Below are 112448 nucleotides of genomic sequence, written 5' to 3' on the forward strand. Positions count from 1 at the left end.
CCGGTGGCATTCAGCGGCGGGGTCACGCCCGGTCCCATTCCGAACCCGGAAGCTAAGCCCGCCAGCGCCGATGGTACTGCACCCGGGAGGGTGTGGGAGAGTAGGTCACCGCCGGCCCTTAAACAAAGAATATGGTTATGCCCCACGTACCGCCGTCATGGTGGTGCGTGGGGCATTTCCTATACCCACACCCCCGCGTCCCCAAACCAGGGGCGCGGGGGTGTGCGTGTTTATGGGGTCAGTGTTGTTATTCGGTCTAGCGCCACATCCATATCGCGACGTCCACAACAAAAACCCAACCGAATCAAATTGCGCCACTTAGGCTCATCCGGGTCCATCACAAAAGCCGACACCGGAATAGCGCCCACACCCACTTCAGCGGGCATACGCATACAAGTCTCCATCGCGTTGCCGAGCCCAAAAACCTCAGCATCAGCCAGCACGAAATACCCCGCATGACTCGGGAAGGCAGTAATACCCATATCCCGCAACGCCTGCATCAGGTGATCACGGTTTTCCCGCAATAAATCACGGTTATCACCAATCCACTGCGGGCATTCCAATAATCCGCGAGCCACCGCCGGCTGGAATGGCGCACCAGCCACACACGTCATGAACTGCTTCGCCGCAATGACACCATCAATAAGGTCCCGCGGACCCAACGCCCACCCAATCTTCCAACCAGTGATATTAAAAGTCTTCGCCGCGCTCGATACGACCACAGTGCGCTCTGCCATACCCGGCAAAGAAGAAATCGACTTATGCGTCAAACCATCAAAAACCAGGTGCTCGTACACCTCGTCGGAAAGCACCAAAGTGTCGTATGTATTAGCCACCTCGGCAATGACGGCGAGTTCATCGTCGGAAAGCACCGCACCGGTTGGATTATGCGGCGAATTCACCACAATCATCGCCGTCTGCGGGCCCACAGCCGCGCGCAGCGAATCGGCATCAAGACGCCACTCGCCGTCTTCGTCGGCCACCAACGCCGCAGTGCGCACCTTCGCCCCAGCCATCGCCGCAGCCGCCCGGTAGCAGTCATAAAACGGCTCGATGAGCACAACCTCGGCACCCGGCTCAACCAGGCCCAAAATCGTGGCTGTGATGCCCTCAGTAGCCCCCACAGTCACCAAACACTCAGTAGCGGGGTCACGGCGTTCACCAAGCCGGCGCTGCCGCTCATCACAAATAGCCTCCCGCAACGACGCAATGCCGCGGGCCGGCGGGTAATTGTTATTGCCCGCCGCAATCTGGCGGCGAGCCTCCTCAAGCACCACCGGTGGGGCGGGAGCCGCAGGCGCTCCCTGGCCCAGATTCGCCGCCCCATGCTCAGCAACAAGGGTGCCTATCGTGGCGAAAATGGTTTCTCCAAGCGGCCGCAGCCGCTGCACAGTGCGCTCATTCATTCCACGTAGATTACCCGCCCTACACTTAAGCCCATGAGCGAGGATGGATTCACCCCAGTCACCACCGATACTGCTCGCCTGCAGCAGCTCGTCGACTACCTCGAAGAGCACACCAGCTGCTTCTCCGGGCCAGCCATCACCACCCCACTGCGCAGCGACTACGACACCGACGAGGCATGGCTTGACGCCGTAGCCACCGCCCGCGCCCAGGCCGACGGTGCCGCCGCGCGCCGCCCCGACGCCGTCGTCCACGCAGCCATGCTGGTGCTTGGCGCCGGAGTCGACCACACACCGCCCGCAGTTGCCTACGTCACCGCGCAGACCCGGTGGGACAATGTCGTTATCGACGTGCACCCCCACCCCCGCTGGCCGGAAGGGGAACTTCGGCGTGCCGACGGTGGCGCCGACGCCTTCCCCGAATCCCCCACGCCATACCGGCTGCAGGACACCATCAACGCCACTGTCTACCGGCCGAGCGCACCCACCGGTGCGGTGGTGATCTCCGTCCACGGTGGGGCCTGGTGGGCCGGCGGCGGCGCCAACCGAGATAATGCCCACGGGCCCGACTGCGCTGCCCTCGCCGAACGCAGTGGGGCAGTGGTGCTGGATATCGACAACCGCCTGGCCCCGGAATATCCGCTTCCGGCGACCATTGACGATATTGCGTGCGCAGTGGCCTGGGCGCAGCATAACCTCGGCGCCACCAGCACTAATACTGTGCTGTGGGGTACCAGTTCGGGTGCCCACGCCTGCCTGCTGGCAGCCCTGACTGGTACCGAGGCCGCCCTGCTGGCACTCACCATGCCCGCCATTGACCTCACCGGCACCCGCAGCGCCGATGTGCCGTGGATATACGGCCAGGAGGGCCTGGACCCGGCCTCGGCGGTGGTGTCCCCAGTGCGCGCCGATCCCAGCAAGTTACCGCCGGTCTATGTCCAAACCGGTTCCGCCGATGACCGCGCTTTCGGCGGCCCGGAACTAGCAGCCGCCACCGATGGGGTTGTCGACGAATTCCTCGCCACCCACACCATTGCCGCGCCTGCTGAACAGCGCCGTCGGATCACCGCACTTGCCCGGCAGATTCTGCAGGCCACGGGGACACACCGTGAGCTTGCCGACGATCCTGCCGGCGAATACAGCAAGGAAGCCGTCGACGAAGCGAATCAGCGGGCCTGGTCTTAGGCCAGCGGGTAGAGCCGGTTCGAGGAAAGGCGGGTCTGCTCTGCTTTGTCGATATTGTCCTCCAGCAGTGCCCAGCGCTTGTTCGCAATGGCTTTTTCGGCATTGCGCTGGGTGGCTTTATCGGCGGTAGCCCAGCACACCGGCACCGGGGTGACCTCGTCCCAATACTGTGATTTCGAACTGTGCTGCCCGCCCACGGCAATAGCCGGAACGCGGGCCCCAACCTTGCGGGGAATCCCCGGCAGATTCGTTGCCGCCCGCACCGTCAGAGCCAAGCGCGGTTCCTGCTGGGGGTCGGAGGCAAGATTGACCAAGGCCAGCACGGTGATATCGCGGGGATTGACTTCTGCGACAACAGCAGGCACCAGCGGCCAGTAATCGTAGAGCTGTTGGGCGTCACCAACCTGCTTGGGCACCGCAATCATGGCGATAATGCAGCTCACCATTAGCACTGCCAGTACCGCCATGACCGTGTACTGCCACGCCCCAGTACCGGCGAACACAAAAATCAGCACAGCGCCGAGAAAAGCCAGGATGCACAGCACCAGTGCGGAGGCAACTAGGCGGCGCGCGTCCTTGAAGTATTCGTTGTACTTCTTGACGTGTTCGTTGTCGACGGTGATATCAAAAGCGGCCATGCTCGGTGTCTTTCGCTAAGGATTTAGAGGTCGGCGGCGTCCACAATGTTGTAGGCGTAACCCTGCTCCGCCAGGAAACGCTGTCTATGTGCAGCGTACTCGGCATCAAGGGTGTCCCGGGAGACAACGGAGTAGAACACAGCACCGCCGCCATCAGCTTTCGGGCGCAATAGCCGGCCCAAACGCTGGGCCTCTTCCTGCCGCGAACCGAACGTGCCAGACACCTGCACCGCCACGGCGGCCTCAGGAAGGTCAATGGAGAAATTCGCGACCTTCGACACCACCAAGGTGCGGATCTCTCCGGTGCGGAACTGGGCGTACAGCTTCTCCCGCCGCGATGTCGATGTTGAGCCGTCCAGTACCGGCGCGCCCAGAGCGTCGCCAAGCTCCTCCAACTGGTCCAGGTAGGCGCCGATAATCAATGTCGGCTCGCCGACGTGGCGTTCCAATAGCTTGCGGATCACCGGCACCTTCGATTCGGCGCACGCGGCCAGGCGATACCGGTCGGCGGCCTCAGCGGTGGCGTAGACCATCCGTTCCGAATCGGACATGGTCACCCGCACCTCAACGCACTCGGCTTCGGCGATGAAACCCTGGGACTCAATATCCTTCCACGGGGCGTCATAACGCTTCGGGCCGATGAGGGAGAACACGTCGCCCTCGCGGCCATCCTCGCGGACCAGGGTGGCAGTCAGGCCCAGCCGACGTCGGGACTGCAGATCCGCGGACATGCGGAACACCGGTGCCGGCAGCAGGTGCACCTCGTCGTACACAATGAGGCCCCAGTCGCGGGAATCAAATAACTCCAGTGCCCGGTACTCGCCCTTGGTCTTGCGGGTCACCACCTGGTAGGTGGCGATAGTCACCGGGCGGATCTCTTTGCGCTCACCGGAGTACTCACCGATCTCATTCTCCGTCAGAGAGGTAAACCGCAGCAGTTCATCGCGCCACTGGCGGCCCGCGACGGTATTAGTCACCAAGATCAATGTGGTGCGCTTGGCATCAACCATCGCAGCAGCGCCAACCAGGGTTTTGCCAGCACCACAGGGCAGCACCACCACGCCGGAGCCGCCTTCGCGGAAACAATCGGCGGCTTCGCGCTGATAATCACGCAACTGCCAACTATCGCCCTCAGCATGACGCCATTCAATGGGGTGGGCCTCACCGTCGACATAGCCAGCCTCATCCCGGGCCGGCCAACCAACCTTGAGTAACTCCTGCTTTAACCGGCCACGCTCACTGGCGTGCACCGTCCACGTATCGGGCTCAATGGCCTCACCCAGCATCGGACGAATCTTGCGGTGGCGGGTAATTTCCGCCAAAACCGCAGGGTCTGAGGAAATCAGCACCAGACCGTGGGTGGGGTGCTGGGTGAGCGTCAGCCGCCCGTAACGCTCCATCGTCTCGGCGATACCGACCAACAGCGGCTGCGGCACCGGGAAGCGGCAGTACTTCTCCAACACGTCGACGACCTGCTCCGCATCATGGCCGGCAGCGCGGGCATTCCACAGCGCTAGGTTCGTGATCCGGTAAGTATGCACGTGCTCCGGGGCGCGTTCGAGTTCCGCGAACGGCGCTAAAGCTGCTCGCGCGTCGGCAGCGTCGGCATGCCCTGTTTCAAGCAGGACTGTTTTATCCGACTGGACGATAAGAGGTCCGTCGCCAAGAGCCACTGGGTGCCACCTTCCGGGTATTGGAGACTAAGTGGCCATTATGGCACTAGGCGTCTTCGACGACGACCTCTGTGACCCGGTGCATAAGGAACCGACGCACCTCACCAGTGGCTGGGTCGATGCCATCGACCTGCCCGCCATTGACCGTCACCGGACGCACCGTGGTGCGCCCCGCCCGACCATTACGGTCCACAAAACCCAAGGTCACCAGCAGCCCATTGCGCGCCGCCCGGGCCAACACATCATGCGCCGCAGCGCCGGTGGCCGGATCATCACGCACACCGATACGGGTGCCTTCCGTCCCGGCGGACAGCACTGCATCAACGGCAACCGACACCAGGCCAGCATCGGCGGCTGGGTGCGCCGGGGGCCGCGGCGCCGTCGGATGCACCCGGCAAGGCCGGGGCGCGAAAGAAATCGCCGCCCCGGCAGCATCCTCCGCAACGGCGGTGTGCCCGTATTCGCGCAAGATGTCAATGACCCGACTCAGCGGGGCCTGCGAAATCAACACGGTGTCCGCAATACGACGCAACCCCAGGATCTCGGCTGCGGGAGAGGTCTCGATAGCGGCCAGCTCCACCGGGTCGCTACACCTGAGGTAGCTGGCCGCGGGGCCGCCACGCACCCGCCCATGCCGGCGGGATACATCATCAATAAGCTGCGACAGGCCCTGCGGGACTTCCCCCATCGACCGGGTACGTAAGAACTCATGCAGTTCGCTGGCGCTTAACCCCGCATCAAGAGCGCGCTGCAAAGACTCCTCCGTCACCCGGTGCACGCTGGCTACCCCGGGGGATTCCACAACCGAGAACATCGCCAAAGTGCGGGCAAGTTCCGGCTCGGGCGGGCCCGGGACCAGGATCGTTAAGTCCGCCTGGGCAATGAACTGCCGCGCCGGTGGTGGCAGCAAGCCAGTGAGCCCATCTGGGTCAACGCCATGTGCGCAGGCCCGCCACGCAGCAGTGACCGCGAACCCGGGGTCCTGGCACACAATGAGGCCAAGTGCCTCGAGGTCAGTAAGTGCGGTATCTAATACCGCCGCCGGAGTGCGCATCGCGATAAGCGGCCGGTAATGCAATAACCCAGCCGTAGCATCAGGCAGCCCACCACTGCCCAGGGCAACGTCGGCAAGCGCGGTGCGTAGTGCCGGCGAGGGTTGCGGCGGCTGGTCGGGTAGTAACGGTGCTGGCGGGTCGGCGGTGAGTACCGCCTCGATCAGGATCGCCCACCGGCCGGGGCCAGTAGCGGCGAGGAACTCATCGGCCGTGTCGGTGGGGGCCAGGTAGTCGCCGCCGGAATCATCCGCCGGGGCTGGGTCCGGCTCACCGCAGGCAATGAGGTGCGCGCACTGGGCGAAACGCAGCAACCGTTCATAATCGGCGCCCATCTCGTCGGCAAGCCGACGCTGCCCACGCACCGACAGCAACCCATCGCGGCGCAACGGCACCGGGGTGGTGCCCAAAAACTCCAGCAGCCGGGCCATGGCGTAGAGCAATTCCAGGGCCGTTGTGGCGCCCCGGTCGTCTGCACCAGCGATATCTGGCGCATCAGTGCTGTCCGGTTTCAGCGCAACCGGGCCCTCGGGAAGCCGGGCCCCGTGCATCAGGGCGCGCACCCGGTCGGGCAGCCGGACCGTTTTCGGGTCGATGCGTTGCAGCAATTCCGCCTCGATCAGGCGGGGCACCGGGCGCTGCGGGTCAGCATCTGGTGCCGCATCGCGGGTGGTGCCCAGGCCACCGGCGTCGGCAAGCGTTTGCAGCACCCGGTGCTGGCGTTCATCGATGGCGCCCAGCGCTTCCTTGAGCTCGGCGGTGGTGGGCTGGTCGGCGGCGGGTAGCACTGTCCACCCGGCTGGCAGGGCCTCCCACGCACCTGGGGCCACCATCAGCAGATCCGCATGTGGGTTCGGGTCTGTTTTTCGGGCGCGGCCACTAAAAGAACCGGTTTTGGTGGGGCCGTCGCCATAAATCAGGGCGCGGTTGCGTAGTTCATCAAGGGCGGTGCGCAACCGGGCGGGCGTGGGGCGGTGTTTGACGGGGACGTCCGCCTCCGCGAGGCGGTCGAGTACGTCGTCGATGACCGCACTGGCGGCTACCGCGTGCATATCGCCACCGGTATCCACACATGCCTCGAGCACAGCTAAGGCGGGGGCATCGAGTTGGGGGAGCACGCGCCGGGCGGAGTCGTGCAGGGTGAGCCGTGCTGCCAGCGCGGCGGCATCACGTGGGGGCGGGGCGATCGCATCTGGCCGGTAGGTCAGCAGTGCGGTGAGGTAGTCGCGGTCGCGATCGGCTAGCCAGCTTCGCAGCGGGGGCAGTGTGGAGGCGTTCATGTTGTGTTCCACGATACGTCGCTGGGCGTGATTGGCAGGGCGAATTTGGTGGTGACTAGGTACTGCCGCCCCGGTTCTGTCATGATATGGGTATGGCTAATGTCGAGAAGAAGAAGTACGTCGATCCGGGCTGGCCGCAGAACCTTGAGCCCGGCGAGCACCCGGTGACTGAGCTGGTCTCCCACCATGCAGGTGCTGACTCGCCTTTTGGTGAGATCACCTTCCCGGTGGACCCGAGCACTTTGGGTTACGTGCACCCGCATACCGTCATTAATAAGTAGACCGCGTGAGGTCCGCTGTACCCGATCTTCCATGGGGAGGTCGGGTATAAGTGCTGCTTGCCGACGTTGGTAGCGGCGCGTGACAAAAAAGCTGGGGCCTCATCCGTGGGTACGGATGAGGCCCCAGCTTGTGTGCTGCTAGCGCGGGCTGCTTAGAAAGGCAGCTGGCTGCGGAGCAGGTTGTAGATATTCACGACCTCGTTGGGCACGGGGACACCGGCGTCGCGGAGTTCACCGATAGCGCGGTGGAAGATGCTGTCGAGGCTGGAGATATCGGCGGCCTCGAAAAGGCCATCGATGACGGACTGCGGGTTCAGCGGATCGATATCACCGACATTGCCCGGGGTCGGAACCGGGGCGGGGGCCGGAGCCGGTGCCGGGGCGGGGGCCGGGTTGGTGTTGCCGGTGCCGGGCTTCGGGCGCTGGGTCGGGCCGGAGCTCAGGCCGAGGGAGCGGGAGCAGGCGGGCCATGCATTCCAGCCCTGCTGGGCGAGAACCTTCTCGGCAACCCAGATCTGCTCTTCCTTGGTGGCCTGGTGGGCGTATGCAGCGAACTCGCCGCCACCGAAACCGGTCCAGGTCTGGGCGGAGAACTGCAGGCCGCCGTAGTAGCCGTTGCCGGTGTTGATGGACCAGTTGCCGCCGGACTCGCACTGCGCGAGGCGCTCCCAGTCGGAGATCGGAGCGGCGCTGGCGGTCGGGGCGAGCATGGCGGCACCGGCGCCAAGGGCGATGCCGGTGGCGGCAACCTTGGCGGTGGTGGACATGCTGCGGGTTTTCTTAGCGTGGCGAGCCATAAGTGGGGTATTCCCTCTCGTCGGTTACATCGGGTGTGGCGCACAGGCCTCCCGTGCGGTGTGGACCCAAACTAACGAATGGTCACGGAATAGTCACATTGCTTTATGGTGCGTGTGTCGAGCTCGCGGCTGGCAGTGTGTATTTATTCGTGTGTATCGCCTGGTTAACGCCAGAATGTTGTAGATGTTATTATTGATAGCAGTGTGAAATGTGATCGAAGTCACGTTATAGAGCTGTTATTTCTATGGTTCGTGACCATCGCACGCTATGATGAACGGTTCAATACACACGGCAGAAGAAAGGGGCGATCGCGGTGCCCATCGGCAAAATCAGGTGGTACGACAAGCAGCGCGGCTTCGGCTTCGTATCCAACCCAGGAGGCGAGGACGTCTACGTCGGACATGCCGTGCTTCCCGACGGGGTCACCGAACTCCACAAAAACCAGCGCATCGAATACGACTTCGCCGACGGCCGCCCCGGCCCGCAGGCGCTGCGCGTCAAAGTGCTGGAAGAACCCACCCGGCCCAAGCGGCAGGACCGGCCCGCCCGCAGCGCGCGCCGGCATAAGCCCGAAGAACTCAACGGGATGATTTCGGACATGATCTCCATGCTCGAAGCCACCCAGCGTGACCTGCGCTCCGGGCGTTACCCCGACCGCAAGCAGGGCCGTCAGACCGCAGAAGTACTGCGCGCGGTGGCTAAGGAGCTCGACCGCTAAGCCGCGTCGTTCACCACGGACCAGGTGATGCCGTAGGTGGTCTCATCGCCATCGGCGTTTTCACCGATCACCGTGGTGGACACCTCCACCACCCCCAGGGCACTGCGCGAACCAGCCGCCGACGTCGAACCAGCAATAGTTTCGGTCGAGGTAGTCCCCGGATCGTGCTTGGTCGCGGAATTATGCACATCATCGGCGAAGAACCGCTGCACAGCCCACGCATTAGCCGCCACTTCCTCGGATACCTCGAGGGTGGCGGTTTCTTGTTCGCCAAGCTCAATATGCTTCGCGTTATCCTCCACCACCGTGCACCCGTCCTCACCTGCAAACAGGTCACACACCCGGTAGGGGAGCACCTCGAAGTCCTCACCATCGACGGTAACGGTCAATGGCTCCTGCATCGGGTCCTCGATACCGTCGGACTGCAGCATCGCGAACACCACCACAAGGCCCACAATGACAAGGCCCACCGCCGCGATGGCACCGATCTTCAGCAGTGACTTCTGTCGGCTTTTCGCCATACGTTCCTCCAGAGATCGAGATAATCGAGCAAAAGTCTAACGCGCAGGCACAAACTCGACTTCGAACAGAACCGGCCAGTACTTGCCCGTCACCACAAACCGATTCGTGCCAGCAATAGCGGCAATGCCGTTGAGCACATCCACATTCATCGGCGTGCGCTCCGGGGGCAGCATCTCCCGCAGCGCCGAGGCATCCACCCGCGCCGTCACCACGTCGGTGCGTCCATCAATGCGATAAATATTGTCCGTCTGCCACTCATTAGCCCACACCACTGGCTGCTCTGCGGTGCCGGTGCATTCCAGCTCATTCAACTCGGTCACCGGCTCACCCCGGTAGGTCACCTCGATAACAGCCTGCTCAGCCAGGCTGTTCGCATTGCGCACCACCAACTCGTCGCTGCCATCGGAGGTGACCACCGAACCGTCGGCACGGGCACAGATTCCCCAGCCCTGGCGGGCATACGGGATCTCCTCCCGGATATCGAAGGTCTGCGCGTCGCGCCGCAGGGCCACCTGGTCCTTCCAGGTCAGCTGCCACACATCCGCCCCGATGCGGGTGATGCCCTCGCCGAAGAAATTATCCGGCACCTCCGCGGACTCCACGACCTGCTGGTCCTCCAAGGGCTGCGCCAACCGCAGTATCTGGGACTCCCCAGCGATTCCGGTACCAACAAGCAGGTCGTCGCCATCAAATTCCAGGCCCTGGATAAACCACCCCGAATCCCACGGGTGCTCGGCAATAACCCGTACTGTCAGTTCCTCCGGTTCCGCGGCCGGTTGGCTACTTGCGCACCCCACCAGCAACGCCGTAGCGGCCACCACGAGTAGTCGTCTCATCGACTGGTGTCCTCCAATCCGTCTTGGACCCACTTCGCCCCGCGGGAGACTGAAATTCGTTGCCACAGGTACACACCCCAGCCCAGGACGCCCAGAATTACCCCCACCCAGCAGGTATGGGCGAGGTGCGAGCCTGCTCCGTGGGTTATCGTGACCACCACCGCGGCCAGGGAAAACGCCGCGATGCCGACGGCCAGTGCCGGGCGCGGATCCGCTAACCAACGGGGAAGCTGCGAAAAGGTTTGCCCAGTACGGTTCACAGGTGCGATTCTAACCAGGACGGTTCGGCAGCAGCGTCGAGTCCGATCACTTATGTGAGGGGAGCCAACACCAAGTGAGCGAGAGTAAAGCTACCGGGACCCTGGACCGGTATTTCCACATCACCGAACGCGGGTCCACGACGGGCACCGAACTGCGGGCAGGTGTCGTCACCTTCTTCGCGATGGCGTACATCATCCTGTTAAACCCGCTCATTATCGGCACCGTAGCCGATGTCAATGGCGTGGTCCTCGGCATTGCCCCAGTCGCCGCAGCCACCGCTTTTGCTGCCGGTATCCTCACCATCGCCTTCGGCGTTTTCGCCAAGTATCCCTTCGGCCTGGCCACCGGCCTGGGCATTAACACCCTGGTGGCGGTGACGTTCGTTTCGAATCAGGGCATGACCTGGCCCGAGGCGATGGGCCTGGTTGTGCTCGACGGTCTCATCATCGTCGCCCTGGCGGTGTCTGGTTTCCGCTCTGCGGTGTTTGATGCAATTCCGGGTTCGATGAAGTCCGCGATGACTGTCGGTATCGGCATGTTTATCACCATGATTGGCCTGGTTGACGGTGGTTTGGTGCGCCGCATCCCCGACGCTGCCGGCACCACCGTGCCCGTGCAGTTGGGTATTAACGGCCAGATTGCTTCCTGGCCGACCGCGGTATTCGTCCTCGGCATCATCATCTGTGGTGTGCTGGTGGCCTTCAACGTGCCCGGTGGCCTGTTCATCGGCATTGTGCTCAACACCATCATCGCCATGATTGTGGAGGCCATCACCGGCGCCGGCCCGTCCTTCGTCGACGGCAAGCCCGAACCCACCGGCTGGAATCTGGCGGTACCGCAGGCCCCGGACCCTGTGTTCGGTATCCCCGACTTGTCGCTGCTGGGCGCGGTCGATCTGCTCGGCGCTTTCACTTCCGTCGGTGTCATCGCCGCCACTATGGCCTTGTTTACCCTGGTGTTGGCTAATTTCTTCGATGCCATGGGCACCATGACGGGCCTGGGTAAGCAGGCCGGGCTTACCGACGCTCATGGCAACCTGCCGAATATGAAGACCGCCCTGGTCGTTGAGGGCACCGGTGCTGTTGTCGGCGGTGCGTGCTCGGCGTCGTCGAATACCGTCTACATTGACTCAGCTGCTGGCATTGCCGACGGTGCCCGCACCGGCTTGGCCAATATCGTCACCGGTGTGCTGTTCCTCGCGGCGATGTTCTTCACCCCGCTTTACGAGATCGTGCCGATTGAGGCCGCCGCCCCGGTGCTGGTCATTGTGGGCACCATGATGGTCGCCCAGATTCGCGATATCGATCTCAATGACATGACGATCGCCTTGCCGGCCTTCCTGACCATTGTCATCATGCCGTTCACGTACTCCATTGCTAACGGTATCGGCATCGGTTTCATTGCGTATGTCGTGATGAACCTGGCTACTGGTCGCGGCAAGTCGGTGCATCCGCTGCTGTACTTCATTGCCGCGCTTTTCGTGATCTACTTCGCGGTGGACCCGGTCACCGAGCTGCTTGGCGCTTAGCCCATGCGTATTCGCATTGATGACCCCGCCGACCCTCGGCTTGATGACATCCGCGATCTCAACCACAGCGATCGCCGCCCCGATCTGCCTGGTGGCAAGGGGTTGGTCATCGCCGAGGGGTCGTTGGTTGTGCCGCGGTTGCTGCAGTCTCGGTTCCCGGCGCGCTGTGTTGTTGGCCTAGCCCGCAAGCTCGATGAGCTGGGGGAGGTCGATATCCCGGCTTATGAGGTGTCTCGGGAAACCCTGGCTGAGGTCGCGGGTTTTGATATGCACCGGGGTCTTGTGGCCGCCGCTGATCGTGCCCCTGAACCTGAGCTTGCCGACGTGGTGCGCAATGCCCGCACTGTGCTTGTACTCGAGGGGGTGGGGGACCACGAAAATATTGGCGCCATTTTCCGCAATGCGGCCGCTCTTGGTGTTGACGGGGTTCTTTTCGGCGCTGCGTGTGCTGACCCGTTGTACCGCCGGGTGGTGCGGGTGTCGATGGGCCATGTGCTGCGGGTGCCGTATGCGCATTTGCCTGGTACCACCACAACCTGGCAGCGCAGTCTCGCGGGTTTGCAGGATCAGGGTTTCCGGGTGGTTGCTATGACCCCCGCTGGTGCGGTGCCGCTGTGGGAGGCGCTTGCCGACGCTGACCGCGTCGCCATTGTGGTGGGTGCCGAAGGCCCGGGCATGACCGAACACGCTATGCGCGCCTGTGATGTGCGGGCGGCTATCCCGATGGCGCCCGGCACGGACAGCTTGAATGTGGCCACCTCAGCGGCGATGGCCTGCTATGAACGGTTGCGCTAACGGTTGCGGGAGTTGAGTTTGTCCCAGATCCGGCGGCCAAAACCGCGCATCTGTTCACCTAGTGATTGTGCCGCCGAGCGGGTTGCCTCACTGGCCTGTTGGAGCCGCTCAGTGGGGTTGATGTCGTCGTCGGCGACGGCTTCGTAATCGTCGTAGTCGAATGCGCTGCTTTCATCCGGGGCGGTGGCGCGCTTCTTTGTGGTGGTGTCGATCTTCGACGAGAGGCGCCCATCTACAGCGAATGCACTCACCGGCACATCCGGGCCCGAAGCAGTGGGGTCGAAGCCCAACCATGAGGCAATAACAGCATGGGCCAACTCGGCGGATTTGAACGGCAGGGCCACCCCGGGCCGGCCGGATTCGGCGGGGTCGTGCTCGCCAGCCCAGTACCCACGTTCGGCCGGCAGCGGCAGCCCATCGTTGACGATAATTCGGGTGCCGGTGGCGGCGAAGGCCCGTCGGACTGCGCCGTCGTGGAAGTGTGCGAAACCAGCCCACCGGTTATCCGGGTCTTCGGCGATGACATAAATATCGTCGGCGGCAATATTCCGGGTGAGTCGCTTCGGCAGCTGCGTCATATCCGGCTGGCCCTCAACGGCAGTTTGGATCACAGCGAGACCGTCGAAACCACCGATATAGAACTCGGCGGTGCCTGCCGGGGCGGACCGGTTCAGCGGAAAGTCCGCGATATGGGTCACCGGCTGCGACGGATCGAGTTGGGCCAAGTATTTCCGGCCAAAACCTCGGTCAACGTCGGGTTCGCGTAACAGCACCTGGCGCGGGTCATCGCAGGAGACGAACCAGATTGTCACGACGGTCATGTGGTCCTACTTCCGGTCGGTGGGGCGCACGCCGAGGAGCACGTCCTCCCACGACGGCATGACGGTGCTGCGGCGGCGACGCGGGCGTTCTTCCTCCGGGTTCAGCATGAAATCGGAGTCATCGGGGTCCTCGTCGGCAGGCTCCGGTTGCTGCTCCTGGGCCATGATCGGGGTGGTCTCTGAGACCGCAGCCAGACCACGCCGGGGGCGGTGATTTTCCGGGTCCACTAATTCCGCGGCGGCCTGGTTGCGGGCAACTGTGGTGCCGCTGCCCGCGCCCTCGTCGTGGTAGCTCCACTCGGCGGTGTTATCGCTGTGGCCTGCCTGCCACGTGAGGCTGACAATCCACTGGCCGGTCTGGTCGCGGCGCGAGTCCCAGGTGGCCTCGGAAAGCTCCAGGCCGCGGGCGGTGAACGCAGCGGCGAGGATTTCCTGCAGGGTGAGTTTGGCCGGGCCGTCAGCACGGCGGGGATGCGATTTTTTGCCCTGCTCGGCGATCCGCGCCCGATCTGCGAGCACGGGGTGGGCGAAAGCATCAATGCGTTTCACCGGCATGCCGGTTTCGGCAACGAGTTCGTCGATAGTGGCCCCGGCACGTACCCGATCCTGGATCTCTCGCGGCGGCATGATGTATTTCGGTGCCGCCGGTTCCGGTTCCGGTTCTGGAGTGGTTTCGGGTTCTGGTTCCGGGACGGACTGCGGTGTGGTCGGCGTCTCCATCAGGGCGCGCAGCTCGTCGGTGACGGCGAGTACGAACTCTTCCCCGTCGACCTCGCACACAATGCGCGTGCCCGGCTGCGACTGATTCGCTACCGGCTTTAATTCACGCATTGTGAGTACCTCCTGGGGTGACGACTGTGTATTAGCTTCATGGTATGCGACAGCGCCCCCGCTGTGCCTGCATCGACGCGATGCGGCGTGTAGCGAGGGCGCTGTTGTGCTGCTTAGTTGTCCAGACCGTTGTCGAGGATCCAGTCGATAGAAGCGGTCAGCTTCTCAACATCGGACGGCTCGATGGCCGGGAACATGCCGATCCGCAGCTGGTTGCGGCCCAGTTTGCGGTACGGGTCAGTGTCGACGACACCGTTGGCACGCAGGATATTGGCGATCTGGCCGGCGTCGATCGCGTCGTCGAAGTCGATGGTGCCCACGACCAGGGAGCGCTTGTCCGGGTCGGTGACGTACGGGGTGGTTTCGGCGCGCTGCTCGGCCCACTTGTACAGGTGCTGCGAGGATGCGGTGGTGCGCTCGACCATGCCGGCCAGGCCACCGTTATTATTCATCCACTTCACCTGGTCGGCCAGCATCAGCAGGGTGGCGACGGCCGGGGTGTTGTAGGTCTGGTTCTTCCGGGAATTGTCCACTGCGGTCTGCAGGTTAAGGAAGGCCGGGATGAACCGGTCGGAGTCATTATTGAGCTTCTCAATGCGCTCCAGGGCGGCCGGGCTCATTGCGGCCAGCCACAGGCCACCGTCGGCGGCGAAGCACTTCTGCGGGGAGAAGTAGTAGACGTCGGCGTCCTTGATATCGACGGGTAGGCCGCCGGCGCCGGAGGTGGCGTCAATGGCAACCAGTTGGCCGTCGGAACCCTCGGGGCGGGTCACCGGCACCATGGCGCCAGTGGAGGTCTCATTATGGGCCCAGGCGATAAGGTCGACGCCTTCTTCGCCGGCAACCGGGGTGGGGGCGTCGCCGGGCTCGGCGGAAATAACCTGCGGCTCAGCCAGCCACGGTGCCTGCTTGCTGGCCTTGGCGAACTTCGAGGAGAACTCGCCGTAGGTCAGGTGCATCGACTTGTTCTCGATCAGGCCGAAGGTTGCGGCATCCCAGAAGGCGGTGGCGCCACCGAGGGAGAGCACAATTTCGTAGCCTTCCGGCAGCTGGAAAAGGTCGGATAGGCCTTCGCGCACCTCTGCGACGACGTTTTTCACCCCTGGCTTACGGTGTGAGGTGCCCATGACGTCTTCGCCGGCGTCGGTAATAGCCTGCAGCTGTGCAGGGCGCACCTTTGAAGGTCCGCAACCAAAGCGGCCGTCCTCGGGGAGTAGTTCACTGGGCAAGGTGGGGTACTCGGCGCTCATGTCGGTGGGCAACCTTTCGTCGGAAGCAAGGTCAATTAGGCGCGGCGTGCGCATACTTACTGATGTTAGTACCACCACCGCGGCATTGGTGGGGTTCCATCCGGGTGGAGGTAACTGGACACATTTCTGAAAGTGTGTTGCTAAACTCACATTGTTTGCTAGTCTGTGCCTCAACCCACTGCTGTTCGGATGGGCGAGTTAACCGCCGGTTGACCCCGCTTCGGGACATCCCCCGCTGCCGCTGAACGCGATCGGTATAGCGTGGTCATTAGCCGGCCCCTGGGCCGGATTGTCTGAACGACATCAATTCCAGCGAAAGGGAAGTTGTGGCTACTGACAACAATAAGGCCGTGCTCCAGTACCCCGGTGGCGAGTTCGAAATGGACATCGTCAAATCTACTGAGGGCAATGATGGCGTCGTCCTCGGCAAACTCCTTCAGGACACCGGTCTGACCACCTTCGACCCGGGTTATGTTGCCACTGGCTCCACCGAGTCCAAGATTTGTTATATCGATGGTGGCAACGGCATCCTGCGTTACCGCGGTTACCCCATCAGCGAGCTGGCTGAGAAGGCCACCTTCAACGAGGTCTCCTACCTGCTGATTCACGGCGAACTGCCGACCCAGCAGGAGCTTGACACCTTCAACTACGAGATCCGTCACCACACCCTGCTGGATGAGGACTTCCGTCGTGCCTTCAACGTGTTCCCGCGTGAGGCACACCCGATGGCCACCCTGGCTTCCTCGGTGAATATTCTCTCCGCCTACTACCAGGACGAGCTCGACCCGCTGGACGCCGAGAAGCGCGAGCTGGCCACCTACCGACTGATGGCCAAGGTGCCGATGTTGGCGGCCTACGCCTACCGTGCCTCCAAGGGCCAGCCGTACATGTACCCGGATAACTCGCTCAATGCCCGCGAGAACTTCCTGCGCATGATGTTCGGCTTCCCCACCGAGGATTACGAAGTCGACCCGGTTGTGGTCCGCGCCCTGGACAAGCTGCTCATTCTGCACGCCGACCACGAGCAGAACTGCTCCACCTCCACGGTGCGTATGGTCGCCTCCTCCGGCGCCAATATGTTCGTCTCTGTTGCCGCTGGTATCAACGCCCTGTCCGGCCCGCTGCACGGTGGCGCCAACCAGGCTGTTCTGGAAATGCTGGAGGATATTCAGAACAACCACGGCGGCGACGCGACTGAGTTCATGAACCGCGTGAAGAACAAGGAGCCGGGCGTCCGCCTGATGGGCTTCGGTCACCGCGTGTACAAGTCCTACGACCCCCGTGCGGCCATCGCCAAGGAAACCGCCCACGAGGTGCTCGAGCATCTCGGCGGCGACGAGCTGCTGGATCTCGCCATGCGTCTGGAAGAGATTGCGCTTGCCGACGATTACTTCGTCGAACGTCAGCTCTACCCGAACGTGGACTTCTACACCGGCCTGATCTACCGCGCCATGAACTTCCCGACGGAGTTCTTCACCGTCCTGTTCGCGCTGGGTCGCCTGCCGGGCTGGATTGCTCACTTCAACGAGCAGATCACCACCCCGGGCAATAAGATCAACCGCCCGCGCCAGATTTACACCGGTCACACCGAGCGCAGCTTCGTCGCCCGCGAAGACCGCTAAATCCCCCCCCCTGTGCTGTAAACGGCCCCCGCCCGCTTGGCGGGGGCCGTTGGCATGAATGCAAAACTGAAAGAATGTCAATGACGAAACCCCATATCACCGTCCCCACTGGTCCCGCCCCCACTGAGCTGGTTTGTGAAGATATCCACATCGGTGACGGTGCTGAGGCCTATACCGGCGCTACTGTCGAGGTCCACTATGTTGGCGTCGAATACGGCACTGGTGAAGAGTTCGATTCCTCCTGGAACCGGGGCGATTCCATCACTTTCCCGCTGGAACGCCTCATCGCCGGTTGGCAGGAAGGCATCCCGGGCATGAAGGTCGGCGGCCGCCGCCAGATCATCTGCCCGCCGGAGAAGGCCTATGGCCCCGCCGGCTCCGGTCATTTCCTGTCCGGCAAGACCCTGGTGTTCATCATCGACCTGCTCGGTGTGGAGTAAACCATGAAGCTGATCCTCGACCTCGACACCGGTATCGACGATGCCTTAGCTATCGCCTACGCAGCGGGTTCACCCGATGCTGAGCTGATCGGTATTACCGGCACCTACGGCAATGTTTTGATGAAGGATGGCCTGGCTAATGCGCTGTCTGTGCTCGACCTGCTGGGTCTGAAGAATGTTCCGGTGTACCCCGGTGAGCCGCACGCGCTGACCAAGGATGATTTCGAGGTCCTGGAGATCTCGGCCTTTATCCACGGCGCTGATGGCATCGGCGAGGCTGAGATCGACAAGTCCAACCGCACCCCGGAGGAAACTTCCGCGGTGGACTTCCTGCTAGAACAAACCAAGCTGCACGACGATCTCACGATTGTCGCCACTGGCCCGATGACGAACCTGGCCGCGGCGCTGCGCCGTGACCCGAGCTTCGCCGAGCGGGCCAATATCGTCATCATGGGTGGTGCGCTGACTGTCCCGGGCAATGTCAATGCCTGGACTGAGGCCAATATCAACCAGGACCCGGAGGCAGCCGATGAACTGCTGCGTTCCGGGGCGAATGTGACCATGGTGGGCCTGGATGTCACCCTGCGTACCCTGCTGACCACGCAGCACACTGCTCAGTGGCGTGAGTTGGGTACGGCCGGCACCTTCCTGGCGGAGATGACTGACTATTACATCCGCGCCTATGACACCACGGCCCCGCACCTGGGTGGCTGCGGTTTGCATGACCCATTGGCTGTTGCGGTCGCCTTGGACCCGTCGCTGGTGACCACGTTGGATCTGGCGTTGAAGGTCGATACGGAAGGCCCGACCCGTGGCCGCACTATTGGCGATGAGATGCGGCTGTCTGATTCCGCCCCGACTACGCGCGCAGCTATTGGCGTCGATGTGGAACGTTTCGTGGAGATGTTCATGTCGCGAGTGATGACTGCCGCGAAGAACGCCTAAGCCATGATTGCTGTTGTGGGTTCCGCCAATGCGGACCTCACTGTGCAAGTCCGGGCCCTGCCACGTGCTGGGGAAACCATCACTGGCGGGGCGTTGGCGATCCTGCCGGGTGGTAAGTCCGCTAATCAGGCCGCCGCTGCTGCCCGGCTTGGTGAGGAAGTTGGTTTTATCGGCTCTGTTGGTGCCGATAGTCACGGTGACACGGTGTTGGCTGCGCTTGCCGACGCTGGCGTCGACACCTCCACTGTGCAGCGCGTCGATACGGCCACCGGTACGGCCCTGATTTTCGTTGATGACGCTGGCGAGAACTTCATTGTCGTCTCCGCTGGCGCTAATGCGGACCTCACCCCGGATGTGGTGACCCAGCACAGTGATGTGATCCGTGGGGCGAAGGTACTGGGGCTTTGTCTGGAGATTCCCCTGGAATCGGTGATGACTGCCGCCCGCATCGCCTCCGATATTGGCGTGCCGGTGGTGTGTAACCCCTCACCCCTGGAGCAGGCCAAGCCTGAGCTGCTGGAATTAGTGGACGTCCTGGTGGTCAATGAGCACGAGTTGGGCCATTTTGTGCAGCCCGGCCCGTGGCCGCAGGTGCACCGCGCCCTGGTGGATAAGCACAATATTCACGCCGCCGTGGTGACCTTGGGTGGCCGGGGCTCAGTTGTTCTCGAAGACAGCGGGGTGACTGAGATCGATGCGCATAAGGTCGATGTTGTCGATACCACCGGTTGTGGTGATGCGACCGTCGGTGCGCTGATGGCCGGGATTAGTCGGGGCATGAGCCTTGCCGACGCGGCTCGCCTCGCCGCGGCAGCATCGGGTTTCGCCGCTAGTGGTTTAGGTGCCCAGGCTTCGTATGGCAGCGCGGCGGATATTGAGCGTTTGCTGCACCCATGACATATGTCATGGGCAAAGTCAGGATCGGTGACACTTTTGTATAGTCGCTGTTCACGCCACTATTGCAGGTATGAACACGACAACGCACAGCCCTGCGCTGCACGCGTCGGGCCTGACTAAAAAATTCGGTGATCTCACCGCTGTCGACCATGTCGATCTCACCGTGCACCGCGGTGAGATTGTCGCCTTACTGGGCCATAACGGTGCCGGGAAAACCACTCTGCTTGATATGGCATTGGGGTTCGCCGTGCCCGAAGCTGGCGCTATTGAGGTTTTCGGCAAGCACCCCTCGGTGGCCGCCGCCGCTGGCGATATTGGTGCGGTATTGCAGGAACGCGGCCTGCTGAAAGATCTCACTGTGGCTGAAACGGCCCGCATGATCGCTGACTGCCACCACCATCCCCGCAATGTGGACGAGGTACTCGAGCGCGCCGGGGCTACTGATTTTGCTGACCGTAAGGTCGGCAAGTGCTCCGGCGGCCAGGTGCAGCGACTGCGTTTCGCGCTGTCTTTATTAACTGACCCGGATCTCCTCATCCTGGATGAGCCCACCGCTGGCCTGGATGCCACGGCCCGCCGCGAGTTCTGGCGGACCATGCACAGTGAGGCCGCCCACGGGCGCACCATTATTTTCGCCACCCACTACCTGCATGAGGCCGATGAGTTCGCGGAACGGGTGGTGCTTATGGATCGTGGCTCGATTATTTCCGATGGCCGGCTCAGTGACCTTGTTGCAGACCGTGGCCGCACCATCACTGGTACCTGGACCAGCGAGCAAGATCCGCGCACGTTTGCCGCCGAGACTGTTTCTGTCGACGGCGACACGGTCAGTTTTGTCACCCACGATGCTGACTCGCTCACCTGTGAGCTGCTGTCGAAGCGGCTTATCCGGGATATCACCATTGCCCGCCCCGGCCTGGAAGAAATTTTCTTCGGCCTGAACGACGCCGCTAAGGAGTAGGGACCATGAACACCAAGGTTGTCTTCCGCTATGTCGCTTGGGAGCTGCGGCGAAATCTGCGCATGCTCGACTCGATGTTTTTCATCGTGGTGTTGCCCATCGCGCTTTACCTCATGTTCGGCGCGACCTCGAATCTCTCCGAGATGTCGATGGGCCGGGGCAATCCGGTGGCATTCGTGATGATCAATATGGCGATCTACGGCGCGGTTACTGCCACCACCAGCACTGCGGGAGCAGCGGCAGTGGAGCGCTCATCGGGGTGGGGTAGACAACTGAACCTGACTGCGTTGTCGGATACGGGCTATATCGTCGGCAAAGTCATCACGGCAACGGTGATTTCGCTGGTCCCGGTGATTGGGGTTTTTGCTGTCGGTGCAGTGACTGGTGCGGATATTGACCAGTGGTGGGTCTGGCCCGCCACAGCGGTTCTGGTTGTACTTACCGCGGCACCTTTTGCTCTCTATGGCCTGGCCGCCGCCCTATTATTGCGTTCAGAGGCAGCAGTTTCTGGTGCCTCGGGTTTGCTTGTGGTGCTTGCGTTCTTCGGCAATCTATTCGCCCCGTTGGATGAGCTCATGCTGACGATTTCTAAGTTCACCCCGCTGTATGGCAGCGCTACGATCAGTCGGTGGCCTATGACGGAAGGCAAGATTTTTTCCCCGTCTGCACAGGCCCTGCAGGACACTGAACTGTGGGTCGGGGTCGTCAACCTCATTGTCTGGACCATCATTTTTGCCGCGGTGTGCCTAGTCGCCTCCCGCCGCAGCACACATCGTTAGGAGCACGGCGATGGGCTATCAACCCCCGGATCGGCTGACGCCGAAGGAACGCCGCAATACCCTGATCTATGCCGGTGGCTGGCTGGTGTTCTTATTAACGGCTCTGCCGGCGCTAACCGCCGGGGATGCTGGTCTGGGGGCGAAAGCGCTCGGCTGGGCGGGGTTGCTGGTTTTCATCGCTAGTTATCTATGCGGCATGGTGTACCCCCGCCCGGTAGCGCGGCTGCCCCGGATGGCTAATACCACCGGTTTTATGGTGGTGATGTTCGCGGGCCTGGTGATGATGTTCCCGGCAGTTGGGCATCCGGTTCTTTTTAATGTCCCGTATTTTGTGGCCCTGTGGGTGTTTAACCACACGCTGCGCACCGGCCTGGGCGCCACTGTGGTGATTCTTTTCTGTGGTGGTTTGGGTATTTGGGCTCTTGGTGGGGATGCGCGCCCGATTTTCTTATTGCAGATGCTCATGGTCACCGCGCCGCTATTAGGGGTTCGGCTATCCATTGAGCGTGAGGAGATGGAGCGTAAGCACCGCGAGGAGCTTTTCTTAACCCAGCAGCGCGCCAGCTTCGCCCGCGATGTGCACGATCTTCTCGGCCAGTCCCTTACTGCCATCACGTTGCAGGCCCAGGTGGCCAGTCGACTGATCGATAAAAATCCGCAGGCCGCCCGCGCCGAGTTGGATGGCATTATCGCCACTGCCCGGGATTCGCTTACTGAGGTGCGTGCCGCTGTGACTGAGATCAATCGCACCAGTATCCGTGAGCAGCTATTGCACGCGCGTGAGATCCTCTTCGCCGCCAATATCCGCGCTGAGCTTCCCGACGTAGACGCGCTGCCGAAACTAGCGTTGGAGGTAGACCGGTTATTTGCCATGTGCCTGCGTGAGGCGGTGACTAATGTGGTGCGTCATTCCCGGGCCCGCCATTGTGTCGTCACCCTTGCCGCTGATCGGCTCACTATTTCCGATGATGGGGTTGGGTTCACTAGCGAGTTCGGCAATGGTCTCAGTGGCCTGCGGGCGCGCGCCGCAGAGCGCAATATGGAGCTCAGCGTGACGAATACTCATCCCGGTACCACCGTGGAGGTCAGTTAGATGCCCATTCGGGTGCTCATTGCCGATGACCAAACCCTGGTCCGCGCCGGGCTGGCGGCACTACTTGGGATGGAAGACGATATCGATATCGTCGCCGAGGTAGCCAATGGTGAGCAGGCAGTTAACTACCTCAGTGCCCACGATGTTGACGTCGCCATGCTTGATATTGAGATGCCGGTGATGGATGGCATCGCGGCGGCAGAAAAAATCACCACCAGCACTGAGTGCAATGTGCTGATGGTGACGACATTTGGTCGGGCCGGCTATTTGCGGCGTGCCCTGGACGCTGGGGCGAAGGGGTTCATGGTCAAAGACGCCCCGGCCGAGCAGCTGCTTGATGCTATTCGCGCGGTGCATTCTGGTGGTAGCGCTATTGACCCGGAGCTGGCTGCGCAGGCGCTGGCGCAGGGGAATAACCCGCTGACGGATCGGGAACGCGAGCTTCTTCGGCTCACCTTGACCGGTGCGTCCATTAAGCAGTTAGCGGCGACGTTATTTATCTCCCAGGGCACGGTGCGCAACCACTTGAGTTCGGCTATCGCGAAAACACATACCGATAACCGAACTGCGGCGGCGCACACCGCGCAGGACCGCGGGTGGCTTTAGCCCTTCAGCGCGGCAATCCAACCGCTGGACTTACCGGTGCGCAGCACGTTGCGCGGATAAATCTTAACGGCCAGCAGCAGTACCAGTGCACAGGTGATGGCCAGGATGAAGGCGGCGGCCAGGACTTCCCCCAGGCTCATATTGCCCATGGCGTACTGCAGGGGAGCGGTGCTTATCGACGTCGGCGGCAGCCACCCCAAAACCTTCATCAGTGGGGTGTCCAGGCTGGACCATCCCAGCGAGGGGGCGTAGATGACGGCGAAAACCAGCAGCAGAATCGGGGTTTGCACGCCACCGAAATCTTCCATCCGGCTGACCAGGGAGCCACCAGTGGCGTAGAGCAGGCTGAAGAATAAGTAGCCCAGGATGAAGTAGAGCACCATCAGGCCCATGGTGGTCCACGGCACCGTGAAGCCGTCGGTAAGCCCGGTGGCGAAGGCGGTGATGACACCGGCGGCACCAATGCTGAGCACCATCACCAAGCCAGCTGCCCCAGCGCCCAGGATTTTGCCGGTGAGCAGGTGGAGTGGCTTCACCGTGGACAGCAGTATCTCGACGACGCGGGACGATTTCTCCTCAATCACCGACTGCGCAACATAACCGCCGAACATGAGCACCGCGAATAGCATCACCATCAGCGAGATACCGACGGTAAGGAGTTTCGCGATATCTAGTTGCTCTGTGTGCTCGATATTGAGTTGCTGGGCTGCTCCAGCAGCAAAAACTTTCGCCGGGTCCCCGCCCTGGGCGGTGATCTCCTTGGCTTGGCCTGCAGCGGTCAGGCTCGCCTGGAGCTGCTCCACAGTTGTAGAGGAAATATCATCGTCGACCAGTGTCCACTGCGCGCCGTCGCGAAACAGTGCGCCGTCGACATCGCCGTCGGCAAGCAACTCGCGGGCGGTTTCCTCGTCTTCAGCGGGCGTGAGCTCCACATCGGGTAGCTGCTCGGCGAAGGGGGCATTACCGACGACGGCGATCGGGGTGGTCTCCACCCCAGCGGAGTCCTTGTCCTGCTGGTAGGCGGTGAAAATAATGCCGCCAACGATAGCGACGATGCTGAGCACCAGGGTGACCAGGGTGCCTTTGCGAAGCAGGGTGGAGCGCAATTCGCGGGCCGCCACCGAGCCAATGGCAGAAGAGGCGGTGTATTTATTCTTCATTGGTGATGACCTCCTGGTAAAGCTCGGTAAGTGGAATAGTGACCGGCCCGAAGCTGCGCACCGGCCCGTGGCTGAGCGCCGTGTTCAGGATCTGCTGGTCGACGTCGTCGGCGGCATCGTCGGCAAGTTCCAGGCGGGTGTGCTGGCCGTACTCGGTGCGCACGACGCCGGGGATACTGTCTGCCCAACCCTGCGGCGCGGCGGGCGCGTCTACCTGCAGCAGGCGTGGCCCCACCTGGCGCAGTTCTGCCACCGTTCCTTCGGCAAGCATGCGGCCATCGCGGATAATGCCGACGCGGTCACATAGCCGCTCTACGAGGTCGAGCTGGTGGGAGGAGAAGACCACGGGCACCCCGCGCGCTGCATAATCGCGCAGTACACCAGCCATCACCTCCACGGCGATGGGGTCCAGGCCGGAGAACGGCTCATCAAGCACCAGCACGTCGGGGTTGTGGACCAATGCGGCAGCCAGCTGTACGCGCTGCTGATTGCCTAGTGAGAGCTCCTCGACTTTGTCATCGACACGCTCGGTCAGGCCCAGCGTCTCCAGCAGGTCCTTGGTGCGCTGCTCGGCAGTTGTTGTGTCCACACCATGCAGGCGGGCGAAATAGGCCAACTGTTTGCCGACCTTTTCCTTCGGGTACAGGCCACGCTCTTCGGGCATATAGCCCACAGTGCGGCGCAGTGTTTCGTCCATCACGCGGTCGCCGAGGCGGACTTCACCTGAGTCCTGTTCGAGCACGCCCAGCGCGATGCGCATGGTGGTGGTTTTGCCGGCGCCATTGGAGCCAACGAAGCCATAAATTTCACCGGGGTGCACGGTGAAGCTCATCCCATCCAGGGCGCGCAGCTCACCGTAGGTTTTCACAAGGTTATCGATAACTAGGCTCATCAATTGCTCCTTAATCATCTGCCATGTTCCAGGCGAATATGGCGGCGGGGAAGGACAGGATCGCCATCCAACCAACGAGCGCAATAATGCCTGCGGTGTAGGGGACGTACACGCCCCACCAGGGGTCAGTGTTGACGACAACAACGCCGACCATTGCCAACGCAACGATGTATATCGCGTTGACTGTGACGAGTAGTCGGTAGCTGAGCGCTCGCATGTGCTGAATGCGCTCGTATTCGTACTCGTCTAGGTAACTCGCCGGTGCGCTTTCGACATTGTCGGTGACGGCTTGTAGCGCATTCCAGCTGAGCAGCATGGCGACAGTGAGCAGGAACCAGGGCGCCACCACCCACCCGGAGTTGTTTTTTAGACCAAGAATCAGCGGGATTGCGCTGCAGCCGAGACTGGCGATCAAGGCGCAATGGATAATGACGACAAGGCGTCGTCCCCGGGTGGTGCGGAGCTTCGGGTACCTGTGTTGTGTCCTGCTCTGTTTGCGTACGTATGTGCGTTCCCGGTGGTGTGTCCACCGTTGTACTGCGGTAGTCATGGGCGGCTCCTATACGTGCGCTTGGTAGAGCTCGGCGGACATTGGGGTGAATTCTTCGCGGGAGAAGACTGCTTCTACTGGCAGCCCGAAGACCTCGCAGATGCGAAAAGCAAGGTCGAGGCTGGGGTAGTGGTCGCCACGCTCAAGGGCGCCGATTGTTTGCCGGTTGACGGCAACCGCGTCGGCAAGCTCTGCGCGACTGAGCCCGCGTTCGGCGCGCAGGACACCGATCCGGTTGTAGATTGGCCGCTCTGGGCCACGTTTTACTGGGCTCATACGACAAAGTGTTGTAAAAACCCAACAGGTTGTCAAGGTTGCGCTGGCACGCGCACACTGGCAACTATGACCGACACTCCTTTTCTCCAGCTCAATGACGGCCACCGCATTCCGCAATTAGGCCTGGGCACTTACAAGATGGATGACGCCACTGCCCGCAGCGCAGTGCGCACCGCCATCAGCCTCGGCTACCGCCATATCGACACCGCAGCCTTCTATGACAATGAGGGCGGTGTCGGTGCAGGCATTGCCGACGCCATCGCCGCCGGTGATGTCTCCCGGGAGGACCTCTACGTCACCACCAAGGTGTGGAATGACGACCAAGGAGCCGAACGCACCCGCGCCTCTGCTGCCGCGAGCCTGCAGCGTCTCGGTCTGGACTATGTGGACCTGCTGCTTGTGCACTGGCCGGTGCCCTCCGCCGGCCGCTATGTCGAGACGTATGAAACCATCATGGAGCTGCGTGACGAAGGCCTCACCCGTTCTGCTGGGGTGGCGAATTTCTACCCGGAGGTCCTCGCTGACCTGCCGGAAGCGCCCGCAGTCAACCAGGTGGAGCTGCACCCGGGGTATCCGCAAAATGATCTCGTCGCCGAGCATGCCAAGCGCGGCATTATTACCGAGAGTTGGGCCCCGCTGGGTCGCGGCCAGGACTTCGACAATCCGCAGCTGAAGCAACTCGCCGCCGACTTGGGCCGCACTCCTGCCCAGGTGGTGTTGCGCTGGCATCTCGATCGCGGCCTGGTGGCCATCCCGAAGTCCGCCCATGCGGATCGGGTGGCGGAAAATTTCGACGTGCTGGATTTCCGTCTCGACGACACGGCGATGACCGTCCTGGCGGGTCTCGCCGGCACTGCTGGGAATCGGCGAATTGGCGGCGACCCGCGCACTTTTGGCGGGTAATCTACAGTCATGTCGAACGCCCCAGAGGTTCGTGTTGCCCATAGTGGCGCCATAACTGAGATCACTATTGATCGCGACCACCGCCGCAATGCATTGTCGACGTCGGTATGTGCTGCCATTGCCGACGGTGTCGATGCCGCCGCCGCGCGAGATGACGCCCGTGTCATTGTGTTGCGCGGTGCTGGTCGGGCGTTTTGTGCCGGCGCGGATCTGGATGGGGCGCATATTGCCGAGGATTTCCACGCTGAGCTGCGCCGGATGCTGACCACTATGCAGGATTGTCCGCTCATCATTATTGCGGATATTCAGGGTCCGACGGTGGGGGCGGGGATGCAGCTGGCCATGGCCGCGGATTTGCGGGTGGTGGGTCAGGGCGCCTGGTTCCAGGTGCCTCCGGTGAAACTGGGGATTGCGGTGGATCCGTGGACTATTCGCCGGGCTCAGGTGTTGCTCGGTGGGGCGCGTTCGCGCACTCTGCTGTTGGCGGCGGCTCGGATGGATGTCGCTGGGGCGGTGGCCTGTGGTTTCGCCTCGTATGAGGGGGATTCCGCGCGTGCCGATGAGCTTGCCGACGAAATTTCCCGGTATGCGCCGATGAGTTTGCGCTATCACAAGATGGTGCTTAACGACGATGGTGTGCCCACAGAGGCTGAGCGAGAGCTGTATCAGGCGGTGTGGGCCTCTGCGGATGCTGCTGAGGCTGCTGCTGCGCGCGCTGAGCGTCGGGCGCCGGTTTTTCGGGGGAAATAGCGATATAGCTGGTCAGGGCGGGGGGGATGTGGGGGTAAAGCCATTAATGATGGTTAATTAACTGGTCAGTGGTGGATTTCCACGGTTTTTCCGGAATTAGTTCCGCGGCTCGCCGCGCCTAATGTATTTTCTTTTGCAAATACGAAAAAGCGCTGCCCCTCAACCGGAAAGGTTCATCGTGAGCACACACCCCGTGCCGGAGGCCCGGCACACTCCAACGGCGGAGGAGTACCGCTACGTCCAGCAGACGGAGGAGTTCCAGCTGCTCCGCTCCACCTTCCGCGGTTTCGCCATCCCACTGACTATCGCTGGTCTGCTCTGGTACTTCACCTACGTGCTGGTGGCCATCTTCGTGCCCGACATCATGACCTACCAGCTCATCGGCAATATCAATCTGGGCTTTCTGCTCGGTTTCCTGCAGTTCGTGACCACTTTCGCGATCACCGCCTGGTACATCACCTTCGGCAATAAGAACCTCACGGAGAAGCAGACCGTTATCCGCGAGGCCATGGAATCCGGCGAAATCGCGCAGCGCATCAAGGAGGGCAAGTAAGCCATGAATAACGTCATCTTCCTTGCCGAAAATGACCCGGCCTCAGCAGGCAACCCGATCCTCAATATCGCGGTCTTCGTGCTCTTCATCGTGGCCACCATGACCGTGGTGACCAAGGTCGGCAAGAGCGGCACCAAACGAGCCTCCGACTTCTACACCGGTGGCGCCCAATTCTCCGGCACCCAGAATGGTCTCGCTATCGCCGGCGACTACCTCTCCGCGGCGTCCTTCCTGGGCATCGTCGGTGCCATCGCACTCAACGGCTACGACGGCTTCCTCTACTCAGTTGGTTTCTTCGTTGCCTGGCTGGTGGCCCTGCTGCTCGTCGCCGAGCCGCTGCGTAACGTCGGCAAGTTCACTATGGCCGACGTGCTGTCCTTCCGACTGCGCCAGAAGCCGGTACGTACCGCCGCTGCTATCTCCACGTTGTTCGTGACCCTGTTCTACTTGGTCGCACAGATGGCCGGTGCAGGTTCCCTCGTCGCCGTGCTGCTCAATATTGACGAACCGATCTGGCAGTCCGTTGTGGTCGCCGTGGTGGGTGTCATCATGATCGCCTACGTGCTCATCGGCGGCATGAAGGGAACCACCTACGTGCAGATGATTAAGGCCGTGCTGCTTGTTGCCGCGGTCATCATCATGACCATCATCATCCTCTGGGGCGTGAAGGGTAATTTCTCCCAGCTGCTGCAAAACGCGGTTAACACCCACGCCGCCTCCGACACTGCCAAAGAAGCAGGCTACGACGCCCGCGCAATCCTAGAGCCCGGCCTGAAATACGGCGGCGACCTCGCGCATAAGCTCGACTTCGTCTCCTTGGGTCTGTCCCTGGTCCTCGGTGTTGCCGGCCTGCCGCACGTACTCATGCGCTTCTACACAGTCCCCAGCGCCAAGGAAGCTCGTAAGTCTGTGACCTGGGCCATCGTGCTTATCGGTGGTTTCTACCTGCTGACCCTGTTCCTCGGCTACGGTGCCGCCGCACTGGTCGGCCCGGACCGTATCCTCGCCGCCCCCGGTGGCGCGAACTCCGCGGCCCCCTTGCTTGCCTTCGAACTCGCCGGCCCCATCTTCATGGCCGTGGTCTCTGCCGTCGCCTTCGCCACCGTGCTCGCCGTTGTCGCGGGCCTGGCCATTACGGCCTCGGCATCCGTCGGCCAGGACCTCTACCAGGGAGTTATCCGCAACGGCCAGGCCACCATGGCTGAGCAGGTGCGCGTGTCTCGAATCACCGTCGTTGTGCTCGGCGTAGCCGCCATCGTCTTGGGCATCCTCGCGATGAGCCAGAACGTGGCCTTCCTGGTCTCTTTGGCCTTCGCCATCGCCGCCGCCGCGAATGTGCCGACCATCCTGATGTCCCTGTTCTGGCGACGCTTCAACACCACCGGCGCAGTGGCCTCCATGTACACCGGCGTCATCGGGTCCCTGGTGCTCATCGCCTTCTCCCCGGCGGTCTCCGGTGCCGCCAAGGCAATGCTGCCGAATATGGACTTCGCCTGGTTCCCGCTGACGTCACCGGGCTTGGTCGCTATCCCGTTGGCCTTCCTCGCCGGCATTATCGGCACCCTCGTCGGCAAGCCGGATGATTTCGACGACCTCGCCGCCGAGATGGAAGTCCGCTCCCTGACCGGTGTGGGTACTGAGGCGGCGGTCGATCACTAGTGCTTATCGGTGACCGATAAGATAGAGACGATTCACCACGGCTCACACGGAGGTTCTGTACCCATGACCGACACTGGTTCCGAGATTCGCCACAGCGCGCTGTACAACGAACATGTGGCGATGGACGCCCACCTCGCCACTGTCGGTGGCTGGGAAGTGCCCATGCACTACAGTTCCCCGGAGGAGGAGCACCGCGCCGTCCGCGAAACCGTCGGTGTATTCGATCTGTCCCAGATGGGCGAGATTCGGGTCTCCGGGCCCGACGCCCCGTCCTTCCTTGCCCATTCATTGATCTCCGCCATGAAGCCCATCGCACTGGGTAAGGCGAAGTACACGATGATGGTGCAGGAAGATGGCGGCATTATCGACGACCTCATCGCCTACCGCCTGGCCGCGGAGTCCTACCTGCTGGTGCAAAATGCCCGCAATTGTGACGATGTGCTCGCGACCTTGGAGGAGCGCGTCGGCGGTTATGACGTCGAGTTGGTGAACCTCTCCCAGGACGTTGTGCTGCTGGCGGTCCAGGGCCCGAAGGCGGAAAAGCTGATGCAGCGTCTGACTAGCGAGGACGCTAAGGAGACGGTGTCGAGTCTGCGGTACTACTCCTGCACCCACCTCGATGTATGTGAGGTGTCGACGTTGGTTTCGCGTACCGGCTACACCGGTGAGGATGGCTTCGAGCTGTTCGTCCCCGCCGAAGAAGCCACGAAGGTCTGGCAGACCATTCTGGAGGAAGGCAAGGACCTCGGTATCCGTCCGTGTGGCCTGTCCTGCCGCGACACCCTGCGCATTGAGGCCGGCATGCCGCTCTACGGCCAGGAACTCTCCCGCGAACACAACCCGCTAGAGGCCGGTTTCGCCGCGCTGATCAGCCCCACCAAGGGCCGCTTCATTGGCCGCAATGCGCTGATTAACCAGCCGGAGCCGCGCCGTCTCCTCGTCGGTCTCACCTTCGAAGGCGATACCGCACCGGCAGAAGGCGATGTGCTTACCGACGATGAGGGCAACGAGGTCGGCTACATCACCTCGGCGATTGTCAGCCCGACCCTGGAGCAGCCCATTGCCATGGCCTACCTGGATAAGTGGATGTCCACTACCGGCACCAAGGTCACCGTTGGAGATAAGGTCGGCACGGTTTCCCCGATGCCGTTCTACAGCCGCAAGAAGCGCTAATTAACCAAAAATCTGGCGACGATCGTTGGCGACAGTCTTGTCGTCCAGCGTCGTCGCCGCGCCGTAGCGCTGGTTGAGGAAGGTCTCACACGCTGCGGCGAGTTGGCGCGCGTCATAGAAATTCAGCAGCAGAATCTGCTCGCCGTCACCATTGCGCAGCTGCAGGCGCAGCTGACCATTTTCTTCAATGATGTCGGTGTGCACCGGCTGGCCAGCAGCGTCAGTGAATTTAGGAGTGCGCGCAGTCATGGCGCACATTATTGCACGCGGGGGACAGAGCGCCCTAGGTAGGAATCCAACCAGCGACGTTTGTTATCGGTGAGACTTAAGTACTTACCCCACGCTGTGTGCCCTACAACGAGTTAATGTGCTTTTCGGTCGCTGGTATGGCCTGGACGAGACGGTCTCGCACGTGGGCTACCTCATCTGCAAGCCTTGGTGCGTGTGGTTTGAATACACGCCCCTTGCGTTGACACCAGGAATACTCTCAGCGCGGCGTGCATGATCGAAATCTGCCAGTGATTCGAGCGAGCGTCCCATGAATCACGCTCATGGCCACATGTCACACGAGTAGATAATTATGCCACGCTCTGGAAGTTCGGCACGATGCGTTTGAAGCCGCAAGTCAGCACGCAAGTCGATTTAACGCTTCGTGAAAGCCGGGCCGGTTGCGTGTGAAACCGCTTATGGCGTCGGGGAAGGATTTGGCTAGGTGTAGTGGTTTAGCAGGGCGGGCTGACTCGCGAGATTCTGATCCCTGGCTCTGACGCTGGTGTGATCCAACCCTTGGCCTACACCGTCGACTTACCCTGCCCCGAATCTCTGCCCCTGTCCCACCGACATTCAAACGGATCCCAGCCCCGGCACTGGTTCGAACGACCGCCGTCGGTGTCGACGGACCTGAAATCAGGCTACTGAACCTGCTTAGTGAAAAATCCGGGCTTGGTTATGTTCCTACGGCGGATTTCGAAATCAATCTACTCAACAAGTCCGACACGGCTCAATTATCTGGCTACGATTTACCGAGCTATCCCGATCCGTCAAAGAGGCCCCTTGTTGGCGATGCGACTGTCGATGCCTGCCATAGATTGTACTTCGTCCACTGAAAAGCAATAGATGTTGTTGGGATCTAACCAACTGATGCATTATCTATAGTTGACTAGCCAGAACTCGAAACGTTCGTACTTTTGACATAAGAAGTCGAACTAGAGAAATTATCCTCATCACCTTTCTGTTTGCAATTAGAGAAAGATGCAGCAGCTTCGGGCCTATCCTGGTCGAACCCGAGGAGTGAAACGAGTTTATCGGAAGCCATTGGACCTGTTCCTGCAAGAAGGAGCTGAAGAACTTCTTCCGTTGAGAAACTTCTGGATGGAATACTATGGGAAAACAGTGTCGCGCGACTTGTTGAATCAGTTTGCGTACCTTTTGGCTTCACGGTTACCGGAAAGTGCTGCACATATTAGAACAGCTACCTGTATAACAAATCCCATAATCGGGGTAATTATGAGTAGATCGTGGTAATCGGAGGTTGACGATTTGAAAATTAGAAGGAATGTGATATCTATTACTATTGCCACTGCGCCGACCATGGCAGATGCCATTAGGTAGGGTGCGGCTTTCTTGTGTGCTGCGTCCCACGCGGCATCGGAAAGCGTGGTATGTTTAGTTCGAATTCCCAGTGCGGAATTTCTCGTTAAGTTTCCGCTTAAGGATGCCTTTGCGATTGCATACGATAGAATCGTAAGAAGGAAGTTTCCTATCGCGAGGGATATGTAGCCTGAAGGTTCCAATGTTGTCCTTTTGTGAACGAATTTTTGGTGTGGGTCCTATGCCTACCTTAGATGTCACATGTTGTCTAGGAGTGGATTTTTCTGTTGGCAGGACGTGTTTAACTGCCTCTTCGCGTTTGGGAGTGTGTAGTTGAGCCGGGGCCGTGACCCGGGTAGGCGCAGTCGGGTGAAAACGCGGGCGGTAACGCCAGTCACCAAGGCGCGGGCCTGTGGGCCAACCAAGAGGCGGGCAATTCGGTATGGAGCCCGAAGCCAGCGAACAACAGGGGAAGTGGATCATCGAGCGGAGGAACTCGTCGGTGATGTCATCGGCATGGTCTGTCAGGCAGCCGAAGAGGCTTGCCAAGCCCTCGAGTCCCGTGTGCAGCCCGACGCGCCGAGCCTGGCTGCCGTCATTGCCACCGACCGGTGCAGCGTCGCACAGTCTCCTCGACCGGCACCGAGATCTGCTTCAGCGGGAACAGGTGGAGGCAGCTTCGCATCCGCCTGTTCGACGGTGCGCGAGCATCACAACGGTCACCGGGACGAGTCCTCCGGCGGTCACGTTCCGACACTCTCAAGGACGCGCCCGAAACCGGGAACTCCGTACCGACGCGAGGCGGTAGCAGATTCGCAGCTCCGCGCTTCCGTGCCCGGTTCGGCTGTCGTCGACATCGAGCAGTAGCCGATGCAGTAGTCGAACCGGAGCCACGTACCGCTCACTCGCAGCCCCCTTCGTGGTCGCAGTCAGTTGGCGACATGCGCCTGTTTTCGGATCCGCCGAGGCGCGACAAGGACTGTGTCGCGGCCTGTCCGGCAGGCCGAACTCAGCACCGGCAGTGAGCGTTCACCGCTTCAGAAGAACACCTCTCCGTCTCATCACCCGCGTCCCCTACCCGGCCACAGAGCACCGTCCCTTCCCTCCCCGGAACCCATCGCTGATACAACCACCGGACCGTCCATCACCGCCCTGATTCCAGCGCCCAACAGCATGATCCACCGTTCCCCGGTAAGGTCGATAGAAATCCGATGGGATATATGTTCATTTCAGTTGAGTTCTAGCTCGTCCCCCTGGTCAGCTTCTTCTCTGAGCCAAGTAGTGGCCCACCCTTTGAATAGCTTAGAGATACTCGTCTTTCGCTTCAGTGCTTCCAACTTGAGGTTCTCCACAAGACGCTCGTCATCGACGTAAAGCCTCAGCGACAAACAAGTGAGATGGCTCGAGAGCTTTCCCGGCCTCCCTAAAGGGAATGGCTAGGTGGAGTGGAGTCCGTTTTCTGCGCCCCAGAGAGGAATCGAACCTCCGACACCGGCTTTAGGAGAGCCGTGCTCTATCCACTGAGCTACTAGGGCAGTGCTTTGAACAATATCGCACCTATAGTTGTACTTTCGAACCCGCACCACTAGAGGTATGCCTAACCTAAATGTTACTGTCGTGAGGTAGTCGTCGTTGCAGTAGAGAGGGGCGCATACGCGTGTCAACTGCACTATCTCAAGACAGTCCACCTCAGTCGGATGTTGCGAAGGCTAAAGCTGACCGCGAGCATGCCAAACAAGCACTGCATAAGCTCATGGAGCCGATTAGCGGCGATCTCATCATCGCCCGCCTCCTCGCTGCAGTAGGCGCACTATTCGGCATCATGCCGTTCGTCGCCATCTGGAAACTCGGCGGAATCTTCCTCGACGCCGCTGGGAATAAACCCCTCGATGACGGTGCTGTGTGGACCTGGATACTTATCCTGATCATCGCTTTCCTCGCCGCCACCGTCGTGACCTTCTTCGCTAGCACCGTCGCCCATAAGGCCGATGCGAAGTTCTCCAACGAGGTGCGTCAGCAGATGGTGCACCGCCTTGGCGAAGCCCCGTTGGCCTGGTTCACCACCAACAATTCCGGGCGTGTGCGCAAGGCTCTTATGGATGACCTCCGCCTCATCCACACCCTCATCGCACACCTGCCAGTCGATTCCACCCAAGCGATCATCAAGCCGCTAGGCCTCATCATTTTGTCCTTCGTCATTGATTGGCGGCTAGGGCTGCTCACCATCTCCCTCAATATTGTCTACCTGCTCATGATGCTGGGAATGATGGGGGATATGGGAACAAAGACCCTGGAGGTTGACGCCAACCTGTCTCGGGTGTCCTCCACAATGGTCGAGTTCGTCACCGGCATCACCGTCGTTAAGGCCTTCGGTGCCGTCGGTAAGGCCCATCGCCGCTACCAGGAAGCTGCCGACGTTTTTTCCCGCCACTACCGAGCGTGGGCACAGGAAAATTTGGTGCTGTCGTCACTGTCGATGGCGATTATCGCGGTGCCGATGGTGCTCCTGGTCAATCTCGGTGTCGGCGGGTGGATGGTGCACGTCGGTTGGGTCGAAGCTAACCAGGTAGTCGTGACAACCCTCATCGCACTGATACTGCCTCAGGCAATCCAGGATCTTGGTGGCAATATGTGGGCCTACCAGCTAGCTTCCGGTGCCGCAGTGCGCATCGTGGAGACCACTGAAATCCCAGTACTGCCCGAGTCCGACACCAACACCACCCCGAACGGCCACGACATCGTCTTCGATGATGTCACCTTCTCCTACGGCAATACCCTCGCCGTCGATCAAGCCAGCTTCACCTGCCCGCAAGGCAGCGTGACGGCACTGGTCGGCCCATCCGGCTCCGGCAAGTCCACGCTGGCAACGCTTGCGGCCCGGTTCGCTGATCCCGACGCCGGGGAGGTCCGCATCGGCGGGGTGCCTCTGCCCGAAATGACGACCGAGACCCTCTACCAGCAGATCGCATTCGTCTTGCAGGACCCGCAGCTTATTCGGGCCTCGGTTCGCCGCAACATCACCCTCGGCAAGCCCGATGCCACTGATGAGGAAGTCCGCGCCGCCGCAGCCGCCGCCCAGATTCTCGAGGACATAGAGGCCCTGCCCGACGGTTTCGACACCATCGTCGGCGAGCACGCGAACCTTTCCGGTGGTCAGCAGCAGCGCATCGCGATTGCGCGCGCCCTCGTTATGGATGCTCCGATCCTGCTGCTTGACGAAGCCACCGCATTTACTGACCCCGAGTCCGAGGCCGATATTCAGCAAGCCCTGACCACGCTTGTAAAGGGCCGTACCGTACTGGTGATTGCCCACCGGCCGGAGTCGATTATCGGCGCCGACCAGATCGTCATTGTCGACCGGGGCCGCGTTGTGGCTACCGGCACTCACGGTGAACTCAAAAACCACCCCGGCTACGCGCGACTGTGGAAAGCCGCCGAAGTTCGTGGAGCAGAGCAGGAGTAATCGCGATGAATGTGGCTTCTTTTAATGCCGTCCAGGTAGCCAAGCGGCTTTCCGGCGACCCCGAAGGCGTCAACCGCCTGGTTCGCTGGGGAGTTGCTGTGGGCATCGCCGAAGGCCTTGGTCTGGTTGCGTTACTGCCCGCACTGACCGCCTTAGCCACCGGTGAGGAAGTATTAGGCCTTGGCTTCGTCGGTTGGGTAATTGTTCTGGCGGTACTCGCCATCGTGGGCGCCGTTGCTTATTTGATGCGTCAGTTCGTCGGCTACACCATGGCGATGAATTTCATGAACAATCTGCATCGCCTGGTCGGCGACCAGATTTCTCGACTGCCCCTGGGGTGGTTCGCCAAGGCCAACGCGGGCGCCATTTCGCGCAGCGTATCCGGGGAACTGATGATGGCCGGTGAAATCTTGGCCCTCACCACAATGACGCTGGTCGGCAATACCGTATCGATCATTGTGGTGATCATCGGTTCTTTCCTCTGGGACTGGCGCCTTGGCCTGGTCATGCTCCTCTCCATCCCGCTGTTCGCGCTGCTGGTCACGCTGAATACCAAGTGGTCAAAAACTGCGGACAGTATTGCCGATCCACCCACCGACGAGCTTTCCAACCGCGTTATTGAATTCGCCACTCGCCAGCAGGCTTTGCGCGCCACCGGTCAATCCACCAACTATCCCGAGCTGCTTGAGGCCAATGAGAATTGGTACCGCAGCCTGCAAAGGTCTGGCCGCTATAAAGCCGCGGGCGCTGTCGTCGGTACCGTTTTCACGCAGATCGTCATCGTGCTGCTCATCATTATTGCGGCCTGGTTGACGCTCTCCGGTGCCATGAGTCCCATTGAGGGGCTGGTTTTCATTGGCATGGCGCTTCGTTTCACCCAGATGGTGGATACCATCGTGAAAGCCACGCTGGCCATGGAGGAACGTCGCCGCGTAACTGACCGGCTCGACGACATCCTCACCGCCAAGCCGCTACCTGAGCCGGAAACGTCCGCGCAGCAGCCCACTCCAGGGTCCGTGGAGCTTGCCGACGTGACATTCGGCTATGAGGAAGACACCCCCGTTCTTCGCGACGTGTCCTTCCAGGTCCCGGCGAATACTATGTGCGCCCTGGTGGGCCCGTCCGGCTGCGGTAAGACCACCGTTGCCCGTCTTATTAGCCGCTTCTACGAGGTTGACTACGGTGCGGTGAAAGTTGGTGGAGTCGAGATCGGCCAACTCACCACCGAAGACTTAATGAGCCAGCTTTCCATGGTCTTCCAGGACGTTTACCTTTTCGACGACACTCTCGAGGCCAATATCCGGGTGGGTAAGTTCGACGCCACCACCGAAGAGATCGAGGAGGCCGCCCGCTTAGCCGGTGTCACCGAGATCGTGGACCGGCTCCCCGAGGGCTGGCACACCCCAGTAGGGGAGGGCGGTCGTGCTCTTTCCGGCGGTGAACGTCAACGCGTAGCCATTGCCCGTGCCTTGCTGAAACAAGCCCCGATTGTGCTGTTCGACGAGGCCACCAGCGCCTTGGACCCCGAAAATGAGGACAACATCATCGCCGCTACGGAGAAGCTACGCGAGCACGCCACTCTGATCGTCATTGCCCATAAACTCGACACGATCGCTCGCGCGGACCAGATTGTGCAGTTCACTGCCGATGGTCGCGTTGAAGGCGTGGGCACGCATGACGAACTGCTCCGCAGCGGAGGAACGTACCAAAAATTCTGGCGCAGCCGCAGTGCCGCCCAGGGCTGGCGCCTCAGCTAGCTTTCCCAGTCCAATGTACGTTGCACCGCGTCGCCCCAACGGCTGAAAAGCCGGTCCCGCTCGGATTCCGGCATCTTCGGCGTGAAGGTGCAGTCCTCCCGCCACATTGTCCGGATCTCGTCGGTTGATTCCCAGAATCCCACCGCAAGACCAGCCGCGTAGGCGGCACCAAGGGCGGTGGTTTCGGTAATCACCGGGCGGGTGACATCAACACCGAGCACATCGGCCTGGAACTGCATCAGCAGGTCATTGCCGGTCATGCCGCCATCGACCCGCAGCGTCGACAAGGGCACACCAGAGTCGGCATTCATCGCCTCGACAACCTCACGGGTTTGGTACGCCGTGGCCTCCAGGGCGGCACGGGCAATATGACCCTTATTGACGTACCTGGTCAGGCCGACGATCACGCCGCGCGCATCAGGGCGCCAATGCGGCGCTAATAGCCCGGAGAAAGCCGGCACAATAAAGCAGCCGCCGTTATCCTCCACCGTCTCGGCCAGTGTCTCAACTGCCGGAGCATTCGGGATGAGACCCAAATTATCGCGCAGCCACTGCACCAAGGAGCCCGTCACCGCAATAGAACCCTCGAGGGCATAGGCCGGCATTTCCTCACCGATGCGGTAGGCCACCGTCGTGATCAAGCCATGATCGGAGCGCTGCGGCACCGTGCCGGTATTGAGCAGCAAGAAATTGCCGGTGCCGTACGTATTCTTCGCCTCACCAGGCTCTAAGCACGCCTGGCCGAAGGTGGCGGCCTGCTGGTCACCCAAGATGCCGCCAATCGGCACGCCACTGACCGGTCCGGACCAGCGCACCTTACCCAGGTACTGCGAAGAACTGACGATCGTCGGCAGCATCGACATCGGAATGCCCATCGCGTTGCACAGTTCCTCGTCCCACTCCAAGGTTTCGAGGTTCATCAGCATGGTGCGCGAAGCATTAGTGACATCGGTGGCGTGCAGGGCGCGGCCATCACGGCGGGTGAGGTTCCACACCAACCAAGAATCCACCGTGCCGAAGAGCAGATCCCCCTTCTCCGCCCGCTCTCGAGCCCCGTCGACATTATCCAAAATCCAGGCGATCTTCGGCCCAGAGAAATACGTCGAAATCGGCAGGCCCGTCACCCGGCTGATCCGTTCCGAGCCGACCTCCTGCTCCAGGCGTTGGCACATCTCACTGGTGCGAGTGTCCTGCCACACGATGGCGTTATACACCGGCTCACCGGTGTCCTTATCCCACACCACGGTGGTTTCCCGCTGGTTGGTGATACCCAGGGCCGCGATATCGGTAGCGGGGTGCTCCGAGTTGGCGGTGACGTCGGCAAGCACACGGCGCGTATTCGCCCACAATTCGCGGGGGTCATGCTCCACCCAGCCGGGCCGCGGCATGATCTGCCGGTGCTCCAGCTGGCTCAGCCCAGCGCGCTCACCGTTGTGGTCAAACAGGATGCAGCGGGTGGATGTGGTGCCCTGGTCGACGGCGGCGATAATCGACCCGCCGCCACGGTTAAACAGGGCCCGCGCCTGGGTCTCCAGCTGGGAGGTGAACTGTCCGGGGATACGCACGGGTCTAGCTCACCGGCCGCGATTCGCCCTGGCGGCCGGGGTAGGGGCGCGGCGCTACAGCCTTGCGGCCAAGGCTTTGCTCCACCCACCGGCGCACCGTGTCCTTCGCTGCGGTGCAGCCCTCGGATACCGTCACCGGCTCCACTGTCGGATCGTCGTTCTCAATAACCCTCTTCGGGTCGCCGGCGGCATAGACCACAATCTCGGCCTCGTCTTCGTCCACCGGGGTCACAATGACCTCGCCGATAAGTTCCACGTCGGCCTGCTCGCAGACTGCCCAACGGAACACCCGGCCGGCCGCAAAATCGGCGTGCGCATCGGCGATATATTCCTCCGTGACAGCGCGGCCATGCGCCTTACCCAGCGCAACGGTGTCGTCCACACGCTCATCATGGCGCAGTGGGCGCAGGTAGAAGCGGCCAGCGTTGAGTTCGATCGGGTCCATGGCGGGTACCTTCCCTTGGTTAGGTGATCTCCACGAGTACGTCACCCTTGCCCACGCCCGAGCCGGCTTCCACAGCCAGGCCGGTAATGGTGCCCGCGCGGTGCGCACGGACCGGGTTTTCCATCTTCATAGCCTCAAGTACGCACACCACGTCACCCTCGGCGATTTCTTGGCCTTCTTCGACCTCCACCTTGATCACAGTGCCCTGCATCGACGCCACTACGGCATTACCGGAGGCAGCCAATGCAGCCCCACCGGAACGACGCTTCGGTGCTTTCCGACGCGGTGCTCCGCCGCTGAGATCGATCTCCCCGGGAAGAGCAACCTCAACGCGGCGACCATCGACCTCAACGACGATGGTCTGCGGCGGCAATGAGGTGTCCGCAACCGGGGTGGAGTCCTGCTCGGGCAGGTCTTGGTCCCATTCCTCTTCAATCCAGCGGGTGTAGACATCGAAGGATTCGCCATCGCCGACGAAGGCGGGGTGCTCCACCAGCGCGCGGTGGAACGGAATGATTGTGGCCAGGCCAGCGACGGTGTACTCATCCAGCGCCCGGGTGGCCCGGCGCAGCGCCTCTTCGCGGGTCGGGCCCCACACAATGAGCTTGGCCAGCATGGAGTCGAATTGCCCGCCGACGATATCGCCTTCGCGGATACCGGAATCCACCCGCACCCCAGGCCCAGACGGCTCGCGGTAGTTGGTGATGGTGCCGGGCGCGGGCATGAAATCATGCGCCGGGTCTTCACCATTAATCCGGAACTCGAAAGCGTGGCCCCGCACAACCGGGTCCTCGGTGATCTCCAGCGGCTTGCCCTGGGCAATATCGAACTGGGCGCGCACCAGATCCATGCCGGTGACTTCCTCAGTCACCGGGTGCTCCACCTGCAAACGAGTATTGACCTCGAGGAATGACATCAAACCATCAGAGCCGACCAGGTACTCCACAGTGCCCGCACCCCGGTAACCGGCGGCGCGGCACAGCTGCTTCGCGGATTCACGCAAGCGACGGTCCTGCTCCTCGGTGAGGAACGGGGCGGGGGCTTCCTCGATGACCTTCTGGAAACGGCGCTGCAAGGTGCAGTCACGGGTTGATGGCACAATCACCGTGCCGTGTTCGTCGGCAAGCACCTGGCACTCCACATGCCGGGCCCGGTCCAGGTAGCGCTCCACGAAGCACTCACCGCGACCAAAAGCCGCCTCTGCCTCACGGGTGGCTGACTCGAACAGGTCCGGGATCTCCTCGATAGTGTGCGCGACCTTCATGCCGCGGCCACCGCCACCGAAGGAGGCCTTAATCGCCACCGGCAGGCCATGCTCCTTGGCGAAGGCCACCACCTCGGCGGCACTATCCACCGGTCCGGGGCTGCCTGGTGTCATCGGGGCGCCGGCCTCTACCGCCATAGTGCGGGCGGTGACTTTATCCCCCAGGGCGCGGATAGCTTCCGCGGGCGGGCCGATCCAGGTCAGCCCGGCATCGACGACAGCCTGGGCGAAATCGGCATTCTCGGACAAAAACCCATAGCCGGGGTGGACCGCATCGGCGCCGGCCTTAATGGCGACGTCGATGATCTTGTCCACCCGCAGGTATGACTCAGCCGACGTCTGGCCACCCAGCGCGAAAGCCTCATCGGCCATCTGGACGAACTGGGCGTGGGCATCCGGTTCCGCGTACACGGCGACAGAAGTGATGCCGGCATCGCGGGCGGCACGGATAATGCGCACGGCGATCTCGCCACGGTTGGCGATGAGCACTTTGCTGATGGTGCGGTCCGACTGTGAGGTCACGAACCCTCCTTAGCTATGGGTGGGTTCGTTCATTGTTCCACAGGTCAGGCTCGGATCAGGCTGGCGGCTCGCCGGGTTCTGCACCCCTGGCCACCGGCATCCGGATCATATTGCCCCACTCCACCCAGGAACCGTCATAGTTTCGTACATTCTCCCACCCCAGCAGGTGCCGCAGCACGAACCAGGTATGGGCCGAACGCTCACCGATCCGGCAGTAGACGACGGTGTCATCAGCTAAGTCGCCGTACACCCGCTCCAAGTCGGCCCGGGACCGGAACCGCGAATTCGGGTGCACCGCCTCCGACCACGGAATATTGCGCGCCGTGGGGATATGCCCACCACGCAGCACACCTTCTTGCGGATAATCCGCCATATGCGTGCGGTTGCCGCTGAACTCCTCCGGGGTCCGCACATCAATCAAGGTGCCCTTGCCCATCAGGTCCAGCACCTCGGGGAAGAACGCCCGCTGCTGAGCGTCGGAACGCTCCACCACGGGGTAGTCGCTGCGCGGGTATTCGGGCACCTCGAAGCTGGTATCGCGTTCCTCGGTCATCCACGCATCGCGGCCGCCATCGAGGAGCCGGACGTCGGGATGCCCAAAAAGCTCGAAAACCCACAGCGTGTAGGCAGCCCACCAGTTGGACTTATCGCCATAGATCACCACGGTGTCATCGCGGGAAATGCCGGATTTACGCATCAGCTCCGCGAACGCCTCCGCGTCTACATAATCGCGGGTAACAGCGTCGTTGAGGTCCTTATGCCAGTCGATGCGCACCGCACCGGGAATATGCCCAATATCGTAAAGCAGCGCATCCTCATCGGACTCGACCACCCGTAGCCCAGGTGTGCCTAGACAAGCCGCCAGCCAACTGCTGGACACCAGCGACTCGGGGTGTGCGTATTCCTGGAATGGGGCATGCGGGTCATGCGGAACGGACATGCCACCAGCCTAACCGCGCTTATTCCAGAAATCGGATATATCCAGCTCATGGGCGGCAAGTGTCCGCCGGATCAGGGGCAAAGACAGCCCCAGCACACTCGACGGGTCCCCATCGACCCCATCAATAAACCAACCACCCAGGGCCTCCAGGGTAAACGCACCAGCACAGCCCAGCGGCTCACCAGTGCGCGCATACGCTTCGATATCAGCATCCGACGGGGTGCCGAAGCACACCAAGGTCGACACCGCATCAGCGCTGACCGCATCGGCTTGTCCTGGCCGACGAATCGTGATGCAGTGCCCGGTAATCAACTCAGCCGTGCGCCCACGCTGCTGCCGCCACCGCCGAATGCACTCCGCAACCTCATGCGGCTTCCCGGAGAGCTGCCCGTCGAGCAGCAGCATCGAATCACAGGCGATAACGACGCTGACCTCCTCCGGGCCGGAATCCACCGCAACGGCAGCAGCTTTGGCCCGCGCCAAAGTACACACCGTGGTGTGCGGGCCAGCAGCATGCAATTCCGCCAGGATCGCGTCCTCATCCACCTCAGGGGCAATGACCTGTGGTTCGACCCCGGCATTACGCAGTACCGCCAGTCGTGAGGGCGAGCTCGACGCCAAAATAATCCGGTGCATCAGCGCTTCCCGGAACGCAGAAAACTCCCCGGGCTCGTCGCGGAACGATCCCGATCCCGGCTTGCCCAACCATCCCTGGTGGGGCTGCGCCGGGCCGTTAACCGGCTCAACACGTCGGCAAGCGCGGCGTGCTCAGCCTCGGTGGGGTTACCTTTACGAATCTCAAAATCGGTCATAGTGGCTGATTCCCATGCTTACGTTCCGGGGACGGCACTGCCTTACGCTGCAGCAAGTGCAGGCTCTCAATGAGCTGGGGGCGGGTATGCGCCGGCGGGATCACCGCATCCACATCACCGCGCGCCGCAGCCACATACGGGTCATCGCCGTGCCCAATCCGGGCAGTCGGCCACGCCAGATTCACATCCGTGCCCAGGCCCTTCGCGCCCAGCACACTGTAGGCAGTGCCGGTGGCCTGGCCGGTAATCACAGTCACCCGGCCGACGGTGGCCTCCGCCAGGGCGTAGGCCAGCTTCGCGCCGCGCCGGGCGATACCGGGCTCATCGGCGAAACCACAGGTGTCCACCAACAACACAACCGGGATATGGAAAGCATCACAGGTACGCACAAACCGGGCGGCCTTCTCCGCGGCCTCCCCGGTCACCACACCGCCGGACTCCTTCGGCTCCGTGGCCACCACACCCACCGGGGCGCCATCAATCCGGGCGAAGGTGGTCAGCATCGACGGGGCAGCCTCATCACCCAGCGGCAATAGTTCCGCATCATCGGCGATTCGGAACAGCACCTCCGCCATGCCATAACCACTGCCATCATCCGGCACGATACTGTCCAGCACCGGATCGTCATGGGGGGTCGGCGGCACCTCATAGCGCGGCGCCTCAGCCCGATTATTCGACGGCAAGTAGCTGAGCACCTCACGGGCCAACCGCACCGCCTCGGCGTCATCAAGGGCCTCAATATAGGCCGGGCCGGAGCCCGCGCCGATCACAACGTCGGCAAGCTCAGCCGGGTGCACATCCTGCGACCGTGGGCCGGACACCACCGCCACCTGCGGCACCACGCCGGAAGCATTCGCGGCTGCGGCAAAAATGCGGGACTGCAGGCCCAGGGCGGCCACATCATCGGCCTCGCGGGTGCCGGCGTCGGTATAGAACGTCACCACCGGGGTGCCGCTTTTTACCGCCAGCTCAATGACCTTCGCGATTTTCTCCCCGCTGACTTCACCCAGTTGCCCATTTTCGATAGTGGCGTCCTGCGCGGCGACACATACCGGGCGGCCATCGACCGTGCCGTAGCCAGTGATTGCACCATCGGTGACCGGGCCCGGATTCTCACCACGTCGGCGGGCGAGGGCATCGATCTCTACGAAAGAATCCTCGTCCAGCAGGGCGGTTACCTGGTCACGGGCGGTGAGCCGACCAGTATCGCGCAGTTCGGCGAGGGCGTCCTCACCCAGCGGGGCACGCGACTTCGCCAAACGACGCTGCAGGTCAGCGAGTTTTCCGGCCGTAGTTTTGGCGTCTGCAGCTGTGCTCATGCGGGAAAGTCTACGTTGCGAAGCGGTAACAGCGGTGTCGGGCGCGCCGCTATGCTGGTCGCCATGCGTGCACCCCTGGATGCTGCCGCCATCCACGCCGGTCTCCCCGGGCGGGATGTGCAGGTACTCGATCACACCCAATCCACCAATGCCGACGCCATGCGGATCGCCGCCACCGCCGCCGACCGCACCGTGGTGGTCACCTCGGATCAGCGCGCTGGCCGCGGCCGCCTCAACCGCAGCTGGGTCGCCCCACCGCACGCCACCGTCGCCATGAGCATCATCATCCGCCCCCACAACACCGACTTCGGGCTGCTGCCCCTGGTGGCCGGGATGGCGGTGCGCGATACGCTCGCCGGCCTCGGCGTCCAGGCGCAGCTGAAATGGCCCAATGATGTGCTCGTCGACGGCAAGAAGATCTGCGGCATCCTTGTCGAAGCAGCCACCCTCACCCCGCCGGTACTGGTGATCGGCATCGGCATCAATACCGATATGACCGCCGCGGAGCTGCCTGTTGCGCACGCGACCTCACTGCGCCTGCTGGGCCACCCCAGCAGCGGCGAAGACGTGGTCATTGGTGTCTGCAATGCCTTTGACCACCGCCTCGAGCAGTGGCAGTACGACCGCGGGAATTTCCTCGACGCCTTCCGCGCCCACTGCGCCACCATCGGCCAGGAGGTACGCGCGGACCTGCCCGGCGATCGCGCCATTGTCGGCACTGCCACCGACGTCCAGCACACCGGCGAACTTGTGCTTACCGACGATTCGGGCCGCACCCACATCGTCAGCGCCGGTGATGTCACCCACCTGCGGCCGGTGCAGTAATGGCTTTCCCCGACGACGAACTTTTCCCCGGCGAATACGTACGCATCGACGTCAACCCCACCTTTGGGCGGCTGGTGTTGCCGCTGCTGGAGCTGATCCTCGCCACCGGTGTGGCCTGGATACTGATCGGGGTTCTCGACGGTTCGCTGTTCAATGGCAGCGAATTAGCCTGGCTGCGCAGCGCGCTGGTGCTGGGTTGGCTCGCCGTGGTGGGTTGGCGCACTGTGCTGCCCGGGCTGCGCTGGCTGGGGGAGCGGTTTGTACTCACCAACCAGCGCGTCATCCTGCGCCGCGGTGTGCTGCGCCGGGCCGTGGTCACTGTCCACCTCACCGAGATCGCCGGCGCCACCCGGGCCGGCAATACCCTGCTGTTGCACGTCGATGCTTATCACCCGCCGATGGCTATCCGGGATGTGCCGAAAATCCGCACCATCTTGCGGATGATGACGGGCTAGCGCTTCCGGTATAGCGAACGCACCTGGTATTCCGGCTCGGAGGTCACCAGAATGCCCAGGTTGCGGAAGATTCCCTCATCGACGCTGCCCAGGATTGTTGTTGTGTGCACGTCACGCCCGCGTAGTTCCGCGATCTTGCTCAGTGCGCGCCGGGCGTTATCGTCAGTATCCGCCGAGGTCGACAGGGCAATAAGGACCTCGTCAGTGTGCAGCCTGGGGTTTTGTGAGCCCAGGTGTTCCACTTTGAGTCGCTGAATCGGCTCAATGGCCCCGGGGGCGAGTAGCTTCACCGACGGGTCGATCCCGGCTAGGTGTTTCAGCGCGTTGAGCAGCATTGCCGCCGAGCAGCCGAGCAGGGCAGAGGTCTTGCCGGTGATGATCGTGCCGTCGGCAAGCTCAATCGCCGAGGCTGGGGCGTTGGTCTGCTGAGCCAGCTGCACCGCCGGGTCCACCACCGGGCGCATTCCGCGGCTGAGCCCCATCTTGCCCATGGTGATCGCAATCCGGTCCGAGACCACTGAGTCGGCCTCCGCGCGGCGTTCATCAACGAGGGCCTTATAGAACCGGCGGATGACTTCCTGTTCTGCTGCTGAGCGGCAGGCCCCGTCATCGCAGATCGCGAAACCGGCCATATTGACGCCCATATCGGTGGGTGACTCGTAGGGCGAGGCGCCCGAAATACGCTCCAGCAAGTGCTTGAGCAGCGGGAATACCTCCACGTCGCGGTTGTAGTTCACCGCCAGGGTGCCGTGCGCGGATAGGTGGAAGGGGTCGATCATATTCACATCGTCCAGGTCCGCGGTGGCGGCTTCGTAGGCCATATTCACCGGGTGGTCGATGGGGAGGTTCCAGATCGGGAAGGTTTCAAATTTGGCGTAGCCGGCTTCCTGCCCGCGGGTGTACTCGTGGTAAATCTGCGACAGGCAGGTGGCGAGTTTGCCGGAACCGGGCCCCGGTGCGGTGACCACCACAACATCGCGGGTGGTTTCGGCGAAATCATTGCGCCCGAACCCTTCGTCGCTGACGATACGGTCCGCGTCGGCGGGGTAGCCGGGGATGATGCGGTGCAGGGACACTGTCAGCCCAAGGCGTTCCAGGCGGTCCCGGAAGGCCACGGCGGCGTGATTATCTTCCTCGAAATGGGTCAGTACTACGTGCTGGGCGAGGAATCCGCGGTCCCGGAAGGCGTCGACGATGCGCAGTAGGTCTTCTTCATAGGGGATGCCGAGGTCTGCGCGGACTTTTTTGCGGCGCAGGTCCTGGGCGTTGATGCACACCAGGATTTCCATCTCGTCCTGGATTTGCTCCAGCATGGCGATTTTGGTGTCCGGTTCGAAGCCGGGCAGCACCCGGGAGGCGTGGAAATCGTCGAAGAGTTTCCCGCCCATCTCCAGGTATAACTTGCCGCCGATGGCTTCTCGGCGGCGGCGGATGTGCTCCGATTGCAGAGCAATGTATTTATCGCGGTCGAATCCTGCTGCGAAGGCTGGCATGGCCCCGAATTCTACCGGCCTTATGATGAGTGCTGTGAGCACCCACAATCCTTCGCCCATTGCAGTTATCGGGGACGGCCAGTTAGCCCGCATGATGCAGACCGCCGCTGTTGAGCTCGGTCAGCCTTTGCGCCTCCTGGCTGGCAGTCCCGACTCCTCGGCCGCCCAGGTCATCGCCGATATCACCCAAGGTGATTACACGAATCTCGATGATCTGCGCCGCGTGTGCGCCGGTTCGCGTGCGGTCACTTTCGACCATGAGCATGTGCCGACTGAGCATTTGCAGGCGTTGCTTGCCGACGGTCATAGCGTCCAACCCGGCCCGGCTGCTTTGCAGCATGCCCAGGACAAGTTGGTGATGCGTAAGCGGCTGCGCGAGATCGGCGCCCCGGTGCCGATTTTCTTGCCTATCGAGTCCGTCGACGATGCCCGTGGTTTCGCTGAGGCCGTCGGTGGCGCGGTGTGCTTGAAGGCCCGCCGTGGTGGTTATGACGGCAAGGGCGTGTGGTTCCCGACCCCGGAGGAGCTGCCCGACTTGGTCGAGCGGTTGCTTGCCGACGGCGTTCCCTTGATGGCGGAGAAGAAAGTAGACCTCGTGCGTGAGCTTTCCGCCATGTGTGCGCGCACCCCATCCGGTGAGGTTGTGGCCTGGCCGGTTATTGAGTCAGTGCAGCGTGATGGCATCTGTGTCGCCGCTATTGCCCCGGCCCCGGATTTGCCTGCCGACGTCGCCGCCCGCGCCCAGGAACTGGCCACTCGTATTGCCACCGAGTTGGATGTCACTGGTGTGTTGGCCGTGGAGCTTTTTGAGACCCGCGACGGTGCTGGCCAGCCGGAGATTTCGGTCAATGAGCTGGCGATGCGCCCGCATAATACTGGCCACTGGACTCAGGATGGCTGCACTACCAGCCAGTTTGAGCAGCACTTACGTGCAGTTGCCGATATGCCCTTGGGCAGTATTGAACCGACTGCGCCGTTTACCGCCATGGCAAATACTCTTGGCGCTGATGAAGACCCCGAGATGTCGCTGTCGGATCGGTGTGCTGAGGTGTGGCGGCGCTTCCCGACGGCGAAGTTCCACTGGTACGGCAAGGGCCACCGGCCGGGTCGTAAGCTCGGTCATGTCAACATCACCGGCACTGATGCCGCCGCCACCCGGCGTGCTGCGGAACTAGCCGCTGGTTTTATTGTCTCGGCCGTGTGGGCCGATGGATACCCGAAGGACTGAAACGATGAACCCTGTTGTTGGCCTGATTATGGGCAGTGATTCTGACTGGCCCACCATGAAACCCGCCGCTGAAGCTCTGGCCGAGTTCGGTGTGCCCTTCGAGGTCGGTGTGGTCAGCGCCCACCGCACCCCGGAACGCATGCTGGATTACGCCAAGAATGCCGCTGACCGTGGCCTCAAGGTGATTATCGCCGGTGCCGGCGGTGCTGCTCATTTGCCCGGCATGGTCGCTGCAGCCACCCCGTTGCCCGTCATCGGTGTGCCCCGCCCGTTGGACAACCTCGAGGGCGTGGACTCCTTGCTGTCTATCGTGCAGATGCCCGGCGGTGTGCCGGTGGCAACGGTCGGTGTCGGCCAGTCGAAGAACGCCGGCCTGTTGGCGGTGCGCATTCTCGGCGCCACTGACGCTGACCTGCGCGAGAAGATGGCCACCTACCAGGACGATATGCGTGATGCGGTGCTGGAAAAGGACCGCGCCCTGCGTGAGAAACTGCTGGGTTAACTGCAGCCCTGGCTGGACAACCAGGCGTCCATATCGCCACCGTCGGGACGAAGTGGTTCGTCCAGGTAGATCTGACCAGTGCGGTCCTTATCCCCAGCAATGGTGAGGATGAGGAGAGCGCCGTCGGGCAACTCGATTGTCATATTCGCCGACGGGTAGCCTGCGGTCGGTGTACCGAAGCTACGCGAGTAGTCCAGGCCGCGGAAGGCCAACATCACGGCCTCGGCCGAACTTGCGGTATCCCCATCGACGAGCACCGCTACTGGCAGGTCTATCTTGCCGACGGCGGTTGCCTCAGTCGGAGTACCGCCGCCGGTCACCGAGTTACCGTCGAGACGCACGGGCGAATCTCCATCCCGATGGCTGAATGACATGACCGTGCCGTCCGGCAGCAGCGGGGATAATCCCGCGATCATCGGACCCATATCGCCGCCGCGATTGCCACGCAGATCCACCACTGCACCGCAGGCCCCGGCCTTAGCTTCGCGCGCGATGCCCTCAGCAATCCGGTTGGCGTACTGCTCTGGGGTCAGTGTGCCGCCAGCCATATAGGCCGGCACTGTGATCTCCATCCTCGTGCCGCCTCGGACCTCCGGTTCCACATTGGAATTCTGGGTTTCTTTCACTTCATCCGGCGGTACCAGATTGGAATGCTGACTCCCGGCGACCTTGACGGCCTTGGCTAATACCGGCCACAGTGCCTCAGTGGATTCGGCGTGCTCGGCTGTGGCCAGCGCTTCTTTTTTGGCCTCAGCGTATTCGGGGGAGTAGCCGTAGAGCGCATTGAGCTCCGCATAATCCAGAACGAATTGTGCGTACCGTTGCGGCGACGGCGGCATGAGAAAGAACGGCTTTCCCCGCAGAGCAGTGCCCACCATCGGGCCGAAGTGCCACACGACCATCAGGGCGCTGATAACGATGGCGGCGAACGCAGCCCCGAACCATTTCTTCACTGGGTCACTTTTTCTCGCTCAGCAATCTCAGCACAGCGGGCGTCATCTCCGCCGCGTACCGCAACTACTGAACCATCTGCCGCCCAGGGCGCCAGTAACGCAGCCACGTCGAGGCGCTCGCCGCTGAAAAGTACTCGGGCACCATGCGGCATATCGACGCCATTGATGATCTCGTCGAGAGTCTGGCCTTCGCATACTGGTTGGTCGGGGCCTGCGCCGGCGCCGAGGTAATCATCGGCGTACATGCGGACCTCGGGGCCAAAATCGATCACGCCCGGCGGGATTTCCCCACCGCATTCGACGACGCCGCGGCCGAAAGCGTCGTCAGTGACTGCGCAGAGCACTGCGTCGGGGCAGCGGTTTTCCCATTCCGCAAGGTTGGCGACGGTGGTGAACACCGCCATCGGCTCTGCAGCACTCAGCTCCACCCCGGCACGTAGCGCCCCGGCGATAATGCAGCCGGCCGGCCAGATCAGTGGCAGGTCAATCCAGATGGTGTCGCCAGCTTCGAGGTCGAGTTCCTCGTGCAGGAAATTGGCGGTCTTCGACGCCCAGTTATCCAGTGTTGCTGAGCTTAAGTCGGTCCGCCCCCCGGTCACCTCGTCATAACAGGTGAGTCGGGGAGCCCCGGGATTGGTCTGAAACATTGTGCGCACAATATCCACGCGGCCCATGCTAACCGCCTAACAGCACCACGATCAGTAGCACTACCGGCGTGACCAGGGCGGAGGTCAGCAGCCCACAGTCGCGGGCCTGCACTGTGGCAACCGCCGTGTGCTCCCGGTATTTCGTGGAGTAGGTGAATACGTTCTGCGCGGTCGGCAGGGCGGCAACAATCACCGCGGCCATGAGCGCCTGCCCGGACATGCCAATAGCGGTACCAATTGCCCAGGCTGCGAAGGGGTGCACGGTGAGTTTCAGCGTTGATGCCACCGCCACTGCCCGACGTGGTGAAATGCCGCGCCGCAGTACCGGTTGGCCGTGCATCGAAATACCAAAAGCGAGAAGCGCCATCGGGACCGCTGCGTCGGCAAGCATGCCGACGGGCTGGGCTACCAACGTCGGCAAGCTCCACGGCACCTGCGATAACACCAGGCCGACCACAGCGGCGATGGTCATTGGGTTCTGGAATGGGGTGCGCAGAATGCGGGCGAGATTAATGCCGCGCCGTGAGGTCATCAGGTCCAGCGTGGTCAGCGACAGGGGAGCGTAGAGCGCAATTTGAAATAGCAGGGCTGGCACGACGACGGCCGGGTTGCCGATAGTGGCCGCGATGATGGGGATACCTAGGTTCGCGACGTTGTTATAGCTCGCCGACATAGCGCCGACGATGCGCTCCGCGCCTTTTTGGCCGAGGAAGCCGGTGGCAATCACAGCGTAGAGCGCCGCGGTGACCGCTGCGGAACCAGCGGCGACGATGAAGGCCTGGCCGAGGACGTGGGACATATCCCGCTCGGCGAGGGTGTGGATGAGCAGGCATGGCATGGCGACCCAGAACACCACCATGGTCACCGCGGTGCCGCCGGATTTGCCGAGCACCCCGGAGCGGCCGACGAGCCACCCGGCGAGAACCAGGATGGCCACGGAGCCGAACCCGGTGAGGATATCGAGCACCTGTGCCTCCTACACAGAAAAAGCGGACCCACCACGTCCGAAGACGTGGCGGGCCCGCCGACGCTGTTGTTCGCACACTCGCTGTGCGAGCGGGAAAAACTAGCGGCTAGAGAACGGCAGCAGGGCCATCTCTCGAGCGTTCTTCACAGCAGTGGCAACCTGACGCTGCTGCTGCGGGGTCAGGCCAGTCACGCGACGGGAGCGGATCTTGCCCCGGTCGGAGATGAACTGGCGAAGCAGGTTGATGTCCTTGTAGTCGACGGTCTCGATGCCGGCGGCCTTCAAGGGGTTCTTCTTCGGGCGGCGGGACTGCTCCATCCGCGCCTTCTTCGAGCTATTAGTGCGCTTCATTGAGGTTCTCCCTTACCAGCTGGACTTGCGGACGCCGGGCAGCTCACCGCGGTGCGCCATTTCACGGACGCGGACGCGGGAGAGACCGAACTTACGGAGGTAGCCACGGGGACGGCCGTCGGCGTTGTCGCGGTTGCGGACACGCACCGGGGAGGCGTCACGGGGCTGGCGGTTGAGCTCGTACTGAGCTTCCATCCGCTGCTCGTCAGTGGACTCGGGGCTCTTGATGATGCGCTTGAGCTCTGCGCGACGCTCGGCGTAGCGGGCGACGATTTCCTTGCGCTGCTCGTTCTTCGCGATCTTGGACTTCTTAGCCATGAATTATCGCTCCTCGCGGAAATCGACGTGCTTACGGGCAATCGGGTCGAACTTCTTCAGCGTGATCCGATCGGGATTATTCCGCTTGTTCTTGCGCGTGACGTAGGTGTAGCCCGTGCCAGCGGTCGACTTCAGCTTGATGATCGGCCGGATGTCATTACGTGCCATCTAGATCTTCTCCCCACGCGCGCGGATACGAGCCACAACGGCCTCGATACCGAGCTTGTCGATGGTCTTGATTCCCTTGGGCGACACGTTCAACGTAACGGTGCGGCCCTCAGATGCGAGGTAGTACTTCTTCTTCTGGATGTTCGGGTTCCACCGACGCGAAGTGCGGCGGTGCGAGTGGGACACGGACTTGCCGAAGCTCGGCTTCCGGCCCGTGACCTGGCAATATGCCGACATAGGTCTTCCTTTGCTCTTTTGTACGCCTGCACCGGGTGAAGCGGCGCCGCACCACAAGGCAATAGCCGTGGGGCGCCAGCGTGCACGGCACGAGGCGTTCAACGAATGTTCAGACAACAGCGAATGAGAATCATACAGGTATCTGCCCACAAGGCCTAATCGCTGTTCTGTGGGGTGCGATTTCGCTGGCGGGCCAAGAAACGGTAGGGTGTCCCGTTTGTAAGCACGCGAACCCAACTCAGGCACGACCCGGGCGCCTACGACCCGGGACCGACCTGTAGTTCAACCCTGAGGGATTAACGCATGAAGAAGGATATCCATCCCGACTACCACCCGGTGGTCTTCCAGGATGCGGGCACCGGAACCAAGTTCCTGACCCGCTCCACCGCCACCTCCCAGCGCACCGTTGAGTGGGAAGACGGCAATGAGTACCCGCTCATCGTCGTTGACGTCACCAGCGAATCGCACCCGTTCTGGACTGGCGCTCAGCGCGTCATGGACACCGCGGGCCGCGTCGAGAAGTTCCAGCGTCGGTACGGCAACCGCATCCGTCGTTCCAAGAAGTCCTAAAGATCGGGAAGGAGAAAAACCATGGCAGTTCCCAAGCGCCGCATGTCGCGGGCTAATACCCGCACCCGCCGCTCGCAGTGGAAGGCGAATAACGTCGCCCTGCAGCCCGTCAATATCGACGGCCAGGAGTACAAGATCCCCCGCCGTCTGACCAAGGCCGCCCAGCTCGGTCTCGTCGACGTCGACAAGCTCTAAACATCTAGTCATACAATGAGGCCATGAAAATCCTCGTTGTGGACGACGACCAGGCTGTCCGCGATTCGCTACGGCGGTCGCTGACCTTCAACGGTTATTCCGTTGAGATGGCCACCGACGGTGAAGAAGCGCTCGCCAAGATCGCTGCTGACCGCCCGGACCTGGCCATCCTGGACGTCATGATGCCCAAAATGGACGGGCTGGACGTCTGCCGCGCTCTGCGGAGCGAAGGCGACGACCTGCCCGTCCTTATGCTTACTGCCCGAAATTCGGTCTCTGAGCGTGTCTTCGGCCTCGATGCCGGAGCGGATGATTACCTGCCGAAGCCGTTCGCACTCGAAGAGCTGCTCGCCCGAGTGCGGTCGTTGCTTCGCCGCGCAGCCCTTGAGCCCGCCACGGCCGAGGACTCCGCCACCCTCACTTTCGAAGATTTAAGCCTCGACCCGGATACCCGCGAGGTCTTTCGTGGGCAGCGCCCGATTTCCCTCACCCGCACTGAGTTTGCGCTGATGGAACTTCTGATGAATAACCCCCGCCGAGTGCTTACCCGCACCGCCATCCTGGAAGACGTGTGGGGTTATGACTTCCCGACCTCCGGCAACGCCCTCGAGGTCTATATCGGCTACCTGCGCCGCAAGACTGAATCGGAGGGCGAGCCGCGTCTTATCCACACCGTGCGTGGTGTGGGCTATGTGCTGCGCGAGGCCGCCCCGTGACCGAACGGTCCGGAATGTCGCTGCGGTGGCGGCTGACGCTATTCACCGCAGGCATCGTCGCCGCTGCTATGGCGCTGATGACCGGTACCGCCTACCTCACTGTGCAGGCCACCCTGTACCGGGAGGTGGACGAGAACCTGAAATCCCAAGCCCAGCAGCTGCTGAATTCGCCATATGGTTCTGAGTTCGCCATTGAACCGGCTGTGACCGCCGACGCCCTCAAGATCCTCAACCCGGACCTTGACGCGATGTTTTTCGCCCCGGGCCGGGTCACCGGTCGTGGTGGTGTGATTACTCTCGGCGGCCCGGAGTTGGCCGTGATCCGCGGCAATCGGGCGAATTCATTGCGCACTGATGATTCCACCAATCAGCGCATTTACGCCTTGCATGATGATTCTGGTGGCGCTCTCATCCTCGCCCAGGACATGGATTCGACTGATTCGGTGCTTCGCGCGCTGGGTTCTGTGCTTTTCGGCATTGCGCTGTTGGGGATTATTTTCGCCCTCGGTGCGGGCATGACTGTTGCCACCGCCGGTTTGCGCCCAGTGTCCAGGCTGCGTCGCGCGGCCGAGCGGGTCACGGTCACTGATGAGCTGCGGCCCATCCCGGTGCATGGCGATGATGAGCTGGCCCGCCTGACCACGAGTTTCAATGACATGCTGCGCGCGCTGGAGGCCTCCCGCCAGCGGCAGGCTGAGCTTGTTGCCGATGCCGGCCATGAGTTGAAGACCCCGTTGACCTCGTTGCGCACCAATGTTGAGTTGTTAATGATGGCGTCTCGGCCCGGTGCGGAGGCCCGCATTCCGCAGGAGGATCGCGACGCCCTTGAGGCCGATGTGCTCGCCCAGATTGAGGAATTGTCCACGTTGGTTGGTGACCTGGTGGATCTGGCCCGTGAGGACGGCCCCCAGCAGGTCACGGAGCCGGTGGACTTTGGGGAAGTGCTGGATAATGCGCTTACTCGGGCTACCCGGCGGCGTTCCGACGTCACCTTCGACGTCCAATCCTGTGACTGGTACCTCAATGGTGATCCCGCTGCGCTGGGGCGGGCCACGCTGAACCTGCTGGATAATGCGGCTAAGTGGTCGCCGACTGGGGGAGAGGTCACGGTCCGGCTGCGTGAGCTTTCCGACGGCGTGGCCGAATTGACGGTCGCTGATTCTGGTCCGGGAATTCCTGAGGAAGATCGGCAGAAAGTCTTTGAGCGTTTTTACCGTAGTGTGCAGTCCCGTTCGATGCCCGGATCTGGCCTTGGCCTGGCAATTGTGCAGCAGGTGATCCAACGCCACGGCGGCGATATTGTCGCTGAGGAAAGCCCGAGCGGCGGCGCATTAATGCGCGCCCACATACCGGGGTCCCCAGAATTAACAGGATTACCCACTGTTTCATCGTGAACACTTAGCCGTTTGCCAGCTGAGTACGGCAGGCTACGGCCATGACAAACTCCCATGTTCATGCTCGTGGCTTGAGTAGCGCAGCCGTTGCTGGCCTCGTGCTTGTCGCTGGCACTATCGGTGGTGTTACCGGTGGCGTCGTTGTCGACAACATTTCTGATGACCAAGCGGTCACTGCTCCAGCCACGACTTCCAGCCCCATCCCCGAAGCCCCGAAGGGCAATATTGAGAGTATTGCCGAGAAGGTGCTGCCCAGTGTGGTGTCCATTAATGTGCGCACCCCCAACGGCGGCGATACCGGTTCTGGTTCCATCCTGTCTTCCGACGGCCTGGTGCTGACTAACCACCACGTCGTCGCTAAGGCCCGCGAACCCCAAGCAACCATGGAAGTGGTGCTTAACGACGGGAAGAGCTACCCGGCGCGCCTGGTCGCCTCGCACCCGCAGAGCGATATTGCTGTGATCAAGATCGATAATGCCCAGGACTTACGCCCGATTGAGCTGGGTGATTCCGATGCTGTGCGGGTGGGCCAGGAGGTCGTTGCCGTCGGCTCGCCGCTGGGCCTGACCGCCACGGTGACCTCCGGTATCGTCTCGGCCTTGGATCGCCCGGTGAGTGCCTCCGGGCCCGGTGGTGAGTCGTCTGTGATTGATGCCATCCAGACTGATGCCCCGATTAACCCAGGTAATTCCGGTGGCGCCTTGGTTGATGCCAATGGTCGCCTGATTGGCGTGCCGTCGGTGATCGCGTCGACCTCGCAGCAGGGGGCCGGCAGTATTGGCTTAGGTTTCGCCATCCCGGTTAACCAGGCCCGCCAGATCGCTTCTCAGCTCATTGATCAGGGTTCGGTGGAGATGCCGGTGATTAATGCCCTGATTGATGTGCGGTCCTCCGGTGGCGCCGAGATTGCTGAGGTCACTCCTGGTGGTCCTGCAGACCGGGCGGGCCTGCGGCCAGGCGATATTATTGTTGGGTTCGAGGATCGACGTGTCGATTCGGGGGTAGGCCTCATCGCCGCAATCCGCTCCCGCAAGGTCGGTGATACCGTCACCCTCAAGGTGCAGGAAGGCACCGGCGAAACCCGGGACGTCCGGGTGACGCTTGAAGCGGCTCCGGAGTAAGGAAAGACATGACTTCCACTGACGCTGATGTGGAACCCGACGCCGGCACCCTCGCCGAGGTTGAGCAACTATTGCAGTCCGACGACACCCGTCGGCGTGCCCTCGTTGTTCTTGTTGGGGACCACCTTCGCGATGATGACCGCACCGGTTCACTCGTTGCTGAACTGCTTGACGAGGATCATTTCCACGTCGACGCTGTCATCACCGCCCCCTCGGAGAAAAGCCGAGTCCGCCAGGCCCTGGAAACAGCTGTGGTCGGCGGCGCGGATCTTGTAGTCACGATCGGCGGTGTCGGGGTCGGCCCGCGCGACCGCGTGCCCGAGGCCACCCGTAAGGTCCTCGACCGCCGCCTGGTGGGTATTGAGGAGGCCGTGCGGTCCTCTGGTCTGGCGGTGGGCGCATTTGACGCTGGGCTTTCCCGCGGCCTGGCTGGGGTCTCCGGCTCGACGGTGATCGTGAACCTGGGTGATTCCCGCGCGGCCATCCGCGACGGTATGGCCACGGTGCTGCCCATGGTGCACCACGTCATCATGGATCTTGGTCGTTGGCGCGTTCAGTAAATCGACGCCGCCGCGTGCTGCGCACCGGCCCGCCACCGAAACGGCGCCCCCGGCGCACTCCGACGGTGAACCCCGTCCCGGAAACCCCAGCCGAGCGCGCCGAACTCGACGACACTTTCTGGCAGGAGCAGCGCCCACCACATTGGGGCTAGCTCGATAGCACCAGGGTGACCGTCGGGCTGCTGGCCACCCGTGCCGCATCCTCCGGCGGCAAGGCCAGCAGCACCGCGGCTTCGTCGTGGACTAACACCACCTGCGCCCCGCGGGTGATCGGCTCGGGGCCTTCACCGAGTACCGTCACCACATCGCCGGTGCGCAATAACGGCACCAGGCCCAGATCTCGTGGTGCCACAGCAACAACATCGGCACCGCGCACCCCGGTCATCGCTTCAGCCAGCGGCCCGCCAGCAAAACGCATCTCGGTGAGGATTTCCCCGCTGCCAATGGGCCCTGCCGAGGTGCGCGCTACGGCGCTAGCAGCGTCGGAAAGCGCGGCCGCGGGCACTTGCTCGGCCGGTATTTCCCGGTGCGTGATATCACCGTCGGCAAGCCGCTGACCTGAATCAATATCCCGCGCTGCGACTAGCACTGTCGCCATTGGTTCGGCCGGGCGCAGCAGATCCACTACCGCTATTGCTGCCGCAGCCACCACCAGGGCCGCGGCAATGACCCGCCGCCGGGTGAGGCGGGCACGCGCACTTCTCATCGGCGCCTCCTTTGCTCACCCCTTAGACGCCACGAGTAGCCGTATCGGTTCCCACAATTTCTGTTGCGCTAATCACGGTGTGCACCGGCTGGTCATGCTCATCGTGGGGCACCTCGTCGACCAACTCATGCGGGAAAACCAGCGCCGCCCGGTGTGCGGTGGTGTGCTCCACGCTGCGGTCGTAATAGCCAGCACCCCGGCCCAGGCGGAACCCACGCCGGTCCGCCGCCACCGCCGGCAGCAGCGCAATATCGGCATGGCAGAAACCCGTCGGCCCCAGCGAATTCGGCGGCTCCAGCAGCCCATACCGACCCGGACGCAATACTCCCTGGTAGTAGCCCCAGTGCAGTGCGGTTGGCGGCCCGGGCGGGCAAATCGGCAGCAGAATCTGGCCCACTGTCGGCATGGCCAAGAGCGTGTCCACGAAGTCCAGGGCGCCGCCGGGCTCCTCGGCGGCGGGCACGTAGGCGGCCACCGTACTGCCGGTGGGGAAGCCGTCCAGCCACTGCCGCAGCTGCTCCATCAGCCTGCGGTCGGTGCGCTCATGGTCGGCTGCGGACTGTTCCGCGCGGGCGTGTAGCAGCTGCCGCCGCAGGTGATTTTTCTCATCTGTCACGGGCGAACTGTGACACGGGGGCGTCCGTAGCGCAATCTCTGCCGTCACCGCAGTAAGGTCGAACTCATGGCTTCCCGTAATCAGGACCGAGACCTACGCACTGTTGTTGTGCCTGCAGCCGGTATGGGTACCCGTTTCCTTCCAGCCACTAAAACAGTTCCGAAGGAGCTGCTGCCGGTGGTGGATACTCCGGGTATCGAGATCATCGCTGAGGAGGCTGCCGCGGCGGGCGCTAGGCGCCTGGCTGTGGTGACTGCCCCGTCAAAGGATGGGGTCTTGGCCCATTTCGATGCTCGCCCGGACCTGGAATCGATCCTGCGGGAGCGCGGTAAGGACGCCATCGCGGATAAGGTCAACCGCGCCACTGAGGTCATTGATTTAACCGCCACGGTGCAGGAGCGGCCGCTTGGCCTGGGCCATGCGGTGCTGTGCGCCGAGGGGCAGCTCGACGATGATGAAGATGCTTTCGCCGTGATGCTTCCCGACGACCTGGTCTTGCCGGTCGGTGTGATGGACCGCATGGTGGAGGTGCGTAAAAAGTTCGGGGGTTCGGTGTTGTGTGCCCTGGAGACCCCGCGGGAAGAAATCCATAATTACGGCGTTTTCGATATCGCTGATCACGCCGCTGAAGGTTTTGATGATGTGCGCGCGGTGCGCGGCATGGTGGAGAAGCCCGATGCCGAAGACGCGCCTTCGAATTTCGCTGCGGTGGGGCGCTACCTGCTGGACCGGAAGATTTTCGACGCGCTGCGTGAGATTCCGCGCGGTAAGGGCGGCGAATTCCAGCTGACTGATGCCATTGAAGCCCTCATTGAGCAGGGTGAACCGGTGCATATCGTGGTCCATAATGGGTTCCGCCATGATCTTGGTAACCCCGGTGGCTATATTCGCGCCTGTGTTGATTTCGCACTGCGCAGTGAGCAGTACGGCAGTGGTTTACGTAAATATCTCGAGCAGCGTCTGGCTGACGAGGATTAAGGGGGCCCAGTGCGCTCAGTAGAAGAACAGCTCGCCGGCATTACCGCCCATGCGGCTATGCCCGAGCCGGTCCGGGTGGCTATTTCGGAAGCCCTCGGCCTGCTGTGCGCGGAAGAGGTTGTTGCCGAAAAGCCGTTGCCTGGTTTCGTGCAGGCAGCCATTGATGGTTATGCCGTGCGCGCGGTGGATATTAATGCCGGCAATACCGAGCCGGGCCCGGATTTCACTGAGGTGGAGTTGCCCGTTGTGGGTGAGGTGCCCGCCGGCTCGCACCATCCGCTGCGGTTGCAGCCGCGGCAGGCAGTCCGGGTGCACACCAGTGCCCCGTTGCCGACGCTTGCCGACGCTGTACTCCCCTTGGACTGGACGGATCGTGGTCAGCGCCGGGTGACTGCGCTGCGCCCGGTGTCGTCGGGGGATTTCGTGCGCCGCGTGGGTGACGATATTCAGCCTTCCGACGTTGCTGTTTCCATGGGCTCGGTGATTTCCCCGGCCCAGGTGGGGTTGCTTGCTGCTGTGGGCCGGTCGAAGGTGCTGGTGCATCCTCGGCCGCGGATGGCTGTGCTCAGCATTGGCCCGGAGCTGGTCGATATTGGGCGCACCCCTGGTTTGGGCCAGGTATTTGATGTGAATTCCTACGCGCTGGCTGCAGCTGGCCGTGATGCGGGTGCCGACGTGCACCGCGTCGGTATTGCTGCCGGTGAGCCCCGCCGAATCCGGGAGATCATCGAGGGCCAGCTGATTAAGTCCGAAATCGTCGTCATTACCGGCGCGGTGGGTGGTTCTGCTGGTGCCGAGGTGCGCCAGGTGCTCGCCGATATGGGGGAGTTGGATGTCACCCGCGTGGCTATGCACCCCGGTTCGGTACAGGGCTTCGGCCTGCTTGGTGATGATCGCGTGCCGACGTTTTTGCTGCCGTCGAATTCGCTGGCGGCTTTGGTGGTTTTTGAGGTGATGGTGCGCCCGCTGGTGCGTATCACCTTAGGCAAGAGCAATCCGCGCCGCCGCCAGGTCAGTGCGCGGTGTATCGCCCCGGTGGAGTCCATCGTCGGCAGACGCGGTTATGTGCGTGGCCAGTTGATGCGGGACCGGGAGACCGGCGAGTACCTGGTGCAGCCCTTAGGTGGGGCGTCCGGGCAGCAGGCGCACCTGTTGGCGGGCTTATCGGAGGCGAATTGCCTCATTGTGGTGCCGGATTCGGTGTCTGCGGTGCGCACGGGTGATGTTGTCGATGTGCTGTTCCTCTCTCGCCAGGCTTAGGCCCGGCGTGGCGTAGCCGCCAAGGTGACTTGCGCGTTTAGGCTTGACATTCACGTCAGGTCGGGGAAGGGCCTGCTGAAGCACATCAACAGGAGGGACCGGCATGTCCAGCTCACTTCTCCTTGTGCTCATTGTCGTGGTGTGGGTCTTTGTGCTTGCACCGTTGATGATGCGCGGCAGGGAACCCATTCGCCGTACCTCGGAGGGCCTCGGCAAAACCCGGCTGCTGCACACAGGTGGCGAGCCGATTGCTGCCCGACGGCGCCCGAAGTTCACCGAGGACGATGTTCTGCGCACCGTCGATGATGAGGATGTCGAGACCGTCGACGCCGAAGTCAACGATGATGAGCCCGTCCTTGTCGATGATGTCGACGAGATTGTCGATGGCGAACTGGTCGAAGAGCTCCCCGCAGCCGACATTGAGGACGAAGAGCCCGAAGCCAGCATTTTGGCTGATGAGGCGATTGCCGACGAGTCCATGGATGTGGAGCTTGTCGACGATGACCCCGTCATTGCTGCCGGCTACGCCGAGGATGAGCCCGAAGTCGAGCCCGTCTACGAGGACATCGACGATGAGCTGACCGAGGAAGATCTCGCCTGGGCTGAGGCTCGTCGCGGCCGTGGTGGTTTCGACCCGGAGCGCGATGCCCGCTACGCCCGGACTCGTCACCTGCGCCGCCAGCGTTCCGTGCTGGGCCTGGCCGCCACACTGCTGGTGACCGTGGGCCTGGCCCTGTGGCTCGGCGGTGGCTGGTGGACGCTGCCCGTTATCGTCACCGCGGTGCTTGTCGCCTACCTGGTGACCTTGCGCCGCACTGTCGTTGTCGAGCAGGAACTGCGTACCCGCCGCATCCGCCAGATGAAGCGTCGTCGCATGGGTGTGCGCAGCACCGACGATGATGACCTCGGTATTCCCAAGCGCCTGCGCCGCCCGGGCGCCATCGTCGTGGAGCTCGATGACGATGACCCTGAGTTCGCTGACCTTCCCTACGCAGACGTCGATGACTTCCACGGAGACGACACGCAACGCGTCGCCGGCTAGGAGTTTTGGTGCCTGACCGGGGCGTTGCTACAATCTCCTTCGCTAGGGGCTATAGCGCAGTTGGTAGCGCGTCTCGTTCGCATCGAGAAGGTCAGGGGTTCGATTCCCCTTAGCTCCACATTCACCCCGCTCTTCACGGAGCGGGGTTTTTGTATGACACAGTAACCAGCATGTGGACTCCCAATACTGACTCGTTAATGCACATCCTGGTCGTCGGCGCGCTGGCGTATATCTCCCTACTGGTGATTCTGCGTCTGTTTGGCGCCCGCTCGCTGGCGAAATTCAATGCCTTCGACTTCGCCGTCACCGTGGCTATTGGCTCTATCTTGGCCACCTCTGTTGTGTCGAAGGACCTCACCTGGGTTGGTGCGGTGCTGGCCATGGGCATGTTGCTGTTGCTGCAGTTCTTGATGGCTATTGCGATCCGTGTTTCTCCGCGGTTCCGCAAGCTGGTCACCGCTGACCCGATTCTTATTGTCCGCCGTGGCGAGATGTTGTCGGATGCGATGAAGTCCGCCCGGGTGGGGGAGTTCGATGTGCTTCAGGCTGCTCGTGCCGGCGGTCACGGCGACCTCTCTGAGATCGGCGCTATGGTGCTCGAAACTGACGGCACTATCTCCATCGTCGACGCCGGCAAGCTCGGTTCGGAACAAACCCTGAAGGTCCTGCCCGCCTGGAAGTAGGGGGCGCGCTACCATAACCGGCATGGACCGTCCCGCCGTACGTGATGGAGCGCTGCTGATTCTCCGTCTCATCCTTGGTGTCATTTATGTGGCGCATGGGTGGGACAAAGTGATGATCACCGGCATTGACGCGACCGCGGGCCAATTTGTGCTCAATTCCATTCCGCAGGCGCACTTGGCGGTGTGGATTGTCGCCATTGTGGAGATGATTGGCGGCGCCTTGTTGATTCTCGGCTTGCTCGCGCCTGCGGTTGCGGGTGTGCTGATTGTTGAGATGCTGGGCGCATTGTGGTTTGTGCACATGTCCGATGGCATTTTCGGCGCTGAGCTGGTCCTTAGCCTGATCGGCGGTCTCGTCGTTGTGGTGGCTTTTGGTGCCGGCCGCGCCAGCCTCGATCACATGCTGACTCGCTGATGGAGTGCGAGGAGATCCAGGCCGCGTTGTCGGCCCGGTTGGATGGGGAGCAGGCTCGGCTTGCCGACGATGTCGTCGACGCTCATCTCGATGCGTGCGCTGATTGCCAGGCGTGGTTTGACCAGGCGGTCAGCCTCAACCGCAGTCTGCTGATTGCCCCGGCTGCCCCACGGGAGGAGCCCACGGATCTGGCTGAGCGGATTCTCGATACCGTTGAGCCGCAGCGGCGTCGTTGGGAGCGTCGGCGTCGGATAGCTGGTGCCACTGCCCGGGCGTTGTTGGTGGTGTTGTCCCTGGGGTATGTGGCGTGGGGGATCGCTGATCTGCAGGGGGTGGCCGGCGATGCCGCAGCGGCGCATTTGGCTTTTGCGGTGGGTCTTTTGTGGGCTGCTTGGCGCCCGCAGGTGGCTATTAGTATCGCCCCTATTTATGGGGCGGTGGCGATGTTCTCCGCCGGTTTCGCTACTCGTGAGTTGGTGGTGGGCTCGTTTACTGGTGGGGATGTGGCCCGGTTGGTGTTGATGTTTGCTGCGGCTGCGGCCTTGGCTGTGGTGGGTTTTACCCGTGATGGCATTGTGCAGGCGTGGCGGGCGTTGGCGGGCAAGCCGGTGTCGCAGTTACCGCCACTTCGGTAGCCACATGCGCAGGTTGATGCTGTCCGACGGGATCATCGCCCCGGTCATGATGGGCAGCCAGAACACGAAGGCCACTGCAACGAGCGCCAGGTAGCCGCTGATTACCAGTAGGCCCCAGCGCCACCGGATGAGGTCTGCGGCGATGATCGCCAGCGCCAGGATCACAAATGGGATGATCGCTGTGGCGTAGAAGAAGTACATTTGCCGGTCGTAGCCGATGGCCCAGGGCACCCACCCGGCGATGAATCCGACGACGGGCAGCACGAAACGGCCGTCGGCACGCACGAGGCGCCATACTGCCCACAGCATCACTGGCACTAGGACCCACCAGATCGGTGGGGTGCCGAACAGCATTTGGTAGGCCTTATGGTCCCCGGATTCGGCGGAGTAGTACATCATGGGCCGCCCGGCCCACAGCCAGTCCCACGGTTTCGATTCCCAGGGGTGTTCATGCCCACCTGAGGTGGTCAGCGAGGTATGGAACTCCAGTACGCCTTTTTGGTAGTACAGGAAGTTCGCCAGCGCCCCGTCGCCATTGCGGTGCCGGTACACCGATGTTTCTTCCGCGAACCAGGACCGGAAGGACAGCAGGTACATTGCCAGCGGCACCACCACGATGTGCACCAGCGCGCCCGGAATATCGACGAGCGCGACTTTGCGTAGCCCACGTTTGCGTGACCACAGGTCCAGGCCCACGGTGAGCAGCCCGAAGGCGGCCATATAGTACAGTCCGGACCATTTCACGCATAGTGCGAGGCCCAGCATCACTCCGGCGGTAAACCGCCACCAGCGCCAGCCTGAGGGGCGTTCTTGGTCGATCAGCAGTGCCCATGCGGCGGCGACGATGAATAGTGTCTGGAAGATGTCGAGCATCCCCACCCGGGAGCCCAGGAATAGGACCCCATCACAGACGCTGAGCAGCCCGGCGGTGATGACCGCGATTGGCTCGGCGGTGAGCCTCCGGGTGAGGTCCATGATGAGCAGTACGACGATGGTGCCGCAGATGGCGGACATGAAGCGCCAGCCCAGTGGGCCGTAGCCGAATAGCCATTCGCCGATGGCGATGATTCGTTTCGCCGTTGGTGGGTGGACGACCAGACCGAAGCCGGGGTTGTCTTCGATTCCGCCGGAGATAACGGACCGCGTTGATTGCAGCATTTGCCATGCCTGCGGTACGTAGTGTTTTTCGTCGAAGACGGGGGAGCCGTGGTCGTCGGGATGCGTGATCCACGCAAACCGTGTGAGCAGCGCACATACCCCGAAAATGGAGAAGACCCAGGTGTCGAATCGGGTCCAGGGCACCCGCGATCGTGACGGGCTGCGGTGCCGTCCGGTGGCGGTTGCTGAGTTCACGCGGGTTATTTTAGGGCCGCCGCTAGGGTGGAGTCATGTCCGACTACCGCTTATCGCCGGGAATCACCTTGGCCGCGACTCCATTAGGCAATATTGGTGATGCTTCCGACCGTCTCCGCGCCGCGCTTGCCGACGCTGATGTCATCGCCGCCGAAGATACCCGACGTGCCCGCGCGCTTGCTGCTGCCCTTGAGGTGTCGGTGCGGGCGAAGGTCGTGTCGAATTTTGACCATAATGAGGATGGCCGCGCCGCGGAGCTTATCGACGCTGCCCGCGCCGGGCAGAAGGTGCTGGTGGTCACTGATGCGGGCATGCCGGTGGTCAGTGATCCTGGTTTGGGGGTTATCGCCGCGGCTCATGATGCGGGTGTGCCGGTGTCGTGTATTCCGGGTGCGTCGGCGGTGACGACGGCCTTGGCTTTGTCGGGTTTGTCGGTGGGGCGTTTTGCTTTTGATGGTTTTGCCCCGCGGAAGTCGGGGGCGCGCCGGTCGTGGTTGGAGTCGATAAAGACGGAGCGGCGGGCGGTGGTGTTTTTTGAGTCCCCGCACCGGATTGCGGCCACGCTTGCCGACGCTGCCGACGTGTTGGGTGGTGATCGTCGGGCGGCGGTGGCGCGTGAGTTGACCAAGACGTATGAGGAGATTCGGCGCGGCGATTTGGCCGAGTTGGCGCAGTGGGCGCAGGAGGGGCTGCGTGGTGAGATCACTGTTGTGCTGGACGCTGCTCCTGCCCGCACCTCGGACCCGGCTGAGCTTGTTGATGAGGTTGAGGCGTTAGTTGCTGAGGGGACGCGGTTGAAGGATGCGTGTCGCGATATTGCTGCCGCGCATGGTTCTACGAAGCACCGGGAGCTGTATCAAGCCGTGTTGGCTGCTCGGCAGAATGCCTAATAGTTCACCACACCACACAATCTTTACTGAATTGTGACCTTGGGGTATCGGTGGCCATGGTGAACTGGGTGAACAGAGTTCCTTCGCTGCTGATTTTGGGTGCGTATGAGGGTTTTTGGCCTCAGTGGAGTTGAGTTGAGTACCTCAGCACCGCACTCTGAACTATATGCAGGAAAACTCTGAGGATACCCAGAACCGTGTTGATGACGCGGCAATGGAGCAAATAACTCCCACACCGCTCAAAGAAATGCCAACCGCCCCATCGGAGGCGGATGACGCACCCGTCGATATGCGCGTCTCGATCCCGGCTGGCCTGATTGTGCTGGCCGTGATCATTTGGGGGCTAGTCAGCCCCGCCAACTTCGCGAGTGTCGCCTCCGGTGCGCTCACGGCAGTCGTCGAGGACTTCGGTTGGTTGTTCATCATTGCCAGCACCATTTTCGTGGTGTTCATCTTGGCTATCGCAACGTCCCGGTTCGGTTCGATCCGCCTTGGCCAGGACCATGAGAAGCCCGAGTTTTCCACCCCGTCGTGGATTGCCATGATGTTCGCCGCCGGTATGGGCATCGGCCTGATGTTCTACGGTGTCGCTGAGCCGCTGACGCACTACCTCGACGGTGTGCCCGGCCACGAGGAAAAAGAGGTCGGCACTGCGATGGCGACCACGATGTTCCACTGGACGCTGCACCCGTGGTCCGTTTACGCCATTGTTGGCCTGAGCATCGCCTACGGCACGTTCCGTCTGGGACGTAAGCAGCTGCTGTCCGCCGCGTTCATTCCGCTTATCGGTGCCCGCGCCGTTGAGGGCTGGCCCGGCCGCATTATTGATATCGCCGCCATTGTGGCCACTGTTTTCGGTACCGCCGCTTCCCTGGGTATCGGTGTGCTGCAGATTTCCGCTGGCCTGGACAACACTGGCCTGATGAAGAACCCGGGCACCTGGGTGCTCGTCGGCATCATCGTTGTGCTCGGTCTTGCCTTCCTGGTCTCTGCGCTTTCCGGCGTGAGCAAGGGCATCCAGTACATCTCGAACTTCAATATGGTCGCCGCCCTCGTGTTGGCTCTTTTCGTCCTGGTCATGGGCCCGACCGTGGTCGCCCTGAACGCTATCCCGACCGCCGCCGGTTCTTACCTGGACCAGTTCTTCGAGATGGCCGCCCGTACCGCTTCCTCGAACGACGGCCAGGCCGGCGGGTGGCTGTCCGGTTGGACCGTCTTCTACTGGGCCTGGTGGGTTTCCTGGTCCCCCTTCGTCGGCATGTTCATTGCTCGCATTTCCCGTGGCCGCACCATCCGTGAGTTTGTCTTCACCGTGGTTCTGGTGCCGTCGGTGGTGTCCCTGGTGTGGTTCGCGATCTTCGGTGGTTCCGCTATCCACCTGGAGCAGATTGGTGAGTCCGTCTACGGTGATGGCACCGCCGAGTCCCAGCTGTTCACTCTGCTGGACACCCTGCCTGGTGGCGCTATCCCGTCGTTTATCGCCATGATTTTGCTGTCCACCTTCTTCATCACCTCGGCGGACTCCGCGTCCACCGTGATGGGTTCGATGAGCCAGTCCGGTCGACTCAACGCCTCTAACGGCATTGTCGCCTTCTGGGGTATCGCCACCGCGATGATCGCTACCGTGCTGCTCGTTGCTGGTGGTGAGGATGCGTTGTCGAACCTGCAGTCGGTGACCATCATCGCGGCCAGCCCCTTCCTGCTGGTGATTATCGCGCTGATGTTCTCCCTGGTGAAGGGCCTTAATCAGGACCCGATGTACCTGGATGACCGGGAACAGCGTCGTTTCGCGCTGCGCCTGGCACGTGAGCGTCGGATGGCTCAGGCAGAACGCTAGTAGCTGAACTACCTGAGAAGCCCCCGCAGTCCCGAGCTGCGGGGGTTTTCCTATGTCACATATCGATCGTAACCGAATTGTGATTTTTGGCCGCTGATATCCATGGTGAACTGCGTGAACAGAGCGCCCTGCGCTGCCTTTTTCGGCGTATATCGAGGTAACTGGGCACCATGAGCTTGAGTTGCGTACCCAATAACCGAAATATAAACGCCATGCCAGAAAACTCTGAGGGCAGTGAAGCCCTGGCTCTAGAACAAGTAACCCCCACGCCGCTGAAGGACATGCCGGCGGCTCCGTCGGAGGCGGCTGACGCCCCCGTCGATATGCGAGTATCGATCCCGGCGGGGCTCATCATGTTGGCGGTGAGCCTGTGGGGACTGTTAGATCCCGAAGGCTTCGCCAACCTCGCTTCTGTGGCACTCGATTACGTCGTGAATAGCTTCGGATGGCTGTTCGTGATCGCCGGCACCACATTCGTGGTGTTCATCCTGAGCATTGCTTGTTCGAAGTTCGGCAATATCCGGCTGGGGCAGGACAATGAGCAGCCCGAGTTCTCCACCATGTCCTGGATCGCCATGATGTTTGCCGGCGGTATGGGCATCGGCCTGATGTTCTGGGGCGTGTTCGAGCCGATAACGCACTATATGGAGGGCGTGCCCGGCCACGATAACCACGAAGTCGGCACCGCCATGGCCACCACGATGTTCCACTGGACGCTGCACCCGTGGTCCATCTACGCAATCGCTGGTTTGGCCATTGCTTACGGCACGTTCCGTCTGGGACGTAAGCAGCTGCTGTCCGCCGCGTTCATCCCGCTGATTGGTGCGCGTGCTGCCGAGGGTTGGCCCGGCCGCATTATTGATATCGCCGCCATTGTGGCCACCGTTTTCGGTACCGCCACCTCGTTGGGTGTGGGTGTGCTGCAGATTTCCGCTGGCCTGGATAACACTGGTCTGGTCAGCAACCCCGGCACCTGGACGCTGGTGGGAATCATTATTGTGCTGGCTGTTGCCTTCCTGGCCTCGGCTATTTCTGGTGTGAGTAGGGGTATTCAGTACCTCTCGAATTTCAATATTGCCGCCGCCGCGGTGTTGGCCGTCTTTGTTCTGGTGATGGGCCCGACTGTGGTCGCTTTGAACACCATCCCGACCGCCGCCGGTTCGTATCTGGACCAGTTCTTCGAGATGGCCGCCCGCACCGCCTCGTCGGATGACGGCAAGGCAGGCGAGTGGCTGTCCAGCTGGACCGTATTCCAGTGGGCCTGGTGGGTTTCCTGGGCGCCTTTTGTGGGCATGTTTGTTGCCCGCATTTCCCGTGGACGCACGATCCGGGAATTCGCGCTCACCGTTGTTCTTATGCCCTCAGCTGTCTCGCTGGTGTGGTTCGCCATCTTCGGTGGTTCCGCTATTCACCTGGAGCAGATTGGCGAGTCCATTTATGGTGACGGCACCCCCGAGACCTTGCTGTTCACCCTGCTGGACACTCTGCCTGGTGGTGCTATTCCGGCGTTTATCGCCATGGTGTTGTTGTCGACCTTCTTCGTTACTTCCGCGGATTCCGCATCCACGGTGATGGGTTCGATGAGCCAGTCCGGTCGGCTTAATGCCTCCATCGGTATCACTGCGTTCTGGGGTATCGCCACTGCGGTGATTGCCACTGTGTTGCTCGTGGTTGGTGGCGAGAATGCGCTATCGAATCTGCAGTCGGTGACCATCATCGCGGCCAGCCCGTTCCTGTTGGTCATCATTGCGTTGATGTTCGCTTTGGTGAAGGGCCTCAGCGAGGACCCGATGTTCTTGGATGAGCGTGAACGACGCCGGTTTGCCCTACGGCTTGCCCGCGAGCGTCGGATGGCTAAGTCCCAACGCAGGTAACGCTTTGGTCATAGCTTGGGCGGATAGCTGCGGAAATAACCGAAACACTGAATACTGGTCTGCATAGCAAAACAATCGAACAGAGAAAAGAAGAGAGCCATGAACGAAACTACAGAAGAAATTCCCACACCCAGGGATACCGAAATGGCGAACGCCCGGATTGACTGGGCTGTCGCTACTCCTGCACTGGTGTTGATCATTGGTATCGCCGGTTGGTCCATCCTGATGCCGGAGAACTTCAAGACTGTTTCGGGATCCACTTTCGAGTGGTTGGTGAAGAACGTCGGCTGGCTATTCGTGATTATGGCTTCAGTCTTCTTCTTCTCGATGATCGCTATTGCGGTCTCGAAGAATGGCCGCATCAAGCTTGGCCGTGACGACGAGAAACCTGAGTTCTCAACCGTGTCCTGGGTGGCGATGATGTTCGCCGCAGGTATGGGCATCGGCCTGTTGTTCTACGGCGCCTACGAGCCGCTGAGCCACTACCGCAATGGTGTGCCCGGCCACCCCGACCCGGAACAGGGCACCGCCTTCGCGCAGACGCTGCTGCACTGGGGCCCGGTCGCCTGGGCCACCTACGCCGTCGTTGGTGCCGGTATCGCCTACGGCACGTTCCGTTTGAACCGCCCGCAGCTCATCTCTGCCGCCTGCATCCCGCTGATCGGCGTGCGCCGCGCGGAGGGTCTGCTCGGCAAGGCTATTGACTCCCTGGCCATCTTCGTCACCGTTTTCGGTACTGCGATGTCGCTGGGCCTGGGCGCTGGCCAGATTGGTGCCGGTATGGAATCAGTCGGCTGGATCTCTAATACTTCCGTCCGCGTGATGCTGATTGTGATCGCCGTGCTGTCCGTCGGTTACCTGGCTTCGGCCATGTCCGGTGTGGCCCGGGGTGTGCAGTGGCTCTCTAACGCCAATATGGCCATGGCCGCTTTGATTGGCTTGTTCATTTTCGTCTTCGGCCCCACCCTGGTCATCCTGAACTCCATCCCGGATGCGGTTGGCTCATTCCTGTCGCAGTCGGTGAATATGTTGGGACGCACCGCAGCTAGTGAGAACGGCACCGCCGCTGAGTGGATGGGTAACTGGACCATCTTCTACTGGGTGTGGTGGGTGTCCTGGACCCCGTTCGTCGGCATGTTCCTGGCCCGCATTTCCCGCGGCCGTACCATCCGCGAGTTCGTGATCGGCATCGTGCTGGTGCCGTCTGTGCTGACCCTCATTTGGTTCGCCATATTCGGCGGCACCGCCATCCACTTCGAGCAGATCGGCAAGTCCATCTGGGGCGACGGTAACCCCGAGGCCATGCTGTTCGACCTGTTGGGCCGGATGCCCTTCACCGGTGCGGTCTCCGTGCTGGCCATGATCCTGCTGGGTACCTTCTTCATCACCACCGCGGACTCGGCCTCGACTGTGATGGGTTCGATGTCGCAGCGTGGCCGCGTGAACCCCACCCCGTGGGTCAGCGGCATGTGGGGTCTGATGACCACCCTTATCGCCTGCGCCATCCTGCTTTCCGGCGGTACCGACGTCCTCAGCTCACTGCAGATCATCATCATCGTGGCCGGCGCGCCGTTCCTGCTTGTGGTGACCGCACTGCTGGTCTCCCTGGTGATCGGTTTGCGCACGGATCCGTCGAACCTCGATGAAAAGGCATCGCGGAAATTCATGCTTCGCCTCCACCGGGAGCAGCGCATCCGCGAACACAACGCGGTCTAGAACGGCGGTATGTCATCCTCAGGAGGTGGCCCGCACTCTCGGAGCATTGGTGTTTGTGCCCACCAGGGTCGCTTCCTGTTTTCCGCTTCCTCTGCGGCAGTTAGTGGAGGTGGCGGCGGGGGAGTATGTGCTGGTGGGTTCTCGATGAGTTCTTTATTGATTGCTCTTCGAGTCCTAGCCAGCCGGGTCATTGACTGTGACCAGGTGGTGTAACCGTTCTTTGCCATTGGGCCGGCCGGGAGGCTTACCGCAGTAGCCCCGTCGGCACTGTTCCATGTTTTTGCACCATCCGGGGTGCGCTCCACCTGCCACAACTTGCTGGTCTTGAGCACGTGGTGCCGGCGGCACAGCAACTGGAGATTATCCGTGCTGGTCGGGCCTTCTGGCCAGGGCAGGATGTGGTCAACATCGCAGCGGTCAGCCGGGATGGTGCAACCCGGGTACTGACAGTGACCATCCCGAGCGGTCACCATCGCCCGCTGCGCAGGAGTGGGGAAGCGGGCGTCGCTGTCACCGTCGGCAAGCAAACGCAAAGCAGAAGCGCGCTTCATCCACTGTTCGGTGGCGACCTCGCTGAGCCAACCAGCCCCCGGCATCCACGCCTGGAGATCATTAGCTGAGCGGTAGACGTTGAGCACCACCCGAACATCAGCAGTACCGCGCACGATATGCATCAGCGCGTCTGGGTAGGAACAGCTGTGCTTCTCGGCAGTGGCCTTAATCGTGCTGACGAACTCAGTGGCGCGGTCCGGGGCAAGGCGAATATCGAAGCGCGACGTGCCACGGAAGGGCTCAAAATTGCAGACCTGCTCAACCTGGTCCTTCTCAATGTCCTCAGGAACAACATCGAGGGGAGCGACCGCGCCGACAATCTTATTAATAGCCTTGGCCAGCTCATTCGGGCGGAAAAGCCGCTGACCATTATGCTTCGGCAGCACCCACACCGCGATCTTCTCGTCAATAGTGGGCAAATGCTCCTCATCAACGGTCTGCGTCGCCTCGGCAATGATCTCTAAGTAGCGCAGTGGAAGATGACCCCGCGTCTGCGCTACCTCAGCCAGCTGCGGCAAGCGCTGGAGCATATAGCCCACAGCGGAGTACACGCCCACCATCGTCAGCGAAATACCGAGCTGCATCGAAAGCTTGGCCTCGCGATGGGCGATAAGTTCCTCCGGGTTAGGCACGCACAGACGAGCGATATCCATATCAGTGCGATTGCGCTGCAATATCAGCGGCGTAGCCTCATGTGGACCCAGCTCATGTGCGAACTTGAGTTCGACTGTGGTGGTGTTGTCGCCCATTTTAACCTCCCCCCGGCGATTCTGTAGCCAGAATATCGAACAGGTGAGCTAACCGCAAGAGCTAACCGAAAAAAGATTCGACAATTTTTACACTGCCCGCACCTGCAGCGACCGTCGTAAAGCCATGGTTTACCCTGGTAGCTATGTCTCGCATCCTCACTGCCGTCGCTTGGCCGTATGCAAATGGGCCCCGCCATATCGGACACGTGGCTGGTTTCGGTGTTCCATCGGACGTTTTCGCCCGCTACCAGCGCATGATCGGTAACGACGTACTGATGATCTCCGGCACCGACGAGCACGGCACCCCGCTGCTGGTACAGGCGGAAAAAGAGGGTGTCGCGGTCCAGGAACTCGCCGACCGCTACAACCGGCAGATCGTCAACGACCTCGCCGGCCTAGGCCTGTCGTATGACCTGTTCACCCGAACCACCACGCGCAACCACTACGCCACCGTGCAGGAACTATTCCGCGGCCTCTACGACAACGGCTATATGGTGAAGCAGACCACCATGGGCGCGATTAGCCCGTCCACCGGCCGCACCCTGCCAGACCGCTATATCGAGGGCACCTGCCCCATCTGTAACGCCCCCGGCGCCCGCGGCGACCAGTGCGATAACTGCGGCAACCAACTCGACCCGGCCGACCTCATCGACCCGGTGTCGAAAATCAACGGCGAGACCCCAAAATTCGTCGAAACCGAGCACTTCCTCCTGGACCTGCCGGCGCTGGCCGAGGAACTCACCCGCTGGTTGAAGACCCGCGATGACTGGCGCCCCAATGTGCTGAAGTTCTCTCTGAACATCCTCGACGATATCCGCCCGCGCGCAATGACCCGCGATATCGACTGGGGCGTGCCGATTCCGCTCGAAGGCTGGCAGGATGACCCCGCCAAGAAGCTGTACGTGTGGTTCGACGCCGTTGTCGGCTACCTCTCGTCCTCCATCGAATGGGCCTACCGGATCGGCGACCCGGATGCGTGGCGCAAGTGGTGGAATGACCCCGAGGCGCTGTCCTACTACTTCATGGGTAAGGACAACATCACGTTCCACTCCCAGATTTGGCCCGCTGAGCTGCTCGGCTACCGCGGCCAGGGTTCCCGCGGCGGCGAGACCGGCGAATTCGGCGAGCTGACAATGCCCACCGAGGTTGTCTCCAGCGAGTACCTCACCATGTCGGGCTCGAAGTTCTCCTCCTCGAAGGGCGTGGTCATCTACGTCCGCGACTTCCTTGCTGATTTCGGCCCCGATGCGTTGCGCTACTTCATCGCGATGGCCGGCCCGGAGAATCAGGACACCGACTTCACCTGGGATGAGTTCGTCCGCCGCGTCAATAATGAGCTCGCAAATGGCTGGGGCAACCTGGTCAACCGCACCGTATCGATGGCCTACAAGAACTTCGGTGAGGTCCCGCAGCCAGGTGAGCTTGCCGACGCTGATAGCGCCCTGCTGGAACTCGCAAAGAACACCTTTGATGAGGCTGGGGCCGCCATCAAGGCCTCGAAATTCCGCAATGGCATTACCGCCATCATGCACGTCGTCGGTGAAGCAAACGCCTATATTGCAGCGCAGGAACCGTGGAAGCTGGCCAAGGACCCGGAACAGCGGGAGCGCCTGGCCACCGTGCTGTGGACCGCATTGCAGGTCGTGAGCGACTGCAATGTGATGCTCACCCCGTACCTGCCGTTCTCCGCGCAGAAAGTGCACGAGACGCTGGGCCGCGAAGGGGAGTGGGCTGCGCAACCGCGGGTCGAAGAAGTCCGCGATGATATGCCGGTTAACCCCGTCGGCGCCGGTGTGCCGGCTAAGGACCGCGAATACCCGGTGATTATCGGCGAGTACTCCAACCAGCAGGCCCGGTGGGAGCGCATTGATATGACCCCGGGGACGGCACTGTCCAAGCCGAAGCCGCTCTTTGCGAAGCTGGACCCGGAGCTCGGTGAGACCGGGCCCGAGTGGGCGCCGGTTCAGGGATAGCTACCAGCCGGCTTCAATGCCGGCGATGATGAACTCAACCTTCTCACCGAGGTTGCCCCGGTCGAGCCACCCTTCCTCCGGCATGAAGTGAACCGGATTATCGCCGCGAGAGGACCTCATCTGGTCCTGCAGTTTTTTCAGCCCCTCGGCGCCGCGTTCCCGGTAAGGGCGGGTTGCGATGTGCGTACTAAGCACGGTGTCGCCAATGAAGTCGATGGCGAAGAGGATTTTGTCCTGATCCCCGGGGAACCCACCCGCGGCGAGGTTGACGACCATGTCGTCGAGAAGCTGTTGGACATGCCGGTGTGCCACCGGGGTGGAAACGATGACCTCGGATAAACCCGGATAGTCATCGAACACCCGCCACATCACCTCGACGAATTCGCGTAGTTGCTGTTGCCACGACAGCGATGCCGACGGCGCCTCCATCTGCTGTGACGTGTAGGCCAGGCACTGCTGGAGGAGGTCTTCTCGGGAGGAAATCACCCGGTAGAGGCTGGGGGCTGCGATATTGAGCTCCTGGGCAACCCCAGCCAGGGTGAACCGGTCAATCCCAAGCCGCAGCGCGGCGGCGACAGCGTCGTCGATGCTGAAGATCGGCTTGGGGCCAGTCTTTTTTCCAATCCGGGCACACATAGAAACCAGTTTAACCTTGTTCAGTAATGCTCCAGCCGGACGCTGCTTCACGACGATCCCAGAAGCGGCGGTACGCACCATCGGCGGCATAGAGCTCCGCATGTGTACCGTGCTCGGCGATCCGGCCGTCCTCGCTGAGCACAATAATCTGGTCGGCTTCGCGCACAGTATCCAATTTATGCGCGATGACCAGGACGGTTGCCTCATGTCGCAGCTTGTCGACGCTGGCGACGATATTGGCCTCATTCTCCGCGTCCAAGGCGCTGGTGGCCTCATCCAGAAGCACGATCGGCGCCTTCTTCAGCAACGCACGGGCGACCGACACACGCTGCCGCTCACCACCGGACAGCGACCGGCCGCCCTCACCGACGCGGGAATCCCAACCATTCGGCAGGTGCTCGGCAATAGCGGTGACACCAGCGAGTTCGCCAGCAGCATGGACCTCTTCGTCGGAAGCCTCGGGACGGCCGACGCGAATATTTTCCAAAAGGGTGTCGTCGAAGAGGTAAACATCCTGGAACACCATGGACAGCTGCTCCATGAGCTGCTCCACTGTCTGCTCCCGCACATCGACGCCACCAACCAGGACAGCACCGGAATTCACATCCCAGAAGCGGGAAATAAGCCGGGCAACAGTGGTTTTACCGGAACCGGAGGGGCCAACTACAGCAACCATATGGTGCTGAGGCACCGAAAAACTGATATCGCGCAGCACAGGCTGGTCGGCCTGATAACCGAAGCTCACGTCGCGAAGCTCAATCGTTCCGGGGGCGGTGATCGTCGCGGGGCTAGTGGGCTCCGGGAGGCACGGGGCATCCAGAATGGCGCGGGCCTGATTCAACGGCGTACGGATAGCGTCCATGCCGATAAAGAGATTGCCCATATCGGAGAGGAGCTGTGAATACCGCAGGGTCAAACCAATAATTGCAATTGTCTGCAATGGCGTGAGGTTTCCATCGATGGCGAGATTCGCGGTGCCGGTGACAACCAGCACGACCAGCAGCTGCATCATGACGCCGCTCATGGCAATCGGAATGAGGCTTATCCACAGATCCCGATTCCGGGCTTTGTCATTTTCGCGGCCGGCTTCAATCAGCGGCTCGAAATTATCGGCACGACCAGCGGCGCGCAATGCCGGCTGGCAGGCAGAGAATTCCACAATACGGTGCGACAGATTCTGCGTAGACGGAATGACCTTCTCCGAAGAGCTCCGCCGAATCGACTGTGCGATCACCAACACCACGCACGTGAAAAGCGCAAGAACAGTAAGCGTGAGGCCGAGGGCAGGACTCCAGAACCATGAGCCGACCACAATCACCAACAGTGTTGCCGCGCTGGTGGCAATCTGGCTGACCATATGCGCTTGCAGCTCGCCGATAAGTAAGAATCCATCGCTGACCAGCTGAGAAAGCCCGCCGGTGCGGGAACTGCGGAACCACCCCAGGGGCAGGGAGGCAAGAGAATTACCCAGTCGGCGGTGCAGGTTCTTGATCAGATCCAAGGCGGAGTCATAGCCGGCGCGCGTAGTGACGTAGCGCAAAACCGCACCGACGGCGGCCGACACCGCCAAAACGACTAGCCACCCATTCGCAGCTAAGCCCCATTCGGGCTGATCAGTAGCTAGCGACATGGTCAGTGGCAGCAACGCTAGTAGAGCCACACCATCGATAAGGCCGATGATGATGGAAAGGGCGAGGTGTCGACTATGCAGGGCCCGGCCCTCAGCCGTGTACATCTTCCGGGAAACCTGGAGCAGGAACGGGTCCTGAATAGTGGCGCGTAGTGAGGTGTTCATCGGACGGGAACCTCCATCAACTCAGCAACAGACTGCGGGGTGACCTCAGCGCCGCGCAGCACCTTATTAATACGTCCAGCGGACAAATGAACCACCATGTCCGCTCCTTGTACCGACTCCGGCTTATGGCCAATAACTAGCACTGTGCGGCCGACGACCAACCGATTCAGCGCGGCCTGGATCTCGGCTTCACAATCGGTGTCCGTAGCCGCAGTCGCCTCATCGAGAATGAGGATGGGAGCGTCGGCAAGCAGGGCCCGGGCGATGGCGATGCGCTGGCGTTGGCCACCCGAGAGTCGGCTCGACCCACCCACGATGGTGTCCAGGCCGTCGGGAAGCGCGCGGATATCGTCGGCAAGCTGGGCATCTGTCGCGGCTTGCCAGATCTGTTCCTCGCTAGCATCTGTGCAGGCCAAGGCGATATTGTCCCGGATGCTCAGCTCCGGCAACTGCGGGTCCTGCAGTACGAAGGCCACATGCTTATAGAGGGTGTCAGCAGGTATGGCGCGGATATCGGCGCCACCGATGCTGACCGTGCCCTCGGACGGGTCCTGGAAGCGAGCAACCATCGTCGCCAGGGTGGATTTACCGGACCCGGACGGGCCGACCAGCGCAGTGACCGTATTTGGCTCAAGCGTGAGGTTGATATCGGACAGTGCCAGATTATCGCCATAGGCGAAGGACACACCGGAGAATTGCACGGTGCTATCCGACGGGGTTTCCGAATGCTCAGGAGTGGGCAACGTAGGGCCATTCAGGATTTCAGTAATGCGAAGCGCCGAGTTGCCGGCAAGCTGATACGCCCACATGGAACGGCCGATAACCTGAATCGACAATGGCACAACCACCGCAATCAGGCTGGTGGCAATAACATCAGCGGGATTGACATATCCGGCACGGACCAAAACAGTGCCGCCCCCGAGATTGACCAAAAGCAACACCGGGATGGCGATAACGGCCTCGGCGAGAGCACCAATCCGGAGCATTGGCCCGACCCAGGCGTAATAAAACTCGGCGAATTTTTCGGCGGCAGTACGGTAGCGGGCATGGGCCTGGCCGACTCTGCCGAAAGCCTTGACGACGCTAATGCCATCAGCAAATTCCACGGCCGTGGCGGAGACATTGCCCAGGTAATTGTCCATTTCGGCGGTTTTCTCGCCCATATTGGACATCATCCACGCCTGCATTGCCGCGTAAATCGGCACAGTTGCGATGGAAAGAAGCCCCAATCGCCAGTCGACAATAAAGGCATAGATGACAAGCGCCAGAGGAGCAATAGTGGCGACGGTTTGTTCCACCGGAGAGTGGGCGATGAGCTGGTGCAGGGTCTTCACATCGTCCTGCATTGCCTTTCGGATACGCCCCGAGGTGCGGTCACTAAACCATGCCAAGGGAGCCGCCGAAATGCGGTGAATAATGCGTTCGCGCAGTACCTGGTTGAGTTTCAGGTCCGCGAAGTGCGTGATGGTCAGCGCCACCATATATACGGCGAGCTGGGTCAAGAAGGTGCCAATAAGCACCATCACGATGGTGTTGACCCGGTCTGGGTCGGGCGTCGTGCCGGCGGCATAGGCCGGCAGTAGCTCCTCGCCGAGACGCACGAGGGCTACATAAGGGGCAACCCCCAGAATTGCGGAAATCGCAGCCAGAATCCGTGCCGCCAGGATGCGGCCTTTAACCGGTTCGAGCAGTGTGTCCAGAGATTTTTTGCCGGCGGCGCGCTTATCGGCACCGGTTGATGCAGACATAGATGATCCTTAGCGAGTTAACTCGATGTGTTTATGGCTGGAAGGTGTACGACGTAATCCGCGCACTCCTCGATAAGTTCCTCATCGTGGGTGATGACGATGACCACCGCGCCAGCGTCGGCAAGCTGCCGCATCCGGTCAGCGATAGCGGTCAGATGAGCCTGGCCGACACCAGAGGTGGGCTCATCGAGGATATGTACCTGTTTGTCCTGGGCCATTGCTGAGGCAATAACGAGGCGCTGCCGCTGGCCGCCGGAAAGCGACTGTGGGTGGCGATCCTCAAGCCCATTGAGATCCAGTTGGGCGAGAAGCGTGCCGACGTCGATGCCATCGGCCGCCAGGCCGAGCGTGATCTCGTCCTCCACAGCCTCGGCGAAGAGCTGACGGCTCACGTCCTGCATGACGATATAGCTGGCCTTGGTGCGAGCGGCGCTGCGCATGGGGGTGCCGTTAATACTGATGGTGCCGCCGCGCGCCGGCGAACTCAGGCCACATAACAGGCGCGCCAACGTAGTTTTGCCGCACCCATTTGGCCCGGTCAGGGCAGTAATAGCGCCGGCCGGGAAAGATGCCTCAGGAATGTCGAGAATCTGCTTCGAGCGGTAACTGAAGCGGATATTTTCCAGCTGCAGGCCAGCGCTGTCCTTCGGTGGTGCAGGGGGATGCTTTCCCTCCGGTGGGGTGATCCGGCGCAGCCCCAACTCGCGGCGCTGAGCGTCGGAAAGCGCAAAGAACTCGGCGCCCGTGAAACGGTGCGCCAGCCGACCATCGCGGAAGTAGAGCACCTGGTCAGCCAGGTCACGCAGGAAATAGAGGCGGTGTTCAGCGACGACGATGGTGCGCCCTGCGTCCTTTTGGTGGGCGAGGATATCGTGCAGATCGGCGATGGCATCCGGGGAGAGATTGGACGAGGGCTCGTCGAAAAGCAGTACCGGTGCTTGGCTGGCAACCGCTGCGGCGCAGGCGACCCGCTGGGTCTCACCGCCGGAAAGTTCATTGAGTTTGCGACCAATAAGGTGCTCAGTGGCTGTTTCTTTCGCCGCGGCGCGGATGCGGGCGATGGTCTCCTCTGCGGGAATGCCGAGATTTTCATTGCCGAAAGCCAGCTCGCTGGTGACCTCGTCGGTGAAGAACTGGGTGCGCGGGTTCTGGAACACCGTGGCGGAGGTGAGCAGCGCATCGTGAAGTGGCTGGTCGGGCACGTCGGTACCAGCCACCGTGACTGTTCCGGTGAGTGTGCCGGGGTGGAAATTGGGTACCAGCCCATTAAGAAGGCGTAGCCCGGTGGTTTTGCCCGAACCAGACGCGCCGCATAGCACTGTGAGCGTGCCAGGTTCGGCGGTGAAGGTGATATCGCTCAGGCCATGTTCGGTGAGTTCACCGTTGGTGCCGAAGGTGTAGCGGAAATTGACGTCCGCGACGCTGATAGTCATAGCGGCAACTCCCAATCGGTTTGGGCCAAGACGATGAGGGCAATAACGGCGATGATGAATACGGCGTCGACGGGGCGGAAGCGCGGCTGCATGATGGAGGTCGGTTTCCGCGGCCCGCCGAGGCCCCGGATCATGGCTGCGGCCGCGAGCTCATCGCCGGCGCGGACCACAGTGGTCAGCAGGGGGATGACGATAAGTTCAGCGGTGCGCAGGGGGTGGGCCATCATGGACCAGCCGGTGGGGCGGATGCCGCGCAGTGTCATCGCATCGACGACGGCACGCGCCTCGGTGGCGATAACGGGGAACATGCGGAAGACCACGGCCAGCGGCACGACCAAAAAATTGGGTGCGTGTAGCCGCTTGAGGGCATCGATGAGCTCGGTGGGGCGGATCGAGGACACAGCCCAGTAGGCGGCGGCGATGACCAGGCCGAATCTCGATAACCAGTATCCGATACCGGAGAGCAACGCCAGGGTGGTGGAGGCGCCGGCGTTGATGATGATCTCGTAGCCGAAGACGAAGAACAGCCAGAAGAAGAGGAACCCGAAGAAGGGTTTCGGTCGCCGCAGTGTCGCTAGTGCCGTGAATACGATGACTGCGGCGGCGATCTCCACTGTTCTCGTCGTCGCCCCCAGCACTAGTGCGTTGATCGTGATGAGCGTCAGCAGCACAGTTCGGGGGTCGGGACGGGACAGTGGACGCGGCTCGGGGATGGGGGTCATGCCAGGCCAGCGCGCTGAAAATTACGGTGGCTGAGGCGTTGCCCGAGCAGGCCGCCGAGGAAACCGACGATGAACATGCCGATAGCCCAGATGAGCAGCACGGGGCCGTTGAGCACAGCGGAGATGGAGTCGGCGTACTCCGGGTTCATCCGCTCTGCGACATCAGCCCAGAATTCGTCGCTGTTGAAGATGATGGGCAGCCAGCCGATGACCAGCCAGATGCTGAACACACCGTAGGCCAGGGGGAAATTCTTCGTGGCCTTGAGGATTGCATCGGCAGCAAGCCCCAGCAGCGGGGTGAGGATGAGCATGCCCCACCAGTTACCGAATGCGACGAAGAGAAGGCTGGTGATGAGTGCCAGCAGGGTCAGTGCGCCGAATTTTGGTACCCGGGAGGCGTATAGCGCTATGACCACACCGTTGGCCAGGATGCCGACGAGGATGCCGACGAACATAAAGGCCGGGCCGGCTAATTCGATCATGCCGGTGAGCATGACGACCGCGATATATAGCGCGGTGAAAATGCCGACGTTAATGAAGTCCCTGGTGTTCATTAGGCCAGGCCTGCTCGCTGGAAGTTGCGGGCATTGAGTTTCTTGCCCAGCAGCCCGCCGGCGTAGCCGAGGATGAACAGCATGATGAACCAGATGCCAACAACCCAGTTAGTGAATAGTTCCCGCATCTGATCGGCGTATTCGGCGCCCATCTGTTCGGTGAGTTCGGCGTAGTACGTGTCGGCGTTGACGATGGCGGGCACGAGGGGGCTGATGAACCACAGGGTGAAGATGGCGTAGGCCAGCGGGAAGTTCTTGTTCTTGATCAGGTCAGCGGCCAGGCCGATGAGCACCATGACCACTGCGATGCCCCACCAGTGGCCGGTGGCGATGAACAGTACGGCATTGATGAGGCCGAGTAGGGCCAGGGCGCCGACCTTCGGTACGCGGGTGGCGTAGAGGGCGATGACTGCGCCGTTGATCAGGATTGACAGGGTCCAGCCGATGAACATGAAGGCGGGGCCGAAGAAGCCCACCATGCCGATAGCGAAGACAACGACGAAGTACAGGGCGGAGAAGATGCCGACGTTGATGAAGTCACGGGTTGTGAAGTTCACAGGTCCTACCTTGGGTTGTGGTTAGGGGCGTATACCCTAATGCCTATCACCGTTAGGAATGATGTGTCAATCAGGCCAGACCGCTGCGACTGAAGTTCTTGAGGTAGATAGCTCTGCCCCCAAAAGCAGCGAAAAAAGCGACCATAATGACCACAACCAGCCAACCGGCCGCAAACCAGATAGTGACCAGCTCGCGCATCGAATCGGCATATTGCTGGCCCATCATCTCCGCGAGTGTGCTGTAGAGCTCGTCGCTGTTGAACAGCATTGGGAATAGTGTCGCCACGATCCACAGGCAAAAAACCGCATAGGCGTAGGGGATTCGCTTGATTCGTTCGGCCCGCCCGATGGTGAGTACGGTGTCGGCGAGCACGCCGCAGGCCAGCATGAAGAAAATTATTGGCGCCCATGCGCCGATGACGACATAGATAAGGCCGGTGATAAGCAGCATGAGTGTCGCAGCGCCGAATCGTGGAACTCGCATGACATAGACAGAGAAGATCACGCTGCCCAGAATGATTCCGAATACCCAGCCAACGAACCCAAAGAGTGGGCCAAACAGCATCAACATGCCGGTCAGCATTAGGGCGGAGAAATACAACGCGGAGAAGACACCGGCGTTGATGAGGTCTCGAGTGGTGAACGTCATGAGCTAAGCCTAACTTTCATCTTTCGCCATGAACAGGGCAAATGCTCCGATTGGTACACTTCGCGGGCATGGGCAAGAAGAAGCGGAAAATAGCAGAACCAGCACCGGTGGCAGGGCCGCTATTCGACGCGCACACGCACCTGGCCTCGTGCGGCGCGCGCACAGCCGACGAGATTGCTGCACTGATGGATCGCGCCGCAGCTGCCGGGGTGGAAGGCGTATGCACCGTCGGCGATGGCATGGCGGAGACCGAGCTCGCCGTCGCGGCCGCCGATCTGCACCCGCGGGTCTGGGCCGCAGCCGCAATTCACCCCACCAAAGCCGATCAGCTCACCGACGAGGCCAAAGCGCGCCTTACCGAGATGGCGCAGCACCCACGGGTGGTCGCCATCGGGGAAACCGGCCTGGACTGGTACTGGCTGGAGCGCGAAGAATCCACCGCCCCGGCAGAAGTGCAAAAACAAGCGCTGCGCTGGCATATGCAGTTAGCTGCCGACGTCGGCAAGCCGCTGATGATCCATAACCGCGAAGCCGATGAGGCACTGCTCGAGGAATTGGATGGTTATGACAACACGGTGATTCTGCATTGTTTCTCCTCCCCGTTTGCGGTGGCGGAGGAGGCGCTGCGGCGCGGATATGTGCTGTCGTTTACCGGCAATGTGACCTTTAAGCGCAATGATGAGCTGCGGCAGGCGGCAGCTGCGGCCGAGGCTGAGCAGTTGCTGGTGGAGACTGATGCGCCGTATATGACGCCCGAGCCGTACCGGGGCGCGAAGAATGAATCGACCTTTATTGGCTGGCAGGCGCGGTGTATCGCCGAGGTTCGGGGGGTGGCACCAGAGGAGATGGCGCGGCAGTTGACGGCGAATGCACAGCGCCTATACGAGATAAAATTGTGACCCATGTGACTGGTGTGTTTTAGCAGGTAAACGGGGTCGACAGCGGCGGTATCGTTACCGTATTGTCATGGAGAAACCGCGCCCCACCCCAAGGATTTTCTGCTGTGAGCATTCGCACTAAACGCACCATCAACCGCCGCAACTCCACCCCGTCCGCCCCCATGCGGTTCGGCGCGGCAAGCATGGTGCTGGCGATGGCCGCCGGCGGCACCGCTGTCGCCGCCAACCAGAAGCAGACCACCGTCGATATCGACGGCGAGATCTCGCAGGTCGCCACCATCTTCGGCTCGACCGACACAGTGCTCAACGCAGCCGGTGTGGACATTAACGACGATGACCAGGTGCTCACCAGCCCCGGCAAGATTGTGGTGCGCACCGCCAAGCCAGTCACCCTCACAGTCGACGGTAAAACCCGTGAGCTGACCACCAACGCCGCCACCGTCGACGAGCTCATCGGAGACCTGCCAGAGGTCAGCGAGGACGACGACGTCCGCGGCGGAAAGGGCGGCCAGCGCATCCCGGCCGATGGCATCACCTTGTCCATCACCACGGCGAAGGACATCACCTTCATCGATAAGGGCAAGGCCCGCAAGATCAGCATCTCCGCCGCCACCGTGGGTGATGTACTCAAGGCCCGCAATATCACGCTCGGCGAAGAAGACAGCGTCACCCCGAAGGCCTCCACCAAGGTCACCGACGGCATGACCATCGATGTCTCCCGCCTGGTTGAAACCACCCTCATCACGCAGGAACCGATTGCGCCGGGCGAAGAAGTCATCGAGGACCCGGACCTCTTTGAGGATGAGCGCGTCGTCGTCGACCCCGGCGAAGAAGGCGTGCGCAAGGTCACCTACACCGTGACCTCCCGCGACGGTAAGGAACTCTCCCGCAGCATCGTCAAGGAGCGGGAACTTTCCCCAGCCACCCGCGCGCTGGTCCGCCAGGGCACCAAGCCGCGCGTCGCCGCCCCCGCCGCGGGTTATGGCGTGTGGGATCAGCTCGCGCAGTGTGAGTCCGGCGGTAACTGGGCCATCGATAATGGCAATGGTTTCTCCGGCGGCCTGCAGTTCACCGACTCCACCTGGGCTGCCTATGGCGGCACCGAGTACGCACCGCGCGCCTCCCAGGCCAGCCGGGAACAGCAGATCGCGGTCGCCGAGCGCGTGCAGGCAGGCCAGGGTTGGGGTGCCTGGCCGGCATGTTCCGCCCAGCTCGGCCTGCGCTAATAGTGGTTGAGTACCTGGGCCCGGCCGATATCCGGGAGCTTGCCGACGAACTGGGCGTCACCCCCGCCAAAAAACTCGGCCAGAATTTCGTGCACGATTCCAATACCGTGCGCCGCATTGTCGACGCCGCGGTGTTAAGTAGCGACGATTACCCCGTCGAAGTCGGCCCTGGCCTGGGGTCACTGACCCTGGGGCTGCTCGATACCTGCGGCCGGGCCGCCGCAATTGAGATCGATCCGCGCCTGGCCGAGAAACTGCCCACCACCGTGGCGCAACGAGCACCCGGGGCCCAGCTGCACCTTATTGCTGGTGACGCGATGAATGTGCGTGCTCAGGATTTCCCCGAAGCGCCCACCGCACTTGTCGCCAACCTGCCCTATAACGTCTCTGTGCCAGTGCTGCTGCACCTGCTGGCGGAACTACCCAGCGTGCGCCGGGTACTGGTGATGGTCCAAGCCGAGGTCGCCGACCGGCTAGCCGCCGCGCCGGGATCGAAGATTTATGGCGTACCCAGCGTGAAAGCCAGCTACTACGGGCGGGTGCGCAATGCCGGCAATATTGGCCGCAATGTGTTCTGGCCGGTGCCGAATGTGGACTCCAAGCTTGTCCAGATCGACATTTTCGCCGAGCCCCGCGAAGTGCCCGCTAGTGAGGTGTGGCCCATCGTCGACGCCGCCTTCGCGCAGCGCCGCAAAACACTCCGGGCGGCCCTGGCCGGCCATTATGGCTCCGCGGCGGCAGCCGAAGAAGCGCTCCGGGCAGCCGGGATTGACCCCAAACTGCGCGGCGAGCGCCTCAGCGTTAATGACTACGTACGGCTAGCCAGCACGTCGCGCAATGAGGGACACAGCAGCTAACTCGTCCTTATGGGCGCTGAACGTGGAGCGCATATCCAGCACCCGCTTACGCGCCGCGGGATGTCGGATCAGGTTGCCCAGGATTGTTGCCACGCCCTTTACGCCCTCGTCGGCCAGCATCTGCTTCGGATTCAGCAGGCCCATCGGGGCAACCTTATGCGCGGTGACCTCAAAACCGTGCTCTTCGAAGAGCGCGATCCATTCCGCCACAGTCAGCGGGCGGGCATTGACACGAATCGATCGCGCCAACGCCTTGCGGAGATCGTCTTTGGTGCTTTCGGGCAGGTCATCTGGGGTCAACGCCAGTTCGTGAATGGCATAGCGGCCACCAGGGGCCAAAATGCGGGCGGCTTCTTCCAGGATTGCGCCCTTGGTTTTATCGCCCTGCATGGTGAGCATGGCCTCGCCGATAATCAGGTCGGCGCTAGCGTCGGCAAGCCCGGTGTCTTGAGCGCGGCCCTGCTTGATGACGCCCCGGTTGCCGACAACAGCGGCTGCCTGGCTGACCGCGTCGAGATCCTCATCAATACCGGTGTACGAGGCCGGATTGCGGTGCAGGATTTCCGCGGCGGTCACACCAAGTCCCGGGGCGAGTTCCACCACGCGGGCGCCGGGGATAGCGGCATTATCCACCATCCAATTCGACAAGGCCCTGCCACCTGGGCGGAGCACCTTCTTGCCGAGGGCGGCCAGCAGCCAATGCCCTTGTAGTTTGTCGAAGTCGCGGTCCCGTTTGCCCATATCAGGCCTCCTGTAAGTTAGGTAAGGCCAGTCTAATCCCTTGGTGGTGGCGTTTACACTGCAGATGTGACTATCGCCGCCGCCCCGCTCATGCTGCCGCTGCATATCGGCATGCGCGGCGATGACCTCACTATGGTGCTCACCCCGCTCAGTCAACGGGTGCAGGCGCAGGTGAGCGACGGCTCCGGGGTGCGGGTACACGGTTTCTACACCGACCCCAGCGATGTGGAACTGCTTGCCGACGTTGTCGCCGACCTCGGCCACGCCCATGTTGAGGTGACCATCCCGGTGCCGATGTGGGCCGGCCTGGGCGCGCGCGAGGCCGCTATTGCCGCGATTATTAAGGCCGTCGGGGCGCATCTGCGCACCAGCACGGAGGGGCTGGCGGAGAAATACCACGCCGGGCCGGCACTAAACGGGCGCACCCAACTCGTACACGGCAGTGTTACTGGTGAGATCGCCGAAGCGGCGGTGGTGCTCAGCCGCGGCCCGCTGCATTGGGCGATCTCGCTGGGCAATGAGTCTGTGCCGCTTGCCGACGTGGTCGCCACAACGCGACGCCTGCGGCAGCGCCATCATGTGCCCACTGCCGGCTGCCCGGATGCTCTGCTGCAAGCCCTGGCCGTCGGTGATGCGGAGGCCGCCGCGGCGGCAATGCACAATGATCTGGCCCCAGGGGTGATCACGCATATTCCGAGGCTGCGGCGGGTGCTGAGTCTCGGGGAGGGGGCCGGTATCGTATGCGGGGCAGGCAGCGCGGCAGCTTTTGCGCTCCCGAGCAGGGAACGCGCACTTGATGCCGCCGCCCAGCTAGCGACCACTGGCGCCGGGGCGTGGACTCTGGCCGCCGCACACGCGAAAGGACATGATGGCGAACCTGATCAATCTTGAGGCAGTCCATAAAGCATATGGGCTCAAAACCCTGCTCAACGGGGTGAGCCTGGGGGTTGATGAAGGCGACCGAGTCGGCGTGGTGGGCCTTAATGGTGGCGGTAAATCCACGCTGCTGAAAGTCCTGGCCGGGCTGGAGCCACCGGACAGTGGGCGAGTATCCCACCTCGGCGATATGCAGATGGCCTACGTGGCGCAGGACGCGGGACTGGACCCGAAGGCCACCGTTTTTGAATCCGTGATTGCACCGCTGGGGGTCGCCGAGCACGAATGGGCTGGTGATGCCCGGATTCGCAATGTGCTCGAAGGCCTGGGGATTAATGCGTTGGGGATGGATACCCCCGTCGGATCGCTATCTGGTGGTGAGCGTCGGCGGGTGAACCTCGGGGCAGCACTGGTGCGCGACCTGGACCTGCTGATTCTCGACGAGCCGACAAACCACCTCGATATTGAGGGAGTGCGGTGGCTGGCGGACCATATTCTGCAGCGCCGCTCGGCCCTTGTGGTGGTCACACACGACCGGTGGTTCCTGGACACAGTGGCCACCCGCACCTGGGAAGTCCACGACGGCACCGTGGATATGTACACCGGTGGCTATAACGACTGGACCTTCGCCCGGGCCGAACGCGCCCGGCAGGCCGACGCAGCCGAAGCCCGCCGGCAAAACCTTGCCCGTAAGGAATTGGCGTGGCTGCGGCGCGGCGCCCCGGCCCGCACCTCGAAGCCGCGGTACCGGATTGAAGCCGCCGAGGCACTCATCGCCGATGTGCCGCCGGTGCGCGACAAAGTGGAACTGACCGCATTCGCCAAAGCCCGGCAGGGCAAGCTGGTGATCGAACTTGAGGACGCGACCATTTCCGCCCCCGACGGCCGTGAGCTGGTGCACGACCTGACGTGGCGACTAAACCCGGGCGAACGCATCGGCTTAGTTGGGGTGAATGGTTCGGGAAAGACGACGCTGCTGCGCACCATCGCCGGGGAACACGAGCTGACCAAGGGGCGCCGTCGGGAAGGCACCACGGTACGGCTGGCGCAATTAAAGCAGGAACTCGATGACCTGCCCAAAGACATGCGCGTTATTGAAGCTGTGGAAGACGTGGCGCTGCGCATTCAGCTCGGAAAGAAGGAAATTTCGGCCTCCCAGCTGGCCGAACGCCTGGGATTCCCGGCGAAGCGACAGCGCACCTATGTCGGAGATTTATCTGGAGGCGAGCGGCGCCGACTGCAGCTGACCCGAGTGCTGATGAGTGAGCCGAATGTGTTGCTGCTCGATGAGCCGACCAATGATCTCGATATCGATACTCTGCAGGAACTTGAGGACCTACTCGACGGGTGGGCCGGGACGCTGGTGGTGATTAGCCACGACCGGTACCTCGTTGAGCGGGCGTGCGACTCGACCTGGGCACTCTTTGGTGACGGCACGTTGACCAACCTGCCCGGCGGGATTGATGAGTACCTTCAGCGGCGCCAATCCTTGCTGGCCAGCCCGACGAAAAAGAACAGCTCCGGGGGTGGCGGCGGTGATGCCGCGAAAGATCACCAGGTGCATAAGAAAATGCGCGCCCTAGAACGCGCCATCGAGAAGCTGGAAAAACGGGAAGCCCAGCTAGAGGCGAAGATGGCGGATATCTCTGCGGACCCGGCGACAATGGACACCGCCAAGCTCGCCGAGTTGGATAAGGAACTCGCCCAGGTGCGTGCAGAACGCGAAGAAACCGAGATGGAGTGGCTTGAGCTAGGGGTGTAGCTCGTGCTCGTGGGAGGAATGCCCCGGTTCCTCCAGCTGGATGGTGGAATGCTCGATCTCGAAGCGGTCATGCAGCATCTGCTGGATAGCGTCGAGCAGTCCGCAGTCGGTATTGCCATCGGCGGCGACATGGGCGGACAGTAATATTTCGGTGCCAGAGACAGACCACACATGCAGGTCGTGAACCTCGTCGACACCATCTATCTCCGCAATGGCAGAGCGCACCTCCTCGGTATCGATGCCCTCGGGGGTGCGTTCCATGAGGATGCCGACACATCGCCACAATAACTGCAGGCTGCGCGGGATAATGAGGCCAGCCAGAATGATGGAGACAATGCCGTCGATGGCAGTCCACCCGGTGAAGACAATGACTACACCAGAAATAATCACCGCCACCGACCCCAGGGCGTCGACCAAGACGTGCAGGTAGGCGCCGCGCACATTGACTGAGCCGGCAGCGGGCTTAGCCAATAGCATCATGCCGATCAGGTTGGCGACCAGGCCAACAACGGCGACAGTGATCATGGTGCCGGTATGGATATCGGCTGTTCCCGACGACAGTCGGCGCACCGCGCCAATGGCAATCACAACGCCGATCGCGAGCACCGTGATGGCATTGAGCAGCGCCGCGATGACCTCGGCCCGGCGCAGCCCAAAGGTGGATTCCGGGGTGGCTTTGCGGCGGCCGATGAATAAGGCGATCAAGGCCATCACGAGGCCCGCGGCGTCGGTAAGCATATGGCCGGCGTCGGCAAGCAATGCCAGGGAACCAGACAGCACGCCGCCGATGGCCTCAGCCAGGAAGATGATGAAGGTCAGGGTGACCACGGCGATAAGCCGCCGTGGGGAGTCCGGCACGTGGTGCTGGTGGTCATGGTGATCGTGCATAAGGCCCACCTTAATTGAAAACAAAAAGCCTGGCTAGCTGCGAAAATGCGATACGTTTTCAATAACGGGGATTAGTTGAACAAAGTGGCATCCAAAAAATGCGCAGCGCCGCCAACCTCAACCCGGCCAGTACGCGCAAAAGACGCCCACACCCGGCGAAGCTCCTGGCCATCGGCATGAACCGTGTCCCACGCACACCCCGTCGTCAGGCACGACTGGCGCCAGGTGCGCTCATCGCCGAAAAGCAACGGAAGATCACAGGTGTGGGTAGACCGAAAAATATTATTCGCAGCACCCCAATCCAGGTGGTACCGATAGCCATGACCGCCGACGGCAGCCCACGAAGCAGTGAACATCCGAATCCGGCCATACACCTTCAGCGTCCACAACCGAATCAACGCCTCATACGCGGTCTTACTGAACCTGCGCAGCCGCACCACCTCTTTGACACCATTCATAAATAGTGAAGCCTCGCGCGTAGTCCGGCCAATAAATAAATCCACCTCCGGGGCGCGCTGCCGCAAAACCTCATGCAGGTCCTCCTCCTTTGGCAGCGGAAACTCCCCATACACCAGACCAAAAGGCATCGACTGCTGCGGGCCCAGACCCTGCGCCGCCTCAATTGCGCGAAGCTCGGCGGCAAGCATTTCGGAGATCGGTGCGTCGGCAGGCGGAGGACCAGCAGCATCCCGCATCGCCTGCTGCATCGCCGCACGATTATGGATGAACAACAGTGGGGCGCTCTGCACAATCGCCCGCCGGAACAACCCCCGCGTGTCCTCAGCGGCAAGCAGGCCGACGACAGCGTCGGCACCAGCGGACTGGCCGAAAATAGTGACATTGTCCGGGTCGCCGCCGAAGCCCGCGATATTACGATGCACCCAACCAAGAGCGGCAATGATGTCGAGCAGGCCCAAATTGGCGGGAATGCCCCGGTCCGGATTGTTCATAAAACCGAAAACACCCAGCCGGTAGGTGATATTCACGACAATGACATTCTGCTCCTCGACAAGGCGACGAGGATCGAATACATCCTGGTCACCGCCACCAGAGCTATATGCGCCACCATGAATCCACACCAATACCGGCAGATCCTGGCCAGACTGCGGGGCAGTGATGGACAACCGCTGGCAGTTCTCATCCTGGGGCAGCGGCGTGGCAGTGGGGGCAATAAGCCGACTGACCTCAGACTGCGGCTGCTGCGGGCACACCGGCGCCGGGGCAGTGGCGTCAATACGGGCGGTGGAATCAGCAATAGGCTGCGGCGGCTGATACCGATCTGCTGTGGCATAAGGGATACCGCGGGCACGCACCACCGAACCCGCACGCTCACCAATAATCCGCCCAGCCGGACATAACCATTCGATTCCCATAGCTACATATTTCCATGGAGGTACGGCTCTGCCCAGGTGGAAATCACATCCGCGGCATGGGCAGCAGCACCATCGGCAGTCAGCAAATGATCCACACCATCCAGACTGACCAACGCCTTGGGGAAACGAGCCTGGGCGAAATTATCCACCGCATTCATAATGCCCACCACCTGATCAGTGGGCGTATGCAGCACCAATAACGGCAACCGGGTCTCCACCCGCGCCACCTTCGGCGCACCAATAGCCACCACAGCCTTGAGGGAATCAATATCTGGAGCCGCCTGAATAGCAGCAGCACCACCCAAGGAATGCCCCACCAATAAAGACGGGGCCCGGCCAGTCTCAGCCAAAAACGCAGCCGCCGCCCGAAGATCAGCAGTATTGCCATCCAGTGGATAAGGCGGGGCAGCGCCCTCAGAATCACCAACCCCGGTGAAATCGAACCGGAAAGTGGCATACCCATGCTCGACCAGGCGCTTACAGATCCGCGCCGCCGCAGGAGACTTACGGCCACAGGTATAGCAATGCCCGAATAACACCCAACCCCGAGGCGCACCATCAGGCAGATCGATTGTCGCCGCTAACTCGACCCCATCCGGGCCGGTAAATGTCAGGTGCTCACGGTTCATACGCGAGTTTGTCGAAGTCGCCACCACACGACGATAACGCCACCGACCACAACCAGGATCGCGGCCAGCGCCGCCCACGGCACCACCAGTCGCGCCGGGCCAACAGCAACCAACGGGTATGTCTGCCGCTCACCGACGTCATCGCGGTATGGCACAGACAACTCAGCCTGAGGCACCACACGCACCATCGGGGCAGTACGGGCAGTGGTATCCACAGTGACGCTGACCTGGTCGCCCGGCAATAACACCACATCATCGCGATGCCAACGAGCAGTAGAAAGACCGAAAATACCGTCCGCGGAGACATCAAGATCGCCGAACACCAGCAGCTGGCCATGATTGGTCACCGTGGCATCGAGCGCGGTGTGCTGCTTCGTCAACGGCCACCCACCACCGCCGCTGACCGAAAAATCCAGGTCATCGAATTCCAGTGAAGCACTGCGGGTACCCGGCACCCGCAGCAGCAACGGCACCAGCACACCATCAATATCCAGACCAGCGGCATAATCACCGGCCGAAGTATTACCCGGCACCGAGATATTGATCCGCACCGCATCGACAGTGGCGGTATCGATCTCTAGCCACCGGGAAGCGTCATAGGCTTTGGCCTCATGCGTGCGCGCTAGCTTGCCGTTATCACTGCTTAACGGGGTGATTGTGGCCTGCGGGGCGACGCCAGCGTCGGCAAGCTCCACTGTAAGCAAAGCCTGCTCACCAGGAGAAACCTGCTTCGCGATGAACTCGGACACCATAGTGTCCGCAGGGTGCGGATGAGCCGAAAGCGCAGCCGCCGACGGGGCAGCAATAAGACTCCACGCCATCAGCGCGCACACGAGGCGACGCATTAATTCACCTGACGGCCGCGGCCATCCCAGAACGTGCGGCGCAGCTCACGGCGCAAAATCTTGCCGGACGGGTTACGCGGAATGGAATCGATGATCTCCCAGCGAGTAGGCAGCTTGAAATTCGCCACATGCTGCTTGAGGAAAAGCAACAGTTCACGCGTGGTCGGCTCTTCGCCCAGCGCCGGTTCAATAAACGCCATCACTGCCTCACCCGTGGTGTCGTCCGGGATACCGATAACTGCGGCATCGGCGACCTTTGGGTGGCGAATGAGGACATTCTCAACCTCGGCGGGGAAAACATTCTCACCACCGACCAAGATGAGATCCTTAAACCGGTCATGGATGAAGAGGAATCCCTCCGCGTCCACATAACCGGCGTCACCAGTATGAATCCAGCCATCGATGAGGGTCTCGGCGGTGGCCTCAGGCAGATTCCAGTACTCCACCATGCGGTTCGGAGTGCGCAGCAGTACCTCGCCGACATTGCCCTGCGGGACTTCGTTGCCCTCCTTATCGACAATCCGGAGGCCGAAACCGGGGTACGGGCGGCCGGCGGCCTTCAATCGAGGAGAGCCGGCATAATGCTGGTCCGGCGGCAAACAGATAGCAGTATTACCGGTCTCAGTGAGCCCATAAATCTGGGAGAACTTAGCGCCAAAAATGCGAGTACAGGTCTCCAACACCGAATCACCGATCGGGGCGCCGCCGTAAATCACTCGGTTGACGGTGCTGAACTCCTCCGGGGTCACACCCGGCAGATGCGCAATAGCGCCCATCATGGCGGGAACGAAAATGGCGTGCGTAATACCGAATTTCCGGATTGCCGCACGCGCCTGCTCGGCACCCAAATCCGGCATAGAAAACACCGTCTGGCCAGCATTAAAAGTTTGGGTGGCGTACCACATGCCGCCGACGTGGAAACCAGGAATCGCCACCAGGCAAATATCGCCCTCATCCCAAGCGATCCAATCCTCGCCGGCCTCGCCCAAAGCATTACGCATGCCGAACCACGACCGATGTGCCAAGACCACGCCCTTGGGCAGGCCGGTGGTGCCCGAGGTGTAAATCTGCGCCATCGGGGTATCCGGGGTGGGCGTGAACAGTTCGGTGAGCGGCTCATGGCTATTGCGCCAGGCCTCCCACTCACCGGGAGAAGACACAATCTCGGTATGGCCGGTAGTTCCGCGCAGCGGGTGGTCGGCGTCGAGGAAAACCACCTCCGCGCCGGAATCGGAAAGAATATGGTCAACCTCTTCGGCAGTGAGCTTCCAGTTCACCGGCACCAACACCGCACCCAGGTGCACGCAGGCAAACATCACCTCCCAATAAGAGGGGTGTTCCTTGCCGATATAGGCCACCCGGGAGCCGTCGGTGACGCCACTATCGGCCAGGCCACGGGCCACGCGGGCGCTAGCGTCGGCAAGCTCCCGGTAGGACAACTGCGCGCCCGAGGGTGCCAGCACCGCAGGATGATCGGGTCGCTTCGCGGCGTGATAAGCCAGCGATTCGGACAAGGTGGTGAGCTCAGGTAAGTAAATCAACGGGGTGCACTTTCCGAGAAACCAATAGTTAGGCCCAGCTTAGTCGGAATGGGGCGCTATGCCAGCTCGCCCACAATCTCCCGAATCGCCTGCGGATCATTAAGCGGGGAAAGGTGATTGCCGGGAATACGCCGAATAGTCGGGGCCGGGTCCAGTGCAGACCAACGCTCCACCTGGATGGCATTATCGTCGGTAATGAAAATGGTGGTCTTATCCGGGACGCCGGTGAGTCGAATTCGGTTCTGAATACGAATCGCGTGCTCCCAGAAAATATCCTGCTGCGTGCGCACATCATGGCGCACCAAGCCCGCCGAATAAATCTCAGCATGCCGACGCATCCGCTGCGCCCAGCTCGATTGCTGGTCGGCGCGCTCACCCACAGCCACATCACCAACAGACTCACCAGGGGCCGGCAGCACAGTATCCAGCAGCACAATCCGGTCAACCTCCCGGCCAGACCGACGTAGCCGACGGGCGCACTCCATCGCAATATGACCGCCAAAGGAATGCCCAACCACACTCACCGGACCACTGGGCTGAATCCGGCGCAGATCACCCAGATGCCGACGGGCATGCAAACCCAACGTCGGATCAGCCAGACCACGGGAATGGAAACCATGCGCGTGGAAAGCCCACGCCGGCCGCCGACCAGAAAGCTGTGCGGCGATATGCAAAAAGGACACCGCCGATGCACCCGCCCCGGCGAAGAAGAAAACCGGGCGGCCAGTGCCAGTACCCAGGCGCGTGGTGGTCGGCGTGGAGCTGGCGAACTGCTTAGCGGCAGCATCATCAATCAGCTGCGCCAGCTCGGCGACGGTGGGGTCCCCGGTGAGCAGATCCGCGCCAATATCGCGACCCAAGATGCGCCGCAGGACCAGAAGGGTTTTCTCGGCTCCGAGAGAAGTGCCGCCCAGATCAGTGAACCGATCCGTGCGGGCAATGGGCTCGATTCCCAGAACCTGCGCCCAGGCTTGGGCGACGGCGTCTTCGACAGGGGTGCAGGGCAGCTCGAGATCTGGCATAGCAGCATGATAGCCAGCGACTAAGGTAGGAACGGTGCTGGTGACCAAACTTCGGCTGCAACGCCCCTCCGGGATGGCGATTGACTCGATAGCGCTGATGGTCTCCTCTGGGCTTAACGCCGTTATCGGCCTGCTGTACTGGATGGCGGCGACGCGGCTCTATCCCGTCGACGAGGTCGGGCGGGCCTCCACTCTGATCTCCGCGGGCATGATCTTGTCCTCGGCCTCCATCCTGGCCTTCGGGCAGATGCTGGAGCGCTTCCTGCCGGTCTGCGGGAGGCTGCGCCGACGGGTCATTATTGGCGTCACCCTCACTGTGCTGGGCTTGTCGGTGCTCATGACCAGCGGGTTCGTTGTCTTCTGGCCCACTGGTGCGCTGCTCACCGAAGCCTGGCAGGCCCCGGCATTCGTGGCCAGTGTCGCCGCGCTGACTATGTTCGCGCTCTACGACTCAGTGCTGGTGGGCCTCCATATGGGCCGCTGGGCGGCGGTGAAGAACATCACGCATGCGGTGGTGAAATTCGGTGCGGTCACGGCAATGGGTTTCTCCGCCTATGGGGCCAGCCACGCCGGTGAGACCATTATTGGTACGTGGGTGATTCCGGCCGCGCTGCTGGTGGCAGCAGCCCAGGTGCTGTTGATGCTGCAGGCGGGACGCAACCAGGCCAGCCACGTCGAACCCAGCCTGCCGCCTGTCAAAGAACTGGCCAGCTATTTTTTCACCTCCGTGGGCTGGATTATTGGCCAGGTGCTGCCCGGGCTTTTCGTGCCGCTGCTGGTGGCGCACACCCTTGGCCTGGAGCAGGCGGCGTATTTCAATATCGCCTGGATTGTGGTGTCTGCCTCGCTGATGCTGATGTCTATTATCGGCGGGCCATATGTGGCACAAGCCGCGCGCCCGGGGGCGGACTTGCAGGTAGCGACCCGGTCCATGATCCGGATCGTCGCTTTCGCCAGTGTGTTCCGGCTCATCGCGGTGGCGGCAATGGGCCCGGTGGCGCTGCTGTTCTACGGCGGTGACTACTTCGCCAATGGGTGGTCGCTGCTGGTGGTGATGGGCATTGCGCACTTCATTTCCGGCCCGGCTTTTATTTATGGCGCGCTGGCCAGGGTCTACCGGCAGATTCTGTACCCCATGGTGGTGCAGTTGCTCGGTGCGGTACTGCTGGTCGTTTTGGCCTGGTGGTGGCTGCCGAGCATGGGCATTATCGCCGTGGGGTGGGCCTATCTTGTGCATGACATCCTGGTGCTGCTCGCGGCCTCGGTGCCGCTGCGTGGACTGCTGCGGCGGAGCCTGCAATGAAACGAGTAGCGGTTTTCCGGGCCGAACTGCTGCCCGGCTCAGAGACATTCATTCGGGACCAGACCGACGCGATGACCTCCTGGCAGCCGATACTTATCGGCACCACCCGCGTTGACTCACCACTACTGCGCGGCGATGAACAGGTGCTCTATGGCCGCAGTCTGCGCGACCGGGTGGCATTGTGGCTCGCTGAACTCACCGGGGTGGCACCCCGCATCACCAGGGCGCTGCGGGACAGTGGCGCCCAGCTGGTACATGCCCATTTCCTCAAAGACGCCTGGTTAGTAACCCGTGCTTGCCGACGTGCCGGGCTGCCGCTGATAGTGACCTGTCATGGCTACGATGTGACCTCGCTGGCGCGGTCGCGCTGGTATCGCTTGCGCTCGCGGATAGTATTCGCCCAGGCAGCGCGAGTAATTGCGGTGTCCCGGTTTATTGCCGACCGGGCGTGGGCACTCGGCGCGCGGGACGTGCTGGTCAGCTATACCGGCGTGCAGCCACGGCCAGGGGTGGCCGGGGCGGGCGCCGATATTGTGTTTGTCGGCCGCCTCGTGGCGAAAAAGGGCGTGGCCGACCTGATTGAGGCCATGCGCCGGGTGGGTAATGTCTCGGCGCGGATCGTGGGCGATGGGCCGCTGCGCGCTGAATTGAAACGCCGCGCCGCTGGGCTGGACGTGGAATTTCTCGGTGCGCTGCCACCCCACCAGGTCGCCAATGAACTGGCCTCGGCGAAAATATTCGTTGGGCCCTCGCAGACGGCAGCCGATGGTAATGCCGAAGGATTCGGGCAGGTCTTTGTAGAGGCCGCTGTTGCTGGTCTGCCGGTGGTGGCCTACCGCCACGGGGGAGTGGTCGAAGCGGTCGCCGAGGGCGGAATCCTGGTGGAGCCGGGCGATATTACGGCCCTGGCAACAGCGATCCGGCGCCTGCTCGATGATCCGCAATTACGCCAAGAGATGGGCAGCGCGGGCCGTCGGCGGGCCTTGACACACTTCCATATGGATCACTGCACTCGGCGCGTGGAACGGATCTACGACGACGTGATCCGCACCCAATCGACCTCGAGGACATCGGAAGCGCCGCCGCCACCGTCACCAGGCACCTGAGCCTCCACCTGAATAGCCAGCCACATCGGCTCATCCGGCACCTCATCGCCGGTGACTTCGGCAAAAGTCGTGCCGTCATACGACCAGCGGACATAATCAGCGGTCCACTCAACCGCCCAGGTGGCGAACTGGGTGGCGTCCACGTCAAGAGAGAACTGGCGCTTATGGCGCTGGCCGTCGGCACGCCAATGCACAAAAGCCTCAGTCGTAGCCCGGTCGGCGGTGAAACTCTCGGCGAGATCAATCTCCGGCGGCCACATATCGGCTTGTGGCCACAACAACACGTGATAACTCAGCGTTGGGTGCGCAAGGGCGCGCATCCGCACTTCCCAACGGCCGTATTTATGGGCCTCACGCCACTGAGACACCGCGCCGGTGCGCCAATACTGGCCGTCGGGACTGCCAGACAGAATCAGGCGCGAATCCCGCACCCGCACCTCGGAGGGGTCCCACTGCACCTTCGCGTCGGAGGCCGGACGCCCGGTATAGGGCTCCCAGGAAGGACCCAGGCGGGAGCCGGAAAAATCATCAAAAAACACTTCTTTATTGGGACAGCTGGCAGCTATCCCCGTTAGTGCCAGCGCAGAACCGGCAAGCAAAGTGCGGCGACTAATCATGGCGCAACCACCAGACGCAGGATTCGATAAGCGGGCGTATATAGGCGCAGTGGGATGAGCACAACCTGCGCTAATGCGTGGATCGCGACAGAGCGCTGACCCCACCGCCATGTTTGCACAATGCCGCGCAGGCTCAGCTGTGGGCGCAGCACACGCTGCACCCGGCGGGCCTGCGCAGGCGGCCAATATTGATGCACCGGGGTGGCAATAGCCGGCACCAGGTAGAACCACGTGCGGAAACCAGCCGCGGTGTTCTTGCTGGGACGTAGCCGGGCGATAGCGGCCTCCGCGCAGGCCGCAGTGTTCATGAGCTGCGCATCAGTGCCCGAGGACACCGAACCGGGGCGCTCGAGATACCGGTAGCCAGTAATCGGGGCCAGCCGCAGCCGGTCAACACGTGCGATGGCGTCGAGTAGGAGCAGGAAATCATCCTGCGAAGACAACCGACGTCGAGTGCGCGGGCCAGTCACGGTGCTACGGCGGAACAGTTTGGTCCACAAATAGCCGCGGATCGTGCCATCGAGCACCGCATCGGGAATCTCAGCGCAGGTGAGGGTACGGGAAGTATCGCAACCATCGACCACAAACTCGCGGCCGCTGGCTTCTACCCGGGTGGCGCGGCAACACACCAGGTCCACCCCGTCGGATTCGGCGACCATCCGGGTGACCACATCCGGGTCCCACTCGTCGTCGGCATCGCAGAACCACACCCACTCGCCAGTTGCGGCAGCGATCCCAGCATCGCGGGCCAACGCGGGACCACTACGGGTATCCATCGTGATCACTCGAGCGGGCCCGAAATCCGCGGCGAGGGCGGCGCTGCCGTCGGTGCTGGCATCATCGACCAGGATGAACTCCAGGTCCGGGTAGTCCAAGGCGGCGAGTTGGGCGAGGGCGCCGGGCAGAAACTCCCGCGAATCCGCAAACGGCATGACGACGCTGACCCGGCTCACTGCAGTCCTTCCCGCAGCACCGCCTTGGCGGCATCCATCACCGGCTCATCAGAATCAGACAACACAATCGCGGCGGCTTTCCGACGCCGATCCACCAACATGGCGGTACTAAACCCGGTGACAGTGCCGGTCTTACCCAAGATGGGTCGGCCATCGACATTTGTCACCAAGAAACCATCATCAACATCGCCCTGATTGCGCGGCGGGCGAGTATTGGCCACATAACGGGCAAAACGGCCCAAGTCGACCAGAGTGGTCACCGCCCCACCAGCCGGGGCATACGCACCGGCACGCCACACCGCCGCCGGGGCGCCACCGTCGGTAAGCCCACGCGGAGGATTCAACGAATTCGCATTCGGCAACCAGGTATTGGTCATTTCCAAAGGCTGCAAAACCCGGGAGGAAAGCAACTGGTCAAAAGGCACATCGGCGGCCGCGCTCAGGGCATGCCCCAACAGGGCAATGCCGATATTGGAGTACTCAAAGCGGCCACGGGTATCCAACGGGTCGCGCCGGGCGCGGTCGAGCAACTCCGCATAACTGGCGCCCTGCCCGACCTCCTTGCCAACGACATGATCCTGCCACAGCTCACGCACCGGATTGTCGCTATCGGCACCCCATAAACCAAGCCCCGACTTATGCTCGGCCAGCTCCTGCAACGTCACATCAGCAACCGGGGCATCGCCTAGGGGCAATAAGGAACCGAGCTTCTGGGTGCGGCGGACCTCACCACGCTCAAGGGCATTGATATACAGCTGCGTAGTGAACAGCTTCGTCAACGAACCAGCCTGAAACTGGGTCGTGGCGGTGGTGTTGAACAAAGCCTGCCGGGAACCATTGCCATCGAGATACAGCACCGCGACCTCACGGCGCACCCCACCTAGCTGCGAGGAAGCCGCCGCGGCAATCTGCTGGTCGCCGCGAACATCGTCGGTAAGCGTAGGGCCAGGCGCGGCAACCACCGCACCAGCGACAGTAAGACCAGCTACCGCAAGGGCAGCAATAGTGGGCGTGAGTTTCATGACAACACCCCCAAGCGCACAATAAGCACCACAATCGCGGCGAGCGCAATGCCGACGATGATGCCGGTAAACAGTGGGCGGGAGCTAGCCAAAGTGACCGTGCGCTCAGCGCCGCCACGGGACTCCCGGTAGGCGACGGTGGCGAGATAGGCGCCCACGCTCACGCAAGCAAGGATGCCTGCGCCCCAGGTGATGAGGAAGCCGAGTACGTCCATCAGTTTCCTTCCGGGATCGCGGGCACTCCCGGATCCTCTGAAATCGGCAGATCAGAGCTGGTGATGCGCTCAAGGACAATCACATGATCACTGCGCCAGAACTCACGGTACTGCTTCGTGCGCACCAGGCGGCGTGCGATATCCGGGTACCAGTCCGCTGGCTGACCATTGACAATATGCTCATAAGCCTCGCGTGTGGTGGTGAGGAAAACATAGTCCGGGCGCTGCCGCATGAGGTTGGTGAAAGGCTCCGCATCCGGGTCATCCAAGGTAGACGGCTGACGTAGCTCACCGACCCGGTCAGTGCGCAGCGACCCCTCCAAAGCAAGTGGGCGGACCGTGGCACCCGAAGGGGCAATAGCCAACACCTCCCGCGCTGCGACCAACACATCGACTGGAGTGCGCTCGAAGAACACATTCACACCGCGGGCAGTCGCCCCAGCCACCCCGGACAGCAGGATGACAACCGCCAAAACCGGCACCGCCACCCGGTCAATGCGGGCCAAGGCGGTACGGATGGCATGGGCAGTCAACACAGCCAAGAACGGGCTGGCGTAGAGGAAGACCCGCAAAATGACCTCGCCGCCGTAACTCTGCCCAAAAACCAAGGCGATCGGGGCCGCCACCGGCACAGCCGCGGCAGCCAGCGGGAAACGACCCCGCAGCAACAGCCAGCCGACCGCGCCGCCGAGCGCGAAAAACGCCGACCAACCAATCCGCATGAGCTGCATGGCCGCATAAAGCTCATCGCCACGTACCCGATCGGATAGGCCAGAGGAGATGGCATTCTGCGGTTTACCGATACCGTCGATGAGAATCTGCAGGTGGCCGGTCCACCAGTCATAGGCGCCGAAAGCGAACCAGATGGCGAAAATAACGCCCACGCCGAACCACAAGGACCGATGCCGGGTGCGGCCCAATAACGACCAGGCCGCCAAGGCAGCGATAAGCGCGACCGGAGTGAGCTGGTGGTCAATAATCAGCGCGGTAGCCAGCAGAATCAGCAAGGCCTCAGCGGCGATGACATTATTCGCGCTCCACCCGTCGGGACGCGCCGGAGTGCGGCGCACCATCTGCCACAGCGTGCCCGGGGTGACCGACGTATGCGCCATCTCATGCAGCACAACCGCAGTAATCGCCAGGTAGAGCAATAAGGCCGCCGACTGCGGGGAAAAATAATCCTGCTGTCCCCAGTTGGCGGTAATGAATAACAGCGCCCCCAACCAGCCGGTAGCGGCCGAACCCGTCAAGGCCTTACCGATGGTGACAATGGCCGGCAGGTAACAGATTGTGATCACCGCCGGGTAGATCAGCGCCAGGCCAGAAGTGCTGGGCAAGCCCGCCCACGCGCCAACAACTGCGGTGGTGGTGAAGAACGCAGGCCAGGAAAAACGCGCATCAGTGCCCAGCAGCAAGGCGCCGCGATCAGCGATAGCGTCGGCAAAGCCCACATGCACATAACCGGTACCCATCACCGCACCACCATCGGCGATATTGACGGTGAGCGTGATGATGATCGCCAACACAGCACCAGTGGCGAATAACAACCAATGCTGCACCTTGCGCTGCACAAGGAATGCAGCAGTGCCAGCCAACACCACCAAAGCGGCGAAATACTGCCACGGCAATACGGAAATAATGCCGGCACCAGTAGCTGAATCAAGATCGAGGCGACGTACCGCCCACGCCCACAGCCCCAGGGCGATAAACAACGCAAGCAGCGGGAGCGCGGTACGCAGCGGCGGCGCCCACAGGCCGCGGCCAGGATTGCGGTTGAACCACGCCACCGCGGAGGCCGCACCGATCATGCCGACCACACCAGCCGTCGTCGGCGGAGACCACATATCGAGCAATACCTGGGCGACGCTGACGATCATCACCACCGCCACCGACACCGCCGGGGCAGTAGCGGCGAACAGGGCACGAGAATGCCCCACAGTCAACGCCGCGATACCCGTACCACCAGCGGTCAAAGCGCACACGCTGGCCAGCACCATGCCCAACTCACCACCCGGCGCAAGCCAGGCGAGGATAGGCAACAGCACAGAGGTGACACCGCCTAGGGCGACACCGGCGCGAACCAGTGGGTCAGGCCTCATGAATTCTCCGATCGAAGAGCAGAAACGGCGTCCTTAATACGTATGGCAAGCAATAACGGCCCGCCGGCTAAAAAACCACGAAGTTCAGTGCGCAGCAGCTCAGGCGGATAACCGGATTTCGTGCCCCGCATCCGGAACAATTGCAGCACCCCATCAGGAATGCCAATGAGAATACGCAGCCCATAGCGCGGGTCATCTACAGCGCAACGGGTAAGCGCGGCGGCCATGCCGGCACCATAGCCAAACATCTGGTCCTTCAACGCCGGGAACGTATCCCGGTGATGATGCCGGGCGCAGGCGGCGGGGACATACCCAATAGCGCCGCCGGCAAGAATGATGCGCCGAAACATATCGAGGTCCTCGCCACCCCGGGTGCCGCGGCCAGCGCCCAACTCCTCGGCGAACCCACCCAATTCGGCAAACACCTCGGCACGGAAGGCCATATTATTGCCCGACCCGAAACAACCAGCGGGGAAGGGGTACAGCGGCGGGACATCACGGTCCCCAAGGCGCCACACGCGGGCAGTAGTGCCCTTATCGAATCCGACGGCTTCTTCAAACCACCGGTGAATCTCAGTACTGGTGTCAAAAGCGACCGTGCGGCCAGTCACACAGACAATATCGTCGGCGGCGCCAAACCCACCGCAGAGCTGCGCAACCCAATCGGGGGCCACAATGGTGTCATCGTCAGTAAAAGCAATAATGCGGCCGCGGGCTGCGGAAATACCGACATTGCGGGCCCGGGACAGCCCACGAACCGGGGCGCGCACCACACGGACCCGCGGATCGGTGAAACTCAGGTCGCCGGCGGCGGAATTATCCACCACCACCAGCTCAAAATCGCCCTCATTAGACAGGATGGCGGCCACCGCGGCCGGCAGCGTATCAGCCCGATTATCGGTGCACAGCACCACCGACACCGCGCAGCTAGGGGCAGGGGAGTGGGGACTGCCCGCCCGGCCGGTGACATAACCCGCGCCCGTTGCCGCCACTACCCCAAGACTGCGGGCAGCCCGCACCCAGCCCACAGGGCCCGAACGCAGATGAGCACATAACGCACGCGGGATCGTGCTGGCCAGATGATCGTTTTCCGCGCCAGCGTCGGCATGCGCAGCCGAAAGCAACTGCGCCTTGGCGCGCCCCTCCGCGAAACTACGACGCAGGTAATACCGCCAGGTAGTGCGGCTGCGGGGCACAGCGTGATCCACAGCGAAAGCAGGCACCCGAATAATGCGTGCCGACGCATCCGCGGCCCGGATACGCATAAACAAGTCGGTTTCCTCAGCCCCACCAGCATTACCGCCAACCCGGCCGAAACCAGTGGCGAAGGGGCCGGCTGCCTCCAAGGCGGACCGGCGCACCGCCATAGCCGCACCAATCGGGTTGCGCAGCGGCGCGCCCGCACCGGGCATACCGGCATAATCGCAACCAATCACCCAATGGTGCTCGGCGGGTAGGAACCGCGCCGGGCGGTCGAAACGGGGGTACACGGCGCCACCGATACCGGTCACAGTGGGGTTAGCGAAAGCACCCCGGATTGCCTGCGCCCAGCCCGGGCGCGGCACCGCGTCATCGTCGATAAAGCAAATAATGGGGTTCTGGCCGGCGGAAACGCCCGTATTGCGGGCGTCGGAAAGCCCTGGGTTACCGGTATTTGCCGTGAGCGTCACCGGCTCGGTGCGCAGCGCCTGATGCAGCTGGGGGCTGTGATCGGTGACCACAATGACCTCGTCGTCGGGCTGCAACTCCGCCACGAGGGCATGCAGGCACTTCCGGATAAGCCGAAGCCGAGCGGGGTCGTGCACACACACGACCACATCGATTGCGCTCATACGTCCGGCTGCTCCGGTGGCGGCGGGCCCCACACCAGCGGGCGGGGACGAACCGAACGGGCGAGCGTGCGCAGGCGGCGGCCATGATGAGTCAGCCACTCATAAATAATCGAGCGCAATACGCGCTTGCCATCGCGCCATGCATGCAGATTCGAGGTGCCGTGGATGCGGTCATGCTCATAGCTGGCGACCTCGACAATACGAGCGCCGGCGGTGGCGGCGCGGCAGGCGAAAAGCGTCTCGATTTCGAAACCATCGCCCCATTCCTCCTGGCCGCGACTGCCCGGGTCCGGCAGCTCAAAACGCGGCACCATCTCCTTCGTGAAGGCGTTATAGCCATAACACAGGTCAGTGAAACTGGTGCCGAAAAGGATATTGGTCAGCAGCGTGAAGCCCCGGTTCCCCAATGAGCGCAGCACAGTGAGGTCCTTGGAACCGCCGGCGTGGAGATACCGGGAACCTTTGGCGAGATCCGCGCCATTGCGCAGCGGCTCAATAAAACTCGGGATCTCGTCAGGATCGGCGGACCCGTCGGCATCGAGCATCACCAAATACTCGCCGGTGGCTGCGGCGCACCCGCACAGCAAGGCATTGCCTTTACCGCGTCGGGTCTGGCAGATAACACGGGCGTGCGGCCACCGCGTTCCGACGACGGAGCGCGTGTGGTCGATATCAGAACCTTCGACAATGATGATGTCGTGTTCTGCGGGAATCCGGGGAAGCAGCTGCTCGAGATTCTCGGCCTCATTGACCGACGGAATGATGACGCTGATCCCCGACCGTGCAGTCGGGGAATCAGTCACCGGTTAACTTCCCCTGAAGCGATCTTCGCGGCTGCGTCCAGGCCTGCCTCGGGGGTGTTGACCAGGGCGAGGCGCACTTCGCCGCGTGCGCGGCCACCGTTATCGTCGGTGAACTCGATCTCGGTGCGCAGCTTGAGGATGCCGCGCTCCAGGCGGGTGGCGTCGAGCTCGACGACGCGGAATTCGGCCTGGAAACCGCGGGCGTTGATCGGGCGGGAGTAGCGCGAGTCGGCCTGCTGGATGAGCACGGCGGGCAGCTGGCGCTCCCAGTACTCGTCGATGGTCCAACCGTCGAAAATGGGGCTGTCCCCGGAATCGACTGCTGCCGCCAGGGAGAGGTACATCAGCTGGTTGTAGCAGATGATGAATTCGACGGCGTTGAAGTGGCCGGTGTCGTCGATATAGCAGGATTCGGGGATTTCGAAGGTGCCGCGGCTGATAATGCCGGCCGGGCCTGCCTCTTCTTTGATGCCGATGACGGGTGCGTCGGCGTGGGTCTGGACTTCTGCGGAACGCAGGTAGATACAGTCCTTGGCCCGGTAGGGGTCCATGCACTTGTGGAACAGGGCATCAGAATCGGTCAGCATAATCAGTCCTCCTTAGTCGGTGGTCGATAGTTGTTGGCCGTCTACAACAGTTACCCGGAACGACATCGCGGGGCCATTATGAGTCACGTGCAGTGCGCGGTGACACAGAGCGCGGTTATCCCAAATAACGACCTCACCAGGGGTGTAGGGGTGGGTGATGATATTTCTGTGTTCGAAGGTGTCATCACGCATGCCGGATGCTTCGAGCAGTTTCTCCAGCAGGTCCGGATCATCGGAATCGATAATGCGGTCGGTGAAGCCCTCAGAGATATACAGAATCTCCTCACCGGTGACCGGGTGGGTGATCACAGTCGGGTGCACTGCCGGCGGACTGGTCTTCTCGACCTCGTCGATAATCTCGCCCAGCGGGCGGAACACATCGTCGGGGCGAATCTTGAAATACCGGCGCACGGAGTGGGCGGCGTGGGTGCCGCGGGCTGCTTCTTTGAGTTCTTCGGGTAGGCCGGCAAAAACCTTGCCCATGTCGAGGAAGAAGGTGCCGCGGTTGCCTTCGGGCAGAATGCGCGGCGAGAACACAGTGAAGGCGAAGGGATCTGGCATGAATTGGTAGTCCGAATGCCAGAACTTACCGGTCTTCGGCACGCCGACGCGCTTGCCGTCGACGGGCACATTGGAGGATACGAAGATTTCTTCGTGCTCCGGGTGGGCGTACATCTTCTCGTAGTACGGGACGATGGTGCCGAATTTGTGGCCTATTTCGACAAGGTCGGAGGCGGGAGCGTCCTGCTGGCCGCGGAGCACAATGAGGCGGTGGTCAAAGACCGCCTGTTTCATCGCCGCGTAGTCTTCGTCGGTTGCTGTCTGGGCGTCGAAGCCGTCGACAACAAGGCCGATGCCACCGTTTTCGGCCGGCGACATGGTGATGGACATGGGCATTCCTCTTGTAGGTTTGAGACTAAGCCTGATGCCCATCACGTTATTGCACGAAGCGGATGTAGGGATAGCTAAAAAGTCCAGCGCACAACTTGAAAAAGGCCGGGAACTATGTGGCGCTTTAGTGCGACTGGGCAGTGGTGAACAGTCGCTTTACGGAGTGGAAACACAAGCTTGCCGACGTGATGGGCGTTTACTTATCCCCAGTCGGGGGCGTTCTTTCGGGGGTGACGGGGTACAGTTATTCCCGCTATGTCGAAGAAGAAGTCGAAGAAGTCAGCCGGGGGCAACGGCAACCCCGTAGTGGCCACGAACCGACGGGCCCGCCACGACTACAACATCCTGGAAACCTGGGAATGTGGAGTCGCACTGGTCGGCACCGAAGTGAAGTCACTCCGCGAGGGCCGTGCCTCACTCGTTGATGCCTTCGCCACGGTCGATGACGGTGAAGTCTGGCTACGCGGCCTGCACATTCCCGAATACGCGCAGGGTACCTGGACCAACCACGCCCCCCGCCGGGTGCGCAAACTCCTGCTGCACCGACGTGAGATCGACTCCATCGCCGGCAAAGTCCGCGACGGCAACAACACATTGATTCCGCTGAAGCTGTACTTCGTCAACGGGCGCCTGAAAGTCGAACTCGGCCTCGCTCGCGGTAAGCAGGACTACGACAAGCGACAAGCAATTAAGCGCCGTACTGAAGAGCGCGAAGTTACCCGTGAACTGGGTCGGAAGATTAAGGGCATGAAGGCCTAGGTGGCCCTTGCCGTCGGCAAGCGCCCGGTGTTACGCTGTTTCTCCTATCGGGTTGCGAGCACAATTCCCGCCCGATGGGATACGGGGCCGATTTTTGGTTTCGACTTCGTTCATTACGCCAGGGGAAGCGTGCCGGTGCAGGCTACTGACCACCGTAAGCGTCGTAGCAAACCTATAAGCGCCGAGAATACTCAGCGCGACTACGCCCTCGCTGCCTAAGCGAGCCGCGTGTCTGTCAGACCGGAATGGCCCCCGTTCCGGACCCTGGCATCGACTAGGGGGCTTGCTGGCCTGGTGAGCCGTAATACCAGGTCGGGACTTTCCTTTACGGCTGGGCCCGTCATTCCGGACATGTTCGCCTGATCCGGAGGGTCGAGTAGAGACTCCGCGCGAACTGCGCACGGAGAAGCCCTGGCAAGGTGGCGAAGGACCCGGGTTCAATTCCCGGCGGCTCCACCACACGGCAAACCCCTACCTGTTATTGCAGGTAGGGGTTTTGCTGTGCAGGTCCAGTCCAAGCCGTAGCGCGGTGGTTTTATAACGTGCAAAACCACACAGGCCGACCGAACAGTTTACCCTATTGGTTGCACTTATCTATCACTAAAAGAACTCGAGCAAAGGTTGAAAAGTTGCGAGAAAACGCTTGACCCCATCAACCTGGTTTCTATCTCGGTCGTGAATCCACAACATCCAGGGTCAAGATAACCAAAGCGGGTACACGCAGCGGAATTCGAGGACGTTGACCCTCACACTGTGGATCTAACCGTGATCTCAAAAGCTAGAAAAATGGTTATGCGAAAACGAAGTGCTGTGGCGGGTGCAGTGGCGTTAACCATCATAAGTGCGCCGACGGCATCAGCGATTATGTCAGTGACGCGTATGTCGGCGGCACTCCCGCTCCGGTCATCGAAAACCAAATCTATTAACCCGAGCAACCCTGCATTGTCTAAGTACGTGGGCTTAGTAAACTTGCCGTGAATTCAGTGGGGGGGATTAAGGTAAGCCCAGTTTTCTAGGCTCGGAGCAGATTCGGCGGTTCTGTCTTCCTTGCCCATTCGGAAGACAAGGACGGAGTTGCTTGATCTTTGGTAGAGCTTCTTATCTTCCCCGAAGGTTAGTTCTCCACCCGAATTTGGGTATGACTCGAACCGAAGAGGAGATGTTTCACCTTGGCTGAAATTGATGTTGTACGCGCTTGGAAGTCAGATTCATACCGAGGCGCACAGACTGAAGATAAACTAGCGGATTTGCCGGATAATCCAGCGGGCATTTCAGAGCTAAACGAGGCTGAGTTGATGAATGTCGGTGGCGGTGGCACCCCTGCTGCGGCGGCTATTCATTCCTGGTTTGCTCTGCTGCGTCGGTTATTGCGTCCTTCTCTGGTTGGACTGGGGATTAACGCCGGGTTCTAACGCATGTAACTCGAAAGCCCCTTGAAAAACAACTTAACGAAGGGACTTCGTAATGCCGGTAGAAGATTTAGCGAACCCGGATATCGCCCGTGCATGGAAAGATGAGGCTGACCGAGCCTCTCTAACCCCTGAGCAGAAGGCTGTCGTGCCTGACGACCCGGCGGGGATCGCGGAACTGTCCGAGGATGAACTCGTTGCGGCCTTTGGCGGTGGAACTCCCCTGTTCGCCTATTGGGCGAGTGCAGTGACAGGTGCTATTGCGGGCGCATCGAGCGTCTACATAACTACTCGTTAACGTTTATCACCAGGGTACTCATCTCTTTAGGTTTCAGGTTTTGACTGCATAATGCCTTATTTTAGCTTGATTGTTCCCACGTTTAATCGGTCCAGCAAAATCCGTTGGACTACTGAGTCTGTTCTAGCGCAGGAAACCGACGATTAGGAATCGATTATCATATCTGACGGCAGTACAGATGACACGGAGGCTGCGGTCAGATCGTATAGGGACCCGCGGGTCCATTTGCTCGTACTCTCAGAGAAATCTGGCCATCCAAGTGCTCCGCGCAACAAAGGACTTGAACGCGCAAGAGGACAAGGCATCTGCTATCTAGACCACGATCACGCGTTTGAACCCCAACACCTGACCACGCTTCGATCCGTGTATGAAGAGAAAGGTGTGCAAGTTGTAGCAACAGCCGCGCATTTGTTGACGCCGACTCTCATGAGTTTTATGGCTCTTCCGTGCTCGATCTATTCTGGCACCGCGAGTTTCAGGCGCTGAAACCCATTTTTCAACCGACCCGGGTTTCAATGCGAAAAGAGGTGGCTCACACAATAGGTCCTTGGACAAGCGAGAAAGATGTACTTGAGGACTGGGATTTCTGGTTGAGAATCGCTGTGGCTGCCTTGATCTTTTACGTGGTATGTGAACGCAGTGTCAAAATCACTCGGTCGAGTTCGTATAGGTTCAAATAACTCCCCGTTAAATGGCAAGTCCCGCTCGGTCATGCTAGGACACGCGAACAGGCGGTAGACTTAGCAAAGCGTGGGCAAACAGCCAGCAACTTGGAAAGGGCAAGGACTACAACCCAAGTAGAGGCTACCGAATGGTACGAGTCGCTTTGGGACGAGGCTCTAGTCGCGCCTGTTGATTCAAGGGTGAGCCGATGGTGCCTAGTTAACTGCAGCTTGCGCGGTTGGTACAACACCAGGCAAGTCGGTTCCCGTAGCCACCTCTAAGAGCGGTACCGCTCGATAATGGAGGCTTCGACATCGGAGTGGACCTACTCACTGTGGATCGGCGACATTCACAATTGGTCGCCGACACGCTTAATCGACGGTTTCCATGCAACCTAGCACTGGTGCGAACTCTGATGAAGGAGTCTGGCGTCGACCTGGTCGGGTAGGTCTACTAAGTCGTTACCTAGTCTTCTCGTTGTAACGGTTGCTTGGAACGAGGAAAATTTTCTTCCTCATTTCGTGCATCACTACACAAAATTGGGCGCGTCGATATCGATCTTCGATAACGAGTCAACTGATGCGACCGGAGAGATCGCCACCCAGTGGCCTGGTACGACGGTTAGCTCATTCGACACTAACAACACATTGCCGGATGATGTCAACTTTCGCATAAAGTCTACGGCGTGGCGGGGCCCTGAGGCACCACCTGTAGACAGGGTAATTTGCGTCGATATCGATGAACTGATTCACCATTCCAATTTGAGGCAATATCTCGGCTCGTGCGACGAGGCTGGTTACGATGTAGTGGTACCGATGGAAGTGAATATGGTACCTCCTACACCGAGGCTAGACGATGTGTCGCGGGAGGTTTGCTCTTTATTGCCACTTATCCGTAGAGGAGTAGTAAACGCCCTTTACAGTAAGTCAGTTATGTTTCAGCAAAACTAATCGAGGCGGTCACCTTCACTCCGGGCGCTCGTGCCGCACGGTTTGCCCCATAACCTCATATGACGGGAGACCGTGTTGGTATCCCGCGGCCCCGGCCACCTTTTCCAAGTACTCTTTCCGTGGAGAGCAACCCCCGGGTGATAACGACCCGTTACTTCTGCACTACCGGGTCATAACCCGGACATTGTAGCTCGGTGGCATGAGAGGGAGGAAAGGCGTAGTAGAGTCAACCGTCAGTTGGGAATGGGTGCACACTACGGGATCGCTAGAACTGTTCTTCAAGATTATCTCCGGTGGCTGGAGGAGCACGCGAATATACACATCTAAATCACCCCACCGCCATTGTTAAGATCGCGCTACAGGCCGGATTGCTGACGTCGTATTTGCCCATTTCTTAGTTGGGTCAGCACGTAAAGCTGTAGTAGTACCGGGTAAAGGTGTCCGATGACTCCTACCGTCACGAGAACCATGGAAGCCGCCCATGCACCTTCTGCCAGACCGGTCCACGCTGCGCAGACGACATGAAGGAAAAACGCCCACCCGTGCCCCGCGGCTCCAGCCCGAATATGCTGTGGATCCCAGGGATCACTTCCTCGCAGAGAGAAAATTTGCCTGTTCCAGCCGATTATAGATAGCAAGGCATTGAACCGCTTCACTCCTAATCGTCTAAAATTCGCACGTGAGAGCGATAGAGTCTCCCATATGCAAACCGGTATGCAGCGCTCTAGCGATCCCCCAACGAAGGGCGCACATCCAAACCCCAATAGAATCACCGTGATTACGAAACCCGTCGTACCAGCAGCGGGCTCAGTCAACACGATTATTAGACCGGAGATTGCTGCAACTGTTACTAGCAGAGCGATCATGGGCGTTCGTTCACCGAGGGCTTAGAGCCCTCCAGTACCATATGTTCGATGGAATTCAGCCGCTCGTCACCGAGCAGTCGACCGTGATGTTCTAGTCCGGTTAGCATCTGGTGTTTACTGACGAGAGGTGTCGTCCAAGAAAGAGATTCAAATCCTGCCTTTTCAAAAACTTGTCTTAGGACTCCACGCGTGTATAGGGATCGGTGCCCGTGATTGTAAAAGGAGGAGTTCAAAGTGAATGTGGGATCATTGCTATACGGATTTTCCCCAAAAGGAGAATTAACAACGCGAACATACTGGTTTTGAACGCTGTTTCTTTCTTTTGCAATAAGTCCGCGAAGCCGCTGGAGATCGGGGGTCGACACTCGGATTACGCCGCCTGGTTTGAGGATGCGGAAAACCTCCGCAACCATAGCTGTGCCGGCTGTGAAGGAGAGATGCTCGATTAGGTGCTCGCAGAAGACTGCGTTTATAGAGTCGTTGGGTAGTGGAAGTGGTTCAGCAGCGTCTATAGGTAGATAGTCAGGGTGAAGTG

Annotated in this window: 116 protein-coding genes, 2 tRNA genes, 1 rRNA gene and 1 other RNA gene (1 of these 120 running past the window's edge); 58 read left to right on the top strand and 62 right to left on the bottom strand. The window is 61.5% G+C overall.

What is annotated here, in order from left to right; all coding sequences use genetic code 11:
- Positions 1-2 precede the first annotated feature (2 nt).
- Positions 3-117: ribosomal RNA gene (rrf, locus tag KRX51_RS06330) — 5S ribosomal RNA — on the top strand.
- Positions 118-230: 113 nt separating this feature from the next.
- Here rrf and KRX51_RS06335 read toward each other — a convergent pair.
- Complete coding sequence (locus KRX51_RS06335) at positions 231-1406, bottom strand: aminotransferase class I/II-fold pyridoxal phosphate-dependent enzyme (protein WP_218362309.1); 1176 nt, start codon at positions 1404-1406, stop codon at positions 231-233.
- 33 nt (positions 1407-1439) lie between these two features.
- Here KRX51_RS06335 and KRX51_RS06340 point away from each other — a divergent pair, with 33 nt between their 5' ends.
- Positions 1440-2588, top strand: a complete 1149-nt coding sequence (locus KRX51_RS06340; RefSeq protein WP_218362310.1) for an alpha/beta hydrolase — start codon at positions 1440-1442, stop codon at positions 2586-2588.
- Here the strand turns inward: KRX51_RS06340 and KRX51_RS06345 are convergent.
- The 3 genes from KRX51_RS06345 to KRX51_RS06355 are packed head-to-tail and all read right to left on the bottom strand — an operon-like array spanning position 2585 to position 7231.
- Positions 2585-3226 carry a DUF3239 domain-containing protein gene (locus KRX51_RS06345; RefSeq protein ID WP_218362311.1) on the bottom strand — a complete coding sequence of 214 codons (642 nt, stop codon included), beginning with the start codon at positions 3224-3226 and terminating at the stop codon, positions 2585-2587. The two genes, KRX51_RS06340 and KRX51_RS06345, sit on opposite strands and share 4 nt — an antisense overlap.
- A gap of 23 nt (positions 3227-3249) precedes the next feature.
- On the bottom strand, positions 3250-4899 hold the full coding sequence (locus KRX51_RS06350) for a DNA repair helicase XPB (RefSeq protein WP_218362312.1): 1650 nt from the start codon (positions 4897-4899) through the stop codon (positions 3250-3252).
- A 46-nt stretch (positions 4900-4945) separates the two neighbouring features.
- The gene (locus KRX51_RS06355; RefSeq protein ID WP_218362313.1) at positions 4946-7231 is read right to left on the bottom strand and encodes a helicase-associated domain-containing protein; all 2286 of its coding nucleotides are present in this window, start codon (positions 7229-7231) and stop codon (positions 4946-4948) included.
- A gap of 92 nt (positions 7232-7323) precedes the next feature.
- On the opposite strand from KRX51_RS06355, the gene KRX51_RS06360 reads away from it, so the two are divergent.
- On the top strand, positions 7324-7512 hold the full coding sequence (locus tag KRX51_RS06360; protein ID WP_218362314.1) for a hypothetical protein: 189 nt from the start codon (positions 7324-7326) through the stop codon (positions 7510-7512).
- 152 nt (positions 7513-7664) lie between these two features.
- Here the strand turns inward: KRX51_RS06360 and KRX51_RS06365 are convergent, their stop codons facing one another.
- The gene (locus KRX51_RS06365) at positions 7665-8309 is read right to left on the bottom strand and encodes a transglycosylase family protein (protein WP_218362315.1); all 645 of its coding nucleotides are present in this window, start codon (positions 8307-8309) and stop codon (positions 7665-7667) included.
- Positions 8310-8623: 314 nt separating this feature from the next.
- On the opposite strand from KRX51_RS06365, the gene KRX51_RS06370 reads away from it, so the two are divergent.
- Complete coding sequence (locus KRX51_RS06370; RefSeq protein WP_218362316.1) at positions 8624-9028, top strand: cold shock domain-containing protein; 405 nt, start codon at positions 8624-8626, stop codon at positions 9026-9028.
- On the opposite strand, the gene KRX51_RS06375 is transcribed toward KRX51_RS06370, so the two are convergent.
- The 3 genes from KRX51_RS06375 to KRX51_RS10330 are packed head-to-tail and all read right to left on the bottom strand — an operon-like array spanning position 9025 to position 10646.
- Complete coding sequence (locus KRX51_RS06375) at positions 9025-9549, bottom strand: DUF2771 family protein (RefSeq protein ID WP_255549524.1); 525 nt, start codon at positions 9547-9549, stop codon at positions 9025-9027. The two genes, KRX51_RS06370 and KRX51_RS06375, sit on opposite strands and share 4 nt — an antisense overlap.
- Positions 9550-9585: 36 nt before the next feature.
- Positions 9586-10386 (bottom strand): glutaminyl-peptide cyclotransferase, encoded by an 801-nt coding sequence (locus KRX51_RS06380; protein ID WP_218362317.1) that lies wholly within the window; start codon positions 10384-10386, stop codon positions 9586-9588.
- Complete coding sequence (locus KRX51_RS10330; protein ID WP_218362318.1) at positions 10383-10646, bottom strand: DUF2530 domain-containing protein; 264 nt, start codon at positions 10644-10646, stop codon at positions 10383-10385. The genes KRX51_RS06380 and KRX51_RS10330 overlap by 4 nt, the downstream gene beginning before the upstream one ends.
- A gap of 74 nt (positions 10647-10720) precedes the next feature.
- Here KRX51_RS10330 and KRX51_RS06390 point away from each other — a divergent pair, with 74 nt between their 5' ends.
- Together KRX51_RS06390 and KRX51_RS06395 are read left to right on the top strand one after the other, a co-directional pair.
- Positions 10721-12175 (top strand): NCS2 family permease, encoded by a 1455-nt coding sequence (locus KRX51_RS06390; RefSeq protein ID WP_218362319.1) that lies wholly within the window; start codon positions 10721-10723, stop codon positions 12173-12175.
- 3 nt (positions 12176-12178) lie between these two features.
- Positions 12179-12970, top strand: coding sequence for an RNA methyltransferase (locus tag KRX51_RS06395; protein WP_218362320.1), 792 nt, complete (start codon positions 12179-12181; stop codon positions 12968-12970).
- Here KRX51_RS06395 and KRX51_RS06400 read toward each other — a convergent pair.
- The 3 genes from KRX51_RS06400 to serC all read right to left on the bottom strand — a co-directional run bounded on the left by KRX51_RS06400 (position 12967) and on the right by serC (position 15872).
- Positions 12967-13791: a hypothetical protein gene (locus KRX51_RS06400; RefSeq protein WP_218362321.1), complete on the bottom strand. Its 825-nt coding sequence runs from the start codon at positions 13789-13791 to the stop codon at positions 12967-12969. The genes KRX51_RS06395 and KRX51_RS06400 overlap by 4 nt on opposite strands.
- A 6-nt stretch (positions 13792-13797) precedes the next feature.
- On the bottom strand, positions 13798-14622 hold the full coding sequence (gene sepH, locus KRX51_RS06405; protein WP_218362322.1) for a septation protein SepH: 825 nt from the start codon (positions 14620-14622) through the stop codon (positions 13798-13800).
- A 113-nt stretch (positions 14623-14735) separates the two neighbouring features.
- On the bottom strand, positions 14736-15872 hold the full coding sequence (gene serC / locus KRX51_RS06410) for a phosphoserine transaminase (RefSeq protein ID WP_218362323.1): 1137 nt from the start codon (positions 15870-15872) through the stop codon (positions 14736-14738).
- Positions 15873-16198: 326 nt separating this feature from the next.
- On the opposite strand from serC, the gene KRX51_RS06415 reads away from it, so the two are divergent.
- The 8 genes from KRX51_RS06415 (at position 16199) to KRX51_RS06450 (ending at position 23215) form a co-directional block, all read left to right on the top strand.
- The gene (locus KRX51_RS06415; RefSeq protein ID WP_218362324.1) at positions 16199-17494 is read left to right on the top strand and encodes a citrate synthase; all 1296 of its coding nucleotides are present in this window, start codon (positions 16199-16201) and stop codon (positions 17492-17494) included.
- Positions 17495-17574: 80 nt separating this feature from the next.
- Positions 17575-17934 carry an FKBP-type peptidyl-prolyl cis-trans isomerase gene (locus KRX51_RS06420; protein WP_218362325.1) on the top strand — a complete coding sequence of 120 codons (360 nt, stop codon included), beginning with the start codon at positions 17575-17577 and terminating at the stop codon, positions 17932-17934.
- A 3-nt stretch (positions 17935-17937) separates the two neighbouring features.
- Positions 17938-18879 (top strand): nucleoside hydrolase, encoded by a 942-nt coding sequence (locus KRX51_RS06425; protein ID WP_218362326.1) that lies wholly within the window; start codon positions 17938-17940, stop codon positions 18877-18879.
- A gap of 15 nt (positions 18880-18894) precedes the next feature.
- Entirely contained in the window at positions 18895-19776 is an 882-nt protein-coding gene (locus KRX51_RS06430; protein WP_370625055.1) for a ribokinase, read from the top strand.
- A 70-nt stretch (positions 19777-19846) separates the two neighbouring features.
- Positions 19847-20737 (top strand): ABC transporter ATP-binding protein, encoded by an 891-nt coding sequence (locus tag KRX51_RS06435; protein WP_218362328.1) that lies wholly within the window; start codon positions 19847-19849, stop codon positions 20735-20737.
- Between the two features lie 5 nt (positions 20738-20742).
- Positions 20743-21516 (top strand): ABC transporter permease, encoded by a 774-nt coding sequence (locus KRX51_RS06440; RefSeq protein ID WP_218362329.1) that lies wholly within the window; start codon positions 20743-20745, stop codon positions 21514-21516.
- A 10-nt stretch (positions 21517-21526) separates the two neighbouring features.
- Complete coding sequence (locus tag KRX51_RS06445; RefSeq protein WP_218362330.1) at positions 21527-22609, top strand: sensor histidine kinase; 1083 nt, start codon at positions 21527-21529, stop codon at positions 22607-22609.
- Complete coding sequence (locus tag KRX51_RS06450; protein WP_218362331.1) at positions 22610-23215, top strand: response regulator transcription factor; 606 nt, start codon at positions 22610-22612, stop codon at positions 23213-23215. It abuts the gene before it with no gap.
- Here the strand turns inward: KRX51_RS06450 and KRX51_RS06455 are convergent.
- The 4 genes from KRX51_RS06455 to KRX51_RS06470 form a co-directional block, all read right to left on the bottom strand.
- A complete protein-coding gene (locus tag KRX51_RS06455; RefSeq protein ID WP_218362332.1) occupies positions 23212-24375 on the bottom strand; it encodes an ABC transporter permease in 1164 nt (387 codons plus the stop codon). The two genes, KRX51_RS06450 and KRX51_RS06455, sit on opposite strands and share 4 nt — an antisense overlap.
- Positions 24365-25267 carry an ABC transporter ATP-binding protein gene (locus KRX51_RS06460; RefSeq protein ID WP_218362333.1) on the bottom strand — a complete coding sequence of 301 codons (903 nt, stop codon included), beginning with the start codon at positions 25265-25267 and terminating at the stop codon, positions 24365-24367. The genes KRX51_RS06455 and KRX51_RS06460 overlap by 11 nt, the downstream gene beginning before the upstream one ends.
- Before the next feature lie 10 nt (positions 25268-25277).
- Complete coding sequence (locus KRX51_RS06465; protein ID WP_218362334.1) at positions 25278-25682, bottom strand: hypothetical protein; 405 nt, start codon at positions 25680-25682, stop codon at positions 25278-25280.
- A 144-nt stretch (positions 25683-25826) separates the two neighbouring features.
- Positions 25827-26093 carry a helix-turn-helix transcriptional regulator gene (locus tag KRX51_RS06470; protein WP_218362335.1) on the bottom strand — a complete coding sequence of 89 codons (267 nt, stop codon included), beginning with the start codon at positions 26091-26093 and terminating at the stop codon, positions 25827-25829.
- A gap of 57 nt (positions 26094-26150) precedes the next feature.
- On the opposite strand from KRX51_RS06470, the gene KRX51_RS06475 reads away from it, so the two are divergent.
- The 5 genes from KRX51_RS06475 (at position 26151) to gcvT (ending at position 31131) form a co-directional block, all read left to right on the top strand.
- Positions 26151-26996, top strand: coding sequence for an aldo/keto reductase (locus KRX51_RS06475; RefSeq protein ID WP_370625071.1), 846 nt, complete (start codon positions 26151-26153; stop codon positions 26994-26996).
- A gap of 9 nt (positions 26997-27005) precedes the next feature.
- A complete protein-coding gene (locus KRX51_RS06480) occupies positions 27006-27746 on the top strand; it encodes an enoyl-CoA hydratase (protein WP_218362337.1) in 741 nt (246 codons plus the stop codon).
- 178 nt (positions 27747-27924) lie between these two features.
- Positions 27925-28299: a DUF485 domain-containing protein gene (locus tag KRX51_RS06485; RefSeq protein ID WP_370625056.1), complete on the top strand. Its 375-nt coding sequence runs from the start codon at positions 27925-27927 to the stop codon at positions 28297-28299.
- Positions 28300-28302: 3 nt separating this feature from the next.
- Positions 28303-29958: a cation acetate symporter gene (locus tag KRX51_RS06490; RefSeq protein ID WP_218362339.1), complete on the top strand. Its 1656-nt coding sequence runs from the start codon at positions 28303-28305 to the stop codon at positions 29956-29958.
- Positions 29959-30021: 63 nt separating this feature from the next.
- On the top strand, positions 30022-31131 hold the full coding sequence (gcvT, locus tag KRX51_RS06495; RefSeq protein ID WP_218362340.1) for a glycine cleavage system aminomethyltransferase GcvT: 1110 nt from the start codon (positions 30022-30024) through the stop codon (positions 31129-31131).
- Here gcvT and KRX51_RS06500 read toward each other — a convergent pair whose 3' ends face one another.
- Positions 31132-31380, bottom strand: a complete 249-nt coding sequence (locus KRX51_RS06500) for a hypothetical protein (protein WP_218362341.1) — start codon at positions 31378-31380, stop codon at positions 31132-31134.
- Between the two features lie 1163 nt (positions 31381-32543).
- Positions 32544-32924: an SdpI family protein gene (locus KRX51_RS10335; protein WP_218362342.1), complete on the bottom strand. Its 381-nt coding sequence runs from the start codon at positions 32922-32924 to the stop codon at positions 32544-32546.
- A 271-nt stretch (positions 32925-33195) separates the two neighbouring features.
- On the opposite strand from KRX51_RS10335, the gene KRX51_RS06510 reads away from it, so the two are divergent.
- Positions 33196-33588, top strand: a complete 393-nt coding sequence (locus KRX51_RS06510; RefSeq protein WP_218362343.1) for a hypothetical protein — start codon at positions 33196-33198, stop codon at positions 33586-33588.
- Between the two features lie 595 nt (positions 33589-34183).
- Here the strand turns inward: KRX51_RS06510 and KRX51_RS06515 are convergent.
- Positions 34184-34256, bottom strand: a tRNA-Arg gene (locus KRX51_RS06515).
- A 122-nt stretch (positions 34257-34378) separates the two neighbouring features.
- On the opposite strand from KRX51_RS06515, the gene KRX51_RS06520 reads away from it, so the two are divergent.
- Positions 34379-36184 carry an ABC transporter ATP-binding protein gene (locus KRX51_RS06520; protein WP_370625057.1) on the top strand — a complete coding sequence of 602 codons (1806 nt, stop codon included), beginning with the start codon at positions 34379-34381 and terminating at the stop codon, positions 36182-36184.
- A gap of 5 nt (positions 36185-36189) precedes the next feature.
- Positions 36190-37941 (top strand): ABC transporter ATP-binding protein, encoded by a 1752-nt coding sequence (locus KRX51_RS06525; RefSeq protein ID WP_218362344.1) that lies wholly within the window; start codon positions 36190-36192, stop codon positions 37939-37941.
- Here the strand turns inward: KRX51_RS06525 and glpK are convergent.
- From glpK to KRX51_RS06560, 7 genes are read right to left on the bottom strand one after another with little or no spacing between them, the layout of a single operon-like run.
- Positions 37938-39455 carry a glycerol kinase GlpK gene (gene glpK, locus KRX51_RS06530; protein ID WP_255549544.1) on the bottom strand — a complete coding sequence of 506 codons (1518 nt, stop codon included), beginning with the start codon at positions 39453-39455 and terminating at the stop codon, positions 37938-37940. The two genes, KRX51_RS06525 and glpK, sit on opposite strands and share 4 nt — an antisense overlap.
- A gap of 55 nt (positions 39456-39510) precedes the next feature.
- A complete protein-coding gene (locus tag KRX51_RS06535; protein ID WP_218362345.1) occupies positions 39511-39951 on the bottom strand; it encodes a GNAT family N-acetyltransferase in 441 nt (146 codons plus the stop codon).
- A 19-nt stretch (positions 39952-39970) separates the two neighbouring features.
- Positions 39971-41737: an acetyl/propionyl/methylcrotonyl-CoA carboxylase subunit alpha gene (locus tag KRX51_RS06540; RefSeq protein WP_218362346.1), complete on the bottom strand. Its 1767-nt coding sequence runs from the start codon at positions 41735-41737 to the stop codon at positions 39971-39973.
- 55 nt (positions 41738-41792) lie between these two features.
- A complete protein-coding gene (locus KRX51_RS06545) occupies positions 41793-42677 on the bottom strand; it encodes a sulfurtransferase (protein WP_218362347.1) in 885 nt (294 codons plus the stop codon).
- A 9-nt stretch (positions 42678-42686) separates the two neighbouring features.
- Positions 42687-43313 carry a nucleoside triphosphate pyrophosphatase gene (locus tag KRX51_RS06550; RefSeq protein WP_218362348.1) on the bottom strand — a complete coding sequence of 209 codons (627 nt, stop codon included), beginning with the start codon at positions 43311-43313 and terminating at the stop codon, positions 42687-42689.
- On the bottom strand, positions 43313-43489 hold the full coding sequence (locus tag KRX51_RS06555) for an acyl-CoA carboxylase epsilon subunit (protein WP_218362349.1): 177 nt from the start codon (positions 43487-43489) through the stop codon (positions 43313-43315). Before KRX51_RS06555 ends, KRX51_RS06550 begins: the two co-directional genes overlap by 1 nt.
- Positions 43486-44808, bottom strand: coding sequence for an acyl-CoA carboxylase subunit beta (locus KRX51_RS06560; RefSeq protein ID WP_218362350.1), 1323 nt, complete (start codon positions 44806-44808; stop codon positions 43486-43488). The genes KRX51_RS06555 and KRX51_RS06560 overlap by 4 nt, the downstream gene beginning before the upstream one ends.
- A 63-nt stretch (positions 44809-44871) precedes the next feature.
- Between KRX51_RS06560 and KRX51_RS06565 the strand changes: the two genes are divergently transcribed.
- Both KRX51_RS06565 and KRX51_RS06570 read left to right on the top strand, forming a co-directional pair.
- Positions 44872-45633 carry a biotin--[acetyl-CoA-carboxylase] ligase gene (locus tag KRX51_RS06565; protein WP_255549526.1) on the top strand — a complete coding sequence of 254 codons (762 nt, stop codon included), beginning with the start codon at positions 44872-44874 and terminating at the stop codon, positions 45631-45633.
- The gene (locus KRX51_RS06570; RefSeq protein ID WP_218362352.1) at positions 45633-46088 is read left to right on the top strand and encodes a PH domain-containing protein; all 456 of its coding nucleotides are present in this window, start codon (positions 45633-45635) and stop codon (positions 46086-46088) included. Before KRX51_RS06565 ends, KRX51_RS06570 begins: the two co-directional genes overlap by 1 nt.
- Here KRX51_RS06570 and KRX51_RS06575 read toward each other — a convergent pair.
- On the bottom strand, positions 46085-47581 hold the full coding sequence (locus KRX51_RS06575) for a DUF1846 domain-containing protein (RefSeq protein ID WP_218362353.1): 1497 nt from the start codon (positions 47579-47581) through the stop codon (positions 46085-46087). The genes KRX51_RS06570 and KRX51_RS06575 overlap by 4 nt on opposite strands.
- Before the next feature lie 25 nt (positions 47582-47606).
- On the opposite strand from KRX51_RS06575, the gene KRX51_RS06580 reads away from it, so the two are divergent.
- Together KRX51_RS06580 and purE are read left to right on the top strand one after the other, a co-directional pair.
- A complete protein-coding gene (locus KRX51_RS06580) occupies positions 47607-48809 on the top strand; it encodes a 5-(carboxyamino)imidazole ribonucleotide synthase (protein ID WP_370625072.1) in 1203 nt (400 codons plus the stop codon).
- A gap of 4 nt (positions 48810-48813) precedes the next feature.
- Complete coding sequence (gene purE / locus KRX51_RS06585; protein WP_218362355.1) at positions 48814-49311, top strand: 5-(carboxyamino)imidazole ribonucleotide mutase; 498 nt, start codon at positions 48814-48816, stop codon at positions 49309-49311.
- On the opposite strand, the gene KRX51_RS10340 is transcribed toward purE, so the two are convergent.
- The 7 genes from KRX51_RS10340 to rpmB all read right to left on the bottom strand — a co-directional run bounded on the left by KRX51_RS10340 (position 49308) and on the right by rpmB (position 52952).
- Positions 49308-50264 carry a S41 family peptidase gene (locus KRX51_RS10340; protein WP_370625058.1) on the bottom strand — a complete coding sequence of 319 codons (957 nt, stop codon included), beginning with the start codon at positions 50262-50264 and terminating at the stop codon, positions 49308-49310. The genes purE and KRX51_RS10340 overlap by 4 nt on opposite strands.
- Positions 50261-50911: a TIGR03089 family protein gene (locus KRX51_RS06595; RefSeq protein ID WP_255549527.1), complete on the bottom strand. Its 651-nt coding sequence runs from the start codon at positions 50909-50911 to the stop codon at positions 50261-50263. Before KRX51_RS06595 ends, KRX51_RS10340 begins: the two co-directional genes overlap by 4 nt.
- 28 nt (positions 50912-50939) lie before the next feature.
- Complete coding sequence (locus KRX51_RS06600; RefSeq protein WP_218362357.1) at positions 50940-51878, bottom strand: AEC family transporter; 939 nt, start codon at positions 51876-51878, stop codon at positions 50940-50942.
- 99 nt (positions 51879-51977) lie between these two features.
- Positions 51978-52229, bottom strand: coding sequence for a 30S ribosomal protein S18 (rpsR, locus tag KRX51_RS06605; RefSeq protein WP_218362358.1), 252 nt, complete (start codon positions 52227-52229; stop codon positions 51978-51980).
- A 12-nt stretch (positions 52230-52241) separates the two neighbouring features.
- Positions 52242-52547, bottom strand: coding sequence for a 30S ribosomal protein S14 (rpsN, locus tag KRX51_RS06610; RefSeq protein WP_218362359.1), 306 nt, complete (start codon positions 52545-52547; stop codon positions 52242-52244).
- A gap of 3 nt (positions 52548-52550) precedes the next feature.
- On the bottom strand, positions 52551-52715 hold the full coding sequence (gene rpmG / locus KRX51_RS06615) for a 50S ribosomal protein L33 (protein ID WP_218362360.1): 165 nt from the start codon (positions 52713-52715) through the stop codon (positions 52551-52553).
- Positions 52716-52952, bottom strand: a complete 237-nt coding sequence (gene rpmB, locus KRX51_RS06620; protein ID WP_218362361.1) for a 50S ribosomal protein L28 — start codon at positions 52950-52952, stop codon at positions 52716-52718.
- 303 nt (positions 52953-53255) lie between these two features.
- Here rpmB and KRX51_RS06625 point away from each other — a divergent pair, with 303 nt between their 5' ends.
- From KRX51_RS06625 to KRX51_RS06655, 7 genes are read left to right on the top strand one after another with little or no spacing between them, the layout of a single operon-like run.
- Positions 53256-53522 (top strand): type B 50S ribosomal protein L31, encoded by a 267-nt coding sequence (locus KRX51_RS06625; protein WP_218362362.1) that lies wholly within the window; start codon positions 53256-53258, stop codon positions 53520-53522.
- A 21-nt stretch (positions 53523-53543) separates the two neighbouring features.
- Positions 53544-53717, top strand: a complete 174-nt coding sequence (gene rpmF, locus KRX51_RS06630; protein WP_218362363.1) for a 50S ribosomal protein L32 — start codon at positions 53544-53546, stop codon at positions 53715-53717.
- 23 nt (positions 53718-53740) lie between these two features.
- Positions 53741-54433 carry a response regulator transcription factor gene (locus KRX51_RS06635; protein WP_218362364.1) on the top strand — a complete coding sequence of 231 codons (693 nt, stop codon included), beginning with the start codon at positions 53741-53743 and terminating at the stop codon, positions 54431-54433.
- Positions 54430-55827, top strand: coding sequence for a sensor histidine kinase (locus tag KRX51_RS06640; protein WP_370625059.1), 1398 nt, complete (start codon positions 54430-54432; stop codon positions 55825-55827). Before KRX51_RS06635 ends, KRX51_RS06640 begins: the two co-directional genes overlap by 4 nt.
- A gap of 41 nt (positions 55828-55868) precedes the next feature.
- On the top strand, positions 55869-56948 hold the full coding sequence (locus KRX51_RS06645; protein WP_218362365.1) for a S1C family serine protease: 1080 nt from the start codon (positions 55869-55871) through the stop codon (positions 56946-56948).
- 8 nt (positions 56949-56956) lie between these two features.
- Entirely contained in the window at positions 56957-57508 is a 552-nt protein-coding gene (locus KRX51_RS06650) for a molybdenum cofactor biosynthesis protein B (protein WP_218362366.1), read from the top strand.
- Positions 57493-57660 carry a hypothetical protein gene (locus KRX51_RS06655; protein WP_218362367.1) on the top strand — a complete coding sequence of 56 codons (168 nt, stop codon included), beginning with the start codon at positions 57493-57495 and terminating at the stop codon, positions 57658-57660. Before KRX51_RS06650 ends, KRX51_RS06655 begins: the two co-directional genes overlap by 16 nt.
- Here KRX51_RS06655 and KRX51_RS06660 read toward each other — a convergent pair.
- Both KRX51_RS06660 and KRX51_RS06665 read right to left on the bottom strand, forming a co-directional pair.
- A complete protein-coding gene (locus tag KRX51_RS06660) occupies positions 57657-58214 on the bottom strand; it encodes an SAF domain-containing protein (protein ID WP_218362368.1) in 558 nt (185 codons plus the stop codon). The genes KRX51_RS06655 and KRX51_RS06660 overlap by 4 nt on opposite strands.
- A 22-nt stretch (positions 58215-58236) precedes the next feature.
- Positions 58237-58830 carry a 5-formyltetrahydrofolate cyclo-ligase gene (locus KRX51_RS06665; RefSeq protein WP_218362369.1) on the bottom strand — a complete coding sequence of 198 codons (594 nt, stop codon included), beginning with the start codon at positions 58828-58830 and terminating at the stop codon, positions 58237-58239.
- A 66-nt stretch (positions 58831-58896) separates the two neighbouring features.
- Here KRX51_RS06665 and KRX51_RS06670 point away from each other — a divergent pair, with 66 nt between their 5' ends.
- The 7 genes from KRX51_RS06670 (at position 58897) to KRX51_RS06700 (ending at position 63843) form a co-directional block, all read left to right on the top strand.
- Positions 58897-59808, top strand: coding sequence for a UTP--glucose-1-phosphate uridylyltransferase (locus KRX51_RS06670; RefSeq protein ID WP_218362370.1), 912 nt, complete (start codon positions 58897-58899; stop codon positions 59806-59808).
- Positions 59809-59817: 9 nt separating this feature from the next.
- Positions 59818-61068, top strand: a complete 1251-nt coding sequence (gene glp, locus KRX51_RS06675) for a gephyrin-like molybdotransferase Glp (RefSeq protein ID WP_218362371.1) — start codon at positions 59818-59820, stop codon at positions 61066-61068.
- Positions 61069-61171: 103 nt separating this feature from the next.
- On the top strand, positions 61172-62110 hold the full coding sequence (glpR, locus tag KRX51_RS06680; RefSeq protein WP_218362372.1) for a gephyrin-like molybdotransferase receptor GlpR: 939 nt from the start codon (positions 61172-61174) through the stop codon (positions 62108-62110).
- Positions 62111-62155: 45 nt separating this feature from the next.
- Positions 62156-62228: transfer RNA gene (locus KRX51_RS06685), tRNA-Ala, on the top strand.
- 52 nt (positions 62229-62280) lie between these two features.
- Complete coding sequence (locus KRX51_RS06690; RefSeq protein WP_218362373.1) at positions 62281-62793, top strand: DUF421 domain-containing protein; 513 nt, start codon at positions 62281-62283, stop codon at positions 62791-62793.
- A 22-nt stretch (positions 62794-62815) separates the two neighbouring features.
- Entirely contained in the window at positions 62816-63208 is a 393-nt protein-coding gene (locus tag KRX51_RS06695) for a DoxX family protein (RefSeq protein WP_218362374.1), read from the top strand.
- A complete protein-coding gene (locus KRX51_RS06700; protein WP_218362375.1) occupies positions 63208-63843 on the top strand; it encodes a zf-HC2 domain-containing protein in 636 nt (211 codons plus the stop codon). Before KRX51_RS06695 ends, KRX51_RS06700 begins: the two co-directional genes overlap by 1 nt.
- Here the strand turns inward: KRX51_RS06700 and KRX51_RS06705 are convergent.
- Positions 63826-65196 (bottom strand): dolichyl-phosphate-mannose--protein mannosyltransferase, encoded by a 1371-nt coding sequence (locus tag KRX51_RS06705; RefSeq protein ID WP_370625060.1) that lies wholly within the window; start codon positions 65194-65196, stop codon positions 63826-63828. The genes KRX51_RS06700 and KRX51_RS06705 overlap by 18 nt on opposite strands.
- Positions 65197-65231: 35 nt before the next feature.
- On the opposite strand from KRX51_RS06705, the gene rsmI reads away from it, so the two are divergent.
- From rsmI to KRX51_RS06725, 4 genes are all read left to right on the top strand, one after another.
- The gene (gene rsmI / locus KRX51_RS06710) at positions 65232-66086 is read left to right on the top strand and encodes a 16S rRNA (cytidine(1402)-2'-O)-methyltransferase (RefSeq protein WP_218362376.1); all 855 of its coding nucleotides are present in this window, start codon (positions 65232-65234) and stop codon (positions 66084-66086) included.
- A gap of 166 nt (positions 66087-66252) precedes the next feature.
- Positions 66253-67923, top strand: a complete 1671-nt coding sequence (locus KRX51_RS06715) for a BCCT family transporter (protein WP_218362377.1) — start codon at positions 66253-66255, stop codon at positions 67921-67923.
- Between the two features lie 212 nt (positions 67924-68135).
- Positions 68136-69797: a BCCT family transporter gene (locus KRX51_RS06720; protein ID WP_370625061.1), complete on the top strand. Its 1662-nt coding sequence runs from the start codon at positions 68136-68138 to the stop codon at positions 69795-69797.
- A gap of 144 nt (positions 69798-69941) precedes the next feature.
- On the top strand, positions 69942-71513 hold the full coding sequence (locus KRX51_RS06725) for a BCCT family transporter (protein ID WP_218362378.1): 1572 nt from the start codon (positions 69942-69944) through the stop codon (positions 71511-71513).
- Here the strand turns inward: KRX51_RS06725 and KRX51_RS06730 are convergent.
- Positions 71510-72814 carry an HNH endonuclease signature motif containing protein gene (locus tag KRX51_RS06730; RefSeq protein ID WP_218362379.1) on the bottom strand — a complete coding sequence of 435 codons (1305 nt, stop codon included), beginning with the start codon at positions 72812-72814 and terminating at the stop codon, positions 71510-71512. The genes KRX51_RS06725 and KRX51_RS06730 overlap by 4 nt on opposite strands.
- Positions 72815-72957: 143 nt before the next feature.
- Between KRX51_RS06730 and metG the strand changes: the two genes are divergently transcribed.
- Positions 72958-74787 (top strand): methionine--tRNA ligase, encoded by a 1830-nt coding sequence (gene metG / locus KRX51_RS06735; protein ID WP_218362380.1) that lies wholly within the window; start codon positions 72958-72960, stop codon positions 74785-74787.
- On the opposite strand, the gene KRX51_RS06740 is transcribed toward metG, so the two are convergent.
- The 8 genes from KRX51_RS06740 to KRX51_RS06775 form a co-directional block, all read right to left on the bottom strand.
- Positions 74788-75423, bottom strand: a complete 636-nt coding sequence (locus KRX51_RS06740; protein WP_218362381.1) for a TetR/AcrR family transcriptional regulator — start codon at positions 75421-75423, stop codon at positions 74788-74790. It abuts the gene before it with no gap.
- 10 nt (positions 75424-75433) lie between these two features.
- Entirely contained in the window at positions 75434-77218 is a 1785-nt protein-coding gene (locus tag KRX51_RS06745; protein ID WP_255549528.1) for an ABC transporter ATP-binding protein, read from the bottom strand.
- Positions 77215-78966 carry an ABC transporter ATP-binding protein gene (locus KRX51_RS06750; RefSeq protein WP_218362382.1) on the bottom strand — a complete coding sequence of 584 codons (1752 nt, stop codon included), beginning with the start codon at positions 78964-78966 and terminating at the stop codon, positions 77215-77217. The genes KRX51_RS06745 and KRX51_RS06750 overlap by 4 nt, the downstream gene beginning before the upstream one ends.
- A 17-nt stretch (positions 78967-78983) precedes the next feature.
- Positions 78984-80399 carry an ABC transporter ATP-binding protein gene (locus KRX51_RS06755; protein ID WP_218362383.1) on the bottom strand — a complete coding sequence of 472 codons (1416 nt, stop codon included), beginning with the start codon at positions 80397-80399 and terminating at the stop codon, positions 78984-78986.
- A complete protein-coding gene (locus KRX51_RS06760; protein ID WP_218362384.1) occupies positions 80396-81121 on the bottom strand; it encodes an energy-coupling factor transporter transmembrane component T in 726 nt (241 codons plus the stop codon). The genes KRX51_RS06755 and KRX51_RS06760 overlap by 4 nt, the downstream gene beginning before the upstream one ends.
- Positions 81118-81675: an MptD family putative ECF transporter S component gene (locus tag KRX51_RS06765; RefSeq protein WP_218362385.1), complete on the bottom strand. Its 558-nt coding sequence runs from the start codon at positions 81673-81675 to the stop codon at positions 81118-81120. The genes KRX51_RS06760 and KRX51_RS06765 overlap by 4 nt, the downstream gene beginning before the upstream one ends.
- The gene (locus tag KRX51_RS06770; protein WP_218362386.1) at positions 81675-82232 is read right to left on the bottom strand and encodes an MptD family putative ECF transporter S component; all 558 of its coding nucleotides are present in this window, start codon (positions 82230-82232) and stop codon (positions 81675-81677) included. Before KRX51_RS06770 ends, KRX51_RS06765 begins: the two co-directional genes overlap by 1 nt.
- A 70-nt stretch (positions 82233-82302) precedes the next feature.
- Positions 82303-82881 (bottom strand): MptD family putative ECF transporter S component, encoded by a 579-nt coding sequence (locus KRX51_RS06775; protein ID WP_218362387.1) that lies wholly within the window; start codon positions 82879-82881, stop codon positions 82303-82305.
- Between the two features lie 68 nt (positions 82882-82949).
- Here KRX51_RS06775 and KRX51_RS06780 point away from each other — a divergent pair, with 68 nt between their 5' ends.
- The 3 genes from KRX51_RS06780 to rsmA all read left to right on the top strand — a co-directional run bounded on the left by KRX51_RS06780 (position 82950) and on the right by rsmA (position 85863).
- Positions 82950-83780, top strand: a complete 831-nt coding sequence (locus KRX51_RS06780) for a TatD family hydrolase (RefSeq protein WP_218362388.1) — start codon at positions 82950-82952, stop codon at positions 83778-83780.
- 104 nt (positions 83781-83884) lie between these two features.
- The gene (locus KRX51_RS06785; RefSeq protein ID WP_218362389.1) at positions 83885-85006 is read left to right on the top strand and encodes a resuscitation-promoting factor; all 1122 of its coding nucleotides are present in this window, start codon (positions 83885-83887) and stop codon (positions 85004-85006) included.
- Positions 84979-85863, top strand: a complete 885-nt coding sequence (gene rsmA / locus KRX51_RS06790; protein WP_218362390.1) for a 16S rRNA (adenine(1518)-N(6)/adenine(1519)-N(6))-dimethyltransferase RsmA — start codon at positions 84979-84981, stop codon at positions 85861-85863. Before KRX51_RS06785 ends, rsmA begins: the two co-directional genes overlap by 28 nt.
- On the opposite strand, the gene KRX51_RS06795 is transcribed toward rsmA, so the two are convergent.
- Positions 85825-86604: a class I SAM-dependent methyltransferase gene (locus KRX51_RS06795; RefSeq protein ID WP_218362391.1), complete on the bottom strand. Its 780-nt coding sequence runs from the start codon at positions 86602-86604 to the stop codon at positions 85825-85827. The genes rsmA and KRX51_RS06795 overlap by 39 nt on opposite strands.
- Positions 86605-86670: 66 nt before the next feature.
- Between KRX51_RS06795 and KRX51_RS06800 the strand changes: the two genes are divergently transcribed.
- Positions 86671-87495 carry a hypothetical protein gene (locus tag KRX51_RS06800; protein ID WP_218362392.1) on the top strand — a complete coding sequence of 275 codons (825 nt, stop codon included), beginning with the start codon at positions 86671-86673 and terminating at the stop codon, positions 87493-87495.
- Positions 87473-89242 carry an ABC-F family ATP-binding cassette domain-containing protein gene (locus KRX51_RS06805; RefSeq protein ID WP_218362591.1) on the top strand — a complete coding sequence of 590 codons (1770 nt, stop codon included), beginning with the start codon at positions 87473-87475 and terminating at the stop codon, positions 89240-89242. Before KRX51_RS06800 ends, KRX51_RS06805 begins: the two co-directional genes overlap by 23 nt.
- On the opposite strand, the gene KRX51_RS06810 is transcribed toward KRX51_RS06805, so the two are convergent.
- The 6 genes from KRX51_RS06810 to KRX51_RS06835 form a co-directional block, all read right to left on the bottom strand.
- On the bottom strand, positions 89231-90130 hold the full coding sequence (locus tag KRX51_RS06810; RefSeq protein ID WP_218362393.1) for a cation diffusion facilitator family transporter: 900 nt from the start codon (positions 90128-90130) through the stop codon (positions 89231-89233). The two genes, KRX51_RS06805 and KRX51_RS06810, sit on opposite strands and share 12 nt — an antisense overlap.
- Before the next feature lie 71 nt (positions 90131-90201).
- Entirely contained in the window at positions 90202-91503 is a 1302-nt protein-coding gene (locus KRX51_RS06815) for a carboxylesterase family protein (RefSeq protein ID WP_218362394.1), read from the bottom strand.
- 2 nt (positions 91504-91505) lie between these two features.
- On the bottom strand, positions 91506-92132 hold the full coding sequence (locus tag KRX51_RS06820) for an alpha/beta fold hydrolase (RefSeq protein ID WP_218362395.1): 627 nt from the start codon (positions 92130-92132) through the stop codon (positions 91506-91508).
- A complete protein-coding gene (locus KRX51_RS06825) occupies positions 92129-92977 on the bottom strand; it encodes a hypothetical protein (protein WP_218362396.1) in 849 nt (282 codons plus the stop codon). Before KRX51_RS06825 ends, KRX51_RS06820 begins: the two co-directional genes overlap by 4 nt.
- Positions 92977-94491 (bottom strand): long-chain-fatty-acid--CoA ligase, encoded by a 1515-nt coding sequence (locus KRX51_RS06830; protein WP_255549529.1) that lies wholly within the window; start codon positions 94489-94491, stop codon positions 92977-92979. The genes KRX51_RS06825 and KRX51_RS06830 overlap by 1 nt, the downstream gene beginning before the upstream one ends.
- An 83-nt stretch (positions 94492-94574) precedes the next feature.
- Positions 94575-95540: an alpha/beta fold hydrolase gene (locus KRX51_RS06835; protein WP_218362398.1), complete on the bottom strand. Its 966-nt coding sequence runs from the start codon at positions 95538-95540 to the stop codon at positions 94575-94577.
- A gap of 40 nt (positions 95541-95580) precedes the next feature.
- Here KRX51_RS06835 and KRX51_RS06840 point away from each other — a divergent pair, with 40 nt between their 5' ends.
- Both KRX51_RS06840 and KRX51_RS06845 read left to right on the top strand, forming a co-directional pair.
- Positions 95581-96843: a lipopolysaccharide biosynthesis protein gene (locus KRX51_RS06840; RefSeq protein ID WP_218362399.1), complete on the top strand. Its 1263-nt coding sequence runs from the start codon at positions 95581-95583 to the stop codon at positions 96841-96843.
- On the top strand, positions 96840-97949 hold the full coding sequence (locus KRX51_RS06845; RefSeq protein ID WP_218362400.1) for a glycosyltransferase: 1110 nt from the start codon (positions 96840-96842) through the stop codon (positions 97947-97949). Before KRX51_RS06840 ends, KRX51_RS06845 begins: the two co-directional genes overlap by 4 nt.
- Here the strand turns inward: KRX51_RS06845 and KRX51_RS06850 are convergent.
- From KRX51_RS06850 to KRX51_RS06890, 9 genes are read right to left on the bottom strand one after another with little or no spacing between them, the layout of a single operon-like run.
- Positions 97874-98566: a glycoside hydrolase family 16 protein gene (locus KRX51_RS06850; protein ID WP_218362401.1), complete on the bottom strand. Its 693-nt coding sequence runs from the start codon at positions 98564-98566 to the stop codon at positions 97874-97876. The genes KRX51_RS06845 and KRX51_RS06850 overlap by 76 nt on opposite strands.
- Positions 98563-99519: a glycosyltransferase family 2 protein gene (locus KRX51_RS06855; RefSeq protein ID WP_218362402.1), complete on the bottom strand. Its 957-nt coding sequence runs from the start codon at positions 99517-99519 to the stop codon at positions 98563-98565. The genes KRX51_RS06850 and KRX51_RS06855 overlap by 4 nt, the downstream gene beginning before the upstream one ends.
- Positions 99516-100541 carry a serine hydrolase gene (locus KRX51_RS06860; protein ID WP_218362403.1) on the bottom strand — a complete coding sequence of 342 codons (1026 nt, stop codon included), beginning with the start codon at positions 100539-100541 and terminating at the stop codon, positions 99516-99518. The genes KRX51_RS06855 and KRX51_RS06860 overlap by 4 nt, the downstream gene beginning before the upstream one ends.
- Positions 100538-100756 (bottom strand): hypothetical protein, encoded by a 219-nt coding sequence (locus KRX51_RS06865; protein WP_218362404.1) that lies wholly within the window; start codon positions 100754-100756, stop codon positions 100538-100540. Before KRX51_RS06865 ends, KRX51_RS06860 begins: the two co-directional genes overlap by 4 nt.
- A complete protein-coding gene (locus tag KRX51_RS06870) occupies positions 100756-102855 on the bottom strand; it encodes a hypothetical protein (RefSeq protein WP_218362405.1) in 2100 nt (699 codons plus the stop codon). The genes KRX51_RS06865 and KRX51_RS06870 overlap by 1 nt, the downstream gene beginning before the upstream one ends.
- A complete protein-coding gene (locus KRX51_RS06875; protein WP_218362406.1) occupies positions 102852-104687 on the bottom strand; it encodes a glycosyltransferase family 2 protein in 1836 nt (611 codons plus the stop codon). Before KRX51_RS06875 ends, KRX51_RS06870 begins: the two co-directional genes overlap by 4 nt.
- Positions 104684-105490 (bottom strand): glycosyltransferase family 2 protein, encoded by an 807-nt coding sequence (locus KRX51_RS06880; protein ID WP_218362407.1) that lies wholly within the window; start codon positions 105488-105490, stop codon positions 104684-104686. The genes KRX51_RS06875 and KRX51_RS06880 overlap by 4 nt, the downstream gene beginning before the upstream one ends.
- Entirely contained in the window at positions 105487-106077 is a 591-nt protein-coding gene (locus KRX51_RS06885) for an FcoT family thioesterase (RefSeq protein WP_218362408.1), read from the bottom strand. Before KRX51_RS06885 ends, KRX51_RS06880 begins: the two co-directional genes overlap by 4 nt.
- A gap of 12 nt (positions 106078-106089) precedes the next feature.
- Positions 106090-106968 (bottom strand): TauD/TfdA family dioxygenase, encoded by an 879-nt coding sequence (locus tag KRX51_RS06890; RefSeq protein ID WP_255549530.1) that lies wholly within the window; start codon positions 106966-106968, stop codon positions 106090-106092.
- Between the two features lie 255 nt (positions 106969-107223).
- Between KRX51_RS06890 and smpB the strand changes: the two genes are divergently transcribed.
- The 6 genes from smpB to KRX51_RS10355 all read left to right on the top strand — a co-directional run bounded on the left by smpB (position 107224) and on the right by KRX51_RS10355 (position 111047).
- Entirely contained in the window at positions 107224-107727 is a 504-nt protein-coding gene (smpB, locus tag KRX51_RS06895) for an SsrA-binding protein SmpB (RefSeq protein WP_218362409.1), read from the top strand.
- Positions 107728-107810: 83 nt separating this feature from the next.
- Positions 107811-108186, top strand: a transfer-messenger RNA (tmRNA) gene (gene ssrA / locus KRX51_RS06900).
- A gap of 710 nt (positions 108187-108896) precedes the next feature.
- The gene (locus KRX51_RS06905; protein ID WP_218362410.1) at positions 108897-109139 is read left to right on the top strand and encodes a mersacidin/lichenicidin family type 2 lantibiotic; all 243 of its coding nucleotides are present in this window, start codon (positions 108897-108899) and stop codon (positions 109137-109139) included.
- A 52-nt stretch (positions 109140-109191) separates the two neighbouring features.
- A complete protein-coding gene (locus KRX51_RS10345; RefSeq protein WP_218362411.1) occupies positions 109192-109434 on the top strand; it encodes a mersacidin/lichenicidin family type 2 lantibiotic in 243 nt (80 codons plus the stop codon).
- 159 nt (positions 109435-109593) lie between these two features.
- On the top strand, positions 109594-109920 hold the full coding sequence (locus KRX51_RS10350) for a glycosyltransferase family 2 protein (protein WP_370625073.1): 327 nt from the start codon (positions 109594-109596) through the stop codon (positions 109918-109920).
- 698 nt (positions 109921-110618) lie between these two features.
- Positions 110619-111047, top strand: coding sequence for a glycosyltransferase family 2 protein (locus KRX51_RS10355; RefSeq protein WP_218362412.1), 429 nt, complete (start codon positions 110619-110621; stop codon positions 111045-111047).
- An 862-nt stretch (positions 111048-111909) separates the two neighbouring features.
- Here KRX51_RS10355 and KRX51_RS10360 read toward each other — a convergent pair.
- Positions 111910-112448: the 3' portion of a methyltransferase domain-containing protein gene (locus KRX51_RS10360; protein WP_218362413.1), read on the bottom strand. 154 nt of this gene lie beyond the right edge of the window; only the last 539 of its 693 coding nucleotides appear in the window; its start codon lies beyond the right edge, outside the window; the stop codon is at positions 111910-111912.

It is taken from the genome of Corynebacterium sp. TAE3-ERU12 (assembly GCF_019209905.1).
Lineage (GTDB): Bacteria > Actinomycetota > Actinomycetes > Mycobacteriales > Mycobacteriaceae > Corynebacterium.

Excerpts from the sequence above, each read along its gene's own strand:
- KRX51_RS06335 (WP_218362309.1), bottom strand. The coding sequence starts at position 1,406 with ATGAATGAGCGCACTGTGCAGCGGCTGCGGCCGCTTGGAGAAACCATT.
- KRX51_RS06340 (WP_218362310.1), top strand. The coding sequence starts at position 1,440 with ATGAGCGAGGATGGATTCACCCCAGTCACCACCGATACTGCTCGCCTG.
- KRX51_RS06345 (WP_218362311.1), bottom strand. The coding sequence starts at position 3,226 with ATGGCCGCTTTTGATATCACCGTCGACAACGAACACGTCAAGAAGTAC.
- KRX51_RS06355 (WP_218362313.1), bottom strand. The coding sequence starts at position 7,231 with ATGAACGCCTCCACACTGCCCCCGCTGCGAAGCTGGCTAGCCGATCGC.
- KRX51_RS06360 (WP_218362314.1), top strand. The coding sequence starts at position 7,324 with ATGGCTAATGTCGAGAAGAAGAAGTACGTCGATCCGGGCTGGCCGCAG.
- KRX51_RS06365 (WP_218362315.1), bottom strand. The coding sequence starts at position 8,309 with ATGGCTCGCCACGCTAAGAAAACCCGCAGCATGTCCACCACCGCCAAG.
- KRX51_RS06375 (WP_255549524.1), bottom strand. The coding sequence starts at position 9,549 with ATGGCGAAAAGCCGACAGAAGTCACTGCTGAAGATCGGTGCCATCGCG.
- KRX51_RS06380 (WP_218362317.1), bottom strand. The coding sequence starts at position 10,386 with ATGAGACGACTACTCGTGGTGGCCGCTACGGCGTTGCTGGTGGGGTGC.
- KRX51_RS06395 (WP_218362320.1), top strand. The coding sequence starts at position 12,179 with ATGCGTATTCGCATTGATGACCCCGCCGACCCTCGGCTTGATGACATC.
- KRX51_RS06400 (WP_218362321.1), bottom strand. The coding sequence starts at position 13,791 with ATGACCGTCGTGACAATCTGGTTCGTCTCCTGCGATGACCCGCGCCAG.
- sepH (WP_218362322.1), bottom strand. The coding sequence starts at position 14,622 with ATGCGTGAATTAAAGCCGGTAGCGAATCAGTCGCAGCCGGGCACGCGC.
- serC (WP_218362323.1), bottom strand. The coding sequence starts at position 15,872 with ATGAGCGCCGAGTACCCCACCTTGCCCAGTGAACTACTCCCCGAGGAC.
- KRX51_RS06420 (WP_218362325.1), top strand. The coding sequence starts at position 17,575 with ATGACGAAACCCCATATCACCGTCCCCACTGGTCCCGCCCCCACTGAG.
- KRX51_RS06425 (WP_218362326.1), top strand. The coding sequence starts at position 17,938 with ATGAAGCTGATCCTCGACCTCGACACCGGTATCGACGATGCCTTAGCT.
- KRX51_RS06435 (WP_218362328.1), top strand. The coding sequence starts at position 19,847 with ATGAACACGACAACGCACAGCCCTGCGCTGCACGCGTCGGGCCTGACT.
- KRX51_RS06440 (WP_218362329.1), top strand. The coding sequence starts at position 20,743 with ATGAACACCAAGGTTGTCTTCCGCTATGTCGCTTGGGAGCTGCGGCGA.
- KRX51_RS06445 (WP_218362330.1), top strand. The coding sequence starts at position 21,527 with ATGGGCTATCAACCCCCGGATCGGCTGACGCCGAAGGAACGCCGCAAT.
- KRX51_RS06450 (WP_218362331.1), top strand. The coding sequence starts at position 22,610 with ATGCCCATTCGGGTGCTCATTGCCGATGACCAAACCCTGGTCCGCGCC.
- KRX51_RS06455 (WP_218362332.1), bottom strand. The coding sequence starts at position 24,375 with ATGAAGAATAAATACACCGCCTCTTCTGCCATTGGCTCGGTGGCGGCC.
- KRX51_RS06460 (WP_218362333.1), bottom strand. The coding sequence starts at position 25,267 with ATGAGCCTAGTTATCGATAACCTTGTGAAAACCTACGGTGAGCTGCGC.
- KRX51_RS06470 (WP_218362335.1), bottom strand. The coding sequence starts at position 26,093 with ATGAGCCCAGTAAAACGTGGCCCAGAGCGGCCAATCTACAACCGGATC.
- KRX51_RS06480 (WP_218362337.1), top strand. The coding sequence starts at position 27,006 with ATGTCGAACGCCCCAGAGGTTCGTGTTGCCCATAGTGGCGCCATAACT.
- KRX51_RS06490 (WP_218362339.1), top strand. The coding sequence starts at position 28,303 with ATGAATAACGTCATCTTCCTTGCCGAAAATGACCCGGCCTCAGCAGGC.
- gcvT (WP_218362340.1), top strand. The coding sequence starts at position 30,022 with ATGACCGACACTGGTTCCGAGATTCGCCACAGCGCGCTGTACAACGAA.
- KRX51_RS06500 (WP_218362341.1), bottom strand. The coding sequence starts at position 31,380 with ATGACTGCGCGCACTCCTAAATTCACTGACGCTGCTGGCCAGCCGGTG.
- KRX51_RS06525 (WP_218362344.1), top strand. The coding sequence starts at position 36,190 with ATGAATGTGGCTTCTTTTAATGCCGTCCAGGTAGCCAAGCGGCTTTCC.
- KRX51_RS06535 (WP_218362345.1), bottom strand. The coding sequence starts at position 39,951 with ATGGACCCGATCGAACTCAACGCTGGCCGCTTCTACCTGCGCCCACTG.
- KRX51_RS06545 (WP_218362347.1), bottom strand. The coding sequence starts at position 42,677 with ATGTCCGTTCCGCATGACCCGCATGCCCCATTCCAGGAATACGCACAC.
- KRX51_RS06550 (WP_218362348.1), bottom strand. The coding sequence starts at position 43,313 with ATGCACCGGATTATTTTGGCGTCGAGCTCGCCCTCACGACTGGCGGTA.
- KRX51_RS06555 (WP_218362349.1), bottom strand. The coding sequence starts at position 43,489 with ATGACCGATTTTGAGATTCGTAAAGGTAACCCCACCGAGGCTGAGCAC.
- KRX51_RS06560 (WP_218362350.1), bottom strand. The coding sequence starts at position 44,808 with ATGAGCACAGCTGCAGACGCCAAAACTACGGCCGGAAAACTCGCTGAC.
- KRX51_RS06565 (WP_255549526.1), top strand. The coding sequence starts at position 44,872 with ATGCGTGCACCCCTGGATGCTGCCGCCATCCACGCCGGTCTCCCCGGG.
- KRX51_RS06570 (WP_218362352.1), top strand. The coding sequence starts at position 45,633 with ATGGCTTTCCCCGACGACGAACTTTTCCCCGGCGAATACGTACGCATC.
- KRX51_RS06575 (WP_218362353.1), bottom strand. The coding sequence starts at position 47,581 with ATGCCAGCCTTCGCAGCAGGATTCGACCGCGATAAATACATTGCTCTG.
- KRX51_RS06580 (WP_370625072.1), top strand. The coding sequence starts at position 47,607 with ATGAGTGCTGTGAGCACCCACAATCCTTCGCCCATTGCAGTTATCGGG.
- purE (WP_218362355.1), top strand. The coding sequence starts at position 48,814 with ATGAACCCTGTTGTTGGCCTGATTATGGGCAGTGATTCTGACTGGCCC.
- KRX51_RS06595 (WP_255549527.1), bottom strand. The coding sequence starts at position 50,911 with ATGTTTCAGACCAATCCCGGGGCTCCCCGACTCACCTGTTATGACGAG.
- rpsR (WP_218362358.1), bottom strand. The coding sequence starts at position 52,229 with ATGAAGCGCACTAATAGCTCGAAGAAGGCGCGGATGGAGCAGTCCCGC.
- rpsN (WP_218362359.1), bottom strand. The coding sequence starts at position 52,547 with ATGGCTAAGAAGTCCAAGATCGCGAAGAACGAGCAGCGCAAGGAAATC.
- rpmG (WP_218362360.1), bottom strand. The coding sequence starts at position 52,715 with ATGGCACGTAATGACATCCGGCCGATCATCAAGCTGAAGTCGACCGCT.
- rpmB (WP_218362361.1), bottom strand. The coding sequence starts at position 52,952 with ATGTCGGCATATTGCCAGGTCACGGGCCGGAAGCCGAGCTTCGGCAAG.
- KRX51_RS06625 (WP_218362362.1), top strand. The coding sequence starts at position 53,256 with ATGAAGAAGGATATCCATCCCGACTACCACCCGGTGGTCTTCCAGGAT.
- rpmF (WP_218362363.1), top strand. The coding sequence starts at position 53,544 with ATGGCAGTTCCCAAGCGCCGCATGTCGCGGGCTAATACCCGCACCCGC.
- KRX51_RS06635 (WP_218362364.1), top strand. The coding sequence starts at position 53,741 with ATGAAAATCCTCGTTGTGGACGACGACCAGGCTGTCCGCGATTCGCTA.
- KRX51_RS06645 (WP_218362365.1), top strand. The coding sequence starts at position 55,869 with ATGACAAACTCCCATGTTCATGCTCGTGGCTTGAGTAGCGCAGCCGTT.
- KRX51_RS06650 (WP_218362366.1), top strand. The coding sequence starts at position 56,957 with ATGACTTCCACTGACGCTGATGTGGAACCCGACGCCGGCACCCTCGCC.
- KRX51_RS06660 (WP_218362368.1), bottom strand. The coding sequence starts at position 58,214 with ATGAGAAGTGCGCGTGCCCGCCTCACCCGGCGGCGGGTCATTGCCGCG.
- KRX51_RS06670 (WP_218362370.1), top strand. The coding sequence starts at position 58,897 with ATGGCTTCCCGTAATCAGGACCGAGACCTACGCACTGTTGTTGTGCCT.
- glpR (WP_218362372.1), top strand. The coding sequence starts at position 61,172 with ATGTCCAGCTCACTTCTCCTTGTGCTCATTGTCGTGGTGTGGGTCTTT.
- KRX51_RS06690 (WP_218362373.1), top strand. The coding sequence starts at position 62,281 with ATGTGGACTCCCAATACTGACTCGTTAATGCACATCCTGGTCGTCGGC.
- KRX51_RS06695 (WP_218362374.1), top strand. The coding sequence starts at position 62,816 with ATGGACCGTCCCGCCGTACGTGATGGAGCGCTGCTGATTCTCCGTCTC.
- KRX51_RS06700 (WP_218362375.1), top strand. The coding sequence starts at position 63,208 with ATGGAGTGCGAGGAGATCCAGGCCGCGTTGTCGGCCCGGTTGGATGGG.
- rsmI (WP_218362376.1), top strand. The coding sequence starts at position 65,232 with ATGTCCGACTACCGCTTATCGCCGGGAATCACCTTGGCCGCGACTCCA.
- KRX51_RS06715 (WP_218362377.1), top strand. The coding sequence starts at position 66,253 with ATGCAGGAAAACTCTGAGGATACCCAGAACCGTGTTGATGACGCGGCA.
- KRX51_RS06720 (WP_370625061.1), top strand. The coding sequence starts at position 68,136 with ATGCCAGAAAACTCTGAGGGCAGTGAAGCCCTGGCTCTAGAACAAGTA.
- KRX51_RS06725 (WP_218362378.1), top strand. The coding sequence starts at position 69,942 with ATGGCGAACGCCCGGATTGACTGGGCTGTCGCTACTCCTGCACTGGTG.
- KRX51_RS06730 (WP_218362379.1), bottom strand. The coding sequence starts at position 72,814 with ATGGGCGACAACACCACCACAGTCGAACTCAAGTTCGCACATGAGCTG.
- metG (WP_218362380.1), top strand. The coding sequence starts at position 72,958 with ATGTCTCGCATCCTCACTGCCGTCGCTTGGCCGTATGCAAATGGGCCC.
- KRX51_RS06740 (WP_218362381.1), bottom strand. The coding sequence starts at position 75,423 with ATGTGTGCCCGGATTGGAAAAAAGACTGGCCCCAAGCCGATCTTCAGC.
- KRX51_RS06745 (WP_255549528.1), bottom strand. The coding sequence starts at position 77,218 with ATGAACACCTCACTACGCGCCACTATTCAGGACCCGTTCCTGCTCCAG.
- KRX51_RS06750 (WP_218362382.1), bottom strand. The coding sequence starts at position 78,966 with ATGTCTGCATCAACCGGTGCCGATAAGCGCGCCGCCGGCAAAAAATCT.
- KRX51_RS06755 (WP_218362383.1), bottom strand. The coding sequence starts at position 80,399 with ATGACTATCAGCGTCGCGGACGTCAATTTCCGCTACACCTTCGGCACC.
- KRX51_RS06760 (WP_218362384.1), bottom strand. The coding sequence starts at position 81,121 with ATGACCCCCATCCCCGAGCCGCGTCCACTGTCCCGTCCCGACCCCCGA.
- KRX51_RS06765 (WP_218362385.1), bottom strand. The coding sequence starts at position 81,675 with ATGAACACCAGGGACTTCATTAACGTCGGCATTTTCACCGCGCTATAT.
- KRX51_RS06775 (WP_218362387.1), bottom strand. The coding sequence starts at position 82,881 with ATGACGTTCACCACTCGAGACCTCATCAACGCCGGTGTCTTCTCCGCG.
- KRX51_RS06780 (WP_218362388.1), top strand. The coding sequence starts at position 82,950 with ATGGGCAAGAAGAAGCGGAAAATAGCAGAACCAGCACCGGTGGCAGGG.
- rsmA (WP_218362390.1), top strand. The coding sequence starts at position 84,979 with ATGTTCCGCCCAGCTCGGCCTGCGCTAATAGTGGTTGAGTACCTGGGC.
- KRX51_RS06795 (WP_218362391.1), bottom strand. The coding sequence starts at position 86,604 with ATGGGCAAACGGGACCGCGACTTCGACAAACTACAAGGGCATTGGCTG.
- KRX51_RS06805 (WP_218362591.1), top strand. The coding sequence starts at position 87,473 with ATGGCGAACCTGATCAATCTTGAGGCAGTCCATAAAGCATATGGGCTC.
- KRX51_RS06810 (WP_218362393.1), bottom strand. The coding sequence starts at position 90,130 with ATGCACGATCACCATGACCACCAGCACCACGTGCCGGACTCCCCACGG.
- KRX51_RS06815 (WP_218362394.1), bottom strand. The coding sequence starts at position 91,503 with ATGGGAATCGAATGGTTATGTCCGGCTGGGCGGATTATTGGTGAGCGT.
- KRX51_RS06820 (WP_218362395.1), bottom strand. The coding sequence starts at position 92,132 with ATGAACCGTGAGCACCTGACATTTACCGGCCCGGATGGGGTCGAGTTA.
- KRX51_RS06825 (WP_218362396.1), bottom strand. The coding sequence starts at position 92,977 with ATGCGTCGCCTCGTGTGCGCGCTGATGGCGTGGAGTCTTATTGCTGCC.
- KRX51_RS06835 (WP_218362398.1), bottom strand. The coding sequence starts at position 95,540 with ATGCCAGATCTCGAGCTGCCCTGCACCCCTGTCGAAGACGCCGTCGCC.
- KRX51_RS06845 (WP_218362400.1), top strand. The coding sequence starts at position 96,840 with ATGAAACGAGTAGCGGTTTTCCGGGCCGAACTGCTGCCCGGCTCAGAG.
- KRX51_RS06850 (WP_218362401.1), bottom strand. The coding sequence starts at position 98,566 with ATGATTAGTCGCCGCACTTTGCTTGCCGGTTCTGCGCTGGCACTAACG.
- KRX51_RS06860 (WP_218362403.1), bottom strand. The coding sequence starts at position 100,541 with ATGAAACTCACGCCCACTATTGCTGCCCTTGCGGTAGCTGGTCTTACT.
- KRX51_RS06865 (WP_218362404.1), bottom strand. The coding sequence starts at position 100,756 with ATGGACGTACTCGGCTTCCTCATCACCTGGGGCGCAGGCATCCTTGCT.
- KRX51_RS06870 (WP_218362405.1), bottom strand. The coding sequence starts at position 102,855 with ATGAGGCCTGACCCACTGGTTCGCGCCGGTGTCGCCCTAGGCGGTGTC.
- KRX51_RS06875 (WP_218362406.1), bottom strand. The coding sequence starts at position 104,687 with ATGAGCGCAATCGATGTGGTCGTGTGTGTGCACGACCCCGCTCGGCTT.
- KRX51_RS06885 (WP_218362408.1), bottom strand. The coding sequence starts at position 106,077 with ATGCTGACCGATTCTGATGCCCTGTTCCACAAGTGCATGGACCCCTAC.
- KRX51_RS06890 (WP_255549530.1), bottom strand. The coding sequence starts at position 106,968 with ATGTCCATCACCATGTCGCCGGCCGAAAACGGTGGCATCGGCCTTGTT.
- smpB (WP_218362409.1), top strand. The coding sequence starts at position 107,224 with ATGTCGAAGAAGAAGTCGAAGAAGTCAGCCGGGGGCAACGGCAACCCC.
- KRX51_RS10345 (WP_218362411.1), top strand. The coding sequence starts at position 109,192 with ATGCCGGTAGAAGATTTAGCGAACCCGGATATCGCCCGTGCATGGAAA.